The organism is Hylemonella sp. GW821-FHT10B10, from assembly GCF_059415585.1.
Genome location: NZ_JBWKNN010000001.1, coordinates 1176627 through 1288583 on the forward strand (window position 1 = coordinate 1176627; position 111957 = coordinate 1288583).

At 65.3% G+C, this 111957-nt stretch carries 102 protein-coding genes, 3 tRNA genes and 1 riboswitch (1 of these 106 cut by a window edge); of the genes, 53 read left to right on the plus strand and 52 right to left on the minus strand.

The features are described 5' to 3' along the window. Window positions 1-112 precede the first annotated feature (112 nt). Genes AC07NT_RS05780 through AC07NT_RS05805 form a run of 6 tightly spaced genes read left to right on the plus strand, consistent with a single transcriptional unit; the run spans window position 113 to window position 6952 of the window. Window positions 113-715 (plus strand): Maf family protein, encoded by a 603-nt coding sequence (locus tag AC07NT_RS05780; RefSeq protein WP_498597392.1) that lies wholly within the window; start codon window positions 113-115, stop codon window positions 713-715. 13 nt (window positions 716-728) lie between these two features. Then, entirely contained in the window at window positions 729-2204 is a 1476-nt protein-coding gene (gene rng, locus AC07NT_RS05785; protein ID WP_498597391.1) for a ribonuclease G, read from the plus strand. Window positions 2205-2221: 17 nt separating this feature from the next. Further along, window positions 2222-3355 (plus strand): glycosyltransferase family 4 protein, encoded by a 1134-nt coding sequence (locus tag AC07NT_RS05790; RefSeq protein ID WP_498597390.1) that lies wholly within the window; start codon window positions 2222-2224, stop codon window positions 3353-3355. Beyond that, a complete protein-coding gene (locus AC07NT_RS05795) occupies window positions 3352-4689 on the plus strand; it encodes a glycosyltransferase family protein (protein WP_498597389.1) in 1338 nt (445 codons plus the stop codon). Before AC07NT_RS05790 ends, AC07NT_RS05795 begins: the two co-directional genes overlap by 4 nt. Continuing rightward, a complete protein-coding gene (locus tag AC07NT_RS05800) occupies window positions 4686-5618 on the plus strand; it encodes a glycosyltransferase family 2 protein (RefSeq protein WP_498597388.1) in 933 nt (310 codons plus the stop codon). Before AC07NT_RS05795 ends, AC07NT_RS05800 begins: the two co-directional genes overlap by 4 nt. Beyond that, entirely contained in the window at window positions 5588-6952 is a 1365-nt protein-coding gene (locus AC07NT_RS05805; protein ID WP_498597387.1) for an O-antigen ligase family protein, read from the plus strand. Before AC07NT_RS05800 ends, AC07NT_RS05805 begins: the two co-directional genes overlap by 31 nt. On the opposite strand, the gene AC07NT_RS05810 is transcribed toward AC07NT_RS05805, so the two are convergent. The 5 genes from AC07NT_RS05810 to AC07NT_RS05830 are packed head-to-tail and all read right to left on the minus strand — an operon-like array spanning window position 6949 to window position 12165. Continuing rightward, window positions 6949-7839: a DUF6492 family protein gene (locus tag AC07NT_RS05810; RefSeq protein WP_498597386.1), complete on the minus strand. Its 891-nt coding sequence runs from the start codon at window positions 7837-7839 to the stop codon at window positions 6949-6951. The genes AC07NT_RS05805 and AC07NT_RS05810 overlap by 4 nt on opposite strands. A 37-nt stretch (window positions 7840-7876) precedes the next feature. Then, window positions 7877-8893, minus strand: coding sequence for a class I SAM-dependent methyltransferase (locus AC07NT_RS05815; protein WP_498597385.1), 1017 nt, complete (start codon window positions 8891-8893; stop codon window positions 7877-7879). 34 nt (window positions 8894-8927) lie between these two features. Then, window positions 8928-9644, minus strand: coding sequence for a polysaccharide deacetylase family protein (locus AC07NT_RS05820; protein WP_498597384.1), 717 nt, complete (start codon window positions 9642-9644; stop codon window positions 8928-8930). Next, window positions 9641-11413 (minus strand): lipid A export permease/ATP-binding protein MsbA, encoded by a 1773-nt coding sequence (gene msbA, locus AC07NT_RS05825; RefSeq protein ID WP_498597383.1) that lies wholly within the window; start codon window positions 11411-11413, stop codon window positions 9641-9643. The genes AC07NT_RS05820 and msbA overlap by 4 nt, the downstream gene beginning before the upstream one ends. After that, window positions 11374-12165, minus strand: coding sequence for a glycosyltransferase family 2 protein (locus tag AC07NT_RS05830; RefSeq protein WP_498597382.1), 792 nt, complete (start codon window positions 12163-12165; stop codon window positions 11374-11376). Before AC07NT_RS05830 ends, msbA begins: the two co-directional genes overlap by 40 nt. 71 nt (window positions 12166-12236) lie before the next feature. On the opposite strand from AC07NT_RS05830, the gene AC07NT_RS05835 reads away from it, so the two are divergent. The 8 genes from AC07NT_RS05835 (at window position 12237) to AC07NT_RS05870 (ending at window position 17874) form a co-directional block, all read left to right on the plus strand. Next, on the plus strand, window positions 12237-13091 hold the full coding sequence (locus AC07NT_RS05835) for a glycosyltransferase family 2 protein (protein ID WP_498597381.1): 855 nt from the start codon (window positions 12237-12239) through the stop codon (window positions 13089-13091). Beyond that, entirely contained in the window at window positions 13091-14380 is a 1290-nt protein-coding gene (tolB, locus tag AC07NT_RS05840; RefSeq protein WP_498597380.1) for a Tol-Pal system beta propeller repeat protein TolB, read from the plus strand. Before AC07NT_RS05835 ends, tolB begins: the two co-directional genes overlap by 1 nt. A gap of 35 nt (window positions 14381-14415) precedes the next feature. Further along, on the plus strand, window positions 14416-14937 hold the full coding sequence (gene pal, locus AC07NT_RS05845) for a peptidoglycan-associated lipoprotein Pal (protein ID WP_498597379.1): 522 nt from the start codon (window positions 14416-14418) through the stop codon (window positions 14935-14937). 21 nt (window positions 14938-14958) lie between these two features. Continuing rightward, the gene (ybgF, locus tag AC07NT_RS05850) at window positions 14959-15729 is read left to right on the plus strand and encodes a tol-pal system protein YbgF (protein WP_498597378.1); all 771 of its coding nucleotides are present in this window, start codon (window positions 14959-14961) and stop codon (window positions 15727-15729) included. Window positions 15730-15752: 23 nt separating this feature from the next. Next, window positions 15753-16868 carry a YeeE/YedE family protein gene (locus AC07NT_RS05855; RefSeq protein ID WP_498597377.1) on the plus strand — a complete coding sequence of 372 codons (1116 nt, stop codon included), beginning with the start codon at window positions 15753-15755 and terminating at the stop codon, window positions 16866-16868. A 16-nt stretch (window positions 16869-16884) separates the two neighbouring features. Continuing rightward, the gene (locus tag AC07NT_RS05860) at window positions 16885-17634 is read left to right on the plus strand and encodes a tRNA threonylcarbamoyladenosine dehydratase (protein ID WP_498598496.1); all 750 of its coding nucleotides are present in this window, start codon (window positions 16885-16887) and stop codon (window positions 17632-17634) included. A gap of 65 nt (window positions 17635-17699) precedes the next feature. After that, window positions 17700-17775 (plus strand) — tRNA-Lys (locus AC07NT_RS05865). 23 nt (window positions 17776-17798) lie between these two features. Then, window positions 17799-17874: transfer RNA gene (locus tag AC07NT_RS05870), tRNA-Asn, on the plus strand. A gap of 104 nt (window positions 17875-17978) precedes the next feature. Here AC07NT_RS05870 and AC07NT_RS05875 read toward each other — a convergent pair. After that, window positions 17979-18054: transfer RNA gene (locus AC07NT_RS05875), tRNA-Lys, on the minus strand. 95 nt (window positions 18055-18149) lie between these two features. Between AC07NT_RS05875 and AC07NT_RS05880 the strand changes: the two genes are divergently transcribed. Continuing rightward, the gene (locus AC07NT_RS05880) at window positions 18150-18353 is read left to right on the plus strand and encodes a hypothetical protein (RefSeq protein WP_498597376.1); all 204 of its coding nucleotides are present in this window, start codon (window positions 18150-18152) and stop codon (window positions 18351-18353) included. Window position 18354: 1 nt separating this feature from the next. Here the strand turns inward: AC07NT_RS05880 and AC07NT_RS05885 are convergent, their stop codons facing one another. The 8 genes from AC07NT_RS05885 to AC07NT_RS05920 all read right to left on the minus strand — a co-directional run bounded on the left by AC07NT_RS05885 (window position 18355) and on the right by AC07NT_RS05920 (window position 27231). Further along, entirely contained in the window at window positions 18355-20310 is a 1956-nt protein-coding gene (locus AC07NT_RS05885; RefSeq protein ID WP_498597375.1) for an ABC-F family ATP-binding cassette domain-containing protein, read from the minus strand. Beyond that, window positions 20307-21197 carry a 50S ribosomal protein L3 N(5)-glutamine methyltransferase gene (gene prmB / locus AC07NT_RS05890; protein WP_498597374.1) on the minus strand — a complete coding sequence of 297 codons (891 nt, stop codon included), beginning with the start codon at window positions 21195-21197 and terminating at the stop codon, window positions 20307-20309. Before prmB ends, AC07NT_RS05885 begins: the two co-directional genes overlap by 4 nt. Then, entirely contained in the window at window positions 21194-22339 is a 1146-nt protein-coding gene (dapE, locus tag AC07NT_RS05895) for a succinyl-diaminopimelate desuccinylase (RefSeq protein ID WP_498597373.1), read from the minus strand. Before dapE ends, prmB begins: the two co-directional genes overlap by 4 nt. A gap of 7 nt (window positions 22340-22346) precedes the next feature. Further along, window positions 22347-23489, minus strand: a complete 1143-nt coding sequence (locus tag AC07NT_RS05900; protein ID WP_498598495.1) for a PilT/PilU family type 4a pilus ATPase — start codon at window positions 23487-23489, stop codon at window positions 22347-22349. A 58-nt stretch (window positions 23490-23547) separates the two neighbouring features. Then, entirely contained in the window at window positions 23548-24372 is an 825-nt protein-coding gene (dapD, locus tag AC07NT_RS05905) for a 2,3,4,5-tetrahydropyridine-2,6-dicarboxylate N-succinyltransferase (protein WP_498597372.1), read from the minus strand. Between the two features lie 53 nt (window positions 24373-24425). Beyond that, window positions 24426-25619: a succinyldiaminopimelate transaminase gene (gene dapC, locus AC07NT_RS05910; RefSeq protein ID WP_498597371.1), complete on the minus strand. Its 1194-nt coding sequence runs from the start codon at window positions 25617-25619 to the stop codon at window positions 24426-24428. Window positions 25620-25694: 75 nt separating this feature from the next. Then, the gene (locus AC07NT_RS05915; RefSeq protein WP_498597370.1) at window positions 25695-26447 is read right to left on the minus strand and encodes an MHYT domain-containing protein; all 753 of its coding nucleotides are present in this window, start codon (window positions 26445-26447) and stop codon (window positions 25695-25697) included. A gap of 112 nt (window positions 26448-26559) precedes the next feature. Then, window positions 26560-27231, minus strand: a complete 672-nt coding sequence (locus AC07NT_RS05920; RefSeq protein ID WP_498597369.1) for a PilZ domain-containing protein — start codon at window positions 27229-27231, stop codon at window positions 26560-26562. A 208-nt stretch (window positions 27232-27439) separates the two neighbouring features. On the opposite strand from AC07NT_RS05920, the gene smc reads away from it, so the two are divergent. The 4 genes from smc (at window position 27440) to AC07NT_RS05940 (ending at window position 35307) form a co-directional block, all read left to right on the plus strand. Further along, on the plus strand, window positions 27440-30955 hold the full coding sequence (smc, locus tag AC07NT_RS05925) for a chromosome segregation protein SMC (RefSeq protein ID WP_498597368.1): 3516 nt from the start codon (window positions 27440-27442) through the stop codon (window positions 30953-30955). A gap of 22 nt (window positions 30956-30977) precedes the next feature. Then, window positions 30978-32021, plus strand: coding sequence for a cell division protein FtsZ (locus AC07NT_RS05930; RefSeq protein WP_498597367.1), 1044 nt, complete (start codon window positions 30978-30980; stop codon window positions 32019-32021). A 21-nt stretch (window positions 32022-32042) separates the two neighbouring features. Then, on the plus strand, window positions 32043-34070 hold the full coding sequence (ligA, locus tag AC07NT_RS05935) for an NAD-dependent DNA ligase LigA (protein ID WP_498597366.1): 2028 nt from the start codon (window positions 32043-32045) through the stop codon (window positions 34068-34070). An 85-nt stretch (window positions 34071-34155) separates the two neighbouring features. Next, entirely contained in the window at window positions 34156-35307 is a 1152-nt protein-coding gene (locus AC07NT_RS05940; protein WP_498597365.1) for a hypothetical protein, read from the plus strand. Here the strand turns inward: AC07NT_RS05940 and AC07NT_RS05945 are convergent. Further along, window positions 35299-35721, minus strand: a complete 423-nt coding sequence (locus AC07NT_RS05945; protein ID WP_498597364.1) for a YbaN family protein — start codon at window positions 35719-35721, stop codon at window positions 35299-35301. The two genes, AC07NT_RS05940 and AC07NT_RS05945, sit on opposite strands and share 9 nt — an antisense overlap. Before the next feature lie 52 nt (window positions 35722-35773). Between AC07NT_RS05945 and def the strand changes: the two genes are divergently transcribed. Together def and AC07NT_RS05955 are read left to right on the plus strand one after the other, a co-directional pair. After that, a complete protein-coding gene (gene def, locus AC07NT_RS05950) occupies window positions 35774-36313 on the plus strand; it encodes a peptide deformylase (RefSeq protein WP_498597363.1) in 540 nt (179 codons plus the stop codon). 77 nt (window positions 36314-36390) lie between these two features. Next, window positions 36391-37344 (plus strand): alpha/beta hydrolase, encoded by a 954-nt coding sequence (locus tag AC07NT_RS05955; protein WP_498597362.1) that lies wholly within the window; start codon window positions 36391-36393, stop codon window positions 37342-37344. Window positions 37345-37400: 56 nt separating this feature from the next. On the opposite strand, the gene AC07NT_RS05960 is transcribed toward AC07NT_RS05955, so the two are convergent. The 3 genes from AC07NT_RS05960 to map form a co-directional block, all read right to left on the minus strand. Next, the gene (locus tag AC07NT_RS05960) at window positions 37401-38015 is read right to left on the minus strand and encodes a 3-keto-disaccharide hydrolase (protein WP_498597361.1); all 615 of its coding nucleotides are present in this window, start codon (window positions 38013-38015) and stop codon (window positions 37401-37403) included. 133 nt (window positions 38016-38148) lie between these two features. Next, entirely contained in the window at window positions 38149-40740 is a 2592-nt protein-coding gene (locus tag AC07NT_RS05965) for a [protein-PII] uridylyltransferase (RefSeq protein WP_498597360.1), read from the minus strand. Between the two features lie 23 nt (window positions 40741-40763). Beyond that, window positions 40764-41576, minus strand: coding sequence for a type I methionyl aminopeptidase (gene map / locus AC07NT_RS05970; protein ID WP_498597359.1), 813 nt, complete (start codon window positions 41574-41576; stop codon window positions 40764-40766). 120 nt (window positions 41577-41696) lie between these two features. Between map and purL the strand changes: the two genes are divergently transcribed. From purL to AC07NT_RS05985, 3 genes are all read left to right on the plus strand, one after another. After that, window positions 41697-45692 (plus strand): phosphoribosylformylglycinamidine synthase, encoded by a 3996-nt coding sequence (purL, locus tag AC07NT_RS05975; RefSeq protein ID WP_498597358.1) that lies wholly within the window; start codon window positions 41697-41699, stop codon window positions 45690-45692. A 16-nt stretch (window positions 45693-45708) separates the two neighbouring features. After that, complete coding sequence (locus AC07NT_RS05980) at window positions 45709-47577, plus strand: sensor domain-containing diguanylate cyclase (RefSeq protein WP_498597357.1); 1869 nt, start codon at window positions 45709-45711, stop codon at window positions 47575-47577. 120 nt (window positions 47578-47697) lie between these two features. Continuing rightward, window positions 47698-48189: a Crp/Fnr family transcriptional regulator gene (locus AC07NT_RS05985; protein WP_498597356.1), complete on the plus strand. Its 492-nt coding sequence runs from the start codon at window positions 47698-47700 to the stop codon at window positions 48187-48189. 6 nt (window positions 48190-48195) lie between these two features. On the opposite strand, the gene AC07NT_RS05990 is transcribed toward AC07NT_RS05985, so the two are convergent. The 4 genes from AC07NT_RS05990 to AC07NT_RS06005 are packed head-to-tail and all read right to left on the minus strand — an operon-like array spanning window position 48196 to window position 51180. Next, window positions 48196-49086 (minus strand): thiamine phosphate synthase, encoded by an 891-nt coding sequence (locus AC07NT_RS05990; protein ID WP_498597355.1) that lies wholly within the window; start codon window positions 49084-49086, stop codon window positions 48196-48198. Then, on the minus strand, window positions 49083-49877 hold the full coding sequence (locus AC07NT_RS05995; RefSeq protein WP_498597354.1) for a thiazole synthase: 795 nt from the start codon (window positions 49875-49877) through the stop codon (window positions 49083-49085). Before AC07NT_RS05995 ends, AC07NT_RS05990 begins: the two co-directional genes overlap by 4 nt. A 3-nt stretch (window positions 49878-49880) precedes the next feature. Then, a complete protein-coding gene (thiS, locus tag AC07NT_RS06000) occupies window positions 49881-50078 on the minus strand; it encodes a sulfur carrier protein ThiS (RefSeq protein WP_498597353.1) in 198 nt (65 codons plus the stop codon). Between the two features lie 4 nt (window positions 50079-50082). Beyond that, window positions 50083-51180, minus strand: coding sequence for an FAD-dependent oxidoreductase (locus AC07NT_RS06005; protein ID WP_498597352.1), 1098 nt, complete (start codon window positions 51178-51180; stop codon window positions 50083-50085). Between the two features lie 24 nt (window positions 51181-51204). Here AC07NT_RS06005 and thiD point away from each other — a divergent pair, with 24 nt between their 5' ends. Further along, window positions 51205-52056 carry a bifunctional hydroxymethylpyrimidine kinase/phosphomethylpyrimidine kinase gene (thiD, locus tag AC07NT_RS06010; protein WP_498597351.1) on the plus strand — a complete coding sequence of 284 codons (852 nt, stop codon included), beginning with the start codon at window positions 51205-51207 and terminating at the stop codon, window positions 52054-52056. Between the two features lie 54 nt (window positions 52057-52110). Further along, a riboswitch (TPP riboswitch) is annotated at window positions 52111-52215 on the minus strand. Between the two features lie 98 nt (window positions 52216-52313). Here the strand turns inward: thiD and AC07NT_RS06015 are convergent. The 13 genes from AC07NT_RS06015 to AC07NT_RS06075 form a co-directional block, all read right to left on the minus strand. Then, window positions 52314-53414 (minus strand): NAD(P)/FAD-dependent oxidoreductase, encoded by a 1101-nt coding sequence (locus AC07NT_RS06015; protein WP_498597350.1) that lies wholly within the window; start codon window positions 53412-53414, stop codon window positions 52314-52316. A 14-nt stretch (window positions 53415-53428) separates the two neighbouring features. Further along, window positions 53429-53758 carry a ferredoxin FdxA gene (gene fdxA / locus AC07NT_RS06020; RefSeq protein WP_498597349.1) on the minus strand — a complete coding sequence of 110 codons (330 nt, stop codon included), beginning with the start codon at window positions 53756-53758 and terminating at the stop codon, window positions 53429-53431. A gap of 113 nt (window positions 53759-53871) precedes the next feature. Continuing rightward, window positions 53872-55125 (minus strand): sulfate adenylyltransferase subunit 1, encoded by a 1254-nt coding sequence (locus tag AC07NT_RS06025; RefSeq protein WP_498597348.1) that lies wholly within the window; start codon window positions 55123-55125, stop codon window positions 53872-53874. Next, window positions 55125-56069, minus strand: a complete 945-nt coding sequence (cysD, locus tag AC07NT_RS06030) for a sulfate adenylyltransferase subunit CysD (RefSeq protein WP_498597347.1) — start codon at window positions 56067-56069, stop codon at window positions 55125-55127. The genes AC07NT_RS06025 and cysD overlap by 1 nt, the downstream gene beginning before the upstream one ends. After that, window positions 56066-56824 (minus strand): phosphoadenylyl-sulfate reductase, encoded by a 759-nt coding sequence (locus AC07NT_RS06035; protein WP_498597346.1) that lies wholly within the window; start codon window positions 56822-56824, stop codon window positions 56066-56068. The genes cysD and AC07NT_RS06035 overlap by 4 nt, the downstream gene beginning before the upstream one ends. Window positions 56825-56836: 12 nt before the next feature. After that, window positions 56837-57217 (minus strand): DUF934 domain-containing protein, encoded by a 381-nt coding sequence (locus AC07NT_RS06040; protein WP_498597345.1) that lies wholly within the window; start codon window positions 57215-57217, stop codon window positions 56837-56839. Between the two features lie 13 nt (window positions 57218-57230). Then, window positions 57231-59039: a nitrite/sulfite reductase gene (locus AC07NT_RS06045; protein WP_498597344.1), complete on the minus strand. Its 1809-nt coding sequence runs from the start codon at window positions 59037-59039 to the stop codon at window positions 57231-57233. 6 nt (window positions 59040-59045) lie between these two features. After that, entirely contained in the window at window positions 59046-59837 is a 792-nt protein-coding gene (locus AC07NT_RS06050; protein ID WP_498597343.1) for a sulfite exporter TauE/SafE family protein, read from the minus strand. Between the two features lie 101 nt (window positions 59838-59938). Next, window positions 59939-60850: a hypothetical protein gene (locus AC07NT_RS06055; protein ID WP_498597342.1), complete on the minus strand. Its 912-nt coding sequence runs from the start codon at window positions 60848-60850 to the stop codon at window positions 59939-59941. 15 nt (window positions 60851-60865) lie between these two features. Continuing rightward, on the minus strand, window positions 60866-61573 hold the full coding sequence (locus AC07NT_RS06060; protein WP_498597341.1) for a DUF4412 domain-containing protein: 708 nt from the start codon (window positions 61571-61573) through the stop codon (window positions 60866-60868). 104 nt (window positions 61574-61677) lie between these two features. Then, window positions 61678-62655, minus strand: coding sequence for a nucleoside hydrolase (locus tag AC07NT_RS06065; RefSeq protein WP_498597340.1), 978 nt, complete (start codon window positions 62653-62655; stop codon window positions 61678-61680). Between the two features lie 21 nt (window positions 62656-62676). Then, on the minus strand, window positions 62677-64374 hold the full coding sequence (mnmC1, locus tag AC07NT_RS06070) for an FAD-dependent 5-carboxymethylaminomethyl-2-thiouridine(34) oxidoreductase MnmC1 (protein WP_498597339.1): 1698 nt from the start codon (window positions 64372-64374) through the stop codon (window positions 62677-62679). A 40-nt stretch (window positions 64375-64414) separates the two neighbouring features. Further along, window positions 64415-64687, minus strand: coding sequence for an oxidative damage protection protein (locus AC07NT_RS06075; protein WP_498597338.1), 273 nt, complete (start codon window positions 64685-64687; stop codon window positions 64415-64417). Between the two features lie 128 nt (window positions 64688-64815). Here AC07NT_RS06075 and AC07NT_RS06080 point away from each other — a divergent pair, with 128 nt between their 5' ends. After that, window positions 64816-65829 (plus strand): sulfate ABC transporter substrate-binding protein, encoded by a 1014-nt coding sequence (locus AC07NT_RS06080; RefSeq protein ID WP_498597337.1) that lies wholly within the window; start codon window positions 64816-64818, stop codon window positions 65827-65829. A 155-nt stretch (window positions 65830-65984) separates the two neighbouring features. After that, complete coding sequence (locus AC07NT_RS06085; RefSeq protein ID WP_498597336.1) at window positions 65985-66782, plus strand: N-acyl homoserine lactonase family protein; 798 nt, start codon at window positions 65985-65987, stop codon at window positions 66780-66782. Window positions 66783-66883: 101 nt separating this feature from the next. Here the strand turns inward: AC07NT_RS06085 and AC07NT_RS06090 are convergent, their stop codons facing one another. Continuing rightward, the gene (locus AC07NT_RS06090; RefSeq protein WP_498597335.1) at window positions 66884-67528 is read right to left on the minus strand and encodes an FMN-dependent NADH-azoreductase; all 645 of its coding nucleotides are present in this window, start codon (window positions 67526-67528) and stop codon (window positions 66884-66886) included. Between the two features lie 138 nt (window positions 67529-67666). On the opposite strand from AC07NT_RS06090, the gene AC07NT_RS06095 reads away from it, so the two are divergent. The 12 genes from AC07NT_RS06095 to AC07NT_RS06150 all read left to right on the plus strand — a co-directional run bounded on the left by AC07NT_RS06095 (window position 67667) and on the right by AC07NT_RS06150 (window position 78221). Next, window positions 67667-68647 carry a LysR family transcriptional regulator gene (locus AC07NT_RS06095; protein WP_498597334.1) on the plus strand — a complete coding sequence of 327 codons (981 nt, stop codon included), beginning with the start codon at window positions 67667-67669 and terminating at the stop codon, window positions 68645-68647. A gap of 11 nt (window positions 68648-68658) precedes the next feature. Continuing rightward, window positions 68659-69006, plus strand: coding sequence for a thioredoxin family protein (locus AC07NT_RS06100; protein WP_498597333.1), 348 nt, complete (start codon window positions 68659-68661; stop codon window positions 69004-69006). Between the two features lie 98 nt (window positions 69007-69104). Then, entirely contained in the window at window positions 69105-69746 is a 642-nt protein-coding gene (locus tag AC07NT_RS06105; protein ID WP_498597332.1) for a peroxiredoxin, read from the plus strand. Between the two features lie 27 nt (window positions 69747-69773). Beyond that, window positions 69774-70373: an RBBP9/YdeN family alpha/beta hydrolase gene (locus AC07NT_RS06110; protein ID WP_498597331.1), complete on the plus strand. Its 600-nt coding sequence runs from the start codon at window positions 69774-69776 to the stop codon at window positions 70371-70373. Between the two features lie 123 nt (window positions 70374-70496). Then, entirely contained in the window at window positions 70497-71504 is a 1008-nt protein-coding gene (locus tag AC07NT_RS06115) for a sulfate ABC transporter substrate-binding protein (protein WP_498597330.1), read from the plus strand. A gap of 94 nt (window positions 71505-71598) precedes the next feature. Further along, entirely contained in the window at window positions 71599-72480 is an 882-nt protein-coding gene (gene cysT, locus AC07NT_RS06120; RefSeq protein ID WP_498597329.1) for a sulfate ABC transporter permease subunit CysT, read from the plus strand. After that, the gene (gene cysW / locus AC07NT_RS06125; RefSeq protein WP_498597328.1) at window positions 72477-73385 is read left to right on the plus strand and encodes a sulfate ABC transporter permease subunit CysW; all 909 of its coding nucleotides are present in this window, start codon (window positions 72477-72479) and stop codon (window positions 73383-73385) included. Before cysT ends, cysW begins: the two co-directional genes overlap by 4 nt. 9 nt (window positions 73386-73394) lie before the next feature. Beyond that, on the plus strand, window positions 73395-74507 hold the full coding sequence (locus AC07NT_RS06130; protein WP_498597327.1) for a sulfate/molybdate ABC transporter ATP-binding protein: 1113 nt from the start codon (window positions 73395-73397) through the stop codon (window positions 74505-74507). Beyond that, complete coding sequence (locus tag AC07NT_RS06135; RefSeq protein ID WP_498598494.1) at window positions 74500-75009, plus strand: disulfide bond formation protein B; 510 nt, start codon at window positions 74500-74502, stop codon at window positions 75007-75009. The genes AC07NT_RS06130 and AC07NT_RS06135 overlap by 8 nt, the downstream gene beginning before the upstream one ends. A 130-nt stretch (window positions 75010-75139) precedes the next feature. Further along, window positions 75140-76681: a methyl-accepting chemotaxis protein gene (locus AC07NT_RS06140; RefSeq protein WP_498597326.1), complete on the plus strand. Its 1542-nt coding sequence runs from the start codon at window positions 75140-75142 to the stop codon at window positions 76679-76681. 82 nt (window positions 76682-76763) lie between these two features. After that, a complete protein-coding gene (locus AC07NT_RS06145; protein ID WP_498597325.1) occupies window positions 76764-77717 on the plus strand; it encodes a dihydrodipicolinate synthase family protein in 954 nt (317 codons plus the stop codon). Window positions 77718-77729: 12 nt separating this feature from the next. Beyond that, window positions 77730-78221, plus strand: coding sequence for a GNAT family N-acetyltransferase (locus tag AC07NT_RS06150; protein ID WP_498597324.1), 492 nt, complete (start codon window positions 77730-77732; stop codon window positions 78219-78221). A gap of 10 nt (window positions 78222-78231) precedes the next feature. Here the strand turns inward: AC07NT_RS06150 and argA are convergent, their stop codons facing one another. Continuing rightward, a complete protein-coding gene (argA, locus tag AC07NT_RS06155) occupies window positions 78232-79578 on the minus strand; it encodes an amino-acid N-acetyltransferase (protein ID WP_498597323.1) in 1347 nt (448 codons plus the stop codon). Window positions 79579-79652: 74 nt separating this feature from the next. On the opposite strand from argA, the gene hrpA reads away from it, so the two are divergent. Both hrpA and AC07NT_RS06165 read left to right on the plus strand, forming a co-directional pair. Further along, a complete protein-coding gene (gene hrpA / locus AC07NT_RS06160; protein WP_498597322.1) occupies window positions 79653-83543 on the plus strand; it encodes an ATP-dependent RNA helicase HrpA in 3891 nt (1296 codons plus the stop codon). A gap of 117 nt (window positions 83544-83660) precedes the next feature. After that, window positions 83661-84542, plus strand: a complete 882-nt coding sequence (locus AC07NT_RS06165; protein WP_498597321.1) for a DMT family transporter — start codon at window positions 83661-83663, stop codon at window positions 84540-84542. A 9-nt stretch (window positions 84543-84551) separates the two neighbouring features. Here the strand turns inward: AC07NT_RS06165 and AC07NT_RS06170 are convergent, their stop codons facing one another. Then, a complete protein-coding gene (locus AC07NT_RS06170; RefSeq protein ID WP_498597320.1) occupies window positions 84552-87194 on the minus strand; it encodes a bifunctional diguanylate cyclase/phosphodiesterase in 2643 nt (880 codons plus the stop codon). 158 nt (window positions 87195-87352) lie between these two features. On the opposite strand from AC07NT_RS06170, the gene AC07NT_RS06175 reads away from it, so the two are divergent. After that, window positions 87353-88057, plus strand: coding sequence for a Rieske (2Fe-2S) protein (locus AC07NT_RS06175; protein ID WP_498597319.1), 705 nt, complete (start codon window positions 87353-87355; stop codon window positions 88055-88057). A gap of 16 nt (window positions 88058-88073) precedes the next feature. Here AC07NT_RS06175 and AC07NT_RS06180 read toward each other — a convergent pair whose 3' ends face one another. Together AC07NT_RS06180 and AC07NT_RS06185 are read right to left on the minus strand one after the other, a co-directional pair. Further along, complete coding sequence (locus tag AC07NT_RS06180) at window positions 88074-88892, minus strand: class I SAM-dependent methyltransferase (protein ID WP_498597318.1); 819 nt, start codon at window positions 88890-88892, stop codon at window positions 88074-88076. A gap of 217 nt (window positions 88893-89109) precedes the next feature. Then, window positions 89110-89571: a methyltransferase family protein gene (locus AC07NT_RS06185; RefSeq protein ID WP_498597317.1), complete on the minus strand. Its 462-nt coding sequence runs from the start codon at window positions 89569-89571 to the stop codon at window positions 89110-89112. A 223-nt stretch (window positions 89572-89794) separates the two neighbouring features. On the opposite strand from AC07NT_RS06185, the gene AC07NT_RS06190 reads away from it, so the two are divergent. The 3 genes from AC07NT_RS06190 (at window position 89795) to AC07NT_RS06200 (ending at window position 91556) form a co-directional block, all read left to right on the plus strand. Then, entirely contained in the window at window positions 89795-90190 is a 396-nt protein-coding gene (locus tag AC07NT_RS06190) for a COG4315 family predicted lipoprotein (RefSeq protein WP_498597316.1), read from the plus strand. An 80-nt stretch (window positions 90191-90270) separates the two neighbouring features. Next, window positions 90271-90840 (plus strand): sigma-70 family RNA polymerase sigma factor, encoded by a 570-nt coding sequence (locus AC07NT_RS06195; protein ID WP_498597315.1) that lies wholly within the window; start codon window positions 90271-90273, stop codon window positions 90838-90840. Beyond that, window positions 90837-91556: an anti-sigma factor gene (locus tag AC07NT_RS06200; protein ID WP_498597314.1), complete on the plus strand. Its 720-nt coding sequence runs from the start codon at window positions 90837-90839 to the stop codon at window positions 91554-91556. The genes AC07NT_RS06195 and AC07NT_RS06200 overlap by 4 nt, the downstream gene beginning before the upstream one ends. Before the next feature lie 22 nt (window positions 91557-91578). Here AC07NT_RS06200 and AC07NT_RS06205 read toward each other — a convergent pair whose 3' ends face one another. After that, a complete protein-coding gene (locus tag AC07NT_RS06205; RefSeq protein ID WP_498597313.1) occupies window positions 91579-92739 on the minus strand; it encodes a pyridoxal phosphate-dependent aminotransferase in 1161 nt (386 codons plus the stop codon). 38 nt (window positions 92740-92777) lie between these two features. Then, window positions 92778-93731 carry a CysB family HTH-type transcriptional regulator gene (locus AC07NT_RS06210; protein ID WP_498597312.1) on the minus strand — a complete coding sequence of 318 codons (954 nt, stop codon included), beginning with the start codon at window positions 93729-93731 and terminating at the stop codon, window positions 92778-92780. A 181-nt stretch (window positions 93732-93912) separates the two neighbouring features. On the opposite strand from AC07NT_RS06210, the gene AC07NT_RS06215 reads away from it, so the two are divergent. The 5 genes from AC07NT_RS06215 to AC07NT_RS06235 all read left to right on the plus strand — a co-directional run bounded on the left by AC07NT_RS06215 (window position 93913) and on the right by AC07NT_RS06235 (window position 98124). Continuing rightward, on the plus strand, window positions 93913-94503 hold the full coding sequence (locus AC07NT_RS06215) for a GbsR/MarR family transcriptional regulator (protein ID WP_498597311.1): 591 nt from the start codon (window positions 93913-93915) through the stop codon (window positions 94501-94503). Then, on the plus strand, window positions 94490-95815 hold the full coding sequence (locus tag AC07NT_RS06220; protein WP_498597310.1) for a cytochrome ubiquinol oxidase subunit I: 1326 nt from the start codon (window positions 94490-94492) through the stop codon (window positions 95813-95815). The genes AC07NT_RS06215 and AC07NT_RS06220 overlap by 14 nt, the downstream gene beginning before the upstream one ends. After that, on the plus strand, window positions 95808-96857 hold the full coding sequence (locus AC07NT_RS06225; RefSeq protein WP_498597309.1) for a cytochrome d ubiquinol oxidase subunit II: 1050 nt from the start codon (window positions 95808-95810) through the stop codon (window positions 96855-96857). The genes AC07NT_RS06220 and AC07NT_RS06225 overlap by 8 nt, the downstream gene beginning before the upstream one ends. A gap of 123 nt (window positions 96858-96980) precedes the next feature. Next, complete coding sequence (locus tag AC07NT_RS06230; protein ID WP_498597308.1) at window positions 96981-97817, plus strand: LOG family protein; 837 nt, start codon at window positions 96981-96983, stop codon at window positions 97815-97817. Window positions 97818-97857: 40 nt separating this feature from the next. Beyond that, the gene (locus AC07NT_RS06235) at window positions 97858-98124 is read left to right on the plus strand and encodes a hypothetical protein (RefSeq protein ID WP_498597307.1); all 267 of its coding nucleotides are present in this window, start codon (window positions 97858-97860) and stop codon (window positions 98122-98124) included. Here the strand turns inward: AC07NT_RS06235 and AC07NT_RS06240 are convergent, their stop codons facing one another. From AC07NT_RS06240 to AC07NT_RS06250, 3 genes are read right to left on the minus strand one after another with little or no spacing between them, the layout of a single operon-like run. Then, window positions 98125-99171, minus strand: coding sequence for an XdhC family protein (locus tag AC07NT_RS06240; protein ID WP_498597306.1), 1047 nt, complete (start codon window positions 99169-99171; stop codon window positions 98125-98127). It lies immediately after the preceding gene. 4 nt (window positions 99172-99175) lie between these two features. Beyond that, window positions 99176-101410: a xanthine dehydrogenase family protein molybdopterin-binding subunit gene (locus AC07NT_RS06245; RefSeq protein WP_498597305.1), complete on the minus strand. Its 2235-nt coding sequence runs from the start codon at window positions 101408-101410 to the stop codon at window positions 99176-99178. Between the two features lie 11 nt (window positions 101411-101421). After that, window positions 101422-101895 (minus strand): (2Fe-2S)-binding protein, encoded by a 474-nt coding sequence (locus tag AC07NT_RS06250; RefSeq protein WP_498597304.1) that lies wholly within the window; start codon window positions 101893-101895, stop codon window positions 101422-101424. 238 nt (window positions 101896-102133) lie between these two features. Here AC07NT_RS06250 and AC07NT_RS06255 point away from each other — a divergent pair, with 238 nt between their 5' ends. Then, window positions 102134-103042: an AraC family transcriptional regulator gene (locus tag AC07NT_RS06255; RefSeq protein WP_498597303.1), complete on the plus strand. Its 909-nt coding sequence runs from the start codon at window positions 102134-102136 to the stop codon at window positions 103040-103042. Between the two features lie 53 nt (window positions 103043-103095). Here AC07NT_RS06255 and AC07NT_RS06260 read toward each other — a convergent pair whose 3' ends face one another. Together AC07NT_RS06260 and AC07NT_RS06265 are read right to left on the minus strand one after the other, a co-directional pair. Continuing rightward, entirely contained in the window at window positions 103096-103692 is a 597-nt protein-coding gene (locus tag AC07NT_RS06260; protein ID WP_498597302.1) for a hypothetical protein, read from the minus strand. 289 nt (window positions 103693-103981) lie between these two features. Next, window positions 103982-105172, minus strand: a complete 1191-nt coding sequence (locus tag AC07NT_RS06265) for a multidrug effflux MFS transporter (RefSeq protein WP_498597301.1) — start codon at window positions 105170-105172, stop codon at window positions 103982-103984. Window positions 105173-105376: 204 nt separating this feature from the next. Here AC07NT_RS06265 and AC07NT_RS06270 point away from each other — a divergent pair, with 204 nt between their 5' ends. Next, window positions 105377-106201: an HDOD domain-containing protein gene (locus AC07NT_RS06270; RefSeq protein WP_498597300.1), complete on the plus strand. Its 825-nt coding sequence runs from the start codon at window positions 105377-105379 to the stop codon at window positions 106199-106201. Between the two features lie 10 nt (window positions 106202-106211). On the opposite strand, the gene trhA is transcribed toward AC07NT_RS06270, so the two are convergent. After that, on the minus strand, window positions 106212-106856 hold the full coding sequence (trhA, locus tag AC07NT_RS06275; RefSeq protein ID WP_498597299.1) for a PAQR family membrane homeostasis protein TrhA: 645 nt from the start codon (window positions 106854-106856) through the stop codon (window positions 106212-106214). Between the two features lie 85 nt (window positions 106857-106941). After that, window positions 106942-107139 (minus strand): hypothetical protein, encoded by a 198-nt coding sequence (locus AC07NT_RS06280; RefSeq protein WP_498597298.1) that lies wholly within the window; start codon window positions 107137-107139, stop codon window positions 106942-106944. A 66-nt stretch (window positions 107140-107205) separates the two neighbouring features. On the opposite strand from AC07NT_RS06280, the gene AC07NT_RS06285 reads away from it, so the two are divergent. After that, complete coding sequence (locus tag AC07NT_RS06285; RefSeq protein ID WP_498597297.1) at window positions 107206-107667, plus strand: YbaK/EbsC family protein; 462 nt, start codon at window positions 107206-107208, stop codon at window positions 107665-107667. A 12-nt stretch (window positions 107668-107679) separates the two neighbouring features. Here AC07NT_RS06285 and AC07NT_RS06290 read toward each other — a convergent pair whose 3' ends face one another. The 3 genes in view from AC07NT_RS06290 to AC07NT_RS06300 are tightly spaced (at most 25 nt apart) and all read right to left on the minus strand, a layout consistent with a single transcriptional unit that may run on beyond the window. After that, window positions 107680-108879 (minus strand): efflux RND transporter periplasmic adaptor subunit, encoded by a 1200-nt coding sequence (locus tag AC07NT_RS06290; RefSeq protein WP_498597296.1) that lies wholly within the window; start codon window positions 108877-108879, stop codon window positions 107680-107682. Between the two features lie 25 nt (window positions 108880-108904). Further along, a complete protein-coding gene (locus AC07NT_RS06295) occupies window positions 108905-111268 on the minus strand; it encodes an ABC transporter permease (protein WP_498597295.1) in 2364 nt (787 codons plus the stop codon). Then, window positions 111265-111957, minus strand: partial view of an ABC transporter ATP-binding protein gene (locus tag AC07NT_RS06300; RefSeq protein ID WP_498597294.1) — the 3' portion only. The gene runs 51 nt beyond the window's last position; only the last 693 of its 744 coding nucleotides appear in the window; the start codon falls outside the window, past its right edge — the gene reads right to left on this strand; its stop codon occupies window positions 111265-111267. Before AC07NT_RS06300 ends, AC07NT_RS06295 begins: the two co-directional genes overlap by 4 nt.

The window sequence follows — 111957 nt, forward strand, 5'->3', positions numbered from 1 at the left end:
GGGGCCCCACTTCCGCCTGTTCAAGCCTGCGCAGGCAGGCTTGAAGCCGCAGGCGTCAGCCTCTCGGGGGCCCTCGCGCCTTGGGGCGGCCCGGCGGCGCTCAAGTCCTGCCATGTCTGACTTCATCTATCTCGCCTCCCAGAGTCCGCGTCGCCGCCAGTTGCTGGAGCAAATGGGCGTGCGCCATGAGCTGCTACTGCCCGACGCCGGCGAGGACGCCGAGGCGCTGGAGGCCGTGATACCGGGCGAGGCGCCCGCCGCCTATGTACAGCGCGTGACCCAGCTCAAGCTCGATGCCGCGCTGGCGCGTCTCAAGCGCCGCGGCCTGCCGGCCGCGCCGGTGCTCTGTTCGGACACCACGGTGGCGCTGGGCCGGGTGATCTACGGCAAGCCTGCCGATGCAGCCGACGCCCGGCGCATGCTGGGCGAGCTCTCGGGCACGACGCACCGGGTCCTGACGGCCGTGGCCGTCGGCACCGTACGGCGCCGCCAGCAGGCCCTGAGCGATTCGCGTGTCACCTTCGTGCCCATGAGCCGCCAGCAGATCGCTGCCTATGTGGCCGGCGGCGAGCCCATGGGCAAGGCCGGTGCCTATGCCGTGCAGGGCCGGGCGGCCGTGTTTATTTCACGGATCTCGGGCAGCTACTCTGGCATCATGGGACTGCCCATGCACGAGACGGCACAATTGCTGCATACCTTCGGCTTCAAGATCTAGAACCAACAGAGCCATGCAAGAAGACATCCTGGTCAACTGGTCGCCGCAGGAGACGCGCGTGGCCGTGGTGGAAAACGCGGCTGTACAGGAGCTGCACGTGGAGCGTGCCTGCGAGCGCGGTCTGGTCGGCAACATCTACCTGGGCAAGGTGTCGCGCGTGCTGCCGGGCATGCAGTCGGCCTTCATTGACATCGGGCTGGAGCGCGCGGCCTTCCTGCACGTGGCCGACGTCTGGCATCCGCCCGCCGAGGGCGAATCACTGAGCGCTTCGCGCGCATCCCAGTCGCAGGTGCCGATCGAGAAGCAGGTGTTCGAGGGCCAAGCGCTGATGGTGCAGGTCATCAAGGATCCGATCGGTACCAAGGGCGCACGCCTGTCCACCCAGATCAGCATCGCCGGGCGCTTGCTGGTCTTTCTGCCACAGGACGATCACATCGGCGTGTCGCAGAAGATCCCGCTGGCCCAGCGGGACGATTTGCGTACGCGCTTGCAGAAGCTGGTGGGCGAGCAGGGAGGCGGTTTCATCCTGCGCACCAATGGCGAGGACTCCAGTGACGCCGAGCTGGGCGATGACATCACCTACCTGCGCAAGACCTGGACACGCATCAAGGATGCTTCCACCCGGCTGCCGCCCAAATCCCTGCTGCACCTGGACCTGAATCTCTTGCAGCGTGTTCTGCGCGATCTGGTCAGCGAGCACACGGTGACTATCAAGGTCGATTCGCGCGAGCAGTTCGAGGCTTTGCACGCCTTCGGCATGGAGTTCATGCCGGCTGCGGCGGCCAAGCTGCAGCACTACAAGGGTGAACGGCCCATCTTCGACCTCTTCGGCATCGACGAGGAGGTCGGCAAGGCCCTGGGTCGGCGTGTGGAGCTCAAATCCGGCGGCTACCTGATCGTGGACCAGACCGAGGCACTGACCACCATCGACGTCAACACCGGTGGCTTTGTGGGTGCCCGCAATTTCGACGACACCATCTTCAAGACCAATCTGGAAGCCGCAGGTGCCATCGCCCGCCAACTGCGCCTGCGCAACCTGGGCGGCATCATCATCGCGGACTTCATCGACATGTCGCGTGAGGACCACCGCGAGGCGGTGCTGTCCGAGTTCCGTAAGCAACTGGCCCGCGACCGCGTCAAGACCATGTTGGGTGGCTTCTCGCAGCTGGGCTTGCTGGAGATGACACGCAAGCGTACCCGTGAATCGCTGGCGCACATGCTGTGCGAGGTGTGCCCGAGCTGCGAGGGCAAGGGCATCGTCAAGACCCCGCGCAGCGTGGCCTACGACATCCTGCGCGAAATCCTGCGCGAGGCGCGCCAGTTCAATCCGCGCGAATTCCGCGTGGTGGCCGCGCCCCAGGTCATCGAGCTGCTGCTCGACGAGGAAAGCCAGCACCTGGCCGGCCTCTCCGACTTCATCGGCAAACCGATCTCTCTGCAAAGCGAGACGGCCATGGGGCAGGAGCAGTACGACATCGTCCTGCTCTGAACCGGAATCTTCGAGCCATGCGTATCGCCATCATCAACCGTGTGTTTTCCAGATCCGCTGGCGGCGCTGAAAGCTATTCGGTCGCCATCACACAACAGCTTGCTGCCCGGCATGAGATCCATGTCTTTGCGCAGGAAACGAACCAGCCTGTGGACGGGGTGAGCTACCACCCGGTCTTTTGCCTGAGCAAGAAGCCCCGCTGGGTCAATCAGCTGCTGTTTGCCATGGCCACCTGGTGGCAGACCCGCAAGGGCTTTGATGTGGTGCACTCCCACGAAAACACCTGGCACGGCCAGGTGCAGACCGTGCATGTGCGGCCCTTGCGCCACAACCTGCTGCATGGCCGGCGCGGCCTGAACCGCACACTGCGCTGGCTCAAGGTGTGTCTGAGCCCGCGCCTGATCACCTATATGCTCCTGGAGGGTGCGCGCTTCATGCGCAGGCCCGGCCGGGCCATCGTGGCGACGTCCAAGACGCTCAAGCTTGAGTGCGAGCAGGCCTACCCCGCCAGCCGCAAGCGTCTGGCGATCATCACGCCGGGGACCTATCTGAGGCAGGACACCATCACGCGCGCCATGGCGCGTCGGCAACTGGGTCTGCCGCACGAAGTGCCGCTGTTGCTCTTTGTGGCCAACGACTACAAACGCAAGGGGCTGGACGCACTATTGCAGGCGATGGCGAAGCTGGCGCCCGAAGTGCATCTGGCGGTGGTCGGCGATCCGGCCCCCATCGCACATTACCGGCAGCAGGCTGAAAAGCTCGGCGTGGCCAATCGGGTGCATTTCCTGGGCTCGCTGGATGATCTGGACCCGGCCTATCGCGCGGCCGACTGCCTGGCCCATCCCACACTGGAAGACAGTTTTGCCATGGTGGTGCTTGAAGCCATGGCGCACGGCCTGCCGGTTGTGGTCAGCGGCCCGGTGCATTGCGGCATCTCGCGCGAGTTGCAGGACCGCCACGAGGCGCTGATCCTGCACGATCCGCGCGATGCCAATCTGCTGGCGGGGATGCTGCGTTCCGTGCTCGACCAGCCTGAGCTGGCTGATCAGTTGCGCCACCATGGGCTGGAGTTCGCCCGGGCGCATACCTGGGAAAGCGCCGCCCTACAATACGAAGCGCTATACCAGCAGGCCGCCGCCACTTCCCGATGACCGACCCGATCCGGCAACGCTGGCTTATCTTGGCCCATGCCTTCAATATGGACGGCCGGGCCGCCAGCCAGACCATCACCGACAAGCTCCCGCACCTGCACCAGGCCGGCATAGAGCTGGTGGTGCTCAGTGGTGTGTCGGGCCGCAAGGACGAGGTGGTTGAGCACCACCAGCTGTGGCCCGCCGGCCCCGCCGGCCTGCGTTTCGAATTGCGGCATGTACTGCGCCGGCGTTTCGAGAATCGCTTTGTCTACCGCCTCCTGATGACCCTGGCCTCGCTTGTGCTGCTGCCCGGACTCGTCGTCGAGAAATTGCTGCGCCCGGTAGAGAGCTCCTGGTCCTGGTGGCTCGGCGCCTACCTGAAGGGCAGGGCGCTGGCCCGTCGCCAGCCTTTTGACCTGATCTACTCTACCGGTGGTGCCTTTGCGGCCCATCTGGCCGGCGGGGCGCTCAAGCGCGCCACCGGTACACCCTGGCTGGCCGAGGTGCACGACCCCTTTATCACCCCTGGCAGCACGCCGCAGACAGCGCAACAGAAGATGCAGGCGCGGGTGGAGGCGTTGATCTGCGGCGAGGCCGATGTCGCCATCTGGTTTACCGAACAGGCCCTGGCCAGCGCCCGGGCACGGCATCCCGAGCTGGGCCAGCGCGGCAAGATGCTGCTGCCCGGCATCGACCCGCCCTTTCAGAGCCTGCCACCCTATGCGCCGGGTGACAAATTTATCGTGGGCCATTTCGGTTCGCTTTCAGCGACGCGCAACCTGGTGCCTTTCATCGAAGCTCTCGAGGCTTTGCAGGCACGCCGCCCGGACCTGGTGGCTGCCACCGAACTGCACGTCACCGGTGGCCCGCTCGATGCCGTTTCAAGCGCGAAACTCGCCCAGTCTCCGGTGCGGGCCTGCGTGCGCCATCTGGGGCGCATCGAAGCCGATCCCGTCACGGGACTCTCCGGTCGTGAACAGATCCTGCGTCGTATGCGCGGCGTGGACGTGCTCTTGCTGCTGCACGGCGAAGAGCCGATCTGCGAGGAGTACATCCCGTCCAAATTCTATGAGTACCTTTGGATGCAGCGCCCCATCCTGGCCACCGTGCACCGCAATCCGCAGATGACCGGCATGTTGCGTGGTGCTGGCCATACGGTCGTGCAGACGGGCGAAGTGGGACAGGGTGCAGCAGCCTCAGCCACTGAATTGGCCCATGGCCTGGTGCAGTTGTTCGATCGCTGGTGCGGTGCGGGCCTGCCGGACAGCGGTTTCTCCAGTCCCTACACCACCCAGGCTGCCGTGGCACGTCTGCTGGTCTGGGCGACTGATTTGAAGAGGAGTCCTGTGTGACGACACCTTTGCTGTCCCTGGTTGTTCTTGGTTTTCGCAATTTCGACGTAACCACGCGCGCCTGCCTGGAGTCGTTGGTGCCCTGGTTTGATGACGCAGAGATTGAAGTCCTGGTTGTCGACAACGGCTCGCCAGACGATTCAGCCGGAAAAACCGCTGCCTGGTGTGCGGCCCACCCGCGAGTGAAATGCCTGCTGAGCGAATCCAACCGCGGTTTCGCTGGCGGCATGAACTGGGGGGTAACACAGGCCCGCGGGCAATGGTTGCTGCTGGTCAACAACGACACCGTCTTTCCGGCGGGCACGCTGGACGCGCTGAAGCGCACGGTACGCGAGGTTCCGACCGACGTGGCCATGCTAGGGCCTGTGACCAATGCAGCTGGCAACGGGCAGCGCCTATGGAAGCCTGGCGCCACGCATGAAGACTGGCTGCAGATCGGCCAGTGGCTGAATGAGAACCCGACGCACCAGCTGATGCCGGCCTACCGCTGCGATTTCTTCTGTATCGCCATCCGGCGCGATGCCTGGGACCGGCTCGGTGGCCTCGATCTGGAGTTCGGCCTGGGCTATTACGAGGATTTCGACTTCAGCCTGCGACTGGCCAAGGCGGGCTACCGGCAGATGATCACGGAAGACGTGTTCATCCTGCATGTAGGCAGTGCAACCTTCAAGGCCAGCCCCGCGGCGCGGGCGCTGATCAAACGCAACAAGAAGCTGTTGAAGTCCAAGCACCCGGAGGCGCGCTTTGAACATACCCGCCTGGGCAATCTGGCGGTGCTGCGGGCCTACAAAAAGTTGGAGGCTGACGGTCTCTGGAGTCCCCAGCTCGAGTCCAGGCGCCAGTTGCGCCTGGGTGCCCTCAATGGCGACGCACCGCGTAGCTTTTTCAAGAGATGGTTATGGAAAAACAAAGTCGCACGCACGCTGTGAAAGCGCAGCTATCCGATCCGGCGATCTGGACCGGTCTTTTTGCAGCGATTTATCTCGCGGTCTTGCCAATGGCCGACACCATTGCGCTGCGCAACGTAGCCTTATTTGCCCTGTTCGTATCCTTGGCCTGGCAGTTTCCCAAGATACGTTCCGAGTTCCGTCTGGGCCTACCGGTCCTGCTGTGGATGGCCTACTTGCTGGTTTTTCCGTTGATTGCCGACGACCATAGCGTTGCATTGCGCAGCCTGGAGGGTCAGTGGGGTCGCGGCATATTGGCCATGTTGGCAGGAGCCGGAACAGCGCTTGTGTTACGCAACAGGACTACGGGCGTGGCCTTTCATCTTGGATTGCTAAGTACCTTGACCCTGCTGGTTTTTCTATCACTTGTCGCCTGGAGAACGCTTCAAACAGGAGCTATTCCCTGGGGTTATTGGGGGCGGGAGAGTCATCATGCCGATCTAGGCTATGCCGCCGGACAGGCCGTGATTCTGCTCACGGCGGCGCTTATTGCTGGTCACGAAAAGTACCGCCGGTGGGCGCTGCTCCTCGTGGCCTGCGCGCTCATTTCTCCCGCGCTGGCCAACTCGCGTGCTGGACTCTCATTTGCTATCCTGGGCGGGGTGCTAGTCTTTCTCGCCGCGGTGTTGACCCAGGCCGGTGCGACAAGACGGTATGTGCTGGGAGGTATGGCTGCCTTGCTGCTTGCCGGGGTGGCGGTCGTCGGTGTGGCGATCAAGGTGGACCCCCGCTGGCAGGATATGACCGTCAAGTTTGCCGCGGGCTTTTTGGGGGACCCGATCCTTATCGAATGCGAAGGGACGGCTTCAATCGAGGCCGAGATCGCCGCGCGTTACGGTCCTGCGGGGCGCGCGCAGAGCGTGATCGCCGCAGTGCAAGATGGCGACGGGGCCCGCGTTGTGATACTGCGTGCTGGCTTGGAACTGGCCTACAAGCACCCATGGGGCCTGGACGGGTCCAGGCAATCCTTTCAGAAGTTGTTGCGACAGGAATGCGCTGCCCCGGTCCTCAACATGGCCCATGCGCACAACGGCTGGGTCGACACGGCACTTGCCATTGGATGGGCGGGTGTCCTGCTCTATTTCTGGGTGTTAGTGTATTTCTGCATTCAGGGTTTTATGTATCTAAGGAGCAATTCTGAACTGAATGAATGGGCCTTGATCCTGATAGCCCTGTCCATATTTTGGACGCTCCGCGCGTGGACCGATTCGGTATTCCGAGATCATATGTTCGAGATGCAGGGCTTCTTACTGGCGTACGCCTTGCTGCAGGCGCGCCGGTGGAGCGGAAACGCCGGGCGGAAGACCGCCGACTAGATCCGGCCGAGCAGGCGTTTCACCCTGCGTGCGATCCGCGAACCCAGGGAACCGGCCTCGCGAGGCCAATCCATCTGACGGTCCCAGGCGGATTGGTGGATGACACCGCTGTACAGGGTCGCAAGATCCTCGGCCTTGACCCCCGCACGACGGTCCTTGTCGAGCTGCCACGCGTAGTGATAGACCTTGAACAAAGGCTGGCATGGGACCAGGGGGATAGCCTGGTAGCGTAGCAGCGCCTCACCGTACCAGTTCAGGTCGATGGGTTCCAGCAGGATGGCATCCAGAAAACTCATGCCCCGGGGTGTCAGGAATTCCCGGTCCAGGCTTTCCCATACGTCCCGGTGCCAGATCGGCGGATTGGGGCCAAAGCTGTAACAGCGGCCGGTCCGCTCGAACAGTCGCATGAACTTTTCGGCCTCCTGCATGAAATCGCGCACCACGTGGGAGCGACCGGTTGTGATTGCCAGATCCAGCAGCTCATGTCCTTCATCGATGACGGTGTAGGGCTCGCCGTTTTCGAGTACGAAGTCACGCCGGTGGAAGGGGCGGATGAACATCGAGTCCGAATCGATGCAGGCGTAGGCGTCGCTGACCCCAAGACGCCAGAATTCCGACTTGATCACCTGTTGAGACAAGCCCCCACGCAAGGCGGCAAGCTTCTCCTTATCAATTTTCGGATTTTTCGCGATGATTTGCTCGTCCTCGACGAGTTCCACCGGAAGTCCTGACAGGAAATCGCGAAACAGCGGCATGTCTCGTTGAGGACAGGAAACGTAGAAAGGGATGCTGTCTGTATTGAAGCGCTGGACCGACTCGGCCAGCCGGCGCGTACGCTTGACGTCGGTGCTGAAGCTCTTGCAATACAAAGCAATGCTGGTTTTCATGGTGCTTCCCGCGGGCCTGCTGTCTGTGAGCTGTCGATCAAGATGGGAACTTGAGGATAAAACCTGCCAGTGCCGCCGTCCCCAGCCGGTTCTGTTCTGCGATCGCAGTTTCATAGGCCTGGAGACGTTCGCTGCCAAAACTGGACAGGTCGCGCGTGACGACATAGGAGCGCGGATCGAGCAGAGCAATGCCGGCCTTGTGCTGTTCGCTTGCCAGGTAGTCGTCAATGGTTCCTTCGAAGTGCACGCGATCGACGGTCATCCCGCATTTCCGGGCGAACAGTTTCATGGACTGGACGCTGAAGATGTAGATGTGACGGGGTGCATCCAGTGACCACCAGTACTTGCCGTATTCCTCGGAGAGTGCCGAGCCGGAGACTGGGAGTCGCACGAGAATTTCTCCACCGGGCTTCAGAAACCTGGCAACCTTGACCAGATCGTCAGCTGGCGTAGGCGAGTGCTCCAGCGCATGGTTGAACATGATGAGATCGAAGGTCTCACCGGCAAAGCGGCTTTCCAGCTCACCGATGGACGCCTTGAAGACCCGGGCACCATTGCGATAGGCAATGTCCTGCGGGACGAAGGGGTCGATGCCTACCACCCTGCGGATTCCCAGATCGGCCAGCTCATGCAGCAGCTCGCCGGTACCGCTGCCGATCTCGAGGATGGACATGTCGCGGCGCAGCCTGGTGTGACGTGACAGGTGATTGACGGGGCAAGGCCTGGCCCCAGCCAGCAAGCGGCCCAGCACGCCTGTGCCGAAGTAATAGAACTCGTTGCGCAGGCGTCGTTTGAGTTGACGCAGACGGGCTGAGAAGGTGTCTGGCTCCTTGTACTGGAAGGAGTAGTAGGACTGCGGGTAGTACTTGCCGTAGTCATCCAGTTTTTCGGGCTGATAGGTCGAGCCGCAGTCCGTGCAGTGCACGTACCGGAAAGGGCCATCACGGCCATGCATCATTTCCATGGGCAACAACTCGGAGAGTCGGCTGGAGCCGCAAATCTCACAAACTGTCCCAGCCTTGGCGGGCGACGGATTATTGGTGGTGGTGCTCATGACGGTGCTGGTATGGGTCGGATGACGTGCTGGATCAACCGCGCCGATCTTCGTAAGTCGTACTGATCTTGAGAGCGAAGTGCAGCAGATGCGTCGCTTGTGCCACCAGCACGCGTCGCAGGGCCATCAGGTTATCGCCCGCATGAACCCGTCCCCGGCGTGTCGTTGTCGCTGTCAGATAGCCGGCTTCCTCTGCCATCTGGCTGTGTTCGGCATGGAAGCGGCCATAGGGGTAGCAGAAGTGCCGCACCTCGCAGCCAAGTACTTTTTCAAGCTCCCGTTTCGATCCGGCAATCTGTTCGCGCGCCTGCTCGGCGCTCGACTGGTTCAGGTCGGCGTGGGTCTTCGTATGGGAGCCGATATCCATGCCGCCGGCCAGCCAGGTCCGCCAGTCGGCTTCACTCATCAATGGCTTTTCGGCGACAAGGCCCTGATCCCAGCTGTTGGTGCCACCTATCATGCTGCTCACGGCATAGCAGGTGGCCGTGAAGCCGAACTTTTTCAGTATCGGCAGGGCGTTGTGCAGATTGTTCTGATATCCATCGTCAAAGGTGATGCCGACGACCTTGCCCCGCTTTTCGCCTTTGAGATAGGGCTCGAGGTCGCGCATGGACATGCCGCGGTAACCCAGTAGCTTGAGCAGCAGCATCTGACGACCAAATGAGCCGGGCGATACAACCAAGCCACGCAATGGCGTGCCGCTGGGCGGCGGCACGTCAATCTGGTGGTACATAAGGATGGGGATATTCATGTCTGTACGCGTGTGAGGTTGGCGTAATAACCACCACTGGCCAGCAATTCGGCGTGGGTGCCGCTTTCCACGATGCGTCCCTGTTCCAGCACAAGGATGCGGTCCGCATGTTCGATGGTGCTCAGGCGGTGGGCGATGACCAGCGTGGTTCGGTCTTTCATCAGCACCGCCAGGGCGGCCTGTACCTGGCGCTCTGATTCAGTGTCCAGGGCCGAGGTTGCCTCGTCCAGGATCAGGATGGGGGCGTCCTTCAGCAGGGCTCGTGCAATGGCGATGCGCTGGCGCTGGCCGCCCGAAAGACGGGCGCCGTTCTCGCCAATCATGGTGTCCAGACCCTCGGGGAGTTGCTCGATGAACTCCCAGGCGTAGGCCGCGCGTGCCGCCCGGACTACGTCATCCCGGCTGTGCGTACCCAGGGTACCAAAGGCAATATTCGCTTCGACTGTGTCGTTGAACAGGACCACGTCCTGGCTGACCAGGGCGATGTTTTGCCGCAGGCTGACCAGGGTGAGGTCCTGGATGTCGATGCCATCCACGAGGATCCTGCCGCCGCTGGCAGGGTAGAAGCGTGGAATCAGGGCGCTGATGGTGGTCTTGCCGCCCCCGGAGGCTCCAACGAGGGCGACGCTTTGTCCTGCCGCTGCATGAAAGCTGATGTCTCTCAGCGCAAGGCGCTCGGCCCCGGGATAAGAGAAGCTGACCTGCTCGAACGTGATGTCGCCGCGTGCCCGGCCCAAAGCGCGTGTGCCGCCATCGGCTTCCTGTGGCGTGTCAAGCAGATCAAAGACGCTTTCCGCAGCCGCCAGCCCTTTTTGCAGGGTGGTGCTGACGGTCGTGAGCTGCTTGAGCGGCGCAATCAGCAGCAACATGGCCGTAATGAAAGAGACGAAGCCGCCTGCAGAAGCGCCGGCTTGGCCGGTGGCCTGGCTCAGCGCAAGGTAGGTGATGACGGCGACCGCGATCGCTGCGGCGATGTGGGTGATGGGGGTGGTGGCCGACGCGGGAATGGCTTCGCGCATCTGGGCGCGGCGAAACTGCTCGGTCGCATCGCCGAAGCGCCCGACCTGATGGGCTTGCCCGCCGAAGATCTTGACCACCTTCTGTGCCTTGACTGTCTCTTCGATGGTGTGGGAGATCAGGCGCATCGACTGCATGCTCTTCTGGCTGGCTGCGCGCATGCGCTTGCCGAAGGACTTCACGGTGTAGGCAATGACAGGGCCGATCGCGAGCGTGATGAGTGTCAACTTCCAGTCCAGGTAAAGCAGATAGGCCAGGAGGGCGATCGCCGTGAGGGATTCGCGGACCACCGTGACCAGGGCGCTGGTCGCAGCTTCGGAGACATGGCTGACGTCATAGACCAGTCGCGAGATCAGCTGACCGGCCGAGTGCTGGTCAAAATGCTGCGTCGGCAGGGTGATCAGCCTGGCGAACATGGCGCGCCGCAGGTCGGTGACCACTCGGCTGGAGATCCACATCATCAGGTAGCCTGTGAGGTAGACAAAGAGGCTGCGGACCACGAAGAGCAACACGATGCCCGTCGGGATCAGCCAGACCATGCGCGGGTCGTCGGTCTGGAAGCCCTTGTCCAGCAGGTATTTCATGATGGCCGGGAAGACGGGTTCGGCTGCCGCCGTGGCCACCATGCCGACCACGGCCAGTGCAAACGCTTTCCAGTACGGCCGCACGTAGGACAGCAGCCGCAGGTACAGGGAGCGGTTGTTCGAAGCCATCAGGGAGGAGCGCCGGCCTGCGACTTTGGGGCCTTCCAAGCTTCGCCCTTCTGCATCTCCAGCGCCTTCACGTAGCGGTAGAAGGTGCCCTCGAAGTTGCCCAGGGCAATCATGAAACCGGCCCAGCCGTCCAGAAAGCCCAGCTTGAAGACATAGTGCTTGACAAAGGACCAGATGCCATGCGCCAGGGCCGAGCTCATGGAGATCCGCTTGTGCACGATCTTCTCGGCCCCCAGGCTCGAATAGCGGTTGGCCTTGTGCATGACCTCGGCCATGTTCTTGAAGGGGAACTGCCAGATCACGTTTTTCAATGTGCCCAAAGGCCGATCGGTGTGCAGCACATAACCTTCGTGCACGGGCTTGAGGTCGTAGCTCATCTTGCCCTTGCGGAAGAACTGCGGCTGGCGGAAGTTGGGGTACCAGCCGGAGTGCCTGATCCAGCGGCCCATGAAGTAGTTGCGCCGCGGCACGCGCCAGACGTCCAGGGACTCCGGGTTGTTGGCAATGGCGCGCACCTCGGCCGCCACCTCGGGCGTGCAGCGTTCATCGGCATCGATGCTGAAGATCCACTCGTGCGTGCAGGCCGCGATGGCCTGGTTGCGCAGGTCGCCGAAGCCCTTGAACTCGACCTGCACGACGCGCGCGCCCAGGCGCGTGGCGATGTCCTGTGTGCCGTCCGTGCTGTGGGAGTCGACCACGATGATCTCGTCCGCCCACTTAGCGCTTTCGATGGTGGCCGCGACCTTTTCGGCCTCGTTGTAGGCGATGATGTAGACGGAGATTTGGCTCATCGAGGGGTGGTAGTATTCGGCGGCCTGTCCGTATGGCACAGGCGGGTATCAGCCGTGTAGTCTAGTTCAAAATGAACCCCTCCGAGCCCGTTTCCGTGGTCATCACGACCTATAACCGCAGCGACGCCCTGCTGGCCGTGCTGCAGGGGCTGGCGCGGCAGACCGACCGGAATTTCGAGGTGATCGTGGCGGACGACGGCTCGCGTGAAGAACACCGCCGAGCCATTCTTGAGTCACCCGTGGCCCGCGAACTGCACCTGACGCATGTCTGGCATCCTGACGTCGGCTTTACCGCTTCCAAAGTGCGCAACCGGGGTGTGGCGGCCGCCCGCAATTCCTACCTTGTGTTTTTGGATGGCGACTGCGTACCCGAGGTGGATTTCATCGCGCGTCACAAGCAGCTGGCCGCACCCGGCCGTTTCGTCAATGGCAGCCGCGTGCTGCTCTCACCCGAATTCACGCAGCGCGTGGTGGCAGGCACCGAACTGATTTGCGGCCGCAGCGCTTTCTACTGGCTGAACCGGCGCCTGCGCGGTGAGGCCAGCAAACTCACCCATCTGCTGCGCCTGCCTGACGGGCGCGCCCGGGTGCGCCGCGAGTTCTACTGGAAGGGCATACGCAGCTGCAATATGGGCGTCTGGCGCAGCGACTACGAGCGCATCGACGGCTTTGACGAATCTTTCGTCGGCTGGGGGCACGAGGATGCCGATTTCGTGCTGCGCCTGCACCATGCCGGTGTGGCGCGCAAGAACGGCTTTTGCGCCACCGAAGTTTTTCACCTCTGGCACAAGGAGGCCGCCCGTGGTCAGGAGTCGCAGAATGCCCGCACGGTCCGCGAGCGGGCCCTGTCGGGTATCGTGCGTGCGGCCTCGGGTTATGCTCAGGCCCGCCCGGATGACGATGTTGTGGTGACGAGGCTGGGATAATGCAAAAAATGATGAGACGCTACCTGTTGATTTTGATGACGCTGCTGGCCGCCTGGCCGGCATATGCCCAGTTCCGGGTCGAGGTATCCGGCGTTGGCCTCACGCAGCTGCCGATCGCCTTTGCGCCGTTCCGGGGCGAGGACGCCTCGCCCCAGAAGATCAGCGCCATCGTGCAGGCCGATCTGGAGCGCAGTGGCCAGTTCCGCAGTGTCGCGGCCCGTTCCGGCGCGCTGGACGAGAATGCGCGTCCGGACCTGGTGCCCTGGCGCCAGAGCGGTGCCGATTCCCTGGTGGCCGGCAGCATCTCCCGTTTGGCCGACGGCCGTTATGACGTGCGTTTCCGCCTTTGGGACGTCGTGGCTGGCCGTGACCTCGGTGGCCAGAGTTATGCCATCTCCCAGGCGGACCTGCGTCTGGCGGCGCACCGCATCGCCGATTTCGTCTACGAGAAACTGACCGGCGACAAGGGCGTGTTCTCGACCCGCATCGCCTATGTCACCAAGGCCGAGCAGCGCTACAACCTCTGGGTAGCCGACGCCGATGGCGAGGGCGCCCAGCCTGCGCTGAGCAGCCCCGAACCCATCATTTCCCCCAGCTGGTCGACCGACGGCAGGCAACTGGCCTACGTGTCCTTCGAGTCGCGCAAGCCGGTGGTCTACATCCACGACGTGGCGAGTGGCAAGCGCCGCCTGGTGGCCAATTTCCGCGGCTCCAACAGCGCGCCGGCCTGGTCGCCCGACGGGCGCAGCCTGGCTGTGACGCTGAGCCGTGACGGGGGCTCGCAGCTCTACACGCTGGACGTCGCCACCGTCGGTGCGGAACCGCGCCGCCTGACCCAATCCTCCAGCATCGACACCGAGCCGATCTACTCGCACGACGGCAAGTTCATCTATTTCGTCAGCGACCGTGGAGGCAGCCCGCAGATCTACCGCATGCCTGCCACCGGCGGCAACCCCGAACGCGTGACGTTTACTGGCACTTACAACATTTCCCCCTCGCTGAGCGCCGATGGCCGCTGGCTGGCGTATATTTCCCGGGTGAGCGGCGCCTTCAAGCTGCACGTGATGGAGCTGTCGACGGGCAATGTCAGTGCCCTGACCGAAACCAGCGCCGACGAGAACCCGAGCTTTGCCCCCAACAGCCGTCTGCTCCTCTATGCGACCAAGCAGCAGGAACGCGAAGCCCTGATGACCACCACGCTGGATGGGAAAATCAAGGCCAGGCTGGCCGGGCAGGGCGGAGACATCCGGGAACCTGATTGGGGCCCCTTCCAGAAACCATCCAATTGATACCGATCGATACCACAGGAGTAATAACTATGTCGATGAAGAAACTCGTCTTGCTGGGTGCCGTCAGCTTGGTGCTGGCCGCTTGCTCGTCCGTGAACCTGGACAACCCCCCGGTCGAAGACCGCTCCACTGGCACGGGCGCTGGCGCCAATGCCGGTGACAGCGTCGTGGCCAAGACCTCGGTCGTTCCGGTCGACGACGGCAAGTCTTCGCAGGCGGCGATCGCCAATGTCTCGCGCCTGGTGTTTTTCGACTACGACAGCTATGTGATCAAGCCCGAGTTCCAGACCCTGATCGACGCCCATGCCCGTTACATCAAGGCCGATGCCAAGCGCAAGGTCGTGATCGAAGGCCATACCGACGAGCGCGGCGGCCGCGAGTACAACCTGGCCCTGGGCCAGCGCCGTGCCGAAGCCGTGCGCCGTGCCCTGGTGCTGCTGGGTGTGGCCGATGGCCAGATCGAGGCCGTGAGCTTCGGCAAGGAAAAGCCCGCCGTGCAGGGCAATGACGAAGCCGCCTGGTCCAAAAACCGCCGTGCCGAGATCAGCTACCGCTGATCGAAGGCTGGTGACTTTGCGATGAGCAAGACACTCCGTCTGGCAGCCCTGCTGCTGTGTGCCTCTGGCGCCGCGCACGCCGGCCTTTTCGACGACGAAGAGGCCCGCCGCGCCATTCTTGACCTGCGTCAGCGCGTGGACAGCGTGCGCCAGGACACCGAGAAGCGCTCGGCCGAGCAGGCTACCCGTAGCGCCGAAGAAAACGCCCAGCTGCGCCGCAGCCTGCTGGAGTTGCAGACCCAGATCGAGACCTTGCGCGCCGACATGGCCCGTCTGGTCGGGCAGAACGAGCAGCTCACGCGTGACGTGGCCGAGTTGCAGCGCCAGCAGAAGGATGTGGCGGTCGGCATCGACGAGCGCCTGCGCAAGTTCGAGCCGGCCAAGGTCACCGTGGATGGCCGGGAGTTCCTGGCCGACCAGGCCGAGAAGCGCGATTACGAAGCCGCATTGGGCATCTTCCGCAAAGGCGACTTCGCGGCTGCGCAGACCGCCTTTGTCGAGTTTCTCAAGCGCTATCCCAACAGCGGTTACGCGCCGTCGTCCTTCTTCTGGCTGGGCAATGCCCAGTACGCTACGCGGGACTATCAGGTGGCCATCCAGAACTTCCGCAACCTGCTGACCCAGGCACCGGACCACATGCGTGGCCCCGAGGCGGTCCTGTCCATCGCCAACTGCCAGGTCGAGCTCAAGGACATCAAGGCGGCGCGCAAGACGCTGGAAGACCTCATCAAGGCCTATCCGCAGTCCGAGGCCGCCGCTGCGGCCAAGCAGCGCCTGCCGAAGCTGAAATAGGCCGGGTGCCCTAAAATCCGGGGATGCAAACCCCCGACATCTCCGCGCTCAACACCCTGGTGTTGAGCGCTTCCTTTTTCCTCTCCCTGCTCTTCGGCGCCATCGCGCAGCGCACCCATTTCTGCACCATGGGCGCTGTCAGCGACGTGGTCAATATGGGCGACTGGACGCGTATGCGCCAGTGGGGCCTGGCCATCGGCGTGGCCATGGCGGGTTTTGCCCTGCTGGCCTATGCCGGCCTGATCGATCCCGCCAAGACCCTGCACGGCGGCAACCGCTGGCTCTGGCTCTCGGCTGCCGTTGGTGGTGCCCTGTTCGGCTTCGGCATGGTGCTGGCTTCGGGTTGTGGCAGCAAGACCCTGGTGCGGGTGGGTGCGGGCAACCTCAAGTCCCTGGTCGTCCTGCTGGTCATGGGCCTGGCTGGATTTGCCACCATGAAGGGCATCACCGCCGTGTTGCGCGTGGCCACCGTGGACCGCATCACGGTCGACTTTGCCGGCCCGGCCAATCTGTCCTATCTGTCGGCTTCATCGCTGGGCCTTACACCCGCCCTGGCTGGCCTGGTGCTGGGCCTTGGTCTGGGCGCAGCCCTGATCGTCTGGGCCTTGCGTGGCGAGCAGTTCCTGAACACCGACAACCTGCTGGCCGGCCTGGGCATCGGCGGCATCATCGTTGCGATGTGGTGGGTCAGCGGGTCTATGGGCCATGTGGCCGAGCACCCGCAGACGCTGGAAGAGGTTTTCCTCGCCACCAACTCGGGTCGCGCCGAAGCCCTGAGCTTCGTGGCCCCGGTGTCCTACGCACTGGACTGGCTGATGTTCTATAGCGACAAGAGCAAGGTGCTCACGCTGGGCATCGTCTCCGTCTTTGGTGTCATCGTCGGCTCCGCCCTCACGGCCCTCTGGAACCGCAGCTTCCGCTGGGAGGGTTTCGGCGGCACCGAGGACGTGGCCAACCACTTGGTGGGGGGCTTGCTCATGGGTGTGGGTGGTGTCACCGCCATGGGCTGCACCATCGGCCAGGGCCTGACCGGCCTGTCCACTCTGGGGCTCAACAGCCTGGTGGCCTTTGCGGCCATCGTGGCCGGCGCCGTTCTGGGTTTCAAGTACCAGGTGTGGCGCCTGGAGCGCATGGCCTGACGTGACAACCGTCACCATGGACGCAGAGCGCCGTTTTGGCGGCTTGGCCCGCCTCTACGGCGTGGCTGGTGCCCAGCGCATCCGTGCCGCTCATGTGGCCGTGGTGGGGGTCGGCGGCGTCGGCTCCTGGGCTGCGGAAGCCTTGGCGCGCAGCGGGCTGGGGCAGCTCACGCTGATCGACCTGGACCATGTGGCCGAATCCAATATCAACCGCCAGGTCCATGCCCTGGAGGCCACGCTGGGCCAGGCCAAGGTGCTGGCCATGCGCGACCGCATCGCCCAGATCAACCCGGATTGCCAGGTGCATGGTATCGAGGAGTTCGTGGAGTCTGCGAACTGGCCCGGTGTCTTGCCAGCCGGCGTGGATGCCGTCATCGATGCTTGCGACCAGGTGCGCGCCAAAACCGCTATGGCGGCCTGGGCACTCAAGAACAAGACAGTCTTCATCAGCGCGGGTGCTGCGGGTGGCAAGCGCCTGGCCCATGCGGTGGATATCGAGGACCTGGGCCGCGTCACACACGATCCGTTGTTGGCGCAGTTGCGTTATCGCCTGCGCAAGGAGCATGGTGCCGCCCGCGAAGGGCGCAAGATGGGCGTGGCCTGCGTCTTCAGCCGCGAGGCGGTGCAGGGCCCCGACGCCTCCTGCGCCGTCGAGGGCGACGGCTCGCTCAACTGCAGCGGCTATGGCTCGTTGGTGGCCGTCACGGCCACTTTCGGCCAGTGCGCGGCCGGGTGGGTGCTCAATGAAATCGTGAAACGCGTTTGAAGAGCACAGAGAAATCACGCTATAATTGAAGGCTTGTCGGGGTTAGCGTAAGCGTCCCGGTCTGGGGGACGTTAGCTCAGTTGGTAGAGCAGCGGACTTTTAATCCGTTGGTCGCAGGTTCGAATCCCGCACGTCCTACCAAGTACAATTCGAATACCGAATATTCCTCGATAGCTCAGTCGGTAGAGCGCCGGACTGTTAATCCGTAGGTCCCTGGTTCGAGCCCAGGTCGAGGAGCCAAATCAAAAGGCCTTGCAGCAATGCAAGGCCTTTTTTGTTGCCGTCGTGCTTTTCATGAGGCAAAGAAAAAGGGATCTGACCTTGCGGTCAGATCCCTTTTGATCTGGTGGGTCCTGAGTGACTCGAACACTCGACCTACGGATTAAGAGTCCGCTGCTCTACCAACTGAGCTAAGAACCCAGACCTCAATTATGGCATAAAAGGAAGCCATTTTCCAGACGCGGCTGAGGCCAGAATACACTTTTGCTCGTCCGCATCACGCAGGAGAAACCAATATGTTCAGAACATCCATCATCGTGCTATCGGCGCTGGTTCTGATGGGTTGCGGCGCCGAAACGGCGACCACAGCCGCCACCGTCGGGGCGGCCAAGAAGCTCGAGATCGAGCAGGGCAAGCAGACCATGGAGCAGGTACAGCAGAAGGTCGGCGAATCCATGCAGCAGATGCAGCAAAGCCCGCAGCGCGCAGCCGACCAGTGAACTAGTCGCCCAGGCTGCCGCTCAGTTCGAGCCAGCGCTCTTCGAGCTGGTCCAGTTCATCCTGTAGCGCACCCAGCCGTTTCCCGAGTTCATTGATCTCGTCCATGCCGGGCTGCCCCGACAGGCGCTCTTCCAACACAGCTTTTTCCTGCGTCAGTTCGGCCATGCGGGCTTCACAAAGTTCGAATTCCTTGCGCAGCTGGCGGCTGCGATTGTCCTCGCGTCGCGGGCGCGCCGACTCGGCCACCACCGCCGGGGGCGGCGGTACGCTGGCAGCCGCAGCCGCCGCTGCGTTGGCCTCCTTGAGGGCTTCGCGCTGGCGCTTGGCTTCGTCCAGCAGGTAGCGCTGGTAATCGTCGAGGTCGCCGTCGAAGGGGCTGATGCCGCCGCGGGAGACCAGCCAGAACTCGTCGCATACCGCACGCAGCAGCGCGCGGTCGTGGCTGACCAGCATCACCGTGCCTTCGAATTCGTTGAGCGCCATGCCCAGGGCCTCGCGTGTGGCCAGGTCCAGGTGATTGGTGGGCTCGTCGAGCAGCAGCAGGTTGGGGCGCTGCCAGACCAGCATGCACAGCACCAGGCGTGCCTTCTCGCCGCCGCTCATGGTGCCCACGGTCTGCTTGACCTGGTCACCCGTGAAGTTGAAGCTGCCCAGGAAGCTGCGCAGGTCCTGCTCGCGTGTGGCCTGGCCGCTGAGTGCGCCACGGGCTGTGGTCTCCTTGACCAGACGGATCATGTGCTCCAGCGGCGTGTCCGGCGGGCGCAGCACGTCGAGTTCCTGCTGGGCGAAGTAGCCAATGGACAGCCCCTTGCCCTCGATGATTTCGCCTGCCAGCGGGGCCAGGTCGCGCGCGATGGTCTTGACCACGGTGGACTTGCCCTGGCCGTTGGCGCCCAGGATGCCAATGCGCTGGCCGGCCAGTACCGACTTGCCGACGTTCTTCACGATCACCGTGGGTGGCGTGCCGGCTGGCGCACCTTCGGGCGGCGGGTAGCCGAAGTCGATGCCCTGCATGGACAGCATGGGGTTGGGCAGGTTGGCTGGCTCCTTGAACTCGAAGGTGAACTCGGCCTCGGCCAGCAGGGGGCCGATCTTTTCCATGCGGTCCAGGGCCTTGACCCGGCTCTGGGCCTGTTTGGCCTTGCTGGCCTGGGCCTTGAAGCGGTCGATGAATTTCTTGAGGTGGGCGATCTTTTCCTGCTGCTTGGCGTAGGAAGCCTGCTGCAGCTCCATCTTCTCGGCCCGCATGTCCTCGAACTTGGTGTAGTTGCCACCGTAGCGGTTGAGCTTGGCGTTCTCGATGTGGACGGTGACGTTGGTCACGGCATCGAGAAACTCGCGGTCATGGCTGATGACCAGCATGGTGCCGGTGTAGCGCTGCAGCCAGGCTTCCAGCCAGACCAGGGCGTCGAGGTCCAGGTGGTTGGTGGGTTCGTCCAGCAGCAGCAGGTCGGAGGGGCACATCAACGCGCGCGCCAGCTGCAGGCGCATGCGCCAGCCGCCGGAAAAACTGTTCACGGGCTTGTCCAGTTCCGTGGTGCGAAAGCCCAAACCGAGGATCAGCGCCTGCGCGCGGGACGAGGCATCGTGCGCGCCTGCATCATGCAGTTCCATATAGGCGTGCCCCATGCGCTCGCCGTCGTCCGTGGCCTCGGCCGCGGCGACTTCGGCCTGGGCCGCAGCCAGGCGCGTGTCGCCCGCGATCACGAAGTCCGTGGCGGACTCGCTGGTCTCTGGCATGTCCTGGGCCACTTGGGCCAGACGCCACTGGGCGGGGATGCTGCAGTCGCCGCTGTCCTCGTGCAGGGTGCCATTGAGCAGGGCAAACAGGGTGGACTTGCCGGCGCCGTTACGGCCGACCAGGCCGACTTTCTCACCGGGATTGACGGTGACGGAAGCAGCATCCAGCAGCACCCTGGCGCCGCGGCGCAGGGTGACATTCTTCAAGGTGATCATTTTTTCAGCAGCGCTTCGCGCGTTATCAGCAGGACTTGTTCGTCGCCTGCACTTGTTTCCAGCCAGGCAGCTTCCAGGCGCGGGAAGGCCGCCTCGAAGTGCTCGCGCTCATTGCCGATCTCCAGGACCAGCACGGCGTGTTCGCTCATCTGCGCCGGGGCCTCGGCAAGCAGACGGCGGATGAAATCCATGCCATCGCTACCGCCAGCCATGGCCAGTTCAGGTTCGGCACGGTATTCGGCAGGCAGGGTCGCCATGCTCTGCGCGTTGACATAGGGCGGGTTGCACAGGATCAGGTCGTAAGGGCCCTGCACCTGGGACAGTCCATCGGACCGCAGCAGGGTGATGCGGTCCTGCAGACCGTGTCTGTCGACATTGATGCGGGCCACGGCCAGGGCGTCGTCCGAAAGGTCGGCGGCATCCACCGTGACCTCGGGCCAGGCCATGGCGGCCAGCACGGCCAGGCTGCCGTTGCCGGTGCACAGGTCCAGAACGCGTTTCGTGTGCACGCCCAGCCAGGCGTCGATGTTGCCGTTGGCCAGCAGTTCGGCTATGAAGCTGCGCGGCACGATGGCGCGTTCGTCCACATAGAAGGGCACGCCCTGCAACCAGGCCTCGCGGGTCAGGTAGGCGGCTGGCTTGCGGGTGCTGATGCGTTCCTGCAGCAGGGCGGTGATCTTGGCCTGCTCTTCCGGGCTGACCGGGCGATCCGCCACGGCGCCGAGTTCATCGAGCGGCAGGCCTAGCTGCCAGAGCACCAGCCAGGCGGCTTCGTCGAAGGCATTGCTGGTGCCGTGACCGTAGGCCACGCCGGCGGCGGTGAGCTGCTCTGCACCGGCCTCGATCAGGGTGATCACGGTCGGTGCCGGCGTGGTGGGCTGGCTCATGACGCGAGCTTTTCCAGCACGCGCCGGTAGATGTTCTTCAACGGCTCGATGTCGGCCACCGGCACGTATTCGTCAATCTTGTGGATGGTGGCGTTGGTCGGCCCCAGTTCGATGACCTGCGGGCAGATCTGGGCGATGAAACGGCCGTCGCTGGTGCCACCGCTGGTGGAGAGCTCGGTCTCGATGCCGGTTTCTGCACGGATGGCGTCGCGCACGGCGTTGACCAGGGTGCCCGGGGTGGTCAGGAAGGGCAGGCCGCCGATGGTCCACGTGAGGTCGTACTCCAGCTCGTGCTTGTTCAGTACGGCAGTAAGTCGCTGTTGCAGGCTTTGCGGTGTGGACTCGGTGCAGAAGCGGAAATTGAAGTCCACCACCACGGTGCCGGGAATGACGTTGCTGGCGCCGGTGCCGCCGTGGATATTGCTGACCTGCCAGGTCGTGGGCGGGAAAAAATCGTTGCCCCGGTCCCATTCGATGGCCGTCAGTTCGGCCAGTACCGGGGCGAACTGGTGAATCGGGTTGCGGGCCAGGTGCGGGTACGCGATGTGGCCCTGCACGCCCTTGACCGTGAGCTTGCCGCTCATGGTGCCGCGGCGGCCGTTCTTGATCATGTCGCCGGTGCGTTGCAGCGAGGTCGGTTCGCCGACGATGCAATAGTCCAGCTTTTCACCGCGGGCAGTCAGCGCCTCACAGACCTTGACCGTGCCGTCCAGGGCCGGGCCTTCCTCGTCGCTGGTGAGCAGCAAGGCGAGGTTGAGCGGGGCCTGGGACCGGGTGGCAAGAAACTCCTCCACGGCGACCACAAAGGCGGCGATCGAGGCCTTCATGTCGCTGCTGCCGCGGCCATAGAGCCTGCCTTCGCGGTGTGTGGGCGTGAAAGGGTCCTGGCTCCATTGCGCGACCGGTCCCGTGGGGACCACGTCGGTGTGGCCGGCAAAGGCCAGCAAGGGCGCGCCGGGCTGGGCGACGCGCTTGGCCCAGAGATTGGTCACGCGGAAGTCAGCCGGGCCGCTGACGATGGTTTCACAGGTGAAACCCAGCGGCTGCAGGCGCTCGGCCAGAAGGGCCTGGCAGCCGGCGTCATCCGGGGTGACGGAGGGGCGAGCGATCAGCTGTTCAGTCAGTTGCAGGGTACGGGACATGCGGGGCTCAGTGCTTCACGTCCAGCGTGATCTCGGTGAAGGACGGCTCGTCGTCCACATGATCGTCAGCCGCGGCCTGGGCTGGCTTGCTGAAGTCGTTCTGCAGGCGCCACATGAGGTTGGTGGGCGAGTCGGAGTTGGCCAAGCCTTCCTTGCGATCGACCACGCCGTCGGTGATGAGGCGGGCGATGTCCTGCTCGAAGTTCTGCGAGCCTTCGGCCATGGCCTTTTCCATGGCTTCCTTGATGCTGGAGAAGTCGCCCTTCTCGATCAGATCCGAGATCAGCTTGGTGTTGAGCATGATTTCCACCGCCGGGGTGCGGTTGCCCGTGGTGGTGCGCAGCAGGCGCTGCGAGACGATGGCCTTGAGCGCGCTGGACAGGTCGCCCAGCATGGTCTGGCGCACTTCGACCGGGTAGAAGCTCAGGATACGGTTGAGCGCCTGGTAGCTGTTGTTGGCGTGCATGGTGGCCAGGCAGAGGTGGCCGGACTGGGCGTAGGCGATGGCTGCAGACATGGTCTCGCGGTCCCGGATTTCGCCGATCATGATCACGTCGGGGGCCTGGCGCAGCGCATTCTGCAGGGCCGTACTCAGGTTCTTGGTATCAGCGCCGATCTCGCGCTGATTGACCACCGAGCGCTTGTTCTTGAACAAGTACTCGATCGGGTCCTCAATGGTCAGGATGTGGCCCGAGGCGTTCTCGTTGCGGTAGTCGATCATGGCGGCCAGCGTGGTGCTCTTGCCCATGCCGGTGGCACCCACCATGAGGATCAGGCCGCGCTTTTCCATGATGAGGTCGCCCAGGATGGGGGGCAGCGAGAGCGAGCCCAGCGAGGGGATTTCGCCCGAGACGTAGCGGATCACGGCTGCCACCGAGCCCCGCTGGCGCATGGCGCTCAGGCGGAAACGCCCTACGCCGGCCAGCGGGAAACCCATGTTGAGTTCGCTGTAGGCGTCAAGTTCGGCCAGGCGCTCCTCCGGGATGATCTCGGCCAGCAGGTTGCGCGGGGCATCGGGCGGCAGGGCCTGGTTGTTGATCGGCACGCATTGCCCGTTGATGCGGATGAGCGCAGGCGAGTGGGCCGACAGATAGATGTCCGAGGCCTTTTTCTCGGACATCAGTCGCAGGATCCGTTCCATCGTTCCCATCGTGCTGCTCATGTCTGCTCTCCCTTGTATGGTGTCGAGTTCGTCCTGCCGTGCGCGATCAGTCGCGCAGCAGGTCGTTGAGGCTGGTCTTGGAGCGGGTCTGCGCGTCCACGCGCTTGACGATCACGGCGCAGTACAGGCTGTACTTGCCGTCGGCGCTCGGCAGGTTGCCCGAGACCACCACCGAGCCGGCCGGCACACGGCCGTAATGGACTTCGCCCGTGGCGCGGTCATAGATCTTGGTGCTCTGACCGATGTACACGCCCATGGAGATGACCGAGTTTTCCTCGACCACCACGCCTTCGACGATCTCGGAGCGCGCGCCGATGAAGCAGTTGTCCTCGATGATGGTCGGGCCGGCCTGCACAGGCTCCAGCACGCCGCCGATGCCCACGCCACCCGAGAGGTGCACGTTCTTGCCGATCTGGGCGCAGGAGCCCACGGTGGCCCAGGTGTCGACCATAGTGTTCTCGTCCACGTAGGCGCCGATGTTCACGTAGCTGGGCATCAGGATGGCGCCCTTGGCGACGTAGCTGCCGCGGCGGGCCACGGCCGGGGGCACCACGCGCACGCCGGTGGCGGCCATTTCTTCGGCCGAGAGGTGGGCGAACTTGGTCTGCACCTTGTCGTAGAAACCCAGGTCGCCGGCCTTGATGACCTCGTTGTCTTTGAGGCGGAAGGACAGCAATACGGCCTTCTTGATCCACTGGTGTACCGTCCACTTGCCCACGCCTTCGCGGGTGGCCACGCGCAGGCGGCCCTTGTTCAGCTCGGAGATGACGTGCTCAACGGCCTCGACCACTTCCTTGGGGGCGGACTTGACGGAGATGTTCGCGCGGTTGTCCCAGGCGATGTCGATGATCTGTTGCAGTTGCTGGCTCATTGTGCTTTTCCTAATCAGTCGGGGACAGCGCTGGCCGTCTGTCCCGCAAGGGTTCAAGTTCTGGATTTGACAAACTGGACGATGCGTTCGGCGGCTTCCGCGCATTCAGCGGTTTCGGCCACCAGCGCCATGCGTACGCGCCCGGCGCCGGGGTTGAAACCGCGGGCTTCGCGCGCCAGATAGCTGCCGGGCAAAACAGTGACATTGTAAAGAGCGTAGAGATCGCGCGCGAAATCGGTGTCACTGCCCTGCACGCCGGCCCAAAGATAGAAGGCGGCATCGGGCAGGGCCACGTCCAGCACCGGGCTCAGCATGGGCGTGACCTGGGCGAACTTGGCGCGGTACTGGTTGCGGTTCTCGATGACGTGCTGTTCGTCGTTCCAGGCGGCGATGCTGGCGGCCTGCACCACGTGGCTCATGGCGCTGCCGTGGTAGGTGCGATACAGCAGGAAGGCCTTCATGATGGCCGTGTCGCCGGCCACGAAACCGCTGCGCATGCCCGGTACATTGCTGCGCTTGGACAGGCTGGTCAGGGCGATCAGGTTCTTGAAGTCGCTACGCCCCAGTTTGACGGCGGCTTCCAGCCCGCCCAGAGGTGGCTCGTCGCGGAAGTAGATCTCGCTGTAGCACTCGTCCGAGGCGATCACGAAACCGTAGCGGTCACTGAGCTCGAAGAGCTTCTTCCATTCGTCCAGCGGCATCACGGCGCCCGTCGGGTTGCCGGGCGAGCAGGCGAAGATAAGCTGGGTGCGAGCCCAGACCTCGGGGGGCACGCTGTCCCAGTCCACGGCAAAGTTGCGCGCGGGGTCGCTGGGCACGTAATAGGGCTGGGCGCCGGCCAGCAGGGCTGCGCCTTCGTAGATTTGATAAAAAGGATTGGGGCAGAGCACCGCGGCGCCGGCCTGGCTGCCATCCACCACGGTCTGCGTGAGCGCGAACAGCGCCTCGCGCGTGCCGTTGACCGGCAATACCTGGGTCGCCGGGTTGACGGTGACGCCATAACGACGCTGCAACCAGCCCGCCATGGCCTCCCTGAGCGCCGGTTCACCGGCGGTGGGGGGGTAGCCTGTCAAGCCGGTGTCCAGCGCCTTGGTCAGGGCCTGCTTGATGAAGTCGGGCGTGGCGTGCTTGGGCTCGCCGATGCCCAGGCTGATGGGGCGATAGGCCGGATTGGGGGTGACGCCGGCGAAAAGCTGTCGCAGCCGCTCGAAAGGGTAAGGCTGCAATCGTTGGAGCAGGGGGTTCATGAGGGGGAATTATCCCGGAACTCCCCGGCACCATCAGGGCAGGGCGCGGCACGGCCACGCCATCACCGCGCACGATCAGCGTTTTTTGGGCGCGCCCAGCACCTTTTGTGTCAACAGGTCGATGGACAGCACCAGGGTGATGCCGATGGCCATGACCATCACGACCTCGGGCAGGTCGGTCGAGTTGATGACGCCGAAGCCGCGGGGTACCACTTGACGCTCCAACGTGGTGCAGACGAAATCGGCGGCGGCCATGCCGGTGTAGTGCATGGCACAGACGGCCACCGCCATGATCACGGCAGCCAGCAGTCGCAGCGCCAGGGGCTTGGTGTTGAAGGCCAGCCAGAGGGCCGCCGTGGCTGCGACAACGGCGATCAGGATGGAAACGGCCACCAGCAGGAAAGACCAGCTGATGTAGCCACCAAAGCGCATGCCGTACATGCCCAGGTAGTGCATCACACCCACGCCCAGTCCCAGGGCCGCTCCGGCTGTCAGCAGGCGGGCCTTGCTGGAGGGATCGCGGGCCACGTAGGTCAGGCCGAAGCCGGTGGCGAGGCAGACCACCACCAGTGAGACGATGGTTTCCGTCATGGAGTAGCCCACGCGCAAATCGAGCTTGAGGGCGGTCATACCGATGAAATGCATGGTCCACACGCCAATGCCACCCAGGGCGAGCGTGGCCGCCAGCAGGTCGAAGTGGTTGATCCTGCCGCCCTGGCCGACGATGCGACGGGCCGCCGTCAAGGCGACGAAAGAGCCAACGAAGGCGATCAGGAAAGAGAAAAGGACATACGCGCTGTCGTAGCTCGAAACGACTTCAGGATTCATCGGGGGCTGCTCCAAATAGTTCAGCGCGATCCTAGTGACTTTGCGGTGCAAGTACCTCGCGCATGCGGATTTCTCCGCCACTTCGTGGAGGATCGCACAGCTTGCGCCGGGCTCAACCCTGGTTTGTCTTGGTCAAATAGTGCAATACCAGCTTGTCCTGCTGGCTCAGGCCGTGGAAGGCCATGCCCGTGAAATGCGCCTCGCCCTCTGGAGCCCGGTGGCTGTGACAGACCGAGGCCTTGAGCGCCAGGGTGGTGGACTCGCCCTCGACCACACAATGGATGGTCAGCGCCATGACCTTGCCCACGGCGGCGATCTGCGCCGGGGTGCTGACCATGGCACCCTGCAGGCTGATGTCCAGCAACTGGCCGGCCTGGCTCAGCTCGCCGGCCTGGGCCGTGACGGGCCAGCTGGTCTTGGTGCGCAGGGACTGGCGCACCTGGCGCGCATCGACCTGGGTCGGGTAGGCCAGCAGGGCATAGACAAAGGGTTTTTCGTAGGTCTGCAGGACCTTGCTGATGAAAGAGAACTCGTGCTGGCCCGTGAAACCGCGCACGATACAGACATCACCTTCGGTCAGGCCCGTGTCCTCGCCCTCCGGTCCCTGCGGGCCGACCATCACACCCCTGTTCTCGACGGCGCCGAAGAGCTGCCCCTCCTTCTTGCTGGCCCCCTGCACCAGCCGGCGTACCTGGAGCGCGATGCCAGGTCGCAGGCCGAGCTGTTTGAGGGTGATCTGCTGCACCTCGACGTTCTGCGTAGTTTCGCTGGTGGCCTGATTCATGATGGGCGGATTTCTATGAAAGGACAGGTCAAAAACGGCCAATCTACACGGTCCGCCGGCCCACCGCCATGACGCAGGGCATGGCAATGTATATAAATGCAACGTTCCGGGTTTTCCCGTAGCACAAATCCCACGGGCGCGTACGATTTTCGTCCGGGCCGGGACGGTATGATTTCAGGCTGTTCTCCGTCATCAGACTGTTCTCACTGTGCGTCTCACCTCCATCAAGCTTTCCGGTTTCAAGTCCTTCGCTGAGCCGACCAACTTCATGCTGCCAGGCCAGCTGGTGGGCGTGGTCGGGCCCAACGGCTGCGGCAAGTCCAACATCATGGACGCCGTGCGCTGGGTTCTGGGTGAGAGCCGGGCCAGCGAGTTGCGCGGCGAGTCCATGCAGGACGTGATCTTCAACGGTACGACCACGCGCAAGCCGGCCAGCCGCTCCAGCGTGGAACTGGTGTTCGACAACGCCGATCACCGAGCCGGTGGCCAGTGGAGCCAGTACGCCGAGATCGCCGTCAAACGTGTGTTGACACGTGACGGCACCAGCAGCTACTACATCAACAACCAGCCCGTGCGCCGCCGCGACGTGCAGGACGTGTTCCTGGGCACGGGCCTGGGCCCGCGCGCCTACGCCATCATCGGCCAGGGCACGATCAGCCGCATCATCGAATCCAAGCCGGAAGAGCTGCGCCTGTTCCTGGAGGAGGCCGCCGGGGTCTCCAAGTACAAGGAACGTCGTCGCGAGACCGAGAACCGCCTCTCCGACACGCGCGAGAACCTGACCCGTGTGGAAGACATCCTGCGCGAACTCAACGCCAATCTCGAAAAACTCGAGCGCCAGGCCGAGGTCGCGCAGAAATACAACACCCTGCAGTCCGACGTCACGCTCAAGCAGCAGCAGCTCTGGTTCCTCAAGCGCTCCGAGGCCGAGGCCGACCAGAGCAAGATCAAGCAGGAAGGCGAGAAGGCCGTCATCGAGCTCGAATCCCGCGTGGCCGACCTGCGCCACATCGAGGCCGATCTCGAAACCATACGCCAGGCCCACTACGCCGCCGGCGACCAGGTCAACCAGGCCCAGGGCCTGCTCTACGAGGCCAGCACCGAGGTGGGGCGCCTGGAGGCCGAGATCCGCTTCGTGGTCGAAGGTCGCCAGCGTGTCGAAGAGCGCCTCATCACCCTGAAGGAACAGACCGCGCAATGGGCCACGCGCAAGCAGGACGCCCAGGCCGAGGTCGAGAACCTGGCCGAACTGGCCCTGGTGGGCGAGGAAAAGACCACCGAGCTGGCCGCCCAGCTCGAAGAACAGGCCCAGGCCCTGCCTGACATGGAAGAGGCCCTGCGCCAGGCCCAGAGCCGTGCCAATGAACAGCGTGGCAGCGTGACCCAGGTGCAGCAGCAGATCCAGGTGCTGGCTGCCGAGCAGCGCAGCATCGAGGAGCAATCCCGCCAGCTGAACCAGCGTCGCGAGCGTCTGGACACCGATCGCAAGGCCCTGGCCGCCCCCGACGAGGCGCGCCTGCAGAGCCTGCAGGCTCAGCTGGCCCAGGCCAGCGAGGCCGCCAGCGTGGCCGATGCGCACCTGCATGAGCTGCAGGACAGCGTGCCGCAGCTCGACGAGGCGCGCCGCACCCAGCAGGACACGGTCAACACCGAATCGGCCCGCCAGGCCGACCTGTCGGCTCGCATGGAAGCGCTCAAGGCCTTGCAGGACAAGGTCAAGACCGACGGCAAGTTGCAGCCCTGGCTGGCCAAGCACGGCCTGGCCGACCTGCAGGCCCTGTGGACCAAACTGCACATCGAGCAGGGCTGGGAAAGTGCCCTGGAAGCCGCCCTGCGCGAGCGCATGGGCGCGCTGGAGGTCAGCCGCATCGACATGGTCAAGGCCTTCGGCAATGACGCGCCGCCGGCCAAGCTGGCCTTCTACAGCGCCCCCTCGGCGGCAGCCCCTGAAAAAGCCGCTGGCCTGCCGCGCCTGGCCGACTTGCTGCGTGTGAACGACGCCGGTCTCAAGGCCGTGCTGGTCGACTGGCTGCAAGGCTGCTACGTAGCGCAGAGCTTCGAAGAAGCCCTGGCCCAGCGTGCGCAGCTGCAGCCGGGCGAAACCCTTTATGTGAAGAGCGGCCATGCCGTCACCGCGCACAGCGTGAGCTTCTACGCCCAGGATTCCGAGCAGGCCGGCCTGCTGGCCCGCGCCCAGGAGATCGAGAACCTGGAAAAGCAGCTGCGCGCCCAGTCCCTCATCAACGAAGAAGCACGCAGTGCGCTGGTGCGTGCCGAATCTGCCTACGCCGACGCGTCACAGCGTCTGGTGGTCGCGCGCCGCGAAGCCAGCGAAACGCAGAGTCGCGCACACGAGTTGCAGGTCGAGACCCTGCGTCTCACGCAGCTGGCCGAGCAGACCCGCGCGCGCAGCGAGCAGATCGCCGGTGACCTGGCCGAAGTCGATGCCCTGTTGGAAGAACTGCAGGAACGCCGCGTGGCCGCCGAGGGCCGTTTCGAAGAGCTCGACATGCAGCTGGCCGACAGCCAGGAACGCCATGCCCAGCTCGACGAGCGCGTGCTGGAGGCTGAGCGCAAGCTCAACGCCTGCCGTGAACAGCAACGCAGCCTGGAGCGCCAGGCCCAGGAAGCCACCTTCTCCCTGCGCACGCTGGACGCGCGCAAGGCCGAGCTGGCCCGTGCCATCGGGACGGCCGACCAGCAGGCCGCCACCATCACTTCCGAGGAGCAGCGGGCTCGCGACGAGCTGGCCCGCCTGACCGACGCCGCTGCCCAGGCCGGCCTGCAGAACGCGTTGGCTCTGAAGCTCGAGCGTGAGCAGGCCCTGGGGGCCAAGCGCAGCGAATACGACGATCTCACCAACAAGCTGCGCGCCAGCGACGAGCGTCGCATCAAGCTCGAGCGCGAACTCGACCCGCTGCGTCTGCGCATCCAGGACATGCAACTCAAGGAACAGGCGGCACGCCTGGGCTTTGAACAGTACGCCCAGCTGCTGGCCGACGCCCAGGCCGACCTCGAGGCCGTCGCCCAGTCCATCGCGGACGGCAACGTGCGCCTCACAGGTCTGCAAGGCGAGATCGACCGACTGAACCGCGAGATCGCCGCCCTGGGCGCCGTGAACCTGGCGGCGCTCGATGAGCTGGCCAGCGCCCGCGAGCGCAAGCACTTCCTGGACGCTCAGTCGGCCGACCTGAACGACGCCATGAACACGCTGGAAGACGCCATCCGCAAGATCGACGGCGAGACGCGCGAACTGCTGGCAGGCACCTTCAAGACCGTCAACGAGCACTTCGGCAAGATGTTCCCCGAGCTCTTCGGCGGCGGCCAGGCGCGCCTGATCATGACGGGCGACGAGATCCTGGACGCCGGTGTGCAGGTCATGGCCCAGCCGCCGGGCAAGAAGAACCAGACCATCCACCTGCTCTCGGGTGGCGAGAAGGCGCTGACCGCCATCGCCCTGGTGTTCGCCATCTTCCAGCTCAACCCTGCGCCCTTCTGTCTGCTGGACGAGGTGGATGCGCCGCTGGACGACGCCAACACCGAGCGCTACGCCAAGCTGGTGAGCAGCATGAGCAAGGGCACCCAGTTCCTCTTCATCAGCCACAACAAGATCGCCATGGAAATGGCCGAGCAGCTGATCGGCGTGACCATGCAGGAGCAGGGCGTTTCGCGCATCGTGGCGGTGGACATGGAGTCCGCTGTTTCCATGGCCGAGGCGGCCTGAGACGGTCCGGAGCCCAGTGCCGATGAGCAAACTGCAAATCGGGTTGGCCATCGCCGGGATGCTGTTGCTGGCAGCCCTGGTGGCCCATGGCGCCTGGACCTCGCGGCGCAACCAGCCTCGCCAGGCCGAGCCCGAGGGGCCGCCGGTTGAACCGCATGGCCTGGATGAACTCTCGCTGGATCCAGCCGTGCCAGCCGCCCAAGCCGACGAGGAGGGGCTGCTCCTGCCGACCCTGCAAGACCGCAAGGCCCAGCTGGACCCGCTGATCGACGTCAGCGCGGCCATCGAGCTCGAACACCCGATCAGCGGCGAGGCCGTGCTGCAGCACATGCCGGCCACGCGCCGTGTCGGCAGCAAGCCTTACGCCGTTGAAGGCCTGGACGAGGTGACGGGGGCCTGGGAGCCGCCTCAGCCCGGCCGGCGCTACAGCGCCCTGCAGGCTGGCGTGCAGCTGGCCAACCGTGCCGGTCCGCTCAACGAGATCGAGTATTCCGAATTCGTCGTGAAGACCCAGGCCCTGGCCGATGCCCTGGGCGGGACCCCCGAATTCCCCGACATGATCGACGCCGTGGCGCGCGCCCGCGAGCTCGATGCCTTTGCCAGCGAACACGACGCGCAGCTCAGCGTCACCCTGCGTGCGCGTCACACGGCTTGGAGCGCGGGCTACGTGCAGCAAAACGCCGCGCGCCTGGGTTTTGTTGCCGGCGTGTTGCCGGGGCGCATGGTGCTGCCCGCCAGCGTGGGCGGCCAGCCGCCGGTGCTGGGCCTGCAGTACGACCCCCAGGCCGCGCAGGCGGCCGACCCGGCGCAGACCGCCATCCGCGAGATGACACTTGGCCTGGACGTGGCCCAGGTGGCGCGGTCCGAGCAACCCTATGTGCGCCTGCGTGTGGCCGCCACGCGCCTGGCGGAGGTCATGGACGGCCAGATCACCGATGACAACGGCCAGCCCCTGAGCGCCGACGCCATGGACCTGATCGGCGCCGAGCTGGAAAACCTCTACGACCGGCTGGACGAGCGCGAGCTCTCGGCCGGCTCGGCGCTGGCGCGACGGCTGTTTTCCTGAGTTTTCCCTGTCGATGTCCCGATGAGCAGCACGCCCGATCTGAAACGTGTGCAGGAGCTGCACCAGCTCCTGCACCACCATGCCCACCGCTACTACGTGCTCGATGCGCCCGAGATTCCGGACGCCGAGTACGACAGGCTGTTCCGCGAGCTGCAGGCGCTGGAGGCCGCTCATCCCGAACTGCTCACACCGGACTCGCCTACACAGCGCGTAGGAGGCAAGGCGCTGGATGGCTTGATGCCGGTACGGCATGCCGTGCCCATGCTTTCCATCGAGACCGAGACCGATACGACGGAGCAAGGTGCGCAGAAATTTGACGCACGCGTGCGCCGTGAACTGGGGCTGGGTGAGGGCGATCCGCCCGTGGACTACGCGGCCGAACTCAAGTTCGACGGACTGGCCATGAGTCTGCGCTATGAGAAGGGGGTGCTGGTGCAGGCTGCCACACGCGGCGACGGCGAGACCGGCGAGGACGTGACGCAGAACGTGCGCACGATCGGGCAGATACCGCTGCGTTTATCAGGGTGCATGGCGCCGGTGCTCGAGGTGCGCGGCGAGGTCTATATGCGGCGCGATGACTTCAATGCCCTGAACGAGAAGCAGCGCGAGAAGGGCGAGAAGACCTTCATCAACCCGCGCAACACGGCGGCAGGTGCCGTGCGCCAGCTGGACCCAGCCCTCGTCGCCCAGCGTCCGCTGAGCTTTTATGCCTATGGCCTGGGCGAGGTGCAGGGCTGGCCACTGCCGGCCACGCACGCGCTGATGCTGGATGCACTGCAGGCCATGGGCCTGCCAGTTTGCGCCGAGCGGGCGGTGGCCCGAGGCGCGGCGGGCCTGGTCGAATTCCACCAGGCCATGGGCGCCAAGCGTGATGCATTGCCCTTCGACATCGACGGCGTGGTCTACAAGGTCAATTCGCTGCAGCTCCAGCAGCAGCTGGGCTTCAAGAGCCGTGAGCCGCGCTGGGCGGTGGCCCACAAATACCCGGCGCAGGAGATGCTCACCACGGTACAGGCCATCGAGGTGCAGGTGGGGCGCACTGGCAAGCTCACGCCGGTGGCCAAGCTGGCGCCGGTGTTTGTGGGGGGGGTGACAGTGACCAACGCCACCTTGCACAACGAGGATGAGGCCCGGCGCAAGGACGTGCGCGTGGGTGACACGGTCATCGTGCGCCGCGCGGGGGATGTGATTCCCGAAGTGGTTTCCGTGCTCCTTGAAAAACGCCAGCCCGGGGCCGAAATCTTCACCATGCCGCATACCTGCCCGGTCTGTGGTTCGGCGGCCGTGCGCGAGGAGGAAGAGGCCGACTACCGCTGCACCGGCGGTCTGTTCTGCAGCGCTCAGCGCAAGCAGGCCCTGCTGCACTTCGCGCAGCGCCGCGCGGTCGAGGTCGAGGGCCTGGGCGAAAAGCTGGTGGACCAGCTGGTCGATGGCGGTGTGGTCAAGACCCTGCCGGACCTTTACCGCCTGGGCCTCACGGCCCTGGCCAGCCTGGACCGCATGGCTGACAAGTCTGCACAGAACATCGTCGATGCGCTGGAGAAATCCAAACAGACCACTTTGCCGCGCTTCATCTTTGGCCTGGGCATACGCCATGTGGGCGAGGCCACGGCCAAGGCGCTGGCGCGCCACTTCGGCAAACTGGACGCGATCCTGGACGCCTCCGAAGACCAGCTGCTGCAGGTGCCCGACGTCGGCCCCGTGGTGGCGCAGAGCATCCATACCTTCTTCCAGCAGGCGCACAACCGTGAGGTGGTGGAGCAACTGCGCGCCTGCGGCCTGCGCTGGGAGGAGGGGGCGCCCAGCCCGGCGGCCCAGCTGCCGCTGGCCGGCAAGACCTTCGTGCTCACGGGCACCCTGCCGACGCTGAGCCGCGACGACGCCAAGGAGATGCTGGAAGCCGCCGGCGCCAAGGTGGCCGGCTCGGTCAGCAAGAAGACCGACTATGTGGTCGCAGGCGAAGAAGCCGGCAGCAAGCTGGACAAGGCGCGCGAGCTCGGCATCACCGTGCTTGATGAAGCAGGATTGCGGGCCTTGCTATCGCGCTGAGTCATTCGGCGACAGGGGTCGCGTGCCGGTCGATCGAACTGCGGATATCCTGTCTGCTGACAGTTAACAAAAGCAGGGAGGAAACATGTGGTTTGCCATAGGCGTCATCACGCTGATCAGTTTCAGTGTCTATTTTGGCGTCAAGCGCCACGGCGCAAGATGGAAGGGTGAGCAAGCTTTTGTCCACGACCAACCCGGTCACGAGTATGAGTTTGTCCTAAACAAGGACGCCATCAAGAAGATGAGGGTGGGACTGGATGCGCCGAAACATTTCGACTTCACGCTCAAACGGGAGAGCGCCGTTGACCGTTTTTGTAAGTTCTTGGGGTTGTCGGTAGAGCATCAAATCGGAAACCATTCTGTTGACCGGCTGGTTTATATCGTCTCAAATGATCACCACTTGCTTGATCAGTGCATGAGGGATCCGGTCATGATCGAGGATATCCAGGCCTTGTTCAATATCCAGCATTTCGACTCCCGCATCACACATGTCCACTGTCGCAATGGGCGAATCTGGGCGGAGTTCAAGGTTGGGAGTCTTTTCAACGACAAATCCAACCAAATCCGCTTGGGTCAGATCTTTCCCAAAGTCGCGGTACGGCTCAAGGGTATGGCGCGACAGCTTGGAGCCCAAACTCCAGCGGATGAGGCAGTGAAAAGGGATCCTTTTATTCTGCGGGCCGTTCTGGTGCTGGCCATTAGCACCGGCCTGCTGGTCAATGGGCTGGTGCATGCCTTTCGTCAGCTGACATTCTCTTATGCCTTCACCATAGAGACGGTCGAGCTATGGATTTACGCGGCGATCGGCGGTGTGGCGATCGTCGCAGCGCTGACTACCTTAGCGATCGTTCTGCTCGGTCGCACGGCTCGAACCCATCTGGTGCTGATCGAGATCGTCCTGGTCGGTTCATTCGGAGCAGTGTTGACCGCCTTTACCGAGATCCGTGACTTCAATATGGAACTCGACACCTCGCCCGTGCAGCGCTACGAAGCGAAGGTTGTGAATAAGACGATCAGTAAATCGAGAAAAGGCGGTACGCGGTATTACCTGCATGTACCCGGATGGACGGGCCAGGACTGGACGTCGTTCAACGATACGGAGCGCCTACAGGTTTCAAGTGATTTCTACCAAATGATGCAGAACGGCGAACGCATAGAGATTCGGCAGCGTAGCGGTTTTCTGGGGATACGTTGGGTGGAGGGGCTTAGCCGGGCCGAATCTGCCAAATTACCCTGAACCAACGTTCTCATCCGTAAAATGCTCAGGCCGCCGCCAAAGCCAGACGGCGACGGTGGCCATGCAGGCGATGGCCAGCCAGGCCGCCCAGCTCGGATGTGGGCTCCACAGCAGGTACAGACCTGAAGCCGACATGACTATCGTTGCGATCCACTTGGGGCGCCGCCGCACCACGCCGCCCCGTCGCCAGTCGCGGATCATGGGGCCGAAGGCCGTGTGATTTTCCAGCCAGGCCAGCAGGCGTGGCGAGCTGCGGGCCGCCGCCCAGGCTGCGAGCAGGATAAAGGGTGTGGTCGGCAGCAGAGGCAGAAAGATGCCGATCACGCCCAGCAACAGACTCAGCAAGGCCAGGACTAGGTAGAGCCAGCGCAGCAGTGGCGGGCGGCGGGGGACAGGAGGGGGTGGCAAGGGCATGCAGCCATTGTGCCGTGGCCTTATGCTTGCGGCTTCTCAACCGTGTTTCGCCATGACTGTTCGTGACATTCTCAAGATGGGCGACCCGCGCCTGCTGCGCGTGGCCCAGCCCGTGACCGACTTCGACAGCGATGCCCTGCACCTGCTGATCACCGACCTGCTCGACACCATGGCGGCGGCCAATGGCGCCGGCCTGGCCGCGCCGCAAATCGGTGTGGACCTGCGGGTGGTGATCTTCGGCAGCGGAGAGTTCAACCCGCGCTACCCCGATGCACCCGTGGTGCCTCGCACCGTGCTGTGCAACCCGGTGATTACGCCTTTGGGGGACGAAGAGGAGCTGGGCTGGGAAGGGTGTCTCTCGGTGCCGGGTCTGCGCGGCGTGGTACCGCGCTGGCAGCGTATACGCTACACGGGTTTCGACCAGTATGGTGACCCGGTGGACCGCACGGTGGACGGTTTTCACGCGCGGGTGGTACAGCACGAGTGTGACCACCTGATCGGCAAGCTCTATCCCATGCGGATGCGCGACTTCACGCAGTTCGGCTTTACAGAAATTCTCTTTCCCGGTCTGGACGCCACGCAGGACGACTAGGGCTAACCACGAGAGCCCCCCAGCACGCTTGCCCTTATTCTCGGTGCGCATTCCATGACACATCAGGAGGAGAGCCTATGTCTGAAAACTGCACGCGCCGCTTCGTCACGGCTTTGGGCCTGTGCATGGCCATGACCCTGGCGCACGGCCAGATGGATACGGAGTTGGCCGCCAAGCTGCGCGCCCTGGGGCCCGTGATCAATCCGCCCGCGACCGTGCCGCTGTATGTCCCACGCATGCTGGACAGGGAGCCTTACAGCGGCGTCAAGATCAGCCGCGATATCGTCTACGGACCGAACGAGCGCAATCTGCTCGACGTCTTCGTGCCCGAGTCGGCAGCCAGCGGTCCGCGTGCCGTCTTCATGTTTGTGCACGGGGGTGCTTTCCAGCGCGGTGACCGGCGCAGCCCGCCGAATTCGCCCTTCTATGACAACCTGATGCTGTGGGCGGTGAAGAATGGCATGGTGGGTGTCAACCTGACCTACCGCCTGGCGCCCAAGCACACCTGGCCGGCGGGTGTGGAGGATCTGGCCGAGGCTGTGCGCTGGGTGCAGCAGAACATCGCGGCCCATGGTGGCGATCCGGTGCGTGTCTTTCTGATGGGGCATTCGGCCGGTGCCATCCATGTGGCGACCTATCTGGCGCAGGAGCAGTTCCATCGCATCCCTGGTTCGGGTGTACGAGGGGCGCTGATCCTGTCGGCGCTTTACGACCTGACGCCGGAACTGATGGCGCAAGAGCCTATCAACAAGGCCTATTACGGGGAGGACCCGAGCAAGTGGGCCGAACGTTCCGCGCGTGCCGGCCTGCTCAAGACCCGGGCGCCGCTGTGGATAGGGTATGCGGAGCTGGACCCGCCTGCCTTTGTGTCCGAGGGTGAGGCCATCAACAAGGCCCTGTGCGCTGCCGGCCGCTGCCCGGCGGTGTTCACGCGTTTTGCCGGCCACAGCCACATGTCAGAGATCTATTCGGTCAACAGCGATGACCGGACCATCGGTGACTCCATGCTGGCTTTTGTCAAAGCCCACTGAGCCTGCACACACAGGGCCGGCCGGGATCACCCGGCCGACCCTGTTTCATGGTGTGGTCACAGCGGCTTGATCTGCACCTTGCGCCACTTGATCGGGCCGCCGTTCGCTCCCTGGACACCGGCACCGAATTGCAGGGCGAAGGGGCCGCTGGGGAATTTGTTGTTGCGGGTGTTGGCGGTCTGCACGCCGTTGAGTTTCACGGTCAGCTCGTCGCCCTTGGCGGAGATTTCCAGGGTGTTCCACTTGCCGCCGGCCTTGTAAACGGTGGGCACGGGTACGGCTGCAAAACCGACGATGGCGCCGGTCGCGTAGGTCGGGTCGGGCCGGATGTCCCAGATGTTGACCTCGTAGGCGTTGTCGGCTGCGATCTTGGCCGGATCGGTGGCGCGGATGAAGATGCCGCTGTTGGTGTCGGTGGCGGCCCAGAACTCGGCGTAGATCTCGAAATCCTTGTACGAGTTCTTCGACACCAGGTAGCCGCCCTTGCCCTGGTTGGCCGATATGCCGCCGGCCTCGATACGCCAGTTCGCGTCACCTATCCTGTTCCAGTTGTCCAGCCCCTGTTCGCCGTCGATCAGCGTGACCCAGCCGGAGCCGGGCCAGTGGGCGCAGCCGGCCAGGGCCACGGCCAGGGTGCACAGGGCCAGCCTGCGCGAGTAGGCATGTTTCATCACGGTCTCCTCAGTTGTTGTGTCTTGTTCTGCAGCTGGATGCTGCGAGCACACTATGGCACGGCAGGGGGGAGTCCTGTCAATCAGGGTCTGTGCGCACCCGGGGCCTTGCTGCCCGCGGGGGGCAGAGGCTTCAGGAGGCCAGTACGCCCAGCAGTTCGGTTTCGATGGCGATCTGGGCGCGGTTGTTCTGCAACTCGGCGCCATCGATCAGGAAGACGTCATCCACCCGTTCGCCCAGGGTGTTCACCTTGGCCAGCTGCAGGTTGATGCGGTGGCGGGCCAGCACGCGCGCTACCTTGTAGAGCAGGCCGGTCTGGTCGCTGGCCGAGATGCTGAGCAGCCAGCGCTGGGCCTTTTCGTCGGGCTTGAGGCTCACGCGCGGCGTGATGGGGAAACTCTTGACCCGGCGCGACAGCCGCCCACGGCTGGGTTCGGGCAGGGGTGCGGCTTCGGCGATGGCACGGGCCAATTCGGACTCGACCATGCTGGTCATCTCGCGGTAGTGGTCCTGCATGCCGGAAGTGACGATCTGGAAAGTGTCGAGCGCATAGCCGTTGCGGGCCGTGTGGATGCGTGCGTCCTGGATGCTGAAGCCACCCTGATCGAAATAACCGCAAATGCGGGCGAAGAGGTCGGGCTGGTCGGCGGTGTAGACCAGCACCTGCAGGCCTTCACCCGCGGAGGAGCGGCGCGCGCGCACAATGGGCTGGTCGGTGCCGACATGGCGGGAGATATGGCGGGTGTGCCAGGCGATGTCGTCGGCATCGTGGCGCATGAAATAGCCCACGTCCAGTGTGTCCCAGAGCTTCTTGTGCGCCTCGAACGGCAGGCTGTGCAGGGCCAGCTGGACCAGAGCCTCGCGCTTGTGCGCCTCGACCTCGGCGTCAGGCGAGGGGGCATGGCCGCCCAGGGCACGCAGCGTGTAGCGGTACAGGTCTTCGAGCAGCTTGCCCTTCCAGGCGTTCCAGACCTTGGGGCTGGTGCCGCGGATGTCAGCCACGGTCAGCAGGTACAGGGCTGTGAGGTAACGCTCGTTGCCGACCTGCTTGGCGAAGGCGTTGATGACGTCGGGGTCGCTCAAGTCGGACTTCTGGGCGATGCGGCTCATGGACAGGTGTTCCCTGACCAGGAATTCGATCAGCTTGGCGTCCTCGCGGCTGATACCGTGCTGGCTGGCAAAGTGCCGCACCTCCTCAGCGCCCAGGTCGGAGTGGTCGCCGCCGCGGCCCTTGGCGATGTCGTGGAAGAGGGCTCCCGCATAGAGGATCCAGGGGGCGTCCCAGCCGGCCGCCAGCTGCGAGCAGAAGGGGTACTCGTGCGCATGCTCAGCCATGAAAAAGCGTCGCATATTGCGCAGCACCATGAGGATGTGCTGGTCCACGGTGTAGACGTGGAACAGGTCGTGCTGCATCTGGCCCACGATGCGGCGGAAGATCCAGAGGTAGCGCCCCAGCACCGAGGTCTGGTTCATCAGGCGCATGGCGTGCGTGATGCCGCGCGGCTGCTGCAGGATGGCCATGAAGGTGCGCCGGTTGACCGGGTCCTTGCGGAACTTGGCCGTCATCAGGCCGCGCGCGTTGTAAAGGGCGCGCAGGGTGCGTGCCGACAGGCCCTTGGCGCCCTCGGTGGTCTGGTAGACCAGGAAGGTCTCGAGGATGGCGTGCGGGTTGCGCTGGTACAGGTCGTCGCTGACAACTTCGATCAGGCCGCCCTTGTCCAGGAAGTTTTCGTTGATGGCGCGCGGGGCCTGGGTGCGCGGGTTGAGCCGCTCTTCGATATTCAGCAGCAGGATCTGGTTGAGCTGGGTCACGGCCTTGGCGGCCCAGTAGTAGTGGCGCATCAGCGATTCGCTGGCGCGCACCTTGGTCTTGACCTCGGCCGTGTCCGAGCTGTAGCCGAAGGTGTTGGCCACCGCAGTCTGCAGGTCGAAGACCAGACGGTCCTCGCGCCGGCCGGCGATCAGGTGCAGGCGCAGGCGGATCAGCTCCAGCATGGCCTCGTTGCGCTTGAGCTGGCGCACTTCGAAGGGGGTGGCCAGACCGTTGCGGGCCAGTTCGTCCCAGGACTTGCCGTAACCGGCCGCCTGCGCCACCCAGAGGATGATTTGCAGGTCGCGCAGGCCGCCCGGAGATTCCTTGCAGTTGGGCTCCAGCGCGTAGGGGGTGTCCTCAAACTTGTTGTGGCGCTGCTGCATCTCCAGCGTCTTGGCGACGAAGAAGGCGCGCGCGTCCAGGGCCCGGCGGAAGTGCCAGCGAAAATCCTTGAACAGGGCCGCATTGCCGCAGATCAGGCGCGACTCCAGCAGCGCCGTCTGCACCGTCACGTCCTTGGCCGCCTCGGCCAGGCATTCGTTGACAGAGCGCACGCTCGACCCGATTTCCAGGCCTGCGTCCCAGCAACTGCTGATGAAGGTCTCGATGCGCTGGCGCAGGGCCTCGTCCGTGTCTGGGGACTGGCCCTCGGGCAGCAGCAGCAGGACGTCGATGTCCGAATGGGGGAACAGCTCGCCGCGCCCGAAGCCGCCCACGGCCACCAGGGCCGGGCTGGGCCCGTAACCGGCCTGTTTCCAGAGGGTCTTGAGGGTGTCGTCGGCCAGGCGCGCCAGCTGGCGCAGGGCCGCGTGCACGCCGCGTGTGGAGGGGCCGCTGTTGCTGACGGTCAGCAGCAGATCGGCCTTGCGGGCGCGGTACTGCTCTCGGAGGGTTTGAGGGGTCGCTGTCATGGCGACGCTGGTGCGAGCAGGAATCAAGCCAGGGCTGCGGCCTTCACGAAAGCCGGCGTCGGCGGGCTGCCGGCCGAAAGCGTAAGCACCTCGTAGCCGGTAGGCGTGACCAGCACGGTGTGTTCCCACTGGGCCGAGAGCGAATGGTCCTTGGTGACGATGGTCCAGCCGTCGCCCAGCTCCTTGATCTCACGCTTGCCGGCGTTGATCATGGGCTCGATGGTGAAGGTCATGCCCGGCTTCAGCTCTTCCAGCGTGCCGGGTTTGCCGTAGTGCAGCACCTGTGGTTCTTCATGGAAGACCTGTCCGATGCCGTGGCCGCAGAATTCGCGCACCACGGAAAAGCCGTTGCTCTCGGCGAATTTCTGAATGGCCCAGCCGATGTCGCCCAGGCGGGCGCCGGGTTTGACCTGCTCGATGCCGTGCCACATGGCTTCGTAGGTGAAGGAGCACAGGCGTTTGGCGGCGATGGAGGCATCACCGACGATGAACATGCGGCTGGTGTCGCCGAACCAGCCGTCCTTGATGACGGTGACGTCGATGTTGACGATGTCGCCCTTCTTGAGCGCCTTGTCACCGGGGATGCCGTGGCAGACCACATGGTTGACCGAAGTGCACAGGGAGGCCGGGTAGGGCGGGTAGCCGGCGGGCTGGTAACCCAGGGTGGCGGAGGTCGTGCCCTGGGTCTTCATGTAGGCGGCGGCCAGGCGGTCGATTTCGCCCGTGGTGATGCCGGGTTGCACATGGGGGGTCAGGTAATCCAGCACTTCGGCCGCCAGCCGGCAGGCCAGGCGCATGCCGGCAATTCCTGCTTCGTCTTTGTAGGTGATCGTCATGGGGCGTAATTATCCCATCGGCGGCGCTTTCATGCCGGGGGCGCCCTGATCGGGAGTGGGGCGAAGTAAAATCGCCGCTTTCCCCCGGACCCCGGTCCCCACCCCCTCAAGGCCACCCCCGTGACCCTGCACATCTCCTCTTTCGAAGGCGGCAGCGCCCTCAGCCCCTTTCGCATCCAGCAAATCCTGCCCCGCCTGCAGGGCATCCACGACAAGATCAGCGGTATCGCCGCGCGCTATGTGCATCTGGTGGCCTGTGATACCGAGCCCACGGCCGAGCTCAAGCAAAAGCTGGCCGCCCTGCTGACCTACGGCGACCCCTACGCCGGCCCGGCGGAAGGCCCGCTGGTGGTGGTGGCGCCGCGCCTGGGTACCGTCTCGCCCTGGGCCTCCAAGGCCACGGACATCGCCCACAACTGCGGCCTGGCCGTGCGCCGCGTGGAGCGGGTGGTTGAATACCGGCTCATGCTCAGGTCCGGCCTGCTGGGCAAGGCGGCGCTGTCGCCCGAACAGCTGGGCCTGGTGGCCGCCGTGTTGCACGACCGCATGACGGAAAGCGCCGTGGCCAGCCGTGAGGAAGCCTGTGCCCTGTTCACCGAGCTGCACCCGGCGCCCATGGAGCATGTGGACATTCTGGGCGGTGGCCGCGCCGCGCTGGAAAAAGCCAATGTGCAGTTCGGCCTGGCCCTGGCCGAAGACGAGATCGAGTACCTGGTCCAGGCTTTCCAGGACCTGAAGCGCAACCCGACCGACGTCGAACTCATGATGTTCGCCCAGGCCAACAGCGAGCATTGCCGCCACAAGATCTTCAACGCCGACTTCACCATCGACGGCGTGCGCCAGCAGCGCAGCATGTTCGGCATGATCCGCAACACCCACCAGCTCGCCCCTCAGCACACGGTGGTGGCCTATTCGGACAACGCCTCCATCATGGAAGGCAGCGCCGTCGAGCGTTTCGTGGCGCGCATGGGGCAGGGCGGTGCACCGGGCTACCAGAAGTCCGAGGCCGTGAACCACGTGCTGATGAAGGTCGAGACGCACAACCACCCCACGGCCATTTCCCCCTTCCCGGGTGCCTCCACGGGCGCGGGCGGCGAGATCCGTGACGAGGGTGCCACCGGCCGCGGTTCGCGTCCCAAGGCGGGCCTGACGGGCTTCACGGTGTCCAAGCTCTGGGGCGGCTGGTCGGATGAAAAGGGCGGCAAGCCTGAGCACATCGCCAGCCCCTTGCAGATCATGATCGAGGGTCCCCTGGGTGGTGCGGCCTTCAACAACGAGTTCGGCCGCCCCAACCTGGCTGGTTATTTCCGCGAGTACGAGCAGACCGTGGCCAGCAGTGCCGACAGCGTGCAGCGCGGGTATCACAAGCCCATCATGATCGCCGGCGGTGTTGGTGCCATCGATGCGGACCAGACGAAGAAGATCCTGTTCCCGGCCGGCACGCTGCTGATCCAGCTGGGCGGCCCGGGCATGCGCATCGGCATGGGAGGCAGCGCCGCCAGTTCCATGGCCACGGGCGCCAATGCGGCCGAGCTGGACTTCGATTCCGTGCAGCGCGGCAACCCCGAGATCGAACGCCGCGCCCAGGAGGTCATCAATCATTGCTGGGCCCAGGGCGAGAAGAACCCCATCCTGGCGATCCACGACGTGGGCGCGGGTGGCCTGTCCAATGCCTTTCCGGAGCTGACCAACGACGCGGGCCGCGGCGCGCGTTTTGACTTGCGTGCCGTGCCGCTGGAAGAATCGGGCCTGGCGCCCAAGGAAATCTGGAGCAATGAAAGCCAGGAACGTTATGTGATGGCCATTGCGCCCGAGTCGCTGGAGATCTTCAAGGCCTTCTGCGAGCGCGAGCGCTGTCCCTTTGCCGTGGTCGGTGTGGCCACCGAAGAGCGCCAGCTGGTGCTGGCCGATGCAGGCCATGAAAGCCCGGTCGACATGCCCATGAACGTGCTGCTGGGCAAGCCGCCCAAGATGCACCGGGATGTCAAGACCATCGCGCGCAGCTTCAAACCGCTGGACCTGGGCGGCGTCGAGTTGCAAAAGGCCGTCATCGACGTGCTGAGCCACCCCACCGTGGCGTCCAAGCGTTTCCTCATCACCATCGGCGACCGCACCGTGGGCGGCCTGACGCACCGTGACCAGATGGTCGGTCCCTGGCAGGTGCCCGTGGCCGACGTGGCCGTGACCCTGGCCGACTACGCCGGCTTCAAGGGCGAGGCCATGAGCGTGGGCGAGCGCACGCCGTTGGCCGCGCTGGACGCCCCGGCCTCCGGTCGCATGGCCGTGGCCGAGGCCATCACCAACCTGCTGGCTGCGCCCATCGAACTGCCGCGCGTCAAGCTCTCGGCCAACTGGATGGCCGCCTGCGGCGAGCCCGGTGAGGACGCCGCGCTTTACGCCACCGTGCAGGCCGTGGGCATGGAGCTGTGCCCGGCCCTGGGCATTTCCATCCCCGTGGGCAAAGACAGCCTGTCCATGCGCACGCAGTGGCAGGACGGAAGCGACAAGAAGAAGGTCACCTCGCCGGTCTCGCTGATCGTGAGCGCCTTCGTCACCCTGGGCGATGTTCGGGGCACGCTGACGCCGCAACTCGACAACAGTGCCGACACCACGTTGTTGCTCGTGGACCTGGGCCGCGGCCAGAACCGCATGGCGGGTTCCATCCTGGCGCAGACGCTGAACCAGACGGGCGACAGGGTGCCGGACCTCGACGACCCGCAGGACCTCGTGAAACTCGTGAACGCTGTCAACGCCCTGCGCGCGCAGGGCAAGCTGATGGCTTACCACGACCGCAGCGACGGTGGCCTGCTGGTGGCCGCGGCCGAGATGGCTTTTGCCGGCCACGTGGGCGTGGCGCTCAATGTGGACATGCTGGTCACCGAAGGCGACGGCATCTCCGACAGCCGTATGGACGCGGGCGACAGCAAGAACTGGGCAAGCCAGGTCAGCGCGCGCCGCGACGAACTCACGCTCAAGGCCCTGTTCAACGAGGAACTGGGCGCGGTCCTGCAGGTGAAGAGCGAAGATCGCGATGCCGTACTCGCGGTTCTGCGTGAGCACGGCCTCTCGAAATTCAGCCACGTCGTCGGCAAGACCCGCCCGGCGGGTGGTGCCGTGAGCGCGGGTGTGGGCGAGCTGCAGGTCTGGCGCGATGCCAAATCGGTGTTCAGCGCCAAGCTGGCCGATCTGCATCAGGTCTGGGACAGCGTGAGCTGGAAAATCAACCAGCAGCGCGACAACACGGCTTGCGCCGACCAGGAGCATGCCGCGGCCGGCGCGCCGAACGATCCCGGCCTGCATGTGCACCTGAGCTTCGACCCGGCGCAGCAACTGGCCCCGGCACTGCTCAAAAGCCGCCCCAGGGTGGCCGTGCTGCGCGAGCAGGGCGTGAACTCGCATGTCGAGATGGCTTACGCCTTTACCGAAGCCGGCTTTGAGGCTTACGATGTGCACATGACCGATCTGCAAAGCGGCCGTGCCAGGCTGCAGGACTACAAAGGCGTGGTCGCCTGCGGCGGTTTCAGCTATGGCGATACGCTGGGTGCCGGCATAGGCTGGGCGCGCTCCATCACCTTCAACCCCGTGCTGTCCGAGCAGTTCCAGGCCTTTTTTGCCCGCAAGGACACGTTTGGCCTGGGCGTGTGCAACGGCTGCCAGATGTTTGCCGAACTGGCCGACATCATTCCGGGCGCGCAAGCCTGGCCGCGCTTCACCACCAATCGCAGCGAACGCTTCGAGGCCCGCCTGTCCATGGTGGAGGTTCTGAAATCGCCCAGCCTGTTCTTCCAGGGCATGGCGGGCAGTCGCCTGCCGATCGCCGTGGCGCATGGTGAGGGTTATGCCAACTTCGCCTACCGCGGCAAGGCTGCCGAGGCCATCGCAGCCATGCGTTTCGTGGACAACAGCGGTGCGGCCACCGAGGCCTACCCCTACAACCCGAACGGCAGCGCTGGTGGCCTGACCGCGGTCACCACGGCCGACGGTCGCTTCACGGCCATGATGCCGCACCCCGAGCGCGTGTTCCGCAACATCCAGATGAGCTGGACGCCGCTGGACAAGAGCCAGCCCAGCCCCTGGATGCAGATCTGGCGCAATGCGCGGCGCTGGATAGGCTGAGAACCGAGGCAGCACCATGCTCGTGACACCCCGCGCCCAGACACGCATGCTGGCGCTGGGCTTTGCGGGGCTGGTGCTGATGCTGGCGTATCTGCTCAAGGGCAGTTACGAGACTTCGCTGGCGCGCGCCTCGGACCACGCCGAGAACCTGACGCAGACCATCGATGGCCAGTTGTCGTCCGCCCTGCGGCGCATGGATGCCACGCTGCACCAGATCGCGAACCGGCTTTCGACCAGCACGATGCAGACCGCAAATGTGGCGCGGCACGAACGGGAGGTGTCGGACATTCTCATGCCCTACAAGGCGCAGTTTCCGGAGTTGCGCGACATCTTTGTCTACGATGCCGCGGGCAACATCCTGTATGACACCAGGCGTCCGGCGACGCTCCCGCGGTCCGGGAATATTGCGCAAAGACCGGCCTTCCAGTACCTGCAGAATCACCCGGAGGCCAGCATCGCCTTTTCCGAACTGGTGCGCGGCAACGTGTCCGGGCAGCTCACGGTGGCGACCTACGTCCCCGTGCATGACAGGTCGGGGCGGATGTTGGGCACGGTGGCCGGGTCGCTGAACCTGGGTCATTTCGATCAGGTCTTCGCTTCCCTGCGGCTGAGCCCGGGCAGCGTGGCCTTTGTGCGCAGCAGTTCGGAGCACAAGCTGGTGATCCGCTATCCCTGGCTTGAGAGCGAGTTCAACAAGCCGGTGCGCAACCCCATCCAGGCCCGCATCGACGCGGGGGAGATCGCCGGGCGGGCAGAGTTCAGGGCCGTGACCGATGGCGAGGAGCGCCGCTACAGCTTTCGCAAGATCGACCAGTATCCCTTTTACGTCGTGATCGGTATCTCCGCCAGGGATGCCCTGCAGAACTGGTACCGGGGCGCGGCCTACGTCGCTGCCCTCATCCTGCTGCTGGGGCTGTTGCTGGGCCTGACCCTGCGGCGCATGGCCCGCATCGAGATCTTGCGAGAGTCGGCGCGCGCCGAGGCTGACCAGGCCTTGCAACTCCTGAGCGAGGGCATCAACAGCCTGTCCGCAGGCATCACGATCTACGATCCCGAGGACCGCGTAGTGATGTGCAATGAGGCGCATCTGCGGCTGTTCGAAAGCCTGCGCGACGTCATCCAGCCTGGCAAGAGCTTCGAGGAGATCTCGCGTACCGGCCTGCAGCGTGGGCTCTATGCCGAAGCCCTGGGCCAGGAAGAGGCGTGGCTGGCCCGCCGCCTGCGCCAGCACCGCATCGCCGACGGCGTGCCCCACGAGATGGAGCTGGCCGACGGGCGCTGGGTGCAGTTCAGCGAGCATCGCACGCCCAGGGGCTACATCATCGGCAGCCGCATCGATATCACCGAGCGCAAGAAGCTGGAGGTCGATCTGCGCGAGCAGGCCAGCACCGACGCGCTCACGGGCCTGCCCAACCGCAGGTATTTCCTGCGCCGGCTGGAGGACGAGCTGGAGCGGGTGCGCCGCCGCACCACGCGTGATGCCTGCGTGCTGATGCTGGATCTGGACCACTTCAAGCGCATCAACGACCAGTACGGCCATGCCGCCGGCGACAGCGTCCTGCGCCATTTTTCCAACATCCTGCGCCACGAGTTGCGCGCCACCGACATCGCCGGCCGCATGGGCGGCGAGGAGTTCGCCATCATCCTGCCGGGCAGCGGACCGCAGACGTCCCAGGGCTTTGCCCAGCGCATCTGCGACAAGCTGGCCGAACACCCGCTGAGTTTCGGGCGGCAGCAGGTCGGCATGACGGTCAGCATCGGGATTGCCGCCATCCTCGCCGACGACCTGTCGGCCGACGCCGTGCTTTCGCGCGCCGACCGGGCGCTGTACCAGGCCAAGGAAGCGGGCCGCAACCGGGTCCGGCTGGCCGACGAGACGCCTTGATGCGCAGCGCCAGGGTGTCGGGCTTGCGAGCTTGACAGCCCCAGGGGGACACCCAATACTCCGCGAGAGCCTTGCAGAACAACATGACCGGGCCCGACAGGCCCGAGAAAAGGGTGTTTGATGAATTCCTTCAATCCGCTGGCGCAGAACAGTGCGGTCAACGGCCTGATCACGGCCATCTCGCGCAATACCGAGGATGGCGTGCTGTCCAAGCACCTGGGCGCGCAGTCCTGGTACATCGTGGCAGACCATCTGCATGCGCACCAGTACGAGCGCGGGCACCTGCTGATTGCGCAGGGCGCGCAGGATCGGAATCTGTATTTCCTGGAGTCGGGCAACCTCAAGGTCGATGTCAAGACCGACAAGGCGCTCATGCAGCTGGCCATCCTGGGCGCCGGCACCGTGGTGGGCGAGGGCAGTTTTTTCTCGCGCCTGCCACGCAGCGCCTCGGTGGTGGCCTACAGCAGCTGCAAGGTCTGGTCCATGAGCCCGGAGGACTTCGAGGCCCTGAGCAAGAAGCATCCGACGGTGGCACTCTCGCTGGCCATGGCTCTGGGGGCCATCGTGGCTTCACGCATGGTGGATGTCAGCAAGCGTATCGCCAGCACTTAGCCTGGGCTAGGCTGCCCAAGCCGCCATCAGGCTGGCAGCGGCCTGCTCCGGATCGGCTTCGGCCGTGATGGCCCGCACCACCGCCAGCGAACCCACTCCCGTGGCTTTGATTTCGGGCAGTTCGGCGGCCGAGATGCCGCCGATGCCCACGCCCGGGTAGTTGCGCATCAGGCGGGCATAGGCAGCCAGCCGGCCCGGGCCTTGCGGGGCCGTGGCCATGCGCTTGAGCGTGGTGGGGTAGACCGCGCCCATGGCGATGTAGCTCGGGCTGAGCCGGTCGGCGCGCACCATCTCGGCATAACCGTGGCTGGACAGGCCCAGACGCAGGCCGGCGGCGCGGATGGCGACGAAGTCGGCCACCTCCATGTCTTCCTGGCCCAGATGCACGCCATAGGCGCCAGCAGCGATGGCCTCGCGCCAGTGGTCATTGATGAAGAGCAGCGATGAGGTGCCGCGCACGGCATCGACCGCGGCCTGTACCTCGCGACGGATGGCGGTGGCATCTTCGGACTTGAAGCGCAGCTGCACCGTGGGCACGCCGGCGCGTGCCACGCGCGCCACCCAGGCGGCATCGGGCAGCACGGCGTACAGGCCCAGCGCCTTGGGGCAGGGCGGGAAGGCGTCCGCGCGCGGCCAGGGTCGCAGGCCGAAGTCGGCAGGCTCATCGGGCCAGGCCTGGGGGTCGAACCGGCCGGTACGCTGCACCTGGGCCTGCCAGGCCAGCGCCACACATTCGGCGTCGATCTCGATGAAACCCAGGGCCAGACAGGCCTGCTTGGCATTGCGATAGACCGTGTCGTCGCAGCTGTAGTGCAAGGCCGGTTCGCTCGCGAGGGGCAGAGCCAGGTCCTGGTGCGCGGCGACGATGGCCTGCGCTTCGGAAGTCAGTTGTGTCATGCGTGGTGCCAGAAAGGCGTGCCCAGTACGGGTGTGGAGGGCTGGGCGGCGTCCTGCTCGCTCATGGCCCCGGAACGCCAGGCGTCGCGGCCGGCCTGAGTGGCGGCGGCGAAAGCGCCGGCCATGGCCACCGGGTCTTGCGCCAGGGCGACGGCGGTGTTGAGCAGCACACCGTCATAACCCCACTCCATGACGGTGCAGGCGTGCGAAGGCTTGCCCAGGCCGGCGTCAACGATCATGGGCACATTCAGGCGCTCACGCAGCATGCGCATGGCGTAGGGGTTGACGGGGCCCTTGCCGGTGCCTATGGGCGCGGCCCAGGGCATGACGGCCTGGCAGCCCACGTCGACCAGGCGCTGGCACAGCACCAGGTCTTCGGTGGTGTAAGGCAGCACCTTGAAGCCGGCCTTGATGAGCCAGTCGGCGGCTTCCACCAGGTTCAAGGTGTCGGGCTGCAGCGTGTAGTCATCGCCGATCAGTTCCAGTTTGATCCAGGGCGTTTCGAAGACCTCGCGTGCCATCTGAGCCGTGGTGATGACCTCCTGCACGCTGTGGCAACCGGCGGTATTCGGTAGCACCGGCACCTTGAGCTTCTTTAGCATGTCCCAGAACTGGTTGCCGCTCTCATGGGGAACAGCGCCCTGGCGGCGCAGCGAGGCGGTCAGCATGGCCGGCTTGGCCAGCTGCACCGCGGCTTCGAGCACAGCCGGCGATGGGTAACGCGAAGTGCCCAGCAGCAGGCGGCTATGGAAGGTTTCGCCGTAGAGGACGAGGGGATCGTTGCTAGACATGGTTTATCCGCCAGTGACGGGAGAGATGATTTCGACGCGGTCCCCGTCCTTGAGTGACTGCTGGGCGTATTGCGTCTTGGGCACGAATTGGGTGTTCACCGCCGCGGCAAACGGCGGTTTGGCCTCGATGGCGGTGATGGCATCGAGCAGCGTGGCCCCCATGGCCAATTCGCGCTCTTGCTTGTTGATGATGACTTTCATGGCTTCAAACCACGGTTTCCAGATGCAGGTCCAGCGAACCCGCGAGTTTAGTGCTCTGCTCCTGCACGTACTCGAGCGCCACGTCCAACAGGGCCGGCGAGATCATGAAGCCGTGGCGGTACAGACCGTTGATCTGCAGGGTGCGGGGCCCCAGCTGGCGGATGGCCGGCAGGTTGTCAGGCAAGGTGGGTCGGCACTGGGTGGCGATCTCCAGGATGCGGGCCTCGGCAAACCCTGGGTGCACGGCATAGGCGGCGCTGAGCAGCTCCAGCGTCGAGCGCACGCTGGGCGGCGAGAGGTCGTTGCTCTCGATCTCGGTGGCGCCGATCACGAAGAGATGGTCCTGCTTGGGCGCGATGTAAATCGGGTAACGCGGGTGGATCAGCCGGGTGGGCCGGCTCAAGTGCACGTCGGGCGCGTGGATGCGGGCCACCTCGCCGCGCACGCCGCGCAACTGGCTCCATTGCGCATTGGCGCCCAGGCCTCGGCAGTCGAACAGCCAGTCGGGCTGGCCGGCGGTGCCGGGCTGGAAATCCTGCGGTGCACGTGGGCTGTTCCAGTGCAGCTCAACCTTCAGGGCCTGCAATTCGTGCAGCAGGGCGGCCAGCAGCTGGCGGTTGTCGAGCTGGCCCTCACCCGGCAGGTACAGACCCTGGGCAAAACGGTTCTCAAGGCTGGGCTCCAGTCGTTTCACGCCCGCGGCATCCAGTGTCTGGACCTTGGGCAAGGCGGGCAGCTTTTCGTTGGTGTTGCGCAGCAGGCCGGCGAAGCGCTGCGCTTCGGCCGCGTCCTGGCGGTGCCAGAGGATGAGGGTGCCTTCCTGCTGGAAAAACACAGGCTGCGACAGTTGTGCCAGCAGGGTGGGCCAGCGCGTCAGCGCATGGCGACCCATCTCAACCACACTGGGCTCGGTGATGGCCGATTCGGCCAGCGGTGCCAGCATGGCGGCGGCAATACGTGCCGGCGAGCTCTGTGCATCGGCGCCGCCAGCCTCGTAGACCGTAACGCGATGACCGGCGCGCGCCAGCTGCCAGGCCAGCAGCCGACCCATGAGGCCGGCACCCAGCACAACAGAAACAGGACCCGGTGTCTTGGCGTTCATTCAAAAGGCCCGATAATTTTCGTCATGATGAATCTCACGACGAACGACAAACATTACCCGCGCGTGCTGTCTATAGCGGGCTCCGACAGCGGCGGTGGCGCCGGCATCCAGGCCGACCTCAAGACCTTCAGTGCCCTGGGCTGCTACGGCATGACGGCCATCACGGCGCTGACAGCGCAGAACACGCAGGGCGTGCGTGGCATCCACGGTGTGCCGCCCGAGTTCCTGGCGGCGCAGCTTGACGCCGTGCTCGAGGATATCGGCGCCGACGCCGTGAAGATCGGCATGCTGCACGCGCCCGAGATCGTGCGTGTCGTGGCGCAGGCCATCCGCAAATACAAGCTCCAGCACGTGGTGCTGGACCCGGTCATGGTGGCCACCAGCGGTGACCGACTGATTGCCGAGGAGACCGTGTCCGTGCTGGTCAAGGAACTCTTCCCGCTGGCCACCGTGATCACGCCCAATCTGGACGAGGCCGAGTTGCTGCTGGGCCACAAGATCGCTGGCATCGCGGCGCTGGAGCCGGCCGCGCGCGAACTGCTCGCCTTGGGTGCACCCGCTGTGCTGCTCAAGGGGGGGCACTTGCAGGGAGACGAGGTGGTGGACCTGCTGCTGCAGCCCGGTCATGATTCGGTGCGTCTCGCCTCGGCGCGCATCGCCAGCCAGAACGTGCATGGCACGGGCTGCACCCTGTCCTCGGCCATTGCCGCGCATCTGGCTCTGGGGTATGCGCTGGAAGAAGCCGTGCGTCTGGCGCGCGCCTACATCCTGGGGGCCATCGCCGCGGGGGCGGAGGTGCACACAGGGCAGGGCCACGGCCCGCTCAACCACGGCCATGCGCCGGTGGTCATGCGGGTCCTGGCGGGCACACGCTGAGACTGTCACGCGTTTCATATCAAAGCAGCAGGGGGAGGGGCCGCTGCCGGTGAAACCGGTTGGGGCCTGCTTCCCTGCGTGAGCATTACCTCAATCAGGTTCAAAGGGACTTTCTCAGTCGACGCGGCAGGAACCGCGGCAACACCCCTAGCGGATGCACTCCGAAGAGCGCAGGTGCCATTTTAGTCCCGGGCGCGGGCAAAGAAAAAGCCCACCGGACGGTGGGCTTGCTCTGATTTGGTTTTTCTTGACCGTGGTCAGTCGAAAACCGGCGATTCCACGCCCAGCACCTTGTGCAGCTTGGGGCTGGTGGTCGTGTACTGCAGATGCACCTTCTTGTCCGGGAAGATGATGGGCATGGCGCCGAAGGCGGCCAGGGCGCATTCATGGAAACCCGAGAGGATGAGCTTCTTCTTGCCGGGGTAGGTGTTGATGTCGCCCACGGCAAAGATGCCGGGCACACTGGTGGAGAACTTCTCGGTGTCCACCACGAGCTGCTTGCGTTCGATCTGCAGGCCCCATTCGGCGATCGGGCCGAGCTTGGGGGACAGGCCAAAGAAGACCAGCAGCACGTCCAGTGGCACTACGCGCGTGACACCGTCTCCGCCCGTGACCTTGATCGCGCTGAGCTTGCCGTCCGTCTCGTCAAAGCCCGTGACCTGACCCACGATGAACTGCATCTCGTAGGCGTCGCAGAGTTCCTTCATCTTGGCCACACTGGCGGGGGCGGCCTTGAAACCGTCGCGGCGGTGCAGCAGGATCACGCTCTCGGCCTTGTTCGGGCCAACGGCTGCGAAGTTCAGCGTCCAGTCCAGGGCGGAGTCGCCGCCGCCCACGATGACCAGGTTCTTGCCGGCGAAATCGGCCGGGTTCTTCACGCGGTAGTGCAGTTGCGTGCCTTCGAACTTCTCCAGGCCGTCCACCTTGAGTGTGCGCGGCTGGAAGGCGCCCACACCGGCGGCGATGAAGATCGTCTTGGTCAGGAACTGGGTGCCCTTGCTGGTTTCGACAAAGAAGCGCCCGTCGTCCTGCTTTTGCACCACGGTGACTTCCTGACCCAGATGGAAGGTCGCGCCGAAGGGCTCGATCTGCTTGAGCAGGGAATCCGTCAGCTCCTTGCCCGTGCACACCGGCACGGCCGGGATGTCATAGATGGGCTTGTCGGGATACAACTCCATGGGCTGACCGCCGGGATAGGCCAGCGAGTCGATTACATGGGCCTTGATCTCGAGCAGGCCGAGTTCGAAGACCTGGAACAGGCCGACGGGGCCGGCACCGACGATGACAGCATCGGTTTCGATCGGGCCTTCGTGGGCCTGGGCGGTTTGGATCACGGCGGGACTGAGTTTGGGTTCCATCGGTAAAAAGAGGTTTAGCGCACAAGCTCTTTCAGCTTGCCAGTTTTGTCTTTCCAATCGTCCGCGTCGGGAAGAGAGGGCTTGCGTTTGGTGATGCTTTTCCAGGTCGGCAGCTTGGCCAGATCGGCGTTGAGCTTGGTCATGTGCTGCTGGTCGGCCGGCACGTCCTCTTCGGCGTAGATGGCGTTGACCGGGCACTCGGGGATGCAGACCGCGCAGTCGATGCACTCGTCCGGATCGATGGTCAGGAAGTTCGGACCTTCGCGGAAGCAGTCGACGGGGCAGACATCAACACAGTCGGTGTATTTGCAGCGGATGCAGGATTCGGTGACGACGTGGGTCATGTTGTAGTTCTGAAAGCTGGGTGGAAACCCTTGATTTTATTGGCTTTTGCACTTGCCGGGGATTCTCGCCCTTGCCATGCGGAGGGTTGTTGCGCTGGATCAAGCCCTCAGGCTCAATTCACCAGCACCGCGCCCGAAGTCCGGTGGCTGGCCGTGTCCACCAGGATCAGCGAGCCCAGGCCGCGGGAACGGCCAAAAGACAGGGCCGGAATCGCCTCCTGCAGGGCCAGTTCGACGTGGCCTATGGCATTGGGCTCCAGTTGCGTGGCCTCTTCCTCGGCCAGGGTGTTGATGTCCAGGCGGTGCACGATGCGTTTGACCTTGGCCTTGACCCAGCGGTGTCCGTGCAGGGCCCAGTAGACCCGGCCGGCCACCAGGGCCTCGTCGTCCATCCAGGCCACGGTGGCCAGCAATTCGCGCGAGGTCTGGTCCTGGCCCACGGCCAGCAGCCAGTCGCCGCGCGAGACGTCCACTTCGCGGTCCAGCACGATGCCGGCGCTGTGGCCGGCGCTCACGCTGCCGGGCTGGCGCACGTGGTTGAGCACCTGGGCCACGGTGGCTGTCTGGCCGCTGGGGAAGATCTTCACGGTGTCGCCGGCCTGCACGCCGCCTGCGGCCACACGGCCCCAGAAGACGCGGCGGCCTTGCGAGGTGTCGCTGGACGAGGAGAACTTTTCCACCCACTGCACCGGAAAGGCCAGGGGGAGGGCCGTGTCGGCGGCCGTCACCGGCAGCTGTTCCAGGATGTCCAGCAGCGTCGGGCCTGCGTAACCGCACCAGCCGGCCTGTTCCGGGGCATCCACCACGTTCCAGCCCTGCAGGGCTGAGACGGGCACGGTGGCACGCACGTCCAGGCCGGCGTTGCTGGCGAAAGCCTGCAGGGCGGCGCTGATGTGTTTGAAGGCCAGTTTGGCATCGTCCACCGCGTCAAGCTTGTTGATGGCGAAGACGATGGAGGGCACGCGCAGCAGCTGCAGCAGCAGGCTATGGCGGCGGGTCTGCGGCAGCAGGGCCAGGGCCGGGTTCTGCCAGTCGAGCTTGGTGGCGTCAACCAGCACCACGGCGGCGTCGGCACTCGATGCCGCCGTGACCATGTTGCGGGTGTACTGCTCATGGCCGGGCGCGTCGCCGATGATGAACTTGCGTGTCTCGGTGCTGAAATAGCGGTAGGCCACGTCGATGGTGATGCCCTGCTCGCGCTCGGCCGAGAGGCCGTCGGTCAGCAGGGCCAGGTCCGTCTGGCCCTGGCGCTGGACGCCGGCCAGATGGTCTTGCAGCACGGCGCGGGTGTCGACCAGCAGGCGTCCGATCAGCGTGCTCTTGCCGTCGTCAACCGAACCGCAGGTGATGAATTTGAGGGCTTCCATCAGAAATAACCATCCTTTTTACGTTTCTCCATGGACGCATCCGAAGTCTGGTCGTCCATGCGGGTCGCGCCGCGCTCGCTGACCTCGGCGGCCAGGGTCTCGATCACGATGTCAGCGGCCGTGGCGGCTGTGCTGGCCACGGGGCAGGTGCAGGTGATGTCGCCCACGGTGCGAAAGCGCACGTCGCGCACGATGACTTGTTCACCGGGACGCGGCGGCGTGAGTTCGGTCACGGGAGCCAGCATGCCGCGGCGGTCCACCACTTCACGCTTGTGCGTGTAGTAGATCGAGGGCAGGGCGATGTTTTCGCGCTCGATGTACTGCCAGACATCCAGCTCGGTCCAGTTGCTGATGGGGAACACGCGGAAGTGCTCGCCCGAGGCCAGGCGGGTGTTGAATAGGGTCCAGAGCTCGGGGCGCTGGGCCTTGGGCTGCCATTGGCCGAAGCTGTCACGGTGCGAGAAGATACGCTCCTTGGCGCGGGCTTTCTCCTCGTCGCGGCGGGCGCCGCCGATCAGCGCGTCGAAGCGGAATTCCTCGATGGCCTCCAGCAGCGTGACCGACTGGTGCACGTTGCGGCTCTCGCCAGGATGGGCCAGGCGCACGGTACCGCGTTTCATGGAGTCTTCCACGCTGCGCACGATGAGTTCGGCACCCAGTTCGGCGGCGCGCTGGTCGCGGAAGGCCGTCACTTCGGGGAAGTTGTGGCCGGTGTCGATCATCAGCAGCGGGTAAGGCAGGCGGCCGATGCCAAAGGCCTTCTCGGCGCACTTGAGCATGACCAGCGAGTCCTTGCCGCCGGAGAACAGCAGGGTTGGGCGCTCGAATGTAGCGGCCACCTCGCGCAGGATGAAGATGGTTTCTTCCTCGAGCGCGTCGAGGTGGGCATTGCTCAGATGGTGCACGGTCTGGTTCACGAGTTCTCGTTCGGCGCGGGCGTTCATGCTTGCGCTCCTTGTTTCAATGGTTCCTGGACGTGCAGGCCGCACTCCTTCGCGTTTTCGTTCTCCCACCACCAGCGGCCGGCGCGGAAATCCTCACCCAGCGAAATGGCGCGGGTGCAGGGCTCGCAGCCGATGCTGGGATAGAACTGGTCGTGCAGCTGGTTGTAGGCCACGTTGTTCTGCTTGATGTAGTGCCAGACGTCGCCCCAGGTCCACTCGGCCAAGGGGTTGAATTTCAGGCGATGGGCGTTGCTGTCGTCGATGAAGGGCACTTCGGCGCGCGCGTCGGACTGTTCGCGGCGCAGGCCGGTGATCCAGGCGCGCTTGTCGGCCAGGGCGCGTTCCAGGGGCTCCATCTTGCGGATATGGCAGCAGGCCTTGCGCAGCTCGATGCTCTTGTACATGGCGTCCTTGCCCTCGCGCTGTACGAACTGCACCACGGCTTCGGTCTGCGGCCGAAAGATTTCCACCGGCGCGCGGGACGTGGCCTTGAGCTGGTGCATCAGTTCCAGGGTCTGGGTGTGCAGGCGACCGGTCTCGAGCACGAAGATGCCGATATTGAGCTGTTGAGTATTGATCAGGTGGGCCAGCACCATGTCTTCGGCGCCGAGGCTGCAGGCCAGGCTGACCAGGGAGGGGCCACCGGGCAGCACGGGCGCGAAGTCGCGCGCGGCCTCTTGCAGCAGCTCCTGTGTGCGGGCCAGCTTGGCCGCGAAATCGGCGCTGGCGCGGGCATTGAGTTCGGTGGCTTTCATCACGGGGCTTTCTCAGGCGGCCTGCACGAAACGCGGGCGCGGCTGCACGGCGTCGCCCTGGTAGTGGCTCTTGAAGCGGGCCAGCTGGCGCTCGGCCACGGCCAGGTCCTGGTCGGCGCGCAGCACGGCGGCGTCGAAGCCGTTGCGCGACAGCAGGGGCAGCTGGTCGACCAGCACGTCGCCGGTAGCGCGGATCTCGCCCTGGTAACCCAGTCGGCGGCGCAGCAGGAAGGCCTGGCTGTGCGCGCGGCCGTCGGTGAAGCTGGGGAAATGCAGGTCGATGCGAGCCACGCCGTCCAGCGTCAGGGTGCGCGGGTCAGCGTCATTGGCCAGGACCAGCACTTGCAGGTCATGGGGTTCGGTCGGCGCGGTGTCGGCAGAAAACAGTTTCATCTCGTGCACTCCTTCAGACCGTGGCGGCGGTGTCGTGGCGGGCCTGTTGGCCGGCCTGCTTGAACGGATCGGCGCCGACGCGGCGCAGCGTGTCGATGAAGTTCTCGCCGCTGTTGCGCTGGGCGCGGTAGGTGTCCAGCAGGGCCTCGATCACGTCGGGTACTTCATGCGCAGAGAAGGAGGGGCCGATGACCTTGCCCGGCACCGGATCGCCCGACAGCAGCTTGCCGTCAGAACCGCCCACGGTGACCTGGTACCACTCCTTGCCGTCCTTGTCCACGCCCAGGATGCCGATGTGGCCGCTGTGGTGGTGACCGCAGGAGTTGATGCAGCCGCTGATGTGCAGGTCGATCTCGCCCAGGTCTTCCAGCTCGTCCAGGTCCTGGTAGCGGGCCGTGATGGCCTCGGCCAGGGGCAGGGACCGGGCGTTGGCCAGGTCGCAGAAGTCGCCACCGGGGCAGGCGATCATGTCGGTCAGCAGGCCGATGTTCGGCTTGGCCAGGCCCAGGTGGCGGGCTTCGCGCCAGAGTTCGGCGAGCTGGTCGCAGCGCACCCAGGGCAGCAGCAGATTCTGTTCGTGCGTCACACGCACTTCGCCGCCGCTGTAGCGATCGGCCAGCTGGGCCACGGCGTCCAGCTGAGTGGCGGTGGCATCCCCCGGGGACTGACCCAGGCGCTTGAAGGAGAGGGTGACGGCGCGCAGGTCGGGGTTCTTGTGCGCGCTGACGTTGCGCTGCAACCAGCGACCGAATTCGACGTCATCCTCGGCCGCGGCCTTGAGGATGTGGGCGATCTTGGCGTCGGCGCTCTTGCGGTCGCAGGTCAGGGTGGGCGGTACGAAGTTTGCGCTGATGCGCTCGAACTCGGCAGCCGTGATGGTGTGCGGGGCACCGTCGCGCTCGATGATCTGGCGGTATTCCTCTTCCACCTCGTCGATGTAGCGCTGGCCCTCGGCCTTCACCAGGATCTTGATGCGGGCCTTGTACTTGTTGTCGCGGCGGCCCCAGCGGTTGTAGACCCGCACCACGGCTTCCGTGTAATTGAGGATCTGGTCGCAGGGCAGGAAGTCACGGATGGTGGTACCGATGACCGGGGTGCGGCCCATGCCGCCGCCCACCAGCACCTTGAAGCCCAGGGTGCCGGCCTCGTTACGCAGCAGCTGCAGGCCCACGTCGTGCCACGCGATCGCAGCGCGGTCTTCGCGCGCGCCGGTGATGGCGATCTTGAACTTGCGCGGCAGGAAGGCGAACTCGGGATGCAGCGTGCTCCACTGGCGCAGGATCTCGGCGAAGGGGCGGGGGTCGGCCACCTCGTCCACGGCGATGCCGGCCAGCGCGTCGCTGGTGATGTTGCGGATGCAGTTGCCGCTGGTCTGGATGCCGTGCATGCCCACCGAAGCCAGCAGGTCCATGACGTCGGCGCTCTTGTCCAGCGGGATCCAGTTGAACTGCACGTTCTGGCGCGTGGTGAAGTGGGCGTAGCCTGTCACCAGCTTGCTGCCGATGGCCTTGCCATCGCGCAGCTGGATGTCACCCAGCTTGTTCTGCGCCGCGATGGCGCCCTGGAAGATCTCGTTCGTGGGCTGGTCGTATTCGCGGGCGATCTTCGCCAGCACGCGTACCTGGGCGCTGGAGAGTTCGCCGTAGGGCACGGCCACGCGCAGCATGGGGGCATGGCGCTGCACGTACCAGCCGTTCTGCAGGCGCAGGGGGCGGAATTCCTCGCTGCCCAGCTGGCCGGCCAGATGGCGCTCGAGCTGGTCGCGGTACTGCTCGGCGCGCAGGCGCACGAACTGGCGGTCGAAGTCGGTGTATTGGTACATAGCAGTTCAGATGGCGATCAGCTTGAGGCCGGCCCAGGCCAGCAGCAGGGAAAGGATGGAGCGCACCACGCGTTCGTTGATGCGGTGGATCAGGTGGCTGCCCAGCCAGATGCCGGGCAGGGAGCCAGCCAGCAGCAGGGCCAGCAAAGACCAGTCCACCGAACCCAGCGAGGCATGGCCCAGGCCGGCGACCAGGGTCAGCGGCACGGCGTAAGCGATGTCGGCGGCCACGATGCGCGGCAGCGGCAGCAGGGGGTAGATGAAGAGCAGCACGCTGACGCCGATGGCGCCCGCGCCCACCGAGGTCAGCGAGACCAGGGTTCCCACCAGGGCGCCCAGCAGCAGGGGCAGGCTCCAGTGACGGGGGCGGGCGGCGGTGGCTTCCTGGCCAGCGGCCAGGGCGGCCGGCAGCAGCTTGCCGCGCACGGCCTTGTACAGGGTGGCAGCGGCGGTCAGCAGCAGGGCCGCGCCCAGGGTGCTGGTCATCAGACTCTGGACGGCCGGGTTGGCCGGGCCTACGCGGTGCAGGAAATAGAGGGTGATCAGCGCCGCCGGGATGCTGCCGGCCGAGAGGTGGAAGACGATGCGCCAGTCCACCACACGCTGGCGGGCCAGGCGCACAGTGCCGCTGAGCTTGGTGAAAGCCGCAAACAGCAGGTCGGTACCGACGGCCAGGTGCGGCTTGACGCCGAAAAAGAAGATCAGGATGGGCGTCATGAGCGAGCCGCCGCCCACGCCGGTCAGGCCAACGACCAGACCGACGAAAAAGCCCGCAAAAATGAACGCCACGTCATGCATGGACGAGACTGTAAAAGCGGGCTCTCAGATCCCAAACTACATTTTTCTTGTTTCCCTATAACTACTGGTAATAAGCGCTGCTGCCGAAGCGGGGCAACTGGTCAGAGACCCAGCTCCTTCTCCAGATCGCTCTGGCCCTTTTTGAACTGTTTCTGGCGCGTGTCTTCCGCTTTCTTGTGCTGCGCCTCGGCGCGCTCCTGCAGCGCATCACCCTTGCTGCCTTCACCGGCCAGGCTGTAAAAATCGCGCGCCTGTGAGATTTCGCCTTTTTTCTCGTGGGCCTGGGCCAGGCGCAAGGCCTTGTCTTTCAACAGTTTTTCTTTCTGTTTGGCCTCGGCAATGCCGAAATAACGCCGGGCGTTTTCCATATGACGGAAAGTGTCGTCCTGGGCCAGGGTGTCACCGCGTTGCTCGGCCCGGGCACGAACTTTCGGCGCGGCGCCGTCACCCACGTAGTAGAACCAGTCCTTGGCCTCGCTGAGCTCCTTGAACGACTCCTTGCGGGTCGCAAAGGCTTTTTCTTCGCTGGCGAGTTCAAGTTCCGCGTTTTTGGCGGCCAGCTGGCGCAGTTCGGTTTCGCGTGCTTTGTTGTTCTGGTACTTGAAATGGTCGATGGCGCCTGAGACCAGGTTGCGGTCGCGCGGGCTGGCCTGTACCTGTTTCAGCTTGACCCGGTCTGCCTCGCTGCCGTTGCCCGAGCCCTTGTACCAATCGAAGGCCGTAGCCAGGCGGCCAGCGCCTTCCTCCTGCTGGCCCAGTTGCTGGCCGATGCGCTTGCGCAGGGCCTCATGTTGTTTGTAGCCGTTGCCGGGCAGGCACATGGCATCGATCTTGCCGGCGGCTGCATAGGCTTCCTTCAGCTTGCCGCTGCGCTCGGTCTCTTCCGCCGCCTTCATCTGGGCGGCGGCCACTTTCTCATCGGAGGTCTTGCAGCCGTCGGCATGGGCAGGCTGCAGGGCACCCATCAGACCCGCGATCAACAGCAGCGCAGGCGTGCACAGGGACTTTTGCATGGCATCACTCCCGGCTTATTTCAGCAGCTTCAAGGCGTCCATCAGCCCCATGCCCTTCTTTTCCTGGGCCTCGCCGGCGTTCTGCTTGCCACCTTGCGCTTTGTCGCCGCCGCCCATCATGGCGCCGAGGCTGGGCATGCTCACCTTGTCGTAACCCGCCGGCACCTCGAACAGGCTGGGGTCCTGCTTGCCGACCTTGAGACCGGTCAGCTCGGTCTTGAAGCGCATTTTCTGATTCTTGTCGATGGCAATCGCATCCATCTTGACCATGATGTTGTCCGGGCTCATCCACATGAAGCCGCCCATCTTGTCGCCCTTGGGGCCGGTCATGATGATCTTGCTTTTGGTGGTGTTTACGCCATTGACCACTTCCGGGCCGACCACGGTTTGCTCAATCTGGTACTTGGAGATGTCGTCCTTGGATTGGGCGTTGGCCTCGGCCAGGCTCATCTCCATGTACATCTTGTCCGCCGGCATCAGCGTCCAGGCCACTTTTTTGTCGGGCCGCATGATCATGATCATGCGTTCGCCGCCGCTGCCGGCCACCATCTCCCTGCGCTCCCGCGTCGGGGTGTAGTTGATGCGGCCTTTCATCTGGGTCTCGGCGGTTTCCAGCGTGGTGTCGGCGGAATATTCCACCTTGGGCTGGGAGGGGCCGGCGGCCTGGGCCGCTGCGGCCAGCATAAGTGTCGCCGTCAACAGAAATTTTCCGGGAAGGTTCATGGGGTCCTCCTGAATCAGTTGTTGTCTTGGATCGTCCAGCCCCAAGCTCGGCCTCGAGGGCTGCAAAGCAGCATACAGGCGCCGCTGTGCGGTGTCTACCGCGCTTAGGCCAGCCAGTTGCCCCCGAGCGTGCCTTCAAACAGCGACAGGCAGGCCGCGGCATCGGCCTGCAGGCCGACCTGGATACGCGGAAGGTCCACTTCCCAGCCCGCTTGCGGGTAGGCCAGCATTTCGCGCCGGTCCATGATGCTCTGGCCCTCAGCCAGGCCATCCGGCACCACGCGCACGCGACCGGCCTCGGTCTTGAACAGCCCGGGTTGCAACAGCCAGGCCAGGCCCAGCAAGCCAGGGGCAGGGCAGGCCGGCGGTGTTCCGGGCTCCCGCCGGGCCCGGTAGCCCGCATGCTGACGGATCGCATGCAGCAGGGCTGCGGTGGCGGGGTGCGGCCGCTGGGTAGCGATTTTTTCGATCAGCGCCAAGGGCAGGGGCGCGGCCTGGCTTACGTCCAGGCCCAGCATCGTCAGCTTGAAACCGGATGTCAGCGCCAGGTCGGCAGCGTGCGGGTCGCACCAGAAGTTGGCTTCGGCCACGGGCGACACATCACCGGGCGCGGCAATGCTGCCACCGGTCACCACGACCTGGGCCAGCAGTTCGGGCAGGTGCGGCTCCAGGCGCAGGGCTTGGGCCAGATTGCCCAGCGGGCCGGCGCAGACCAGGCTCAGCTGACCCGGGTGGGCCTGGGCCAGTTCCACGATGCAGCGCGCGGCCGAACGTTCGTCGGGGCCGTGGACTTCGGGTGGGCGCAGCGGCAGGTCACCCAGGCCGTCGGTACCAAAAGCCTCGGCGTCGTGCCACCAGGTCGCCTTGCGTGTGGGCGTGGCCACGCCACTGCAGACCGGCAGATCCGCGCGCCCGGCCAGGCTGCAGAGCAGCAATGCATTGCGTGTGGCCTGGGCCACGGTGAGGTGCCCGAAGGTGGTGGTGACGGCCAGCAGTTCGAGATCGGGATGCGCGAGCGCGAAGTACAGCGCCAGTGCATCGTCGGTGCCGGGGTCACAGTCCAGGATGAGTTTGCTGGCCATGGCAGGATTCTCGGCCAAAGTTCAGCTGACGCGTCGCGCATGCAGCGCCCGCGCCAGGCTAGCCTCCACGGGCCAGGGCTCGGCGCCCAGGCGGGCGGCCAGCAGTTCGGCGCAGAGCATGGCGAAGCTCAGGCCGCGTGAGCCCATGGCGGCGCTGATCCACAGCGTGGGCTGAAGGCCCTCTTCGAGCGGGCCCACCAGGGGCAGGCGGTCGGCACTGACGCAGCGGGTGCCGCCCCAGCCGCGCGCGGTATCCGGCGCGAAGGAGGGCGCCAGAGCCTGGGCCGCGGCGGGCAGCAGGGTGCGCAGCTTGTCGAGATTGGTGCGGTGATGTTCGCTGGCCGTTGCGGGGGGCTGTGTGGCGTCTTCATAGGTGGCACCCGCGTACCAGGCCAGGCCCTCTTCGGTGGGCACGGCCGGGATCAGGCTGCCCAGGCCGTTGACGGGGAAAGGCGGCAAGGCGGCTTCATCACCTGGCTGGCGCAGGCCGCTGCTCATCACGCCGCGCATTTCCTGCAGGGCCGGCAATGTGGCGTCCAGGCCCAGCGGGGTCAGCAGGCGCTGCGCATCGGCTGCATTGGCCAGTACCAGGTGGCTGGCGCTGGCGAGGAGCCGGCCTTCGCGGTCCAGCAGTTGCCATACGCTGCCCGCGCGCTGCAGCCGCTCGACCCTGGTGTTGCCCCGGAAGCTCACGCCGCTGTGCTTCAGCCAGGCCTGTACCAGGCGCGCGGGCTTGATCCAGGCTGCTTGCCCATGCCATAGCGAGGGCACGGCTGCCGTGCCGGCGCGCCAGAGTTCGGTCCCTGGGGGGGCCAGGCGCGTGATCTGCTGACCCTCCGCAGGCCAGACGGCTGGCAGGCCAAGGTTGCCGTCCATGCGCTGCTCAAGCACGCCGCTGGCGTCCCAGTCCTGTCCGGCTTGCAGCAGGCGCTGCGCTTCGGTGCGCATGAGGCGCAGGCCGGCACGTGTGAGACGCGAACGGGGGCTGTCGTCCACGGAGACATGAGGCACCAGCAGGCCAGCCGGCAGGCCCGAGGCGCCAGCGGCGGGTTCTGGTGCGGCGTCCAGCACCTGGACCCACCAGCCGCGCCGAGCCAGGGCCGCCGCCACGCTGGCACCGGCCAGGCCGGCGCCGATCACGACGCAACTGCCGCCGGGTGTGGCTGCCTCGGTGCGCAGGGTTTCGCGGCTGGTCTTGAGTTCCCAGGGTGGGTCGTAACGCGCGTGACCGGACTCCAGCACGAAGCCGCTTTCGGGCAGCAGTTTGTGGAGGTCCGGCGTTAGCGCATCGAAGGCCAACTGCGTGCCGCGCCGGCAACAGCGTGCCAGGGCCTTGAGGTTCCAGCGGTCCCAGGCTTGTGCACTGTCTAGGAGCACGGCGTCGGCCTCGAACTGCTGCTCGCGCAACAGCGTCTGCAGTTCACCGATGCAGAGTGTCAGCTGCAGCCGGCCCGCTGCGAGGGACAGGCGGTGTTGGCCAGGCAGCAGGCCGCTCCATTGCGCGGTCAGTTCATCGACCAGCGTCGTTTGTGCGTGCGTGGCAGCTGCGCGCAGAGCCTGGACAGCAGGCGCTGTGGCCGTGAACGCCACGAGGTGCAGCACGTGGGGGGCTTGCGTTTCGCCACGCCAGAGCTGCCACAGTGCAAACAGGCGTGCGGGCTCGAAGCGCGTGTCGAGCACGCGCCAGGCCGGCAGACCGGCCGCGGATGGCGGCAGCAAAGAGTGCGCCGCGACGTTCACGGGGAAGCGCGCAGGAGGCTCAGGCGCTGGGCGGGACGTAACCCTGGGCCTGGTCGGCGCCGTCGCCGAAGAAATGGTTCTCCATCTGGCGGGCGAGGTACTGGCGGGCGCGGGCATCGGCCAGGTTCAGGCGGTTCTCGTTGACCAGCATGGTCTGGTGCTTGAGCCAAGCGGCCCAGGCTTCCTTGCTGACGTTTTCCCAGAGACGTTTGCCCAGCTCGCCCGGGTAGGGCGGGAAGTCTAGGCCCTCGGCTTCCTTGCCGAGCTTGATGCAGTTGACCATGCGTGCCATATGCAGCTTCTTTCAGTGTTCGGATGTTTAAGTAATAAGCAACTGAAATCTTATTGGTTCCAGTTTTGAGCATGTCTCTCCAGAATCCATTTCATCGCAACCCGATTTGTTTACGAAAAGGAAGAAACATGACGCAACGCCGCGACTTTATCAAGCTTTCCCTGGCCCTCACCCTGGCAGGGGCGGCCCTGGGCGCCTGGGCCCAGCCGGCCGCCACCCTGCTCAACGTGTCCTACGACCCGACGCGCGAGCTGTATGTGGACATCAACAAGGCTTTTGCCTCTCAGTGGAAGGCCAAGACCGGGCAGGACGTGACCATCAAGCAGTCGCATGGCGGCTCGGGCAAGCAGGCCCGTTCCGTGATCGACGGCCTGGACGCCGACGTGGTGACGCTGGCCCTGGCCGGTGACATCGACGCGCTGAACAAGAACGGCGGCTGGATCCCGGCCGACTGGCAAAAGCGCCTGCCGCACAACTCTGCGCCTTACACCTCGACCATCGTGCTGGTGGTGCGCCAGGGCAACCCCAAGGGCATCAAGGACTGGGACGACCTGATCCGTCCCGACATCAAGGTCATCACACCCAACCCCAAGACCTCGGGCGGCGCCCGCTGGAACTACCTGGCGGCCTGGGAATTCGCCAAGCGCAAGTTCGGCAACGACGCCAAGGCCAAGGACTTTGTCGCCAAGCTCTACGGCAACGTTCCCGTGCTGGACACCGGCGCGCGCGGCTCCACCATCACCTTTGCCCAACGCGCCCAGGGTGACGTGCTGATCGCCTGGGAGAACGAGGCCTATCTGCTGGAGAAAGAATTCGGCACCAAGTTCGACGTGGTGGCGCCGTCTCTGAGCATCCTGGCCGAGCCGCCGGTGACCGTGGTGGACAAGAACGCCGACCGCAAGGGCACGCGCAAGCTGGCCGAAGCCTATCTGCAGTTCCTCTACACCGAGGAAGCTCAGGACATCATCGGCAAGAACTTCTACCGCCCGGCGATCTCGGCCAAGGCCCAGGCCAAGTACGCGGACCAGTTCCCCAAGCTCAAGCTCTTCACCATCGACCAGGCTTTCGGCGGCTGGACCAAGGCTGACAAGGAGCACTTTGCTGACAGTGGCTCCTTCGACCAGATCTATAGCAAGAAGTAAATCTGGCTGCTTTCAGGCGACAAGCAACAGGGAGGAGCGACGTTGGTACGGCTGGGCTTCCACCTTGTCCAACCCTTTCCTGGACAGGGTGGACCTGGCCCGCTACAGTTCGCCGGATTCGGCCACCACGAGCCGGATGCTTACAAGGAGACAAGATGAAGACAAGCTACTGGTTGGCGCTCGGCATGGGCGCGCTGCTTTCTCTTTCGGCGACGGCCCAGGAGGTCACGCTGACACGGCTTGATTGCGGAAGCGGGACCAACGACCCACGGCGTTTCAGTGATGCCTTTGCCTACAACGAGACGACGAAACCCTTCACCTTCAGCTGTTATGTCATCCGACACGGCTCGGACCTCATGGTCTGGGATACAGGGTATCTGCCAGGTTCCGTCCCCAATGCGACCAACAAGCCGCTGGCCGACCTGCTCAAGCAGATCAACGTCAATCCCGATGACGTGAAGTACGTCGGCATCAGCCATTTCCATGCCGACCACACCGGCCAGGTGGGGGTGCTCAGGAATGCGACCCTGCTGATCGGCAAAGGCGACTGGGACGGCATCAACGCCAATCCCCCCATGGGCGGTGCGAACGTCAAGGGCTTCGCCGAGTGGATCGCCGAGAAGCGCAAGGTCGAGGCCCTGAGTGCCGACAAGGACGTGTTCGGGGACGGTACCGTCATGGTGCTGCGCGCCCCTGGCCACACGCCAGGGCACAGCATGCTGCTGGTCCGCCTCAAGGAGATGGGTCCCGTGCTCCTGAGCGGTGATGCCGTGCACTTTCACGAGAACTACCAGCACGAAGGCGTGCCGGGCTTCAACTACGACCGCGCCCAGACCGTCGCCTCGATCCAGCGCATGAAGCAGATCGAGAAGAACATCAAAGCGACGGTCATCATCCAGCACGATCCGCGCGACATCGCCAAGCTCCCGGCTTTCCCGGGCGCCGCCAAGTAAACCTGCGGTGGCGACGAGAACAGCCGCAGCGAGGGCCTTGCGGCGGTGCGCCCCAATAAAAAAGCCCGCGTCAGCGGGCTTTTTTGCGGGAGGCACGAGGCTCAGGCAGCGGCCTTCACTTGCGGCTGGTTGGCCGCGGTGCCGGTGTGCACCTTGATGTCGCGCTCGGCGGCAGCCAGGGCCTGGGCCTTGGGGGCGTCACCCATGGACACGCCTTCGGCGCGCACGAAGCGCACGTCGGTGATACCGAAGAAGCCGAACACGGTCTGCAGATAACTTTCCTGGTGTTCCAGGGCGCGGCCGGCGTCGCTCGTGGAGTAGATGCCGCCGCGCGTGGAGGCCACGATCACCGTCTTGCCGCCGGCCAGGCCTTGCGGGCCCTTCTCGGTGTACTTGAAGGTGCGGCCCGGCTGGGCCACGCGGTCAACCCAGGCCTTGAGCTGGCTCGGGATGCTGAAGTTGTAGAGCGGGGCGCCCACGACGATGACGTCGGCGGCCAGGAACTGGCTCACCAGCTTTTCAGAGACGGCGTTTTCGCGGCGTTGTGCCTCGGTGGCGTTTTCTTGCGGGCCGCGCGAGCCCATGGCGTCGGCCGAGAAGTGGCTGGGGGCGTCCACGGCCAGGTCGAGGTAGTCGACGGTGGTGCCGGGGTGGGTGGCTTGCCATTCGGCAACGGTGCGGGCAGTGAGGGCGCGCGAGACGGAATTCGCGCCCAGGACGCTGGAGTCGATGTGCAGCAGTTTCATGATCAGAACCTTTCTGGACGCCGGGGTTGATGTGTGGCGTTGGAAGAATTGTGGGTTTTGATCGAATGTTTGATAAGTCAGCCAAATTGCGATAGATTGTCCTAAATTTAGGACAATAAGAGGTATCCAATGGCCTCCATGGATCTGAAAACCGATCTGAACGACATGCTCTACTTCACCGAGGTGGTGGAGCGGGGTGGCTTTGCGGCGGCTGGCCGGGCACTGGACATTCCCAAGTCCCGCCTGTCACGCCGCGTGGCCGAGCTAGAAGAGCAACTGGGCGTGCGCCTGCTGCAGCGCACGACGCGCAAGCTGGCCCTGACCGAGGTGGGTGAGCAGTATCTGCGGCACTGCCTGGCCATGCGTGAGGCGGCCCAGGCCGCAGCCCAGGTGGCGGCCCAGGTCCAGACCGAGCCGCGCGGCACCATCCGCGTGAGCTGCCCGGTGACGCTGGCGCAGAGCAGCGTGGCCGTGCTGGTGCCGCTGTTCATGCGCGAGTTTCCCGAGGTGCGCGTGGAGATGCTGGTGACCAACCGCGTGATCGACCTGGTCGAGGAGGGGGTGGACGTGGCCCTGCGCGTGCGCCCCACGCTGGAGGCCAGCGGCAGCCTGGTGATCAAGCAGCTCGGGCAGACACGCACCCTTCTTGTGGCCAGCCCCGAGCTGCTGGCGCGCCAGCCGGCGCCGCGCACACCCGAAGACCTGGCCCGCCTGGACTCGGTGGCCATGTCGGTCAGTGACGGCCGCACGAGCTGGCGTCTGTTGGGGCCCGACGGTGCCGAATTCATGTACGTGCACCGGCCGCGTTATGTGGCCGATGACCTGCTGACCCTCAAATACGCGGTGCTCATGGGCATGGGCCTGTGTGTGTTGCCCGACTACATGTGCCGTGACGAGCTGCGCGAGGGCCGTCTGGTGGCCCTGTTGCCCGACTGGGCGCCGCCCGCAGGCGTTGTGCATGCAGTGTTTCCTTCGCGCCGAGGCCTGGTGCCGGCCGTGCGACGCTTCCTCGACTTTCTCGGTGAGCACCTCAAGGGCGAGGAGGTGGTGCACGATGCATGCACCGAGGAAAAGACTCGCCGCGGCCGCAAGCCGGTCGCTCAGCCCCTGGACGCATGACGGCGGGCTCCTTGACCGTTCCGCAGCTGGACGTGGTCTGCCTCTGCGCCCAGTGGTGCGGCAACTGCCGCGACTACAGGCCGGTGTTCGACGCCATGCGGGAGCGTTTTGCCGATGCGGCAGCCCTGGCCTGGATCGACATCGAGGACCAGAGCGACGTATTGGGCGAGATCGAAGTCGAGAACTTCCCCACCTTGCTGATCCTGCGCGGCGACCAGGCACTTTTTCTGGGGCCGCTCACGCCCCAGCCCGCGGTGCTGGCCCAGCTGATGCAAAGCGCGCTTGATGGGCGCTTGCCGGTGCAGGCCGACCCGTCTGTGCGAGCGCTGGCGATCCGGGTCCGTCATCATCTGGCTTGATCTTTATATCTTTTCCGCCATTAGCTAACTGCCATATATTCGTTTGAGTTTTGAAGACCCGCCCAGACAATGAATTCATTCATTGACAGGAGGTTTTCATGAGCACACTGCGACTGGGCGACACCGCCCCCGATTTCACCCAGGATTCCACCGCCGGCCCCATCCGCTTCCACGAGTGGGCGGGCTCGTCCTGGGTGGTGCTGTTCTCCCACCCGGCCGACTTCACGCCGGTGTGCACCACCGAACTCGGCAAGACCGCGGCCCTGTCGGGCGAATTCGCCAAGCGCGGTGTCAAGCCCATCGCCGTCAGCGTCGATCCGCTCGATTCGCACGGCAAGTGGGTGCTGGACATCAACGAGACGCAGAACACCACCGTGAATTTCCCCATCCTGGCCGACGCGGACAAGAAGGTGGCCACGCTCTACGACATGATCCACCCCAACGCCTCGGCCACGGCAACCGTGCGCAGCGTCTTCATCATCGACCCGAAGAAGGTGATCCGCACCACCTTCACCTACCCGGCCAGCACAGGGCGCAACTTCGACGAGATCCTGCGCGTGATCGACTCGCTGCAGCTCACCGACAGCCACAAGGTTGCCACCCCCGCCAATTGGAAGGACGGCGACGACGTGGTCATCGTCCCCAGCCTACAGGACCCGGCCGAGATCGCCCAGCGTTTCCCCAAGGGCTTTCGTGCCGTGCGTCCCTACCTGCGCCTCACGCCGCAGCCCAACAAATAAGCGCGAGTAAGCTGAGGGAGAACCGCGATGTCCAATGAGCTGCGCATCCTCATCGTGCCGGGCTGGCGTGATTCCGGTCCCGGCCACTGGCAGACGCTGTGGGCCGAACGTTATGCGCACACGGTGCGCGTGCAGCAGGACAACTGGCTGACACCGGCGCGCGCGGCCTGGGTCGCGTCCATCGGCCGCACCATCCTGGAACAGCCCGGGCCGGTGGTCGTTGCGGCCCACAGCCTGGGCAGCATCGCCATCACGCACCTGCCACCCGAGGCCGAGGCGCGCATCGCGGGCGCGCTCCTGGTGGCCCCAGCCGACCCCGAGCGTCGTTCCATCCTGTCTGACTTCGCGCCCGTGCCCAGCCGCAAGCTGCCCTACCGCAGCATCCTGGTGGCCAGCAGCAACGACCCCTTCTGTCCCATTCGCTTGGCCGGCGCCTATGCGCGCAACTGGGGCAGCGAGTTCGTGCGCGTGCCCGACGCCGGTCACATCAACGTGGATTCGGGGCACGGCGAATGGCCGCTGGGCGTGGCCCTGTTGCAGTCCCTGGCGGGCGAGGGTGGCTTGCTGCCCAGGGCAGGTGTCACTGCCCGCAGTGCGCCGCAAGCGCAGCCCGTCCCGACGGCCTGAACCAGGTTTGCGGCCTTCTTTCAAACCGGTGGTTATGAATTAACTACAAAACTGTCGTTTGAGTTTGAAGCGCGCGTCTCCACAATACTTTCTATACATATCAAAGCTTTTTTTCTGAACGAAATGACCATGAAGATCAAGCACTACGCCACCCTGACCCTGGCCGCCCTGATGCTGAGCACCAGCACCCTGGCCAGCGCCCAGACCACCCTGCTCAATGTCTCGTATGACGTGGCCCGTGAGTTCTACAAGGACATCAATGTCGCATTCGCCGCCAGCTACAAGAAGTCCACCGGCAAGGACATCAAGGTGGATCAGTCGCACGCCGGCTCCAGCGCGCAGGCGCGTGCCGTCGCCGACGGGCTGGAGGCTGACGTGGTGACCTTCAATACCACGACCGATGTGCAGTTTCTGGCCGACAAGGGTGTGGTCGCGGCCGACTGGGCCAAGCGCTTCCCCTACGGCGCTTCGCCCACCACGTCCACCATGCTCTTCCTGGTGCGCAACGGCAACCCCAAGGCCATCAAGGACTGGGACGACCTCATCAAGCCTGGCGTACAGGTCGTGGTGGTCAACCCCAAGACCGGCGGCAATGGCCGCATGGCCTACCTGGCCGCCTGGGGCTATGTGCGCAGCAAGGGCGGCAGCGACGAACAGGCCGCCGAGTTCGTGGGCAAGCTCTACAAGAACGTGCCGGTGCTGGCGCGCGGCGGGCGTGATGCCACGGCGGTCTTCCTGCAACGCAATATCGGCGATGTGCTGATCACTTTCGAATCGGAAGTCGTGTCGGTGGACAACGAGTTTGGCGCTGGCAAGGTGGATGCGGTGCATCCCAGCGCCTCCATCGTGGCTGAGAACCCGGTGGCCATCGTCGAGCGCACCGTAGCCAAGAAGGGTACGGCCGCTCAGGCCAAGGCCTACCTCGACTTCCTCTACAGCCCCGAAGGGCAGGAAATCGCGGCCAAGCACAACATCCGCCCCCGCAACGACGCGGTGCTCAAGAAGTACGCCAGCTCGTTCAAGCCGATCAAGTTCTTCACCGTGGCTGACTATTTCGGCTCGCTGGGTGAAGCGCAGAAGGTGCACTTCAACGACGGCGGCAAGTTCGATCAGCTCTACACGGTGAAGTGACCCACCCCCGAAACGCCTTCGGCCTTTCCCCCTCAAGGGGGCGCCACCAGCGGCCCGGCCAAGCCGGTTCCGCGGTGGCTCACGAAAAGAAACCATGAGTACTGCCATTTCCTCGTTGCCGCTGCCGGCGGCCGCAGCGCCCCAGAAGCGGGCCCCGCGGCGCGTGCTGCCCGGTTTCAACCTCACGCTGGGCTACACCGTTTTCTACCTGAGCCTGATCGTGCTGGTCCCGCTCTCGGCCCTGGTCTTCAAGACCTTCACGCTGAGCTGGGAGCAGTTCTGGGTGGCCGTGACCTCACCCCGTGTGCTGGCCTCCTACCGGCTGACCTTCGGCGCCTCGTTGATCGCGGCCCTGGTCAACGTCGTCTTCGGCCTGCTGGTGGCCTGGGTGCTGGTGCGCTACAGATTTCCCGGCAAGAAGATCGTCGACGCGCTCGTGGACCTGCCTTTTGCGCTGCCCACGGCCGTGGCCGGCATCGCACTCACGGCGCTGCTCGCAGGCAATGGCTGGGTCGGCCAGCTGCTGGAGCCCTACGGCATCCAGCTGGCCTTCAAGCCGGCCGGTGTGGTGGTCGCGCTGATCTTCATCGGGCTGCCCTTCGTGGTGCGCACGGTGCAGCCGGTGCTCGAAGACGTGGAGAAAGAACTCGAAGAGGCCGCCACCAGCCTGGGCGCCACGCGCTGGCAGACCTTCCGTTACGTGATCTTCCCCTCCATCGCCCCCGCGCTACTGACCGGTTTTGCCATGGCCTTCGCGCGTGCCGTGGGTGAGTATGGCTCGGTCATCTTCATCGCGGGCAACATGCCCATGGTCTCCGAGATCACGCCGCTCATCATCATCGGCAAGCTGGAGCAGTACGACTACGCCGGTGCCACCGCCGTGGCCCTGGTCATGCTGGTCATCTCCTTCGTCCTGCTACTGCTCATCAACGGTCTGCAGTCCTGGCAACGCAAGCGCTCGGGAGCGCCCGTATGAGCAACACTGTCAAACGCACGGCCCGCGCCGGCACCACCGAGCCGGCCTGGGTGCGCTACACACTCATCGCCATCGCGCTGGGTTTCATGTTCCTCTTCCTGGTACTGCCGCTGGCGGCGGTTTTCACCGAGGCCCTGCGCAAGGGCTGGGATGCCTACTGGGAAGCGCTCAAGGAGCCCGACGCATGGGCCGCCATCCGCCTCACGCTGATCACCGCGGCCATTGCCGTGCCGCTGAACCTGGTCTTCGGCGTGGCTGCGGCCTGGGCCATCGCCAAGTACGAGTTCCGTGGCAAGGCTTTCCTGACCACGCTGGTGGACCTGCCGTTTTCCGTCTCGCCCGTGGTGTCCGGCCTGATCTACGTGCTGGTCTTCGGCGCCCAGGGCTGGATCGGCCCCTGGTTGCAGGCGCACGACATCAAGATCATCTTCGCCGTGCCCGGCATCGTGCTGGCCACCGTTTTTGTGACTTTCCCCTTCATCGCGCGTGAGCTGATCCCGTTGATGCAGGCCCAGGGCAACGAAGAAGAGCAGGCCGCCATCGTGCTGGGTGCGACCGGCTGGCAGACCTTCTGGTACGTGACCCTGCCCAACATCAAGTGGGGCCTGATCTACGGCGTCATTCTTTGCAACGCGCGCGCCATGGGCGAGTTCGGCGCGGTGTCCGTGGTTTCGGGCCATATCCGCGGCCAGACCAACACCATGCCGCTGCACGTGGAGGTGCTCTACAACGAGTACCAGTCCGTCGCCGCCTTTGCCGTGGCCTCGCTGCTGGCCCTGCTGGCGCTGGTGACCCTGGTCATCAAGTCCGTCGTCGAATGGCGCCACGAGCGCGAGCTCAAGGCGGCCGCCGATCTGCCACCCGAGCGCCCGACCCCTCTGACCCCCGCCATTGCAGTGCCCTGAAAGCAGAATATGAGCATCGAAATCCGCAACATCAGCAAGCAGTTCGGCGACTTCCACGCCCTGCGCAACGTCAACCTTGACATCCAGTCCGGTGAGCTGGTGGCCCTGCTCGGCCCCTCGGGCTGCGGCAAGACCACGCTGCTGCGCATCATCGCCGGTCTGGAAACACCGGACCAGGGCGCCATCCTGTTCAGTGGCGAGGACACGACCGAGGTGCACGTGCGCGAACGCAATGTGGGTTTCGTGTTTCAGCACTACGCGCTGTTCCGCCACATGACCGTGTTCGACAACGTGGCTTTCGGCCTGCGCATGAAACCGCGGGCCGAGCGCCCCAGCGAAGCCCAGATCAAGGCCAAGGTGCTGGAACTGCTCAAGCTCGTGCAGCTGGACTGGCTGGCCGACCGTTACCCCTCGCAGCTCTCGGGCGGGCAGCGCCAGCGCATCGCCCTGGCCCGCGCCCTGGCGGTGGAGCCCAAGGTGCTACTGCTGGACGAGCCCTTCGGTGCGCTGGACGCCAAGGTGCGCAAGGAACTACGCCGCTGGCTGCGCCGCCTGCATGACGAGCTGCACGTCACCAGCATCTTCGTGACCCATGACCAGGAAGAGGCGCTGGAGGTGGCCGACCGCGTGGTGCTCATGAACCAGGGCCATATCGAGCAGATCGGTACGCCACAACAGGTCTGGGACCAGCCGGCCAGCCCCTTCGTCTACGGTTTCCTGGGTGACGTGAACCTTTTCCACGGCCGCGTGGAGCAGGGCGAGGTGGTGATCGGCACGGGCCAGCAGGGCCTGCGCCTGGACACGCCCGAACATCAGGGCACGGCGGATGCCAAGGCCTATGCCTATGTGCGCCCGCACGACTTCGAGGTGCAGCGTTATGCGCCCGGCGCCACGGGCATCGCGGCGCGCCTGAGCCGGGCCATTGTGGTCGGCCCGACTGCGCGGCTGGAACTTATTCCCGAAGACTCGACTCAATCCGGAGACAACGCGGTGATCGAGGCGCAGCTTCCTGCGTCACAATACCGCGAACTCGGTTTGACGGAGGGCGAACTGCTGGTGCTGACACCACGCAAGGCCCGCGTCTTTGTGGAAGAAAGTCCTGATCTTGTCCAAGCTGTCTGAATTCATCACCCACCTGGGGCCGCGTCGCGTCCATGCGCTGATCTGCCTGGCGTGCCTGTCCCTGCTGGGCTTCGGCCTGTACCTGCAACACGTGGTGGGCCTTGAACCGTGTCCCATGTGCATCGTGCAGCGCTACACCATGGTGCTGATTGCCGTGGTGGCCGCTGTCGGCGCGGCTCTGTCGGGTCCGCGCAGCCATCGCTGGCTGGGTGGCCTGCTCTTGCTGCTGGCAGGCTTCGGGGCCTTCGTGGCGGCACGCCAGAGCTGGCTGCAGTGGTACCCCCCCGAGATCGCCACCTGTGGGCGCGACTTCTACGGCATGATCGAAAACTTCCCCCTGCAGCGCGCCATCCCCATGATCTTCAAGGGTTCGGGTGACTGCACGGCCATCGACTGGACCTTTCTGGGCGGCTCCATTGCCAACTGGTCCTTCCTCTGGTTCGTGGCTTTTGCGCTGCTCGGCTTCTGGCTGACCCTGGGGCGCACGACACAGCGCCGGTAAAAAGCGGGCGCATTCCCTGCTTTTTCCCCTGCGGGATGTGGGGGAAGCTGCTATTCTGAGCCGATGCCTACCTATGAACCCGGGTTTCAGCCCCGGGCTGATGCGGTCGCCCACAGAAGAGAAAGCAGCCATGCAAGCCATACGTGACCTGAAAATCGCCACCCGCCTGGGCCTCGCCTTCGGCGCCATCCTGCTGATCCTGATCCTCTGCGTAGGCCTGGGTTACTGGCGCCTGCAGGAACTCGCCGCCACCACCCGGGCTCTCGGCACGGTGGACAGCGAGAAACTCAAGATGGCCGTCCAATGGCGCCAGACCATCGACCTGAACTGGGTCCGCACCAAGGCAGCCATGCTGGACACGGACAACAGCCGCATGCCCATGTGGCAGGCCGAGATGGACAAGACCTCGGAAACCACACTGGCCGCGCGCAAGCGCATCATCGAGCTGGTGCAGTCCGAAGAGGGCAAGGCGCTGATCGTCAAGATCGACGCGGCGCGTGAAGCCTACCGCACGCCGCGCGCGGCCATCCTCAAGCGCAAGGCAGCCGGCGAAGACGTGCAGGCCGCGCTGGAAAAAGACCTGCGTCCGCTCTCCGAAGCCTATATCGACTCCATCATGCAGCTCGAAAAACGGCAACAGGCCATCTTCGATGCCACCCTGGCGGCCGCCGAGCAGAGCGCCGCCACGGGGCGTCAGCTGTTGATCACTGGCGGTGTGCTGGCGCTGCTCCTCAGCGCCATGCTGGCCTATCTGCTGGCGCGTTCCATCGTGAAACCCATCGAAGCCGCCGTGGACAGCGCACGGCATATTTCCGACGGTGACCTGGCCCAGACCATCCAGTCCACCGGGCGCGACGAAGTCGCCCAGCTGCTTCAGGCCCTGGGCACCATGCAGCAGAACCTGGCCCAGATCGTGAGCCGCGTGCGCTCGGGCTCGGAATCCGTCTCCACGGCCAGCGCCGAGATCGCCCAGGGCAACCAGGACCTCAGCGCGCGAACCGAAAGCCAGGCCAGCGCACTCGAAGAAACCGCCGCCTCCATGGAGGAGCTTTCCTCTACTGTCAAGCAGAACGCCGACAACGCGCGTCAAGCCAACCAGCTCGCGCAGAGTGCATCCACCGTGGCGGTGCAGGGCGGCGAAGTCGTGGCCCAGGTGGTGGACACCATGAAAGGCATCAACGACAGCTCCAAGAAGATCGCCGACATCATCAGCGTGATCGACGGCATCGCCTTCCAGACCAACATCCTGGCCTTGAACGCGGCGGTCGAAGCCGCCCGCGCGGGTGAACAGGGCCGGGGTTTTGCCGTGGTGGCTTCCGAAGTGCGTTCACTCGCAGGCCGCAGCGCCGAGGCCGCCAAGGAAATCAAGGCTTTGATCACCGACAGCGTGGAGCGGGTCGGGCAGGGCACGGCCCTGGTGGACCAGGCCGGCAACACCATGAACGAGGTGGTGGCCAGCATCCGTCGGGTGACCGACATCATGGGCGAGATCAGCGCGGCCAGCACCGAGCAGAGCCAGGGTGTGGCGCAGATTGGTGAGGCCGTGACCAGCATGGACCAGGCCACGCAGCAGAATGCAGCCCTGGTCGAAGAGATGGCGGCCGCGGCCGGCAGCCTCAAGGGACAGGCCAACGAGCTGGTGCAGACCGTGGCGGTGTTCAAACTGGCCTGAACGGAACCCTCCCTTTCTCCGTGACGGCACCTGCGGGTGCCGTTTTCACGTCTCCAGCCTGTATGCTTTCAGGGCAGCTTGAATGAAAGAGTCCAACGTGGGAAACAAACTCGACACCGGCGCCCGGGGCGTCTACCTGATCACCGTGACCCCGTTCACCGACAGCGGCGCGCTGGATCTGGCCAGCACCGACCGCATGGTGGACTTCTGCCTCGAAAAAGGCGTGACCGGCCTGACCGTGCTGGGCATCATGGGCGAGGCGCCCAAGCTCACCATGGAAGAGTCGCGTACCTACGTCAAGCAGGTACTGGACCGCGTGGCCGGGCGCGTGCCCGTGGTGGTGGGCGCCTCGGCGCCGGGTTTCGCTCCCATGAAGGAGCTCACGCAGAGCGTGATGGCGCTGGGCGCCGCCGGTGTCATGGTGGCGCCGCCGTCCACCGTGCGCACGGACGACCAGATCACGGCCTATTTCGACATGGTCAACGAGACCCTGGGTCCCGACGTGCCCTGGGTGCTGCAGGACCACCCGGTGGCCACGGGCGTGCAGATGTCCACCGGCGTCATCCTCAAGATCCTCAAGAACTCGCCCACCTGTGTGATGCTCAAGCACGAAGACTGCCCGGGCTTGGCCAAGCTCTCGGCCATACGTGCGGCCAGCGACAAGGGCGAACTGCGCCGTGTTTCCGTCCTCACGGGCAATGGCGGCGGCCTGTTCCTGCCCGAGGAACTCACACGCGGCGCCGATGGCGCCATGACCGGTTTTGCCTACCCCGAGATGATGGTCGGTGTGTGCGCGGCGCACGCGGCCGGCCAGCTGGAGCGCGCCCACGACCTGTTCGACGCCTACCTGCCGCTGGCGCGTTACGAGCAGCAGGCCAATATAGGTCTGGCCGTGCGCAAGCACATCCTGATGAAGCGCGGCGTCATCCGCAGCGAAGCGGTGCGCAAGCCGGGGCCGAAGCTGTCGGCGCAGGACATCGCCGACATCGCCCGCCTGACTGCGCGGCAGGACAAGCGCCTGGCCGAACTGGGTTGAGAGGAGCGTCCCTTGGACATCACCATCCACCAGGGTTATCTGCCGGGCTGCATAGGCCGCATCACCGAACTGCATGCGGACTACTACGCCCTGCAGTCCGGTTTCGGCGTGTATTTCGAAAGCCGGGTTGCACGCGAACTGGCGGCCTTCTGCGAGCGCTATGAGGAAACGCGAGACGGCCTGTGGCTGGCGCTGGCAGATGGCCAGATCGAAGGCGCCATTGCCATCGACGGCCTGCATGGACAGAACGAAGGGGCGCACCTGCGCTGGTTCATCACCTCGGACCAGTTGCGCGGTACAGGCATAGGCTCCCGCCTGCTGGCCAGCGCGCTGGCATTTTGTGATGAACGCCGTTACCCCAAGACCAGTCTCTGGACTTTCGCCGGCCTGCAGGCCGCGCGCCATCTCTACGAGAAACATGGCTTCCGCCTGGTGCACGAGCAGCCAGGGAAGCAATGGGGCAGCGAAGTGATGGAGCAGCGCTTCGAGCGCCTGCTGCCCTGAACCTTCAGGCTCAGAGTTTCTTGACCAGCACCTGGGACTTGCGGTCCCAGTTGTACTTGCGCTTGCGCGCTTCAGGCAGCCAGTCCGGGTCCACGTTCTGGAAACCGCGCTTGATGAACCAGTGCATGGTGCGTGTGGTCAGCACGAAGATGCTGTCCAGGCCCATGGACTTGGCGCGCTGCTCGATGCGCTTCAGGACCTTCTCGCCATCGCCCTGGCCCTGGGATTCGGGCGAGACCGTCAGTGCGGCCATCTCCGCGGTCTTGGCCTCGGGGTAGGGATAAAGCGCCGCGCAGGCGAAGATCACGCCGTCGTGCTCGACGATGGTGTAGTTGCCGATGTCGCGCTCGATCTCGGTGCGGTCCCGCTTGACCAGGGTGCCGTCCTTCTCGAAGGGTTCGATCAGCTGCAGGATGCCGCCCACGTCGTCGGCGGTGGCTTCGCGCAGCTCTTCCAGCTTCTCGTCCACCACCATGGTGCCGATGCCGTCGTGCACATAGACCTCCAGCAGCAGCGCGCCGTCCACCGCGAAGGGGATGATGTGGCTGCGCTCCACGCCGCCCTTGCAGGCCTTCACGCAGTGCTGCAGGTAGAAAGCCGTGTCGGTGGGCTGCGCCGGGTTGGGCAGCTGGGCGAGCAGCAGCTCGGCAGCGGCCAGCGGCAGCTCGGTGTCGATGGGGTTGTCTTCGCTCTCGGGTTCGGTGGCGTGGATGCGGATGCCCGGCACCTCGCTCACGAAGATCAGCTTGTCGGCATGCAGGGCCATGGCCACCGAGGTGGCCACCTCTTCCATGGTCAGGTTGAAGGCCTCGCCCGTGGGCGAGAAACCGAAGGGCGAGAGCAGCACCATGGCGCCCATGTCCAGCGTGCGGTTGATGCCGGCCACGTCCACCTTGCGCACCAGGCCCGAATGCTGGAAGTCCACCCCGTCGACGATGCCCACCGGGCGCGCCGTGATGAAGTTGCCCGAGAGCACGCGCACCGTGGCGCCGGCCATGGGTGTGTTGGGCAAGCCCTGGCTGAAGGCCGCCTCGATCTCGTAGCGCAGCTGGCCCGCAGCCTCCTGCGCGCAGTCCAGCGCTACCTCGTCGGTGATGCGCATGCCGTGGGAATATTTGGCCGCATGGCCCTTGGCCTTGAGCTGCTCGTTCACCTGCGGGCGGAAACCGTGCACCAGCACGATACGCACGCCCATGCTCTGGATCAGCGCCAGGTCCTGCGCCAGGTGCTGCAGCTTGCCGGCGGCAATGGCCTCACCCGCGATGCCCACGACAAAGGTCTTGCCGCGGTGCATGTGGATGTAGGGCGCCACCGAACGGAACCAGGGGACAAAGGTGAAGTTGAAGACGGCGGACATGCTGGGCGGTTGGGGCAGGGCGGAAAGGGTGTTGGAGACTGGGATAATCGCCGATTCTCCATGAAGTTGGTGCCTTGAGTTCCTCCCCCCTGAAAATCGAGTTCCCCGAAGCGCTGCCGGTGTCGGCCAAACGCGACGAAATCACGGCCGCGTTGCAGCAGCATCAGGTCATCATCGTCTGTGGCGAGACCGGCTCGGGCAAGACCACGCAGCTGCCCAAGATCGCTCTGGCCATGGGGCGGGGCAAGCTCAACTACCCGGCGGGCCAGCGCGGCCGGCTGATCGGCCACACCCAGCCGCGCCGTATCGCCGCGAGCTCGGTGGCCAAACGCATTGCCGAAGAACTCAAGACCCCGCTGGGTGAGGTCGTGGGCTACAAGGTGCGGTTCCAGGACCGCCTGTCCAAGGACGCCTCCGTCAAGCTCATGACCGACGGCATCCTGCTGGCCGAGACCCAGACCGACCCGCTGCTGCAGGCCTACGACACCATCATCATCGACGAGGCGCACGAGCGCAGCCTCAACATCGACTTCCTGCTCGGTTACCTGCGCCAGATCCTGCCGCGCCGGCCCGACCTCAAGATCGTCGTCACCTCGGCCACCATCGACGCTGACCGTTTTGCCCAGCACTTCGCATCGAGCAAGGGGCCGGCCCCGGTCATCATGGTCTCGGGCCGCACCTTTCCCGTCGAGCAGCGCTGGCGGCCGTTCGAGGAAAGCCGCGAACACGACCTCAACGACGCCATCGCGGACGGGGTGGATGAACTCTGGGCCGGCAACGCAGCCGGCGACATCCTGGTTTTCCTGCCGGGTGAGCGCGAGATCCGCGAGGCCGCCGACCACCTGCGCAAGCACCTGAGCCACAACGTCCTCACACGCAACGCCGAGGTGCTGCCGCTTTTCGCGCGCCTGAGCCAGGCCGAACAGGACCGTGTCTTTGACAGCCACAGCGGCCGGCGCATCGTGCTGGCCACCAATGTGGCCGAAACTTCCCTGACCGTGCCCGGCATCCGTTACGTGATCGACGCCGGAACGGCCCGCGTCAAACGCTACAGTTTCCGTAGCAAGGTCGAGCAGCTGATGGTCGAGCCGGTGAGCCAGGCCGCCGCCAACCAGCGTGCCGGTCGTTGCGGCCGCGTGGCCAACGGCATCTGCATCCGCCTTTACGACGAGAAAGACTTTGCGGGGCGCGAGCGTTTCACCACCCCCGAAATCCTCCGCTCCTCGCTCGCCGGTGTCATCCTGCGCATGAAGTCCCTGCACCTCGGCGTGGTGGAGGATTTCCCCTTCGTCGAAATGCCCTCGGGCCGGGCGATCGCCGACGGCTACCAGCTCTTGGCCGAACTGGGCGCTGTGGACGAGCAGAACGAGCTCACGCCTATGGGGCGCGAACTGGCCAAGCTGCCGCTGGACCCACGCGTGGGCCGCATGATCCTGGAGGCCAAGGCCCGCGGTGCGCTGGAGGAGGTGCTGATCATCGCCTCGGCGCTTTCCGTGCAGGACGTGCGCGATCGCCCCATGGAGATGCAGACCCAGGCCGACCAGGCCCACGCCAAGTTCGATGACGAGAAGAGCGAGTTCACGGGTTACCTCAAGCTCTGGAAGTGGATCAACGACGCGCGCGGCGACAAGCACGCCCACCCCGCCGGTACGCCGGGCACACACAAGCTGTCCAACCGCCAGTACGAGCAGCTGCTGCGTCAGAACTTCGTCAACATCCGCCGCGTGCGCGAATGGCGCGACATCCACAGCCAGTTGCTGACCGTGGTGACTGAACACAAGTGGCAGATCAACAGCGCGCCCGCGAGCTACGAACAGCTGCACCTGTCCATGCTGGCCGGTTTGCTCGGCAACGTGGGCTGCAAGCTCGAGGAAGAGGCCAGCGCCGGTGAATACCTGGGCGCACGCGGCATCAAGTTCCATCGCCATCCTGGCGCGCACCTGAGCAAGAAGCCGGGCCGCTGGATCGTGGTCGCCGAACTCGTGGAGACTACGCGCCTGTTCGGCCGCGGTATCGCCAACATCGAGCCCGGCTGGATCGAACAGGTGGCCGGCCACCTGCTCAAGAAGCAGCTGCTGGACCCACATTGGGAGAAGAAGGCCGCCGAGGTGGTGGCGCTGGAGCGCGCCACGCTCTATGGCATCGTGGTCTACAGCGGTCGCCGGGTGAACTACGGTCGCGTGGACCCGGTGGCCGCGCGCGAGATCTTCATTCGCGAAGGCATCGTGGGCGGTGAGTGGGAGACCAAGCTGCCTTTCGTCGCCGCGAACGAGAAACTGATCCGCCAGGTCGAGGAGCTGGAGCACAAGTCACGCCGGCAGGACGTGCTGGTCGACGACGAGCTCATCTACGCCTATTACGACCAGCAGTTGCCGGCCCACATCTGCAGCGGTTTCGAGTGCGAGCGCTGGTACCGCGAGGAGAGCAAAAAGAATCCGGAGCTGCTCAAGCTCACGCGCGAGGAGCTCATGCGGCACGAGGCCGCGGGCATCACCAGCAACGCCTTCCCCAAGACCCTGCGCCTGGGGGGCATCGACTGCGCGGCGACCTACCTGCACGAGCCGGGGGATCCCAAAGACGGCCTCACCGTGAGCGTGCCGCTCTTCGTGCTGAACCAGGTCAACGAAGAGCGTTGCGAGTGGCTGGTGCCCGGCATGCTGAAGGACAAGATCCAGGCCCTGCTCAAGAGCCTGCCGCAACGCCCGCGCAGCCGTTTCGTGCCGCTACCGGAATCGGCGGCCAGGCTGGCTGAGACGATGGGCGCGCCCGAGGCCTTCGGGCGCGGCGGCCTGACCGACGCGCTGCTCAAACAGGTGCGTGATATCACCAGCCTGGATGTGAAGCGTGCAGACTTCAAGCTCGACATGCTGAGCCCGCACCTGTTCATGAACTTCCGTATCGTGGACGAGCATGGCCGCCAGATGGGCACGGGTCGCAACCTCGGTGCGCTCAAGGCCGAGCTCGGCGCCCAGGCGCGCGGCGCCTTCCAGGCGCTGGCCGGGCTCAAGCTGGCCCCGGCCGCCGAGGACAAACCGGCGGCGGCTGAAACCGGCCAGCCCCAGCCCGCGGTGAGCCGCGCCGGCAAACCGGTCCCGGCTCCCGCTGCCGTGCCGGCCGATCAACGCTATACGGCCTGGACCTTCGGCGAACTGCCCGAACTCATGGAGATCCGCAAGGGCGGGCAGACGCTGATCGGTTTCCCGGCCCTGGTGGACCAGGGTGAGGCCGTGGGTATCGAGGTCTTCGACGAACCCGAGGTGGCCGCCGCCAAACACCGCGGTGGCCTGCGGCGCCTGTTCGCCTTGCAGATCAAGGACGCACTCAAGTACCTGGAAAAGAACATCCCCGATCTGCAGAAGATGGCCGTGGCCTATATGCCGCTGGGGACCATGGAAGAGCTGCGTGCCCAGATCATCGACGTGGCGCTGGACCGTGCCTTCCTGCTTGATCCGCTGCCCACCCATGAATTCGATTTCAAGAAGCGGCTGGAGGAGGGCCGGGGCCGCCTGACCCTGATCGCCAACGAAGTCGCGCGCCTGGCCGGCGTGATCCTCATCGAATACGCCGCCGCGGCGCGCAAGATCAAGGACACGAAAAATGCACCCGACGCCACGGCCGACTGCGCGCAGCAGCTGCAGCGTCTCATGCCCAAACGCTTCATCGCGCAGACACCCTGGCCGCAGCTGCAGCACTTTGCCCGCTACCTCAAGGCCATCACGGCCCGCCTGGACAAGTACCGTGCCGACCCGGCCCGCGACGCGGCCCGCCTGGCCGAGCTGCGCCCGCAGGAGCAGCGTTACTGGCGCCTTGTGGCCGAACGCAAGGGCGTGATGGACGACCGTCTGCAGGAATTCCGTTGGCTGCTCGAAGAGCTGCGTGTGAGCTTTTTTGCACAGGAGCTGCGCACGCCGCAACCGGTCAGTATCAAACGGTTGGATAAAAGCTGGGCACAGATCACGAGTTGAAGCCCAGGCTTCAGTCCCAGCCGCGACGCAAATACTAAGCATTCCTACTAAACTCAGGTCATGCGCGTCAAGGGGCAACACAAACTCAAACCACACCGTAGCCCCTGGCGGCGGCGCATGGACCTGACGCGGCACCGCGCGGGCCGGCTCGACCCCACGGTGCAGGGCCTGCTGTGGTCGGTGGCGGCGGGCCTGTGTTTCGTGCTGCTCAACACCATGACGCGTTACCTCACCACGCAGATCCCGCCGCTGCAATCGCAGTTCCTGCGCTACCTTTGCGGCGTCATCGTGCTGGCCCCCCTGGTGCTGCGCAGCGGGCTGGCGGCCTGGATGCCGCGCAACATCAAGGGGCAGTTCGTGCGCGGTTTCGTGCACACCACGGGCCTGGCCATCTGGTTCTCGGCCATCCCGCACATCTCGCTGTCCGACACCACGGCCATGGGTTTCACCACACCCATCTTCATCATGCTCGGCGCCTGGCTCTTCCTGCGCGAACCCATGCGCTGGGAGCGCTGGCTGGCCGCGGGCATCGGCTTTGCGGGCGTGCTCATGGTCGTGGGGCCCAACCTGACGGGGGCGGGCGGCTGGTGGAACCTGGTCATGCTATCGACGGCGCCCATGTTCGCGGCCTCCTTCCTCATCAGCAAGGCGCTCACGCGTTATGAGTCGCCCGGGGTCATCGTGCTATGGCAGGCCATCACCGTGACCCTGTTGAGCCTGCCCCTGGCCCTGCTCGACTGGCAGGCCCCCACGGCGGCGCAGTGGGCCGGGTACATGCTCTGCGGCCTGCTGGGCAGCGCCGCGCATTACCTGCTCATGCGCTCCTACACCGTGGCCGACATCTCGGCCACGCAGTCCGTGAAGTTCCTGGACCTGGTCTGGGCCGCGCTCATGGGCTGGCTGGTGTTTGCCGATGTGCCTACCAGCCATTCGCTGATCGGCGGGGTCATCATCGCGGGCTCCACGCTGTGGATCGCGCGGCGCGAAGCGCGCCGTTGACCCTCGGCCTCAGGCGACACGCAGGGTGCGCGTGACGCGTTCGGCCTCGTGGCGTTCCACCCAGGCGTTGAAGTCATCGATGGGCATGGGTTTGCCGTACAGATAACCCTGCCCGATATCGCAGTCGAGCTTGCGCAGTTCGCGCGCCGTGGCCTCGTCTTCCACGCCTTCGGCGATGGTCTTGAGCTGCAGCTTCTTGCCCAGGGAAATGGCCACCAGTGCCACCTCGCGGTCCTTCTCGCTGCTGAGCAGCGAGGCGACAAAACTGCGGTCGATCTTGATGGACGTGAAGGGGAACTGGCTCACATAGGAGAGGCTGGAGAAGCCCGTGCCGAAATCGTCGATGGACAGGCCCATGCCGATCTGGCGCAGCTCTTCCAGCCGGCGCAGCACGATCTCGGGGTTCTGTACCAGCGCCCCCTCGGTCACTTCGAGGTCGAGCAGGGCAGGGTCCACATCCTTGCGGCGCAGCAGGTCCATCACATAGGCGTTGAAATCCGGGTCCTGCAGGTTGTTGGCGCTGATGTTCACGGCGACCGAGATGGCGCGACCCGTGCGCTGCCACTGCTGGATCTGGTCGAGCGACTTGCCCAGCACCCAGCGCGTGAGCGCGTGGATGAGCTCGGTGGATTCGGCCAGGGGGATGAACTCCACCGGCGGGATCCAGCCCAGGCTGGGGTGCTTCCAGCGCAGCAGCGCCTCGGCACCGGCCAGGCTGCCGTCATGCAGCCAGACCTTGGGCTGGAAATAGAGCTGCAACTGGTCGTCGCGTATGGCGTTGGCCAGGTCGGTGCGGATCTTGAGGTCGTGGCCGGGTGACTTGTCCAGGTTGCGGTCGTAGCTGGCCCAGTTGGTCATGCCGGCCCTGGCGTGGGTGGCCGCCAGTTCGGCGCAACGCAGCAGCTGGCTGGCGTCCAGCGCGTCGTCCGGGTAGCGAGAGAAACCCAGCCGGGCATGCAGTTGCACCTCGGTGCCCTCCATGTGCACGGGCTCCTGCAGGACCTGGAAGATCAGCTGCCGAACCAGTTCCAGCTCCGGCGCCTGGACATCGATGGCGTAGGCCACGAAATCGGCGCCGCCCAGCCGCGTCAGCGTCCAGCCCTGGGCTGCCAGCGCCTTGGACAGGCGTTGCGTGCTGATCTCCAGCACGGCGTCCCCCGTGCGCGGGCCGAAGCCTTCGTTGATCTCGCGGAAGCGGGCCAGGTTGATCAGCACCAGGTGGATGGGCGTCTTGGCCTGGTCCTCGATCTGGCAGTCCAGCACCCGCAGCAGGTTGTGGCGGTTGGGCAGGCCGGTCAGCGGGTCGTGGTTGGCCAGGTATTCCTGCTGGCGCAGATGCCGCTTCTCCTGCGTGATCTCGCGGGCCACCGCCATCAGCAGCCGCTCGCGGTTCAACGTGAAGGTGCTCACGCTCATCACGCAATCCACCTGCTGATCACCGCCGGCCAGGCCGAGGGTGACCTCGTACCGCAGGTGCTCGCCCTGCAGCACGCGGTCCAGCCGCGCCCGTGCGGCTGCTTCCCCGTCGCTGGGCCGCAGCAGGGTCATCACGTTCTGGCCGATGGCTTCTTCCGGGCGCTTGAAACCCAGCCGGGCCATGGCGCTGGCGTTGAGGCTGACCACCTTGCCGTCCGGGTGGAACACGGCAATCATTTCGTCCACGTCGTCGAACAGGCGCCGGTACAGACGCTCGCTGGTCGCCAGCGAGGCATTGGCCCGTGACAGGATGCCCGCGCCGAGCGCCATCGCGGCCAGGGCCAGCAGCAGCGCCGCCGCCTTGCCGTAGCTGCGCTCGCGCCAGGGCGCCAGGTAGAGGTCGGTGCTCTGGGCACTGGCTGCAATGAAGGGGTAGCGACGGGAACGGCTGAAGGTGCCGGTGAGGTCCTGCCCGGACAGGCCCTTGCTGGTGAAGTCGCCGTTGTACTGGGTGGCCGCCAGCTGGGCCACGGTCTCGCCCGCGGCTGTCTTGCGCCCCAGGGGTGCACGGCGCGCGGCGCTGCCCGTGGAGCTGCGCACGATCACCGTGCCGTCCAGCAGGAACAGGCCCTCGCCACTGGTGATGCGCTGGCCGGCGCCCAGCGCGTATTCGTTGAACTTGGTCACCGGGACCAGCGAGCCGAAGGTCAGGGGCGGCTGCTTGCTAGGCTCAGAGGAAATCAGCAGGGTCAGGTATTGCGTGCCGGTGGGTTCATCGGTCAGCGTGGGCAGCAGCACGGGTGTCATCCCGCTGGTGACGGTGGGGACCTTGCCCAGCAGCGCGTTGACTTCGCGGGTCGGCTTGCCCTCGCGGTCCACGGTCAGCAGCTGGTCGCCCGATTTGACGAAGAGAAAACGCGACACCGGGTCGTAGCGCATGGCGACGCGCAGCGACTGCAGGGTCTTGGCCGGGTCCCGCGTCTCGGCCAGGTCCTGCGCAGCTGCCTTGACGCTGTAGTAGGCCTGGTCGAAGATCAGCTCGGCCTGCACGTGCACGGCCACGTTGATGTTCAGGTCGTTTTGCCGCGCCACGGCCTCGGATTCGCGCCGGTCATGGACGATGGACAGGACGGTGATCAGCGTGATCACCAGGCCCGCCACCACCAGCCCGGTCAGCAGGGCCTGTGAAAACCGGGTCCGGACGACCAGACTTTCACTTTTCGAGAGTACTTTCATGCGGCAGACAGGCTGGAGTAGGTGTTTTTATGAGTGCTCCCGGGGTCATCTTCACCAAGGGCTCCCACCGTGTCAAGCTGCGCTGTGGTGCCGACTTGACAGCGGCTGAGGCCGGTGGATAAATGACGACGTTCCTCCCTGACCGCACAGGAGCCCGCATGGACCGTCGCCAGTTCGTCGAAACCTGTTCCACCAGTGTCGCCTGCCTGGGCGCGGGCCTGGCGCTGCCGGCCTTCGCGGCCGACGCCAAACCCAAGGCCTACGCCCGCGTACTGCTCACCAACGAGTACGGCGACCCGCTCAAGGCCAGCCAGCTCCAGGCCCAGACCAACTACGTCTTCCACTACCCCTTCGAAGCCACCCCGGTTTTCCTGCTCAACCTGGGCAAACCTGCGCAGCCCCAGCCGCTGAGCACAAGAAGCAAAGACAGCTATGTCTGGCCCGGCGGCGTGGGGCCGCAGCGCAATATCGTTGCCTTCAGCGCCATCTGTGCGCACCAGCTGGTCTACCCCACGCAGCAGGTGAGCTTCATCAGCTTTCGCAAGAGCAAGGCCAAGAAGGGCGTGGCCGACAACCTGATCCACTGCTGCGCCGAACACAGCCAGTACGACCCGGCCCAGGGTGCCCGCGTGCTCAACGGCCCGGCCGAGCAGCCTTTATGTGCCGTGCTGCTGGAGCATGACGCCAAGGCCGATACCTTGACGGCCTATGCCACGCTGGGCGGCGAGTTGTTCGATGACTTCTTCCGAAAATACGAGTTCAAGCTGAGCCTGGACGTGGGGCCGAAGGCGAAGAACGCGGTGGCCGGCAAGGCGGCGGTGCGGGAGCTGGAAAAGTTTTGCAGGAATCCGATTCAGTGCTGAGTGGTTGTTTATCCACCTAATGCTGGGTGGTCGCCGTGATCACATGTGCCTGAATCTTCCCGGCCACCGGTCCCTCGCCATGGCGGCGGGCGATCGCCTCCGCCGCGCGATCCGTCGCGACCTGAAGCAGGCTGGCGTCGCGCGCCTCGATTTCGTTGCGCAGCGGCGTGCCCTGGCAATAGGCAGTAGCGGCGGCGCGTGCCGAGGCCGCGCGACTGACCTTTTCGCGCGTCTCGATCGTGATGTCGGTAAAGCCTGCGCGATGCACTTCCTCGCGGATCACAGAGGTATCGTGATAACCGTGCGGCGTGCGGGCGAGGAAACGCGGCGGGTCCTGCGGAAACACTGAAGCGACCGCGTTGGTGACGTCGTCGGCAAAGGCGTTCTCCTGGATGCGGTCCCAGACACTGAAGATAAGACGCCCGCCCGGTTTCAGCACGCGACGCGCCTCGGTGTAGCCGGCAACCCGGTTGGGAAAAAACATGGCACCGAATTGGCAGAACACGATGTCGAACGAGGCGTCTTCGAACGGCAGTTCGAGCGCGTCCGCCTGCCGCCATTCAATGCGGCTGTCCGGCCCCTGCCGGGCGGCGGCGTAGTCGAGCATGGGCTGGTTGAGGTCAGTCACCACGTAGCGGGTGTCGGGCTTGAGCTGGGGCGCAAGCAGGCGGGTGACCACGCCGCTGCCAGCCGCCGTTTCGAGTACCGAGCCGGGCGAAGAGCTGGCTACCAGCTGCGCGAGGTCGGCGGCATAGGCCTCGAAGATCAGGGGGACCATCAGCGTGTCGTAGAGCTTCGGGATCGAGCCCGCGAACACCTTGTCGCTTTCAGCCATGAGAGCCCCTTGTAAGCCCGGAACGGGAGCCCTTGACTCGCTATTCCAGAGTGGTCCAGGCATCTCCATCGAGTTCATCACCAGCTTGGCTTGGGTGACGATGGGCCATTCTGGACGCGCAATCCAGCCCCGTCAACGTCGCCCAGCTGTTTTCTCCCCGTGCTTTCCGACCAGGTGAGCGGAAGCGGACTCAAGGCCGCATCGCTTGGCGCAAAGATCAGTAGATCCAGGGAACGAAGCGCTTGGTCTGCTCGCGGTAGTGCTCATAGCCTGGATGCTGTGCCAGCATCCAGCGTTCTTCCAGCGTGGACTTGAACCACAGCACCAGCGAGAGGGCCCACCAGGCCAGCCAGGCTTCGCCGCTGCCGGCGGTCCAGGCCAGGGCCCAGGCGCCGAGCAAGAAGGCGGTGTACATGGGGTGGCGGATCCAGCCGTAAGGCCCTGTGGTGACCAGGGTGCCGCCTACGCGCGGGCGCGGGTGGATGTTGAAGTTGCCCAGGCGGTTGGCGCGCAGGGTCCAGCCGAACAGCAGCAGGGCCGCCGCGGCCGCAGCCCAGGCTTCCAGCGGGATGGCCCCGTTCTCTGCGGTGGGCCAGGCCAGCAGGGCCAGCACCGCCAGCAGGCCGAATTGCAAAAGCACCAGCCCGGAACCGAGCCATACGCGTTGACGTTCGTTCATGTTCAATCTCACTTGGGGCCAGGCATTCCAGTGCCGTGCTCAGGGTTTCCGTTCCAGGCAGGCAGTTTAAGCCTGGGGCGTTGCAGGGCCACCGGGAGTTTGGCCGGGCGGCAGGAATCTGGAGTATTTTTTCAACCCCCTGCATCCAAACGCCAATTCGTTCCGTTCTGAAGGTGGGACGCAATGGTGCGATCCCCCAACCAACCCTTCAGGAAGATGAATCATGAACAAAAGCTCTCTCTTTGCCGCCTTTGCGTTCTCCGTGCTGGTTGCGGGTGCCGTGCAGGCGCAGCCGGTCATGCGTGATGGTGTGCTGACGGACGCGGCAGGCCGCACGGTCTACACCTTTGACAAGGACGAAGCCAACAAGAGCAATTGCGGTGCTGGCTGCCTGGCGCTGTGGCCGGTTTTCGTCGCCAAGCCCGACGCGGTGGCCAAGGGTGAGTTCGGCCTGATCGACGCCAACGGCACACGTCAATGGACGGTGAACGGCAAGCCGCTGTATTACTTTGCGGGAGACACCAAGGCCGGTGAGCGCAATGGCGATGGCAAAGGCGGCGTGTGGCACGTGATTTCCGCCAAGCCCGTGGCCCAATCCGCCCCCAAGTCGGCGTATTGAGCGCAGCGGGCGCGGGGCGTGGCTGGTGCATGCCTGTACGGTATGCTCCGGCCACAATGCCGCCCCGGGGAACGCCAGCCATGGATGACCGTGATGAAGTTCGCCAACTGCTGGCGCGCATAACGCTGCGCGATGCCAAGGCGTTTGAATCTCTATACCGGCTGGTCGTCGGCCGGCTGATGGCGGTGGCCCTGCGCGTGACGCAAGACCGCGCCATGGCCGAGGATGTGCTGCAAGAGGTGTTTGTCACGGTCTGGAACCAAACCGCCGCAGCGGCGCCCGGGCAGAGCCTGACGCTGGCCTGGCTGTGCGTCGTGACCCGCAACCGGGCCATCGATCTGCTGCGCAAACGCAAGCCCGAACAGCCCCTGTATTGGCAGGACGAGAACGGCGAAGAGCAGTCGCACGATATACAGGATGAAAGTGGCTCACCCATGGAGCAGCTGCTGGCGCATGAAGACGGTGCGCAACTTGGGCATTGCATGGATGCCCTGGAACCCGAGCCCAAGCGGGCGTTGCTGCTGGCTTTTTACGACGGTCTGACCCAGCCCGAGATTGCCCTGCGCATGCAGCGGCCGCTGGGTACCGTCAAGGCCTGGACACGGCGCAGTCTGATGCGACTCAAAGGCTGCATGGAGGCACTGGCATGAACTGGTACCGGAATCCATCGGCCATTGAACAGCTGGCCGCGGCCTATGTGGCGGGCACCTTGCGGGGCCGGGCGCGCCAGCGCTTTGAGGCCGTGATGCGGCGCCAGCCTGCGCTGGTGACCGCGGTGAACGACTGGACGGAGCGTCTGGCGCCGCTGCACCGTGCTTTGCCGGCCCAGGCGCCCAGCGCGGCGCTGTGGGGGAGGATAGTGCGGGCGACAAACGCCGCCCCCGCGGCACCAGCGCCTTCCTGGTGGCGCCGCCTGTTGGCGCCGGCACCTGCGGGGGCCTTGGCCCTGGGCCTGTTGATGGGCACCCTACTGCCGGTCATGTGGCAGGCCCACAGCGACTCCCAGCGTGACATGGCCTTGCCCGACAGTTATGTGGGCGTGCTGGCGACCGCGCAGGGACAGCCGGGCCTGATCATCTCCAGCTTGCGGCGGGGCAAGGTGGTCGACATCAAGCAGGTCACGCCGATCGACGTGCCGCAGGGGCAGACCTTGTACCTGTGGCGCATCGACAAGGCGGGCGTGGTGGCCGCTCTGGGGGCCATGCCCAACGGGAAGTGGACCCATCTGACGCTGAGCGAAACTGCGGAGCAGGTGTTTTTCCCGGCGGTGGAGCTGGCCGTTTCGCTGGAGCCTTTGGGCACGCAACCCAGCGCACCCACACAGCCCTTTGTCTACCGCGGGCTGTGCGGAAAGCTCTGGCGTTGAGCGGACTCGGAGCGAACGGCCTTCAGAGCCGGGCCAGCCGCTCCAATGCGGTGTTCAGTGTTTCATCCTTCTTGGCGAAGCAGAAGCGCACGACCTTCTGGTCGAAGCCGTTGCCATAGAAGGCCGAGAGGGGAATGGCGGCCACGCCGATCTCGGTGGTGAGCCACTTGCAGAACTCGGCCTCGTTCAGGTCGCTCACGGCCGAGATATCCACGCACTGGAAGTAGGTGCCCTGGCCGGGCAGCATGCGGAACTTGGTCTTCTTCAGCCCCTCGCGAAACAGGTCGCGCTTGCGCTGGTAGAAGGCGGGCAGTTCCAGATAGGGCTTGGGGTCCGCCATGTAGGCGGCCAGGCCGTGTTGCACCGGGGTGTTGACGGTGAAGACGTTGAACTGGTGCACCTTGCGGAACTCGGCTGTCAGCGGCGCGGGTGCGGCCACGTAGCCGACCTTCCAGCCGGTGACGTGGTAGGTCTTGCCGAAGCTGCTGACGATGAAGCTGCGCGCGGCCAGGCCGGGGAAACGCGCCGCGCTCTCGTGCTGCTTGCCATCGAACACCATGTGTTCGTAGACCTCGTCGCTGATGACGAAGATGTTTGTGGGGGCCAGCAGCTCCTGCAGCTGCAGCATTTCCTCTTTCGTCCAGACCATGCCGCTGGGGTTGTGCGGGCTGTTGACGAGGATGGCGCGGGTCTTGGGCGTGATGGCCGCGGCGATCTTGCTGAAGTCCGGGCGGAAGGTGCCGGGCGTGAGCGGTACGCGCACCACCAGGCCGCCGGCCAGTTCGATGTTGGGCACATAGCTGTCGTAGCAGGGCTCGAGCACGATGACTTCGTCACCGGGGTGCACGATGGCCAGGATGGCGGTCAGGATGGCCTGGGTGGCGCCGGCGGTGATGGTGATCTCGGTGTTGGCGTCGTAGCGGTGGCCGTAGATGGCTTCCACCTTCTTGGCGATGGCTTCGCGCAGAGCGGGCACACCGGTCATGGGCGGGTACTGGTTCAGGCCATCGTGCATGGCCTTGGTGACCGCGTCCACCAGACGCGGGTCGCCCTCAAAGTCCGGGAAACCCTGGCCCAGGTTGACCGCGCCTTTTTCCGTGGCCAGGGCGGACATGACGGTGAAGATGGTGGTGCCCACGTTGGGCAGTCGGCTCTTGAGGGCGGGCGTGCGGGGTGTGCTCATGGTCGTCGCAGATCGTTGGGCGGTGTGGGGCCGCAGTTTCAGAGTTCGTAGTCTGTGTGTTCGCCGCGCATGACGCGCGCCACCAGCTCGCGCTGCAGGCGTTCGCTGAGCAGCTCGGCGAATTCGTAGACGAAGTTGCGCAGGTAGGCCCCCTTCTTGAAGGCCACGCGCGTGACGTTCTTGCCGAAGAGGTGGCCCAGGGGGCGCACCACCAGTTCCTCTGTGCCGGCCAGCACGGGCATGTTGCGCACGGCCATCTCGGCCACCAGGCCCAGACCCATGCCGAGCTTCACATAGGTGGTGATGACGTCGGAGTCGATGGCTTCAAGCACGATGCGCGGGTTGAGCTTGCGCTGGGCAAAGGCCTGGTCGATGCGGGTGCGACCGGTGAAGGTGGGGTGGTAGGTGATCAGCGGTTCGGTGGCCAGGTCTTCCAGGCTCAGGCGTTCCTTGGCGGCCAGCGGGTGGCTGGCCGGCAGCACCAGCACGTGCTGCCATTCGTAGCAGGGCAGGGTGACGAGCTCGTCGTAGTCGGCCAGGGATTCGGTGGCGATGCCGATCTCGGCGATCTCGTCGATCAGCATGCGGGCCACCTGGTCGGGGTTGCCCTGGTGCAGCGAGAGGTTGACCTTGGGCCAGGCCGCACGCAGCTTGGCCACGGGTTCGGGCAGCACGTAACGCGCCTGGGTGTGGGTGGTGGCGATGGACAGCGTGCCGCTGTCCTGCGCGCTGTACTGCTCGCCGATGCGGCGCAGGTTGCCCACTTCGCGCATGATGAGCTCGATGCTCTTGAGCACGGCCTGGCCGGGTTCGGTGATGCGCTTGAGGCGTTTGCCGTGGCGGGCGAAGATGTCGATGCCCAGTTCTTCTTCGAGCTCGATGATGGCCTTGGACACGCCCGGCTGCGAGGTGTGCAGGGCCTTGGCCGCCTCGGTCAGGTTCAGGTTGTGCCGTGCCGCTTCCTGGACGAAGCGGAATTGGTGCAGGTTCATGGTGAATTCCGGATAAAACCGGGTTTTATTATGCCTCTGAGTATCTATAAGTACGTGTGCGTCCGCAGTTCGCCGCCGTTCGTGGGGTGCAATAACCCTTGATGGAAGTCAAGGTCTCTGGTCCTTCTATTCATGAGTTCCTGATATTTCAGAAAATACTGAAAACTCAGAAAGGCCACGCATGAAGCTTCCACCTCTCACGCAGCGTTTCGTACTGCATTTCGGTGAAATGGGCAGCCGCTGGGGCATCAATCGCACGGTGGGGCAGATCTACGCACTGTTGTATGTGTCGGCTCAGGCGCTGAACGCGGACGAGATCGGGGAGGCCTTGGCTTTTTCTCGCTCCAACGTGAGCATGGGGCTCAAGGAGTTGCAGTCGTGGAACCTGGTGCGCCTGATCCACCGGCCCAACGACAGGCGCGAATACTTCCAGGCACCCGAGGATGTGTGGGCCATCTTCCGCACGCTGGCCAATGAGCGGCGCAAGCGCGAGATCGACCCGACGCTGTCGATGCTGCGCGATGCGCTGATGGAGCAGCCTGCGACTGCCGACGACATTCACGCGCAGGAGCGCATGAAACAGATGCACAGCTTCATCGAGCTCATGACGAACTGGCTCGACGATGTGCAGAAGATGGACTCCGACACCCTGGTCAGCCTGATGCAGATGGGGGCCAAGGTGCAGAAGCTGCTGGAGCTGAAAGACCGTGTGAAAAACGTGTTCGGTCCGGCCAAGACGGCGAGCGAAGGGACTGAGCATGGACAGTCTTGACCCGGTGGTTTTGGCGCGCATCCAGTTTGCGGCCAACATCAGCTTCCACATCCTCTTCCCGACGGTCAGCATCGGCATGGGCTGGGTGCTGCTGTTCTTCAAGACACGCTTCAACGCCACAGGCCAGGCGCACTGGATGGACGCCTACCAGTTCTGGGTCAAGGTCTTTGCCTTGACCTTTGCGCTGGGGGTGGTCAGCGGCATCACCATGAGCTTCCAGTTTGGCACCAACTGGCCGGGTTTCATGAACACCGTGGGCAATGTGGCTGGGCCGCTGCTGGCCTATGAGGTGCTGACGGCGTTTTTTCTGGAGGCGACGATGCTGGGCATCATGCTCTTCGGGCGCGGCCGGGTGAGCGAAAGGGTGCACACCATCGCCACCTTCCTCGTGGCTGCGGGGACCACGGCCTCGGCCTTCTGGATCCTGGCTCTCAACTCCTGGATGCACACGCCAGCGGGCTTCGAGATGGTCGACGGCAAGGCGCATGTGACGAGCTGGATGGCGGTGATCTTCAACCCGTCCTTCCCCTATCGCATGACGCACATGCTGATTGCCTCTGGTCTTACCGTGGCCTTCCTGCTCGCCGGCCTGAGCGCCTACCGCTGGCTCAAGGGTGACAAGGGCGCGACGGTGCAGGCCAGCCTGCGCACGGGCCTGTATGTCGCGGCCTTGCTGATCCCGGTGCAGATCTGGGTCGGGGACATGCACGGACTGAACACCTTGGAGCATCAGCCGGCCAAGCTGGCGGCCATGGAGGGTATCTGGGAGACGCAGAAGGGCGCGCCTGCCGTGTTGTTTGCCCTGCCGGATCAGGCCACGCAGAGCAACAGGTACGAGGTGGCCATCCCGAAGCTGGCTTCCCTGTACCTGAAGCACGACTGGGACGGCGAGATCCGGGGGCTCAAGGACTTCGGTCAGGAGCATCCGCCCGTGGCGCCGGTGTTCTGGGCCTTCCGCACCATGGTGGGGGTGGGCTTGTTGATGCTGGCCGTGAGCTGGCTGGGCGCGTGGCAGGTGCGCCAGCGCGGGCTGCAGCCCTGGCTGGCGCGGGTGCTGGTGGGCATGACCTTCTCGGGATGGGTTGCGCTGCTCGCAGGCTGGTACGTGACCGAGATCGGGCGCCAGCCCTGGCTGGTGCAGGGCGTGCTGAAGACCGCGCAAGCGGCTTCACAGATTCCGGCGCACAACATTGCGTTCACGCTGGCGATGTACCTGATGCTCTACGCGGTCTTGCTGACGGCGTATGTGAGCGTGGTGTTCTATCTGGCGCGCAAGGCCGCCAAGACCGAGATGGAGGTGAGCCATGCTTGATGCCACGAACGCGTTGGCCGTGCCCGACCTGAGCCAGCCCGCGGGCTGGTTGCCCTTGGTTTTTGCGCTGGTGATGGCCCTGGCCATGCTGGCCTATGTGATCCTGGACGGGTATGACCTTGGGGTAGGCGTGCTGCTGCGGCGTGCGGACGACGAAGCGCAGAAGGACACGATGATCGCGAGCATCGGCCCTTTCTGGGACGCCAACGAGACCTGGCTAGTGCTGGGCGTGGGGGTGCTGCTGGTGGGTTTTCCGTTGGCGCACGGCGTGATCCTGGGGTCGCTGTACCTGCCGGTGGCGCTGATGCTGGTGGCGTTGACACTGCGTGGCGTGGCGTTTGACTTCCGTGTGAAGGCACGTGCCGAGCACAAGCCCCTATGGGACCGCGCGTTTTACGCGGGCTCGCTGCTGGCGTCCTGGTCGCAGGGTTTCATGCTGGGCAGTCTGGTCACCGGTTTTGCGACCGACCGGGGCAGCCGCGCGTTTGCGGCACTGATCGGTCTGTGCCTGGTGGCGGCCTACTGCCTGCTGGGAGCGGGCTGGCTCATCATGAAGACGGAGGGCGCGCTGCAGCTCAAAGCCGTGCGCTGGGCGCAGGGCAGCCTGTGGCTGACCGCGGCGGGGGTGGCGGCCATTTCCATGGCTACCCCCTGGGTGAGCGAACGCATCTTCGACAAGTGGTTCAGCTTTCCCAACGTGGTGCTGCTGTTGCCAATTCCCGCCGTGACTCTGGCCTTGTTCGTGGTGATTGCACGCAGTCTGAAGCGCATGCCTCTGCGCCTGGAACAAGGCAACCAGTACGGCGCAGCTGTGCCTTTTGCCTGTACGGTAGGCGTGTTCCTGCTGGCGTTCTACGGCCTGGGCTACAGCCTCTTCCCCTGGTTGGTGGTGGACCGGCTCACGGTCTGGCAGGCCGCCAGTTCGCCGGAAGCGCTGCTGGTGATCTTCTACGGCGTGGCGGTCGTACTGCCGGTCATCATCGGCTACACGGTGTACGCCTACCGCGTGTTCTGGGGCAAGAGCACGGCGCTGAAATACTAAGGGTCGGACCTGCGCACGGCGCCTTGACCGCCGTTGTCGGAGCTGCTGAAATGGGTACAGAGCTTGCTTCGCCTTTTCGGCGGGTTGCAAGTTGCACCTGCATCCTTGAAACGGGAGTGTCTGATGAATCTGCTGCTGTTCTGGCGCCTGCCCATGCTGGCCTGTGCCATCGTCCTGACCGGGTGCGCGAGCACCATGCCCTGCACCAGCGTGTTGCCGAACGCCAGCTACACCGGGCCCTACAAAGGCGTGGACAACAAGCTCAGCGTGGATGAGCTGAGCCGCGACCTGCGCTGCGCCCAGGCCTTCAAGGCGGCCAAGTACCCGAATGGATTTGTATCCATCTACGGCAGCTCGCGCATCGCCGAGAGCAACAAGCTGGCCGACCCGGCCCTGGCCCAGCAGAACGATGCGCTCTACGCCGACGTCATGGCCTTTGCCGAGGCCTGGACCCGCAAGCACGGCAGCCGTTACCCCATCATGACGGGCGCCGGCCCGGGCCTGATGGAGGCCGGCAGCCGCGGGGCCTTGAAGGCCGGCGGCCCGAGCATCGGCTACACCACCTATTACGACCCGCCGCCGCGCGGCGACGCGACCAAGGTGTTCTGGAAGTACAAGGGCAGCGATCTGATCACCGATGGGCTGATCTTTTCGAGCGTGGGCCTACGCGAGTACGCCATGTTCCTGCACTCGGCGGCCGTGGTGGTCGGCCCCGGCGGCACCGGCACCGAGTGGGAGATCTTCCAGATCCTGGAGATGACCAAGAGCGACCAGCTGCAGCCCGTGCCCATCTACCTGATAGGCAACAAGGACGTGCACTGGAAGAGTTTCTACGAACGCCTGGACGACATGGTCCGCCGCGGCACCGTGCGCACGGGCGAGGTGACCAAGCATTTCGTGCACATCGAGCGGGCGGTGGACCTGCTGCCGCTTCTGGAGAAGCGACTCGCCCTGCCTTGAACGTTGCCCCTCTGATTCGCACCCGAAAGAAAGGCACCCCATGCGCACCGGTCTATTCCTGCTCGCAGGTTTCCTCTTGCTCGCGGGCTCGCTCATCCTGGGCAAGCTCTTCACCGCGAACTACCCGGGCGGCCCCAGCGTCGCCACGGCGCTGTTCCTGGCCCTGTGGCTCGTCCTGACGGGCGCAAACATGTGGGTGGGCGTGGCCCGGGCGGGTTATGCGGTAGCCGAAGAGCTGCCCATCTTCCTGCTGCTCTTTGGTGTACCTGCGGTGGCTGCCCTGCTGCTGCGGTGGAAGTTCATGTGATCAGATCGCGCAGCCTGCGCCCAGGGCCGCGTCGACCAGGGGCAGGGCCTGCTCCATCTTGCCCTGGGTGATGGGCACGGGCTGGGCCAGTGCCACGCCGTTTTTCACTGCCACCACCTCGGCCATGATGGACAGGGCGATCTCGGCTGGTGTCTTGCTGCCGATGTAGAGCCCGGCCGGGCCGTGCAGGCGGTCCAGTACCTCATACGACATATCGAAATGCACGTGCAGTCGTTCGCGGCGCGTGGCACTGTTGCGGCGCGAGCCGATGGCGCCCACATAGAAGGCCTGGGACTGCAGGGCGTCGATGAGAGCCAGGTCGTCCAGCTTGGGGTCGTGCGTGAGGGCGACCACGGCGGTGCGGGCGTCGGGCTTGAGGCGCAGGATCAGGTCGTCGGGCATCTCGTGCGTGAGGGTCACGCCGTCCATGGCCCAGCTGGCCCGGTGTTCCTCGCTCGGGTCGCAGACGATGACTTCGAAGCCCAGGCTCAGCGCCATCTGGCTCATGAAACGTGAGAGGTCGCCCGCGCCGATGAGGATGAGGCGGGCTTGCGGGCCGAGGTAGGTGGTCAACGTGGTGTCGTCCAGCAAGGGCACGCCGTCGCGTCGGCCGGGTCTATGGGTGACCACGCCGGTCTTCATATCCAGTACACGCTCGGTGCTTTGCCGCCGTTCGCAGGCGAGCAGGAGTTCATCCAGACGGCTGTGCGGGGCCACGCGCTCCAGCACCAGTTCCACCGTGCCGCCGCAGGGCAGGCCGAAGCGGTGCGCCTGGTCGGCCGAGATGCCGTAGCGCAGCACGGTGGGCGCGGTGCTGGCCATGGCCGCTTCCACGCCGCCTTCGCGGATACGGTGGATCAGGTCGTCCTCGATGCAGCCGCCCGAGACCGAGCCCACGGTCTCGCCACGGCCGTTGATGGCCATGAGCGAGCCGGGCGGGCGCGGCGAGGAGCCCCAGGTGCGGGCCACGGTGACGAGCACCACGGCCTGCCCCTCGGACTGCCAGCGCTGCGCCGTGCGCAGGACCAGGGTGTCGAGATCCTCCATGGGCTCAGGCCAGCTTGAAGGGCAGCTCGCGCGGTGTCTTGCCCGTCAGGCGCGCGATGGCGTTGGCAAAGGCCGGGGCCAGCGGGGGCAGGCCGGGTTCACCCATGCCGGTGGGCGCGTCTGCGCTGGGCACCACGTGCACGGCGATCTGCGGCATGTCGGTGATCCGCGGCACGGCGTAGTCGCCGAAGTTGCTCTGCTGCACCTCGCCGTCCTTGAGCGTGATGGCCGCACCCGGCAGGCAGGTGGCCAGGCCCATGAGGGCGGCGCCCTGGATCTGCGCTTCCACGGTGCGCGGGTTCACGACCAGGTTGCAGTGCACGCCGGCCGTCACGCGGTGCAGCACGGGCTGGCCGTCCTTGACCGAGGCTTCGACCACATAAGCGACCACGGTGTTGAACGATTCATGCACAGCCACGCCCCAGGCCCGGCCCTTGGGCAGCGCCTTCTTGCCGTAGCCGCTCTTGTCCACGGCCAGCTGCAGCGCGGCGCGGTGACGCGGATGCTTGTCGCCGATGAGCTGCAGGCGGTAGGCCACCGGGTCCTGCTTGGTGGCGCGGGCGATCTCGTCGATCAACGTCTCCATGACATAGGCCGTGTGGGTGGAACCCACGCTGCGCCACCAGAGCACGGGCACGTTGAGCTTGGGATGGTGCACGGTGAGGCGCATCGGAACGGGGTAGGGTTCGCGCATGCCTTCGATGGCGGTGGCGTCGATGCCGTTCTTGACCATCATGCCTTCGAAGAAGGTGCCGCTGATGATGGATTGGCCGACGAGGGTGTGGTCCCAGGCCAGCACCTTTCCTTGGGCGTCGAAGCCGACGCGAGCGCGGTGCAGGTGCATGGGGCGGTAGTAGCCGCCCTTGATGTCGTCCTCACGGCTCCAGAGCGTGCGCACGGGCACCTTGAGGCCGGCGGCTTGCGCGGCCTTGGCGATCGCACAGGCCTCCACCACGTACTCGCTGCTGGGGATGGCACGGCGGCCGAAACCGCCACCGGCGGTCTGCACATGGACCTTGATCTGCTCGGGCTTGAAGCCCAGCACGCGCGCGGCGGCCATGCCGTCCAGGCCCGGCATCTGCGAACCGACCCAGAGTTCGGCACCGTTGTCACCGATCTGCACGGTGCAGTTCAGCGGCTCCATGGGGGCGTGGGCCAGGTAGGGGAAGACGAACTCGGCCTCGATGGTGTGCGGGGCGTTGGCAAGCGGGGCCATGTCTGCGTCGAAGTGGCGTGGGCCGTCCTGCTTGGCGAGTTCGCGGTACTGAACGAGCTGCTTTTCGCTGTCCACCTTCTCGACGCCGCTGGTGTCCCACTGCAGCTTGAGCGCGTCGCGCCCCTGCTTGGCGGGCCAGTAGCCTTCGGCCACAACGGCCACGCCTTCACCGCCGCGGTCCAGCGGTACACGCAGCACGGCTTTCACGCCGGCGACCGCGCGCGCGGCGCTGTCGTCGAGTGAGGCAATCTTGGCGCCGAAGACCGGCGGGCGGGCGATCACGGCCGTGAGCTGGCCGGGCAGGCGCACGTCAATGCCGAAATTCTGGCGGCCGCTGCTCTTGGCCTTGGCGTCCAGGCGGCCGGTGGGCTTGCCGATGATGCGGAAGTCCTTGGGGTCTTTCAGCGTGACCTTCTCGGGCACGGCCTGGGCCATGGCGGCTTCGGCCAGTTCACCGTAGCTGGCCTTGCGGCCCCCGGGGCCGAGGACCCAGCCGGCTTGCGTGCGCAGGCTCTGCACGTCCACGCTCCATTGCATGGCGGCGGCGGTCAGCAGCATGGCGCGGGCACGGGCGCCGAGTTCACGGTACTGGGTGTAGCTGTGCTTGATGGCGGTGGAGCCGCCGGTGAGGTGCATGCCGAACAGCGGGTCGGCGTAGGCGGGGTTGTTGCTGCCGTGCTGGCTGCGCACCCTGGACCAGTCGGCGTCCAGCTCTTCGGCCAGGATCATGGGCAGGGCGGTTTGCACGCCCTGGCCGAACTCCAGGCGGTTGATGGTGACGGTGACGTCACCGTTGGCCGCGATCTGCACGAAGGCCGTGGGTTGTTCGAAAGGCTTGAGGCCGCCCGCGGCGGGTGCCTGCGCGGTGGCCAGGCTCGGGTAGAGGCCCAGGGCCAGACCGCCGGCCCCGGCAAGCTTGAGGAAGCTGCGGCGGGGCAGGGTGGCAACGTCATTTTGTTCGTCACGGGCCAGCAGGTGTTGCAGGGCGCGCGGCATTTCTTGGGCGAGGGTGTTGGGCAACATGGGGTGCTCCTTCAGGCGAGGGTCTTGGCGGCATCGGCCACGGCAGCGCGGATGCGGGCATAGGTACCACAGCGGCAGATGTTGCCGGCCATGGCGCTGTCGATCTCGGCGGCTGTGGGCTGCTTGCCGCGTGGCAGGGATTTGAGGAAGGCGGTAGCGCTCATGATCTGGCCGCTCTGGCAGTAGCCGCATTGCGCGACGTCGTGCTTGACCCAGGCGGCGTGCACGGCGGCGCCGACGCGGTCCTTGCCATCGGTGACGGCTTCGATGGTGGTGATCCTCGCGCCCTGGGCCGCCGAGACGGGGGTGACGCAGGAGCGGATGGCCTGGCCGTTCAGGTGCACCGTGCATGCGCCGCAGAGTGCCGCACCGCAGCCGAACTTGGTGCCGGTCATGCCCAGGTTGTCACGCAGGGCCCAGAGGATGGGGGTTGAGGGGTCGGTGTTGAGCGCATGCTCGCGGCCGTTGACGTGGAGGGTGCTCATGGTGGGACGATGCTCCTGGGGTAAAGGTCGTTCGGGAATCGGTGCCGGAAGTGTCCGTCTTAGTCTGGTCGCGGGCTTGCCGTTTTCAATCTATTTTTTGCCTTTTCTGATCGACTGCCACCCCAATCAGGCAAAGAAAAACCGGGGGAGGTACAGTGCGGAGCACGACAGTGTGCGCACGTCATTTCTCTGCGACAGAGGGATGACGATTTGCCTCCGAGACCCTGAAAGTTTCACCATGACCGTAGACACCCTGGCCCAGGAAATCGGCCGGATTGCCCGAAATGACGGCGATTACCAGACCGCCATACCCCAGCTGCTGATGGCCCGGCGCAGCGGCCGTACCGAGCCGCTGGCCTGCATGTACACGCTGGGCCTGGCGGTCGTGGCACAGGGCAGCAAGCGGGTGACCCTGAACGATCAGGTGGTGAACTACGCGCCCGGCCAGTCCCTGCTGGTGACGGTGGACCTGCCCGTGGTTTCGCAGGTTACCCAGGCCGATTTGGCCCAGCCCTTTCTCGGCATGCTGCTCAAGCTGGACACGCGGGCCCTGGTGCAACTGGCTGCGGACATGGAGCTGCCGCCGCTGTCGCGCGACCAGGCCGTGCTGGGCCTGTCGCTCGGCCCGCTGGAGGAGCCGCTGCTGGACGCGGTGATCCGCCTGGTGCGGCTGCTGCAGGAGCCGCTGCATATCGCGCGGCTGGCGCCCTTGATCCAGCAGGAGATCATGGTGCGTTTGCTGACCGGCCCGCACGGGCCTTATCTGCGGCAGCAGATCGCTACCGGCACGCCGGGCCACCAGGTCGCACAGGCCATCGCCTGGCTCAAGACCCACTTCAGCCAGGACGTGCTGATGGACGAACTGGCCGAGCGCGCCCACATGAGCCCGTCGACCTTCCGCCAGCACTTCCGCAGCCTCACGGGCATGAGCCCCTTGCAGTACCAGAAGCAACTGCGCCTGCAGGAGGCTCGCCAGCTCATGCTGACCCAGGCGCTGGACGCCAGCAGCACGGCCGTGCGTGTGGGGTACGAAAGCGTCTCGCAGTTCAACCGCGAGTACAGCCGCCAGTTCGGCGCGCCGCCGCAGCGCGACATCAAGCGCATGCGCGAGCTGCCCGGCGGCGGGGTGGTGCAGGCCCTGGCCTGAGTCACGCGCTGCGGTGATTTGCATGCCAGGACAAGCTGGCGCCGAAAATCAGGTCATTGGCTGGAGGGACCGGCCGGATTGGTGAAGGTCTCCTGGCAGAGGCGGCACTCGACGGTCAGCTGATCGAATTTCGGATAGGTGGCGTAGAACTTTCTGCGGGCCAGGGAGGTGGTGAGCTGCTGCGGCCTGATAGACCAGTTGGTGTACGTGGTCGGATAGCTGTAGGTGCGCGTCGTCTGGAGCGAAAAATCGCCGAGATAGACGACGGATCCGGCCTTGACGGTGAACGGTGCCGCAAGATACTTGTTCGTCATCGGGCTCGTCTTGATCTTTTCCTTGGTCAAGGTGGCATAGGTCATCCATTGGGCGATTTCATAACGACCCGGTGGCAAAGCGATCGCCACGACCTGGTTGTCGACTTCGGAGGGAAGGGCAGAGTCCTCGCCCAAGGACATGCCGTATTCCTTGTCGGAATCGAGGCTGCGGATGATGAACGCGAAGCCGTTGCTCTTGTTTCGGCTGAAGCCGCCTGCGACATAGCCGGAGGTGGCGACGGGTGCGGCGGTGTTGTCGACGGCCGGATGGATGGATGCGCATCCGGAAAGGACGAGGGCGCCAAGAAGCAGCCCGAGGTATCGGTGAAGGTTCATTGCAGTCAGTCTCCCTGTGTCAGGTAGGGCTGTCGATGGCAGCCTGCTTGTTATTTTGCGTGCAAGTTCTGACCGGATGGCAGTGACAGGGGTTGGAGCTGCTGCAAAGTTGCCCAGTTGCAACAGACATGGTGAGCTAACACGATAGGCACGCCAGGGCCCGACGGCGTGCCGGCGAATCGGGCCGTACTTGAAGCGACGCAACACCTGCCCTGCCGCGCCAGCTCACGCTGACCCGGACCAACCCGCCGCGTGTGGGTTTTTCTTGCCTCGGGAAACCCGATGGGAGTCAGCGACGCCGCAGGGCCTGGCCCAGCGTTACCCGCACCAGCAACCAGCTCATCAGCGCCGAGCCGGCGATGCCCGCCACCATGGGCAGGGCTGTGCCGTCCACGAAGAGACCGACCACGGCCATGACCGAGGCCCCCGTGGCGAACTGCAGCGTGCCCATGAGGGCCGAGGCGGTGCCGGCGATGGGGCCGTGGTCTTCCAGCGCCAGGATGGCAGTGGTGGGGATGATGAGCCCGAGGAAGCCGTAGCCCACGAAGAGCAGCGCCAGCAGCACGGGCAGGGCTTCCCCACCCAGCAGGAAGAAGGCAAGCAGCAGCGCCATGATCCCGGCGTAGCCATGGCTGGCCACACGCACCATGGGCTTGAGGCCAAAGCGCCTGCCCAGGCGGCCGGTCAGCTGCGACATGCCGATGAAGGAGGCCGCGTTGGCCGCGAACACGATGCTGTACTGGCGCGGCGTGAGGCCGTAATGGTCGATCAGCACGAAAGACGAGTTGGCCAGGTAGGCGAAGAAGCTGGCGATGCCGAAGGAGCCGATGAAGACCAGGCCCAGGAAATGGCGGTCGCGCAGCAGCGTGGCGTAGCCGCGGAAGGCCTGGCCCCAGCTGCTGCCGACACGTTGTTCAGGCGGCCGCGTTTCGCTCATGTGGGTGGCCGTCAGGATCAGGCCCAGGGCGCCGATGGCGAGCATGAACCAGAAGGCGCTGCGCCAGCCTTGCCATTCGATCAGCAGGCTGCCGGCCAGCGGCGCCAGGATGGGCGAGACGCTGAAGACCAGCATGAGCATGGACATGAGGCGCAGGGCGTCGGCACCCGTGTAGAGGTCGCGCACCACAGCGCGCGGCACCACGGTGCAGACACAGGCGCCCAGGCCCTGCACGAAGCGCATGACGACGAGTGTGTGGATGTCGGGTGCCAGCGCGCAGCCCACGCTGCCGACGGCGAACAGCGCCAGGCCGAAGTACAACGGCGGCTTGCGACCGATCTGGTCCGAGACGGGGCCGTAGATCAGCTGGCCCACACCCAGGGCGATGAAAAAGGCCATGAGGCTGGCCTGCACGGCGCCGATGGAGGCGTCCAGACTCTGCCCGATGGAGGGCAGGGCGGGCAGGTACATGTCGATGGCAAAGGGGCCGATCGCAGAGAGCAGGCCCAGGATGAGGGCGGCGCGCAGGAAGCTGTTGGTCATGAAAACCTGTGGATGGGTCGTGCAGGGGGGGTGGAATGCAGAACATTTTCACGCTTTCGCGTGATCGCACCGATGATAGTCGGCCAGCGTGTTGGGTGCCCGGGTGCGATGCGATAAGCTTCGAGAAGGCCTTGTCAGCGTTGCGCCGGCCCCGGCGCGACGCCATACGAGGCGACATGCAGACCCAGCCAGGTACGACCTCACATGGATATCCAGTCCCTGCTTGCCTCACCTGTGGCCTTGCCCAGCATTCCCCGGGTGATTGCGCTGGCGCTGACCGAGCTCAACGCCGCGGAGCCCGACGCGCTGCGTGTCAGCAGCTTGCTGGCGGTGGAGCCGGTGATGACCGCGCGCCTGCTGATGGCGGCCAACTCCGCGCGTTTCCAGCTGCGCCACCGCGTCGGGACCGTGAATGAAGCCCTGGCCATCCTGGGGCTGCGTCCGGTTCGCGACATGACCATCGAAGCCGCCATGGCCAGCGCCTTTCGCAAGGTCGGCGGCGTGGACATGAAGCAGTTCTGGCGCTACAGCCTGGACACCGCACGGCTGACGCAGCTCCTGACCCGGGCCAAGAAGGTGGAGGTCTCGCCCTATACGGTGGGTCTGGTCCATGCCCTGGGAGAACTCGTCATGCACCGCGGCATGCCCAAGGAGATGGAGCTGCTCAACCAGCGCATTGATGTCTTCGCCCCCCAGAGGGCGCGTGCCGAGCACGAACGGCTGGGTTACTGCTATGCCCAGGTCGGTGCCGCGTTTGCGCGCGCCTGGCACCTGCCCGAGGCGCTGGTGGAGACGCTGGAGCATCAGGACGCGCCCTTCGAGCGCGAGGGTTACGAGCCCATGGCCGGCATCCTGCATGTGGCTTCCTGGCGTTGCCGAGCGCACGAGATGGGCTACACGGAACGCAAGCTTGCGGTGAGCTTTCCCGACAAGACCGCCCTGGCCCTGGGCCTGGACGTGGGCGTGGTGCTGGCCCATGCGCCGGTGGACTGGGCCTCCAGCCAGGAGGCGCGGCTGTTTCTCGAATAGGGTCGGCGGCTCAGGCCGCGTAGCCGAGGACGGCGAAGAAATGCAGGCCCGTGCCGGCGGCGACAAAGCCGTGCCAGACCGCATGGGCATAGCGCACGCGTGAGTCCAGCATGAAAAAGACCACGCCCACGGTGTAGGCCAGGCCGCCCGCCACCAGCAGGGTCAGACCCGTCGAAGGCACGCGCTCCACCAGCGGCACGGCCGCGATCAGCACCAGCCAGCCCATGGCCAGGTAGAGGCCGGTGGACAGCCAGGGGTGCGAAAGGCGGTCGAAGGCCTTGAGCGTGACGCCGATGGCGGCCATGGCCCAGACCAGGCCGAACAGGGTCCAGCCCCAGGCACCACCCATGACACCCAGGGCGAAGGGCGTGTAGCTGCCGGCAATGAAGAGGTAGATGGCGCCGTGGTCCAGCTTCATGAACACACGCTTGGCGCGGCCCTGGGGCAGCGCGTGGTACAGCGTGGAGGTGAAATACAGCAGGACCATGGTGGTCGCGAACACGGCGGCGCCCACGATGTTGGCGGCGCTCAGCGGGCTGACGGCCACAAGAAGGATGGGGGCAGCGATGAGGGCGGCCAGCAAGGCCAGGCCGTGGCTCACGCTGTTGGCGATTTCCTCGCCCAGGGTCTGGGGACGTTCGGTCATGAAAACCATTCTCGCATGCGTCTGTGTACGGCCTGTGTCGCTTGATGCAGCAACCCTGCGGGAGATCAAGCCTATCGCCGATCAGGGCCTGCGCCTATTTGCGCTGGCGTTCCTTCTCGTAGTCCTCATAGGACTTGCGGTTGACGCGGCTCATGCAGTCTTCGTAGCCGCCGGGCGGGAGCTTGCGGCATTCGCTCTCGGCGCTGGCTTTGCTGCCTTCGTACCAGGCCTGGGTGGAGCAGCCGGCCAGCAGCAGCAACAAGGCGTACAGGAGATGGGTGCGGTGATGCATGGGGCGAGTTTACGGCGTGGGCAGGAGGCTTGCTAAAGTGGACGGATTGCATATCTTTCCCCGAACATGAGTCTGCATTCCGTCCGCGAATTCTTCCGATCCCGCCAGCTGGACATCCCCGTCATCGAGCTCGAGACGAGCACGGCCACCGTGGCCCTGGCCGCGCAGGCCCATGGTGTGGAAGCGGGGCGCATTGCCAAGACCCTGGCTTTCCGCCTGGGCGACGGGCACGTGGCGCTGCTGGTGTGCAGTGGCGACCGGCGCATCGACAACCGCAAGTTCAAGGAAGCCCTGGGGCGCGGTCGCATGCTGCCGCCTGATGAGGTGGCGCAACTCACCGGCCATCCGGTGGGCGGGGTCTGCCCTTTCGGCCTGGTGCAGCCGCTGCCGGTGTACCTGGACGCCTCGCTGCAAGCCTATGACGAGGTGCTGCCCGCGGCCGGCGACATCCACGCCGCGGTGCGCATCACGCCGGCCCGCCTGGCCGAGCTCACGGCGGGCTTGTGGGTGGATGTCTGCCAAGCCTGATCCCGGGCTCGTTCACTTGCCGCCCAGAGCCTGCACGCGCTCGCCGTCGCGCAGGCTGCTCGGTGGAAACAGCACCACCGGCGTTTCTGGCGCCAGCTCGCTCTTGACCCAGGCCTCGTTGCCGTTGCGTGCCAGCACCTCCACCTCGTGCAGGCGGGCACGGCCGTTCTCCACGGCGTAGAGGGCGGCGCGGGCGCCGGAGGGGAACAGGGCGCTGACCGGCACCTTGAGTGCTTCCTTTTCGGTCTGCACCACGATGCGCACGTCAGCCTTGTAGCCATCGCCCAGGGCACTCCACTGCTCGCGCGGGGAAAGGATGTCCAGCACCACGTTGACACGCTGCTCCTCCACGCCCAGGGCCGAGACCTTGGTATAGGCGGCCGGCTCCACCAGGCGCACGCGTGCGGCCAGCAGCTGCGGGCCGCCCCAGTTGGCCAGCGTGGCCGGCGTGCCGGGCTGGACCTGTGCGGCGTCTTCGGTGAGCAGGTCCACCACCACCTCGAGGTCGCCGGGGTCGCCCAGCTCCAGCAGCGCCGTGCCGGCCTGCACCAGGCTTTCGCTCTGCTGGTTGACCTTGAGCACCTTGCCCGCGATGGGCGACTTGATGGCCCAGCTGCGTTGGGTGCTGCCGCCCTGGCTGAAGGTGCGGATGGCGATGCGGGCCTGGGCCAGGTCGTGACCGGTGGCGTCTTCTTCCTGGTGTGCGCTGTCCAGTTCCTTCTGGCGCAGGCGCACGGTGAGGCGCCCGGTTTCGTTCTGCGTGGGCGAGACGAAACCCTGCTGGGCCAGGGTTTCGCTGCGCTTGAGGTCGGCCACGGCCTGGTCCAGTGCAGCCTTGGCGCGTTCCACGTTGGCGCTGGCGCGGCGCACGGCGGCTTCCATGGCACCGATGCGCTCGTTCTGTTCCTGGCGCGCGCGTTCGTCCAGCAGGCCGGGCATGACGGGCCAGAGTGTGGCCAGCAGGGCGTCGCGTGCCACGGCATCTCCCTGTTTGAGCGCCAAGCGCTGCACGCGGCCCGTGAGCGGGGTGGACACCACGTAGCGCTCGCGCAGGCGGGTCTTGCCGTCTTCCTGCACGGCGCGCTCGAACCTGCCGCGACTGACCGCGCCCAGTTCCACTTCCATGGCCTGGGGCCAGAAGGCCCAGACCAGCAGCAGAACGGACAGCCCTGCGCTACCGGCGATCCAGAGTTTTTTCCTGGTGATGTTCATGGTTGACGTCCCTAGAGTGAGGTTTCTATTCGCGTGTCTTCAATACGCCCACGAGGTCCAGCGTGTCGATGCGCCGGCGCACGATCAGTGCGCTGGCCACGCCGGCCGCCACAACGACAATGGCTGCATAGGCGTAGGTGGGTGGCTGGATGATGAGCGGGAAGAAGAATTCGTCGGTCTTGATCAGCTGCACGATGCCCGCAGCCAGCCAGTAGCCAGCCACCAGGCCCAGCGGGATGGCGATCAGGATCTCCAGCGCCAGCTCCCCCAGCAGGAAGGTGGAGACCTCGCCGCGCGTGAAGCCCAGCACCCTCAGGCTGGCCAGTTCCCAGGCGCGTTCGGCCAGCGCGATGCGCGCATGGTTGTAGACCACGCCCACGGCAATGATGGTGGCGAAGACGGTGAGGATGGCGCTGAAGACCAGCACGTTGCGCGCGGTGATTTCCTCGATGTTGCGCAGCATCACCGCCTTGCTGAAGGCCACGCCGACGCGCGGCAGGTTCTTGAGGCGCTCCAGAAGTTCGGGTTCATGGCCGGGTTCGACCAGCAGCGAAGCCATGTTGACGAGGTCACCCTCCTGCAGCAGGCGGTTCAGGCTGCGGCGCTCGATGTAGGCACCCATGCCCATCATCTCCTGCACCGTGCCCATGACCGGCAGCTCCAGCACCTGGCGCCGGCCATCGAGCAGTTCGACGCGCACGGTCTGGCCAGGCCGGATGCCCAGCCGCTGCGCCAGGCGATCGGTGAGCAGCAGGCCGTCCTGCGGTGGGGTGTAGCTGCGGCGTTCGATGTCCACGATGCGTTGCAGCTCAGGTACGGCGTCGCGACCCTGGACGCTGCCGCGCCAGTCATGCTGGCCGTACACCAGGCGCGCGTTCACGCTGCGCGTTCCTTCGACGGCCACCACATGGGGCAGGCGGGCCATCTCGTAGGTGATACGGGCGGGCGTGGCTTCGACCAGGCTCACGACCACGTCGCCGCGCAGTACCAGGCGGAACTGCGTGTGCAGCAGCAGGTCGATGGTGTCGCGCCAGAAGGTACCGCTGATGACGATGGCCATGGAGGCAGCGATGCCGAAGACGGTGAGCAGGGTGCGCAGCGGGCGCCGCTGCATGGTGCGCAGGACCATGCGCGCGGCCGGGCTGAACCAGTTGCGCAGGCCCCAGGTTTCGACGAAGCTGGGCCGGAAGCGCCCCGGCGACGGAGGGCGCATGGCCTCGGCCGGTGCCAGACTCACGGTGGCCGATATGGCATGCCAGGTGGCGCCCAGGGCGGCGAGCAGGGTGATGGCGGTGGCGGCCAGGACCAGTTCGGGCCGCACACGATGGTGCAGTTCGGGAAAACGGAACACGTCGGCATACAGGCCGGAGAACCAGTGGCCCAGCCAGGCGCCTACGCCCACGCCGATGAGCACGCCCAGCGTGACGATGAGCATGACGAGCTTGACGTAGTGCAGCCCGATGGCCCAGTTGTCGTAGCCCAGGGCCTTGAGGGCGGCGATCTGCTCGCGCTGGGTGGCGATCTGTCGGCTCAGCACCACGTTGAGCAGGAAGGCTGCCACGGCCAGGAAGATGCTGGGCAGCACGGTGCCCATGACGCGCTGCTCCTTGATCTCCGAACTGAGCATGCGGTGCGACATCTGTTCGTCGCGTCCGTAGGCCTGGACACCGCCGTAGGGTGCGAGCAGGCGGTCCAGCCCGGCGATCACCTGCCCAACGCTGGCCCCGGGTGACAGGCGCACGGCCACCTGGTTGAAGGCGCCTTCCATGTTGTAGGCGGCGGCCAGGGCCGCGCGGTCCAGCCAGAACACACCGAAGCCGCGCAGGTCGGGCGAACCGCCCATGCCGGCGAAGACGTATTCGGGCGAGAGCGCGATGCCCACGATCTGCAGGTCTTCCTTCTTGCCGTTGACCAGGGCGTGGATGCGGTCACCCGGTTGCAGCTTGCGCGCGATGGCGAAACCCTCCGACACCAGCACCTCCAGCGTGTGGTCGCGCCGGGCCGTGACCATGCGGCCGTCGCGCAGGTGGATGCGGTTGAGCTGGGGCGGGCGCTGCGGGTCGATGCCGATCAGGCGGCCGATGATGGGGTCGGACACATTGGGGATGTCCACCTGCACGATCTCGCTCAGCGAGGTCTCCACGTGCGCGGCGCCGGGCAGGGCGGCGAGCTGGCGTTCCAGCGCCAGCGGCGCGCGCTTGAGGTTGGCGAAGACGTCGGCGAAGCGCGACTCCGTGTAATAGACCTCGCGCGACCAGGACAGGGCGTCGTAGGCGCTGAAGGTGGCGATGAAACCGGCCACGCCGCTGGCCACGACGAGGGCGATGGTGATGGCCTGGCTCCACATGAGCCGCAGGTCGCGCAGCAGCTTGCGGTCCAGTGCTTTCACCAGGACAGCTCCGCCGGACTGATCTTGTGCGTGTTGACGTCCACGCGCTGTACGCGCCCGCCGCCCAGGTGCAGCACGCGGTCGGCCATGCCGGCAATGGCGGCGTTGTGCGTGATGACGATGGCGGTGGTGCCGAGTTCTCGGTTGATGCGCTCGATGACCTCGAGTACCAGCTTGCCGGTCACATAGTCCAGCGCGCCGGTGGGCTCGTCGCACAGCAGCACCTCGGGCCGCTTGACGATGGCGCGCGCGATGGCCACACGCTGCTGTTCACCGCCCGAAAGCTGGGAGGGGAAATGGTCGAGGCGCTCTTCCAGGCCGACCAGGCGCAGGGCTTCGGCGGCCGGCATGGGGTCGTGGGCGATGTCGGTGACCAACTCGACGTTCTCGCGCACGGTGAGGCTGGGGATGAGGTTGTAGAACTGGAAGACAAAACCCACATGCTCGCGCCGGTAACGGGTGAGCTCGGCGTCGCTGGCGCCGGTGAACTCGTGGTCGGCAAAGCGGGCGCTGCCGCTGCTGGGCCGGTCCAGGCCGCCCAGGATGTTGAGCAGGGTGGACTTGCCGCTGCCCGAGGGGCCGAGCAGTACGATGAATTCGCCGCGCCGGATTTCCAGGTCCACGTCCTGCAGCGCCTTGACCTCGACTTCACCCATCTGGTAGGTCTTGCACAGGGCGCGGGCGGTGAA

Bases quoted from the DNA above. Each gene is read 5' to 3' on its own strand.
- AC07NT_RS05780 (WP_498597392.1), top strand. From the start codon at position 113: ATGTCTGACTTCATCTATCTCGCCTCCCAGAGTCCGCGTCGCCGCCAG.
- rng (WP_498597391.1), top strand. From the start codon at position 729: ATGCAAGAAGACATCCTGGTCAACTGGTCGCCGCAGGAGACGCGCGTG.
- AC07NT_RS05790 (WP_498597390.1), top strand. From the start codon at position 2,222: ATGCGTATCGCCATCATCAACCGTGTGTTTTCCAGATCCGCTGGCGGC.
- AC07NT_RS05795 (WP_498597389.1), top strand. From the start codon at position 3,352: ATGACCGACCCGATCCGGCAACGCTGGCTTATCTTGGCCCATGCCTTC.
- AC07NT_RS05805 (WP_498597387.1), top strand. From the start codon at position 5,588: ATGGAAAAACAAAGTCGCACGCACGCTGTGAAAGCGCAGCTATCCGAT.
- AC07NT_RS05810 (WP_498597386.1), bottom strand. From the start codon at position 7,839: ATGAAAACCAGCATTGCTTTGTATTGCAAGAGCTTCAGCACCGACGTC.
- AC07NT_RS05815 (WP_498597385.1), bottom strand. From the start codon at position 8,893: ATGAGCACCACCACCAATAATCCGTCGCCCGCCAAGGCTGGGACAGTT.
- AC07NT_RS05820 (WP_498597384.1), bottom strand. From the start codon at position 9,644: ATGAATATCCCCATCCTTATGTACCACCAGATTGACGTGCCGCCGCCC.
- AC07NT_RS05830 (WP_498597382.1), bottom strand. From the start codon at position 12,165: ATGAGCCAAATCTCCGTCTACATCATCGCCTACAACGAGGCCGAAAAG.
- AC07NT_RS05835 (WP_498597381.1), top strand. From the start codon at position 12,237: ATGAACCCCTCCGAGCCCGTTTCCGTGGTCATCACGACCTATAACCGC.
- tolB (WP_498597380.1), top strand. From the start codon at position 13,091: ATGCAAAAAATGATGAGACGCTACCTGTTGATTTTGATGACGCTGCTG.
- pal (WP_498597379.1), top strand. From the start codon at position 14,416: ATGAAGAAACTCGTCTTGCTGGGTGCCGTCAGCTTGGTGCTGGCCGCT.
- ybgF (WP_498597378.1), top strand. From the start codon at position 14,959: ATGAGCAAGACACTCCGTCTGGCAGCCCTGCTGCTGTGTGCCTCTGGC.
- AC07NT_RS05855 (WP_498597377.1), top strand. From the start codon at position 15,753: ATGCAAACCCCCGACATCTCCGCGCTCAACACCCTGGTGTTGAGCGCT.
- AC07NT_RS05860 (WP_498598496.1), top strand. From the start codon at position 16,885: ATGGACGCAGAGCGCCGTTTTGGCGGCTTGGCCCGCCTCTACGGCGTG.
- AC07NT_RS05880 (WP_498597376.1), top strand. From the start codon at position 18,150: ATGTTCAGAACATCCATCATCGTGCTATCGGCGCTGGTTCTGATGGGT.
- AC07NT_RS05885 (WP_498597375.1), bottom strand. From the start codon at position 20,310: ATGATCACCTTGAAGAATGTCACCCTGCGCCGCGGCGCCAGGGTGCTG.
- prmB (WP_498597374.1), bottom strand. From the start codon at position 21,197: ATGAGCCAGCCCACCACGCCGGCACCGACCGTGATCACCCTGATCGAG.
- dapE (WP_498597373.1), bottom strand. From the start codon at position 22,339: ATGTCCCGTACCCTGCAACTGACTGAACAGCTGATCGCTCGCCCCTCC.
- AC07NT_RS05900 (WP_498598495.1), bottom strand. From the start codon at position 23,489: ATGGGAACGATGGAACGGATCCTGCGACTGATGTCCGAGAAAAAGGCC.
- dapD (WP_498597372.1), bottom strand. From the start codon at position 24,372: ATGAGCCAGCAACTGCAACAGATCATCGACATCGCCTGGGACAACCGC.
- dapC (WP_498597371.1), bottom strand. From the start codon at position 25,619: ATGAACCCCCTGCTCCAACGATTGCAGCCTTACCCTTTCGAGCGGCTG.
- AC07NT_RS05915 (WP_498597370.1), bottom strand. From the start codon at position 26,447: ATGAATCCTGAAGTCGTTTCGAGCTACGACAGCGCGTATGTCCTTTTC.
- AC07NT_RS05920 (WP_498597369.1), bottom strand. From the start codon at position 27,231: ATGAATCAGGCCACCAGCGAAACTACGCAGAACGTCGAGGTGCAGCAG.
- AC07NT_RS05930 (WP_498597367.1), top strand. From the start codon at position 30,978: ATGAGCAAACTGCAAATCGGGTTGGCCATCGCCGGGATGCTGTTGCTG.
- ligA (WP_498597366.1), top strand. From the start codon at position 32,043: ATGAGCAGCACGCCCGATCTGAAACGTGTGCAGGAGCTGCACCAGCTC.
- AC07NT_RS05940 (WP_498597365.1), top strand. From the start codon at position 34,156: ATGTGGTTTGCCATAGGCGTCATCACGCTGATCAGTTTCAGTGTCTAT.
- AC07NT_RS05945 (WP_498597364.1), bottom strand. From the start codon at position 35,721: ATGCCCTTGCCACCCCCTCCTGTCCCCCGCCGCCCGCCACTGCTGCGC.
- def (WP_498597363.1), top strand. From the start codon at position 35,774: ATGACTGTTCGTGACATTCTCAAGATGGGCGACCCGCGCCTGCTGCGC.
- AC07NT_RS05955 (WP_498597362.1), top strand. From the start codon at position 36,391: ATGTCTGAAAACTGCACGCGCCGCTTCGTCACGGCTTTGGGCCTGTGC.
- AC07NT_RS05960 (WP_498597361.1), bottom strand. From the start codon at position 38,015: ATGAAACATGCCTACTCGCGCAGGCTGGCCCTGTGCACCCTGGCCGTG.
- AC07NT_RS05965 (WP_498597360.1), bottom strand. From the start codon at position 40,740: ATGACAGCGACCCCTCAAACCCTCCGAGAGCAGTACCGCGCCCGCAAG.
- map (WP_498597359.1), bottom strand. From the start codon at position 41,576: ATGACGATCACCTACAAAGACGAAGCAGGAATTGCCGGCATGCGCCTG.
- AC07NT_RS05980 (WP_498597357.1), top strand. From the start codon at position 45,709: ATGCTCGTGACACCCCGCGCCCAGACACGCATGCTGGCGCTGGGCTTT.
- AC07NT_RS05985 (WP_498597356.1), top strand. From the start codon at position 47,698: ATGAATTCCTTCAATCCGCTGGCGCAGAACAGTGCGGTCAACGGCCTG.
- AC07NT_RS05990 (WP_498597355.1), bottom strand. From the start codon at position 49,086: ATGACACAACTGACTTCCGAAGCGCAGGCCATCGTCGCCGCGCACCAG.
- AC07NT_RS05995 (WP_498597354.1), bottom strand. From the start codon at position 49,877: ATGTCTAGCAACGATCCCCTCGTCCTCTACGGCGAAACCTTCCATAGC.
- thiS (WP_498597353.1), bottom strand. From the start codon at position 50,078: ATGAAAGTCATCATCAACAAGCAAGAGCGCGAATTGGCCATGGGGGCC.
- AC07NT_RS06005 (WP_498597352.1), bottom strand. From the start codon at position 51,180: ATGAACGCCAAGACACCGGGTCCTGTTTCTGTTGTGCTGGGTGCCGGC.
- thiD (WP_498597351.1), top strand. From the start codon at position 51,205: ATGATGAATCTCACGACGAACGACAAACATTACCCGCGCGTGCTGTCT.
- AC07NT_RS06015 (WP_498597350.1), bottom strand. From the start codon at position 53,414: ATGGAACCCAAACTCAGTCCCGCCGTGATCCAAACCGCCCAGGCCCAC.
- fdxA (WP_498597349.1), bottom strand. From the start codon at position 53,758: ATGACCCACGTCGTCACCGAATCCTGCATCCGCTGCAAATACACCGAC.
- AC07NT_RS06025 (WP_498597348.1), bottom strand. From the start codon at position 55,125: ATGGAAGCCCTCAAATTCATCACCTGCGGTTCGGTTGACGACGGCAAG.
- cysD (WP_498597347.1), bottom strand. From the start codon at position 56,069: ATGAACGCCCGCGCCGAACGAGAACTCGTGAACCAGACCGTGCACCAT.
- AC07NT_RS06035 (WP_498597346.1), bottom strand. From the start codon at position 56,824: ATGAAAGCCACCGAACTCAATGCCCGCGCCAGCGCCGATTTCGCGGCC.
- AC07NT_RS06040 (WP_498597345.1), bottom strand. From the start codon at position 57,217: ATGAAACTGTTTTCTGCCGACACCGCGCCGACCGAACCCCATGACCTG.
- AC07NT_RS06045 (WP_498597344.1), bottom strand. From the start codon at position 59,039: ATGTACCAATACACCGACTTCGACCGCCAGTTCGTGCGCCTGCGCGCC.
- AC07NT_RS06050 (WP_498597343.1), bottom strand. From the start codon at position 59,837: ATGCATGACGTGGCGTTCATTTTTGCGGGCTTTTTCGTCGGTCTGGTC.
- AC07NT_RS06055 (WP_498597342.1), bottom strand. From the start codon at position 60,850: ATGCAAAAGTCCCTGTGCACGCCTGCGCTGCTGTTGATCGCGGGTCTG.
- AC07NT_RS06060 (WP_498597341.1), bottom strand. From the start codon at position 61,573: ATGAACCTTCCCGGAAAATTTCTGTTGACGGCGACACTTATGCTGGCC.
- AC07NT_RS06065 (WP_498597340.1), bottom strand. From the start codon at position 62,655: ATGGCCAGCAAACTCATCCTGGACTGTGACCCCGGCACCGACGATGCA.
- AC07NT_RS06075 (WP_498597338.1), bottom strand. From the start codon at position 64,687: ATGGCACGCATGGTCAACTGCATCAAGCTCGGCAAGGAAGCCGAGGGC.
- AC07NT_RS06080 (WP_498597337.1), top strand. From the start codon at position 64,816: ATGACGCAACGCCGCGACTTTATCAAGCTTTCCCTGGCCCTCACCCTG.
- AC07NT_RS06085 (WP_498597336.1), top strand. From the start codon at position 65,985: ATGAAGACAAGCTACTGGTTGGCGCTCGGCATGGGCGCGCTGCTTTCT.
- AC07NT_RS06090 (WP_498597335.1), bottom strand. From the start codon at position 67,528: ATGAAACTGCTGCACATCGACTCCAGCGTCCTGGGCGCGAATTCCGTC.
- AC07NT_RS06095 (WP_498597334.1), top strand. From the start codon at position 67,667: ATGGATCTGAAAACCGATCTGAACGACATGCTCTACTTCACCGAGGTG.
- AC07NT_RS06105 (WP_498597332.1), top strand. From the start codon at position 69,105: ATGAGCACACTGCGACTGGGCGACACCGCCCCCGATTTCACCCAGGAT.
- AC07NT_RS06110 (WP_498597331.1), top strand. From the start codon at position 69,774: ATGTCCAATGAGCTGCGCATCCTCATCGTGCCGGGCTGGCGTGATTCC.
- AC07NT_RS06115 (WP_498597330.1), top strand. From the start codon at position 70,497: ATGACCATGAAGATCAAGCACTACGCCACCCTGACCCTGGCCGCCCTG.
- cysT (WP_498597329.1), top strand. From the start codon at position 71,599: ATGAGTACTGCCATTTCCTCGTTGCCGCTGCCGGCGGCCGCAGCGCCC.
- cysW (WP_498597328.1), top strand. From the start codon at position 72,477: ATGAGCAACACTGTCAAACGCACGGCCCGCGCCGGCACCACCGAGCCG.
- AC07NT_RS06130 (WP_498597327.1), top strand. From the start codon at position 73,395: ATGAGCATCGAAATCCGCAACATCAGCAAGCAGTTCGGCGACTTCCAC.
- AC07NT_RS06140 (WP_498597326.1), top strand. From the start codon at position 75,140: ATGCAAGCCATACGTGACCTGAAAATCGCCACCCGCCTGGGCCTCGCC.
- AC07NT_RS06145 (WP_498597325.1), top strand. From the start codon at position 76,764: ATGAAAGAGTCCAACGTGGGAAACAAACTCGACACCGGCGCCCGGGGC.
- argA (WP_498597323.1), bottom strand. From the start codon at position 79,578: ATGTCCGCCGTCTTCAACTTCACCTTTGTCCCCTGGTTCCGTTCGGTG.
- AC07NT_RS06165 (WP_498597321.1), top strand. From the start codon at position 83,661: ATGGACCTGACGCGGCACCGCGCGGGCCGGCTCGACCCCACGGTGCAG.
- AC07NT_RS06170 (WP_498597320.1), bottom strand. From the start codon at position 87,194: ATGAAAGTACTCTCGAAAAGTGAAAGTCTGGTCGTCCGGACCCGGTTT.
- AC07NT_RS06175 (WP_498597319.1), top strand. From the start codon at position 87,353: ATGGACCGTCGCCAGTTCGTCGAAACCTGTTCCACCAGTGTCGCCTGC.
- AC07NT_RS06180 (WP_498597318.1), bottom strand. From the start codon at position 88,892: ATGGCTGAAAGCGACAAGGTGTTCGCGGGCTCGATCCCGAAGCTCTAC.
- AC07NT_RS06185 (WP_498597317.1), bottom strand. From the start codon at position 89,571: ATGAACGAACGTCAACGCGTATGGCTCGGTTCCGGGCTGGTGCTTTTG.
- AC07NT_RS06190 (WP_498597316.1), top strand. From the start codon at position 89,795: ATGAACAAAAGCTCTCTCTTTGCCGCCTTTGCGTTCTCCGTGCTGGTT.
- AC07NT_RS06195 (WP_498597315.1), top strand. From the start codon at position 90,271: ATGGATGACCGTGATGAAGTTCGCCAACTGCTGGCGCGCATAACGCTG.
- AC07NT_RS06200 (WP_498597314.1), top strand. From the start codon at position 90,837: ATGAACTGGTACCGGAATCCATCGGCCATTGAACAGCTGGCCGCGGCC.
- AC07NT_RS06205 (WP_498597313.1), bottom strand. From the start codon at position 92,739: ATGAGCACACCCCGCACGCCCGCCCTCAAGAGCCGACTGCCCAACGTG.
- AC07NT_RS06210 (WP_498597312.1), bottom strand. From the start codon at position 93,731: ATGAACCTGCACCAATTCCGCTTCGTCCAGGAAGCGGCACGGCACAAC.
- AC07NT_RS06215 (WP_498597311.1), top strand. From the start codon at position 93,913: ATGAAGCTTCCACCTCTCACGCAGCGTTTCGTACTGCATTTCGGTGAA.
- AC07NT_RS06220 (WP_498597310.1), top strand. From the start codon at position 94,490: ATGGACAGTCTTGACCCGGTGGTTTTGGCGCGCATCCAGTTTGCGGCC.
- AC07NT_RS06225 (WP_498597309.1), top strand. From the start codon at position 95,808: ATGCTTGATGCCACGAACGCGTTGGCCGTGCCCGACCTGAGCCAGCCC.
- AC07NT_RS06230 (WP_498597308.1), top strand. From the start codon at position 96,981: ATGAATCTGCTGCTGTTCTGGCGCCTGCCCATGCTGGCCTGTGCCATC.
- AC07NT_RS06235 (WP_498597307.1), top strand. From the start codon at position 97,858: ATGCGCACCGGTCTATTCCTGCTCGCAGGTTTCCTCTTGCTCGCGGGC.
- AC07NT_RS06240 (WP_498597306.1), bottom strand. From the start codon at position 99,171: ATGGAGGATCTCGACACCCTGGTCCTGCGCACGGCGCAGCGCTGGCAG.
- AC07NT_RS06245 (WP_498597305.1), bottom strand. From the start codon at position 101,410: ATGTTGCCCAACACCCTCGCCCAAGAAATGCCGCGCGCCCTGCAACAC.
- AC07NT_RS06250 (WP_498597304.1), bottom strand. From the start codon at position 101,895: ATGAGCACCCTCCACGTCAACGGCCGCGAGCATGCGCTCAACACCGAC.
- AC07NT_RS06255 (WP_498597303.1), top strand. From the start codon at position 102,134: ATGACCGTAGACACCCTGGCCCAGGAAATCGGCCGGATTGCCCGAAAT.
- AC07NT_RS06260 (WP_498597302.1), bottom strand. From the start codon at position 103,692: ATGAACCTTCACCGATACCTCGGGCTGCTTCTTGGCGCCCTCGTCCTT.
- AC07NT_RS06265 (WP_498597301.1), bottom strand. From the start codon at position 105,172: ATGACCAACAGCTTCCTGCGCGCCGCCCTCATCCTGGGCCTGCTCTCT.
- AC07NT_RS06270 (WP_498597300.1), top strand. From the start codon at position 105,377: ATGGATATCCAGTCCCTGCTTGCCTCACCTGTGGCCTTGCCCAGCATT.
- trhA (WP_498597299.1), bottom strand. From the start codon at position 106,856: ATGGTTTTCATGACCGAACGTCCCCAGACCCTGGGCGAGGAAATCGCC.
- AC07NT_RS06280 (WP_498597298.1), bottom strand. From the start codon at position 107,139: ATGCATCACCGCACCCATCTCCTGTACGCCTTGTTGCTGCTGCTGGCC.
- AC07NT_RS06285 (WP_498597297.1), top strand. From the start codon at position 107,206: ATGAGTCTGCATTCCGTCCGCGAATTCTTCCGATCCCGCCAGCTGGAC.
- AC07NT_RS06290 (WP_498597296.1), bottom strand. From the start codon at position 108,879: ATGAACATCACCAGGAAAAAACTCTGGATCGCCGGTAGCGCAGGGCTG.